The sequence below is a fragment of the Cellulosimicrobium sp. NPDC030954 genome (assembly GCF_055571305.1).
Genome location: NZ_JBVIFN010000010.1, coordinates 11,002 through 125,089 on the forward strand (window position 1 = coordinate 11,002; position 114,088 = coordinate 125,089).

The following is a 114,088-nucleotide window of genomic DNA, read 5'->3' on the forward strand; positions in this document are numbered from 1 at the left end:
GGGGGGGGGGGGGGGGGGGGGGGGGGGGGGGGGGGGGGGGGGGGGGGCCCCCCCCCCCCCGCCGGGGGGGGGGGCCCCCCCCCCCCCCCCCCCCACCCCGACCACCCAACGCAACCACACGCCGTCGGGCACAACCGCGGCTCTACCTCGACCGACCAGCGTTCTACCTCGCGGGACCAGAGTTCTACCTCGGCGGACCAGGGTTCTACCTCGACCGACCAGGGTTCTACCTCGACCGACCAGGGTTCTACCTCGGCGGACCAGGGCTCTACCTCGCGGGTCAGAGGACGAGCTCCGGTTGGAGCTTCTTGATGGTCCAGACGCGCTGCTGGCGGGCCGCGAGGGTCGTGACGGCGAGGGCACCGGCCAGGACGAGGAGGAGGACCGTGACGTCGCGGGTCACCGTCGCCATGTTGCCGCCATACAGGAGCTGTCGCAGGCCCTCGACGGCGTACGTCATGGGCAGGAACTGGTGCATCGAGCGCAGCGGCTGCGGGATGGTCTGCCACGGGAACGTCCCGCCCGCGGTGACGAGCTGGACGAGCATGAGGACGAGCCCGAGGAACTGCCCGGCCGCACCGAGCCAGACGTTGAGCGCCTGGAGGATCGCGACGAACGTCGCGGACACGAGCACGAGGAACAGCGCGGTCCCGACGCCGTGCACCGGGTCGATGTCGAGCGCGAACTTGGTCACCGTGAACATCGCGGCGACCTGCACGACGCCGATCGCGGCCGGGGTGAGCCACCCGCCCAGGGCGGTGGCCAGGCCGGAACGGCCCGCGGCCAGCGCCCGCGAGGACAGCGGGCGCACGAGCAGGAAGAGCACGTAGGCGCCGATCCAGGTCGCGAGCGACAGGAAGAAGGGCGCGAGGCCGCCGCCGTAGGTGCCGGCGGACGACAGCGCCTCGTTCTTCACGGACACCGGGTTGCCGATCGTCTCTGCCGTGTCCTGGCGAGTCTGCTCGTCGAGGTCCGGCACCTGGCCGAGCCCTTCGGCGAGCCCGTCGCGGAGCTGGGTGACGCCGTCGACGAGCTCGCCGGACCCGTCGCGGAGCTGCGACGTGCCGTCCGCGAGCGAGGTCGCGCCGTCGGACACCTGACGCGTGCCGTCGGCGAGCTGCGCGACGCCGTCCACGAGCTGCGGGGTCGCGGCGGCGAGCTGCCCGGTGCCGTCGGCGAGGCGGTCCGCGCCGTCGGCCGCCGTCGCGATCCCGGCGGAGAGCTGGGGCGTCGCGGCCGCGAGCCGGGCGGCGCCGTCCGACACCTGGCGCGAGCCGTCGGCGAGCTGGTCGAGCTTCCCGGAGGCCGCGGTCACCTGGTCGACGGCGGCCTGGACCTGCTCGCGCTGCTGGTCGAGCACGGGCGCGACCTGCGCCCGGACCTGGTCGGCGGTCGCCTGGTCGAGGACGCCGTCGGCGACGAGCTGGTCGAGCCGGGCGTCGACGTCGCCGCGGACCGTGTCGAGCGCGGGCAGCACCTGGCCCGCCGCGTCGGCGGCCTGCTGCCCGTACTGCGCGACCTGCGCGTTCCCGTCCGCCACCTGCGCGGCGCCGTCGGCGAGCTGGCGTGTCTGGTCGGGCAGCGACGACGTCGCGCCCCGGAGCGTCCCGAGCCCGGAGGCCAGGGACTCGGCGCCGTCGTCGAGCTGCCCGACGGCGTCCGCGAGCGTCCCGGTGCTCGCGTCGAGCCGCTCGGCGCCGTCGGCGGCCCGGCCCGCGCCGTCGGCGAGGGTGTGCGCGCCGTCGTCCGCGGTGACGAGGCCGTCGCGGAGCTGCGTCGCGCCGTCGAGGAGCTGGTCCGCGCCGTCCACGGCGTCGGCGAGGTTGGTGTGGATGGACGCGAAGCCGCGCAGGAACGTGTCCGCCGCCTCGGTGCCCACCTGCTCGGCGATGGAGTCGCGCACCTTGCCGACGATCTGGTCCGCGATGGTGCGCGCGAGGTAGTTGTTGGCGTCGTTCGTGATGAGCGTGAGGCTCGCCTGCTGCGGCGCGAACTCGCCCGCCGACGCGAGGTCGGCGGAGAACGTCGGGCCGATGACGAGCGCGGCGTCGTAGCGCCCGGACCGCACGCCGTACTCGGCGTCCACCTGGCTCGTCTCGACCCAGCCGAACCCGCCGTCGTCGAGCAGCTGGTCGGCGACGTCGCGCCCGAAGTCGCGCCGCGTCGTCGCCCCCGTCTGGGCGTCCGTCGTCGTCGTGCCCTCGTCGAGCACGACGAGCGCGGCGGGGATCTCGTCGAGCTTGTCGTACGGGTCGTGGTTCGCGAACAGGTAGAGGCCCGCATAGAGCGTGGGGATGAGCGCCATCGCGAGGATCGCGAGGCGCGGCAGCGTGCCGGCGGCGAGGCGCCGGAGCTCGGACAGCCCGAGGCGGATCGCAGTCATCGGCCCTCCTGGTCGTTCTCGACGTCGGCGCGCGCGTCGAACCCGGGATCGTTCCTCAGTTCGTCGCCAGCCTGGGGAGCGACCCCGGGTTCGGCAGCGTCCGTGACCTGGTCGGGATCAGGCACCGGGTCCGGGGCGGGCGGCGAGGTCGGGCGCGTGCGCAGGACGACGACGGGAGGCTCGTGGATCGAGGCGCCGCGGGCCGGTGGCAGGTCGACGCCGAGGTCGCGGGCCGAGGCGCGCGTGCACTGCACGAGCACGCCGTAGCCCGCGGCGGCGAGGGACTGCGCGACCTCCCACCAGCCCGACGGCTCGCCGCCGTGGCGGTCCGGGAGGGTGAGCACGAGGAAGCGGACGTCGGGGTCCTCGGCCGCGAGCGCCGCGAGGAGCGCGGTGCGCACGACCCCGGGGACCTGGTCGAGGCGCCGCCCGCGGTCGGCGGCGAGGGAGTGGTCGGCGAGCCAGCGGGTGACGTCGGAGGGCAGCGACCGTCGTCCGGCGAGCGCGAGGCCCTCGGCGACGACGTCGGACACGGTGAGCGCGTCGTCGGGCTCGCTGATGCCGGGGACGTCGACGACGGCGGTCACGTCGCGCAGGGTGGCGGCGGCGCCGCGCGCGGCCCGTCCGGACCGCCGTGACGGCGCGCTCGCGGGCAGGAGCCGGACCTCGCCCGCGGACGGATCGAACCGTCCCGTGGCGACGAGGGCGAGGGCGGTGTGCCCGTGCCCGGGCTCGCCCGCGACGAGCACGCTCTCGCCCGTGGACCAGGCGAGGTCCATCGGCTCGAGCATCGGCTCGCGCCGCCCGTCGACGCGGACGTCCGTCAGCGTGATCTGCATCCCGGCTCTTCCCTCTCGTGGGTCCCCGGTCCTCCCCGAGGACGCCGTTGACTCACGGTCAACAACGCTACGCCTCTTGTTGACTCGCGGTCAACAACGGCGTACAACGGATGTCATGCCCCGCACGCCCGCTCCCTCGTCCGGCGCCCCGGCCCCGGCCGGCGCGCCGAGCCCGCCGCCCGGCGCACGCCGCCGTCGCGAGCCCGCCGACCGCCGTCGGGAGCTGCTCGACGCCGCCGCGCGGCAGGCCGACGAGCACGGCCTGGACTCCCTCACCCCCGCGGTCGTCGCCGCGCGGTCGGGAGCGTCCAAGGCCCTCGTCTTCCACTACTTCGGGTCCACCGCGGGACTGCGCCGGGCCGTCGCGCTCGAGGCCGTGGCGGGGCTCGAGGCGGCGACCGTCGCACCGGACGATCGTCCTCTCGCCGAGCGTCCGGCGCTCGCCGTCGCGTCGTTCCTCGACGCGGTCGAGACCCGCCGCCTCGTCTGGCAGGACCTGTGGCGCGGCGCGCTCGCCGAGGACGACGCGACGCAGGAGGCGCTCGCGCGCGTCCGGGAGGGCCTCGTCGCCCGGCTGACCTCCACGGTCTCCGCGACGTCCGGCGCGCCGCTCACGTCGCCGCGCCTCCGGCTGATCGCCGCGGGCTGGGTCGCGCTCGTCGAGAACGTCACCGCCGCATGGCTCGGCGGGAGCGACCCGTCCCGCGCGGAGATCGAGCGGCTCGTCCTCGCGAGCGCGGTCGTCCTCGTCCCCGAGCTCCCCGAGCCCGCGCGCGGCGCCGTCCTCGCCATCGCCCGGGCGAACTCGGGCGCGGCGGGCTAGCGTCGGGAGAGCGCCCGCCACACACGGACACAGGGCGGGGCGGACGAGGTCGGGAGGCAGCGCATGCGCGTGGTGGTCGTCGGGGCGAGCGGGAACGTCGGCACGGCGGTGCTGCGCCGGCTCGCGGCCGAACCCGTCGTGACGTCCCTCGTCGCGGTCGCGCGGCGCGTGCCGCGCGCGGACGGGTCGAGCACGGTGCGCGCCCCGCACGACGCGGCGACGTGGCGGTACGCGGACGTCGCCGCCGCCGACGCGGACGAGCGGCTCGACGCCGCGCTCGCCGGAGCGGACGTCGTCGTGCACCTCGCGTGGGCGATCCAGCCGAGCCACGACCGCAAGCGCCTGCGCCGCGTCAACGTCGAGGGCACGCGCCGCGTCGTCGAGGCGGCGCAGCGCGCCGGCGTCGCGCACGTCGTCGTGGCGTCGTCCGTCGGCGCATACTCCCCCGCCCCGTACGCGGGCGACGCACGCGACACCCCGGTCAACGAGGGCTGGCCCGTCGAGGGGATCCCCGGCTCGTCGTACTCCGAGGACAAGGCGGCCGTCGAGACGCTGCTCGACGACCTCGACCGTCGGAGCGGGATCGTCGTCTCGCGCGTGCGCTCGGCCCTGGTGTTCCAGCGCGACGCCGCGTCCGAGATCGCGCGGTACTTCCTCGGCCCGCTCGGCACGCGCGTGCTCCGCCGCTCCCCCCTGCCCGCCGTCCCCCTCCCCGAGGGGCTGCGCCTCCAGGTGGTGCACGCGGAGGACGTGGCCGAGGCGTACGCGCGCATCGTGGTCGGCCGGCACCCCGGGCCGTTCAACGTCGCCCATCCCACGGTGCTCACGCCGCAGGACGTGGCGGACGTCGTCGCTGACGGCTCGCTGCGCACCGTCCCCTACGGGACGGCGCGGACCGCCGTCGCGGCCGCGTGGCGGGCACGCCTGGCGCCGGTGGGCGAGGGCTGGCTCGACATGGCGATGCGCGTGCCCGTGCTGGACACGAGCCTCGCCGGGGAGCTCCTGCGGTGGCACCCGGCCCACGGCGCGAAGGACACGCTCACCGAGCTCGTCGGCGGGATCCGCGACGGCGCCGGGACCTCGACCCCGCCGCTCCTCCCCCGCTGACCAGCCCGTTCCGCATCTCGACCACCGCCGAGCACGACGGAGGGTCGCCGTCCGGACGGACGACGACCCTCTGTCGCGATCGGCACGGTGGCGCGCGTCAGCTCTCGAGCGCGGCGTCCAGCGTGACCGTCGGGACGCCCGCGAGCGCCTTCGACACGGGGCACGTCGCCTTGGCCGTCTCGGCGGCCTGCTGGAACCCGGCCGCGTCGATGCCCTCGACCTCGCCGCGCACCGTGAGCGCGATCGTCGGGATCTGGAAGCCGCCCGCGGGGTCCGGCGCGAGCGTGACCTCGGCGGTCACCTCGAGCGAGACGGGCGTCGCGCCGGCCTCGGCGAGCACGGCCGAGAACTGCATGGCGTAGCAGGACGAGTGCGCGGCGGCGATGAGCTCCTCGGGGCTCGTGACGCCGCCCGCGTCGTCCGCGGCGCGGCGCGGGAACGAGACGTCGTACGTGCCGACCTTCGAGCTCGACAGCTCGACCTGGCCCTGACCGTCCTGCAGTCCACCGTTCCAGGCGGTACGAGCGATACGCGTGGGCATGCGAGATCTCCTTCGACGTCGGGGTACCCGGGAGGGACCCGGGCTCGTCCCGACCGTAACGCCCCGACGGCCCGCCTGCCCCCGAGCGCGGCGCACGTCACAGTCCCCCGAGATCGGCAGTCCGGGTCGAGATCGGCGGTCGCAGTCGAGATCGGCGGTCGCAGTCGCCGATCTCGACCGCAGGTGCCGAAGTCGCGGTGCGCTCGCACGAGCACCGCCCGGGCTCTCGGCGGCGCGCCCGTAGAGTGTGCGCCCGTGAGCGTCGAGGAGATCCTGGGGTTCGTCACGGGCGCCGCGTGCGTGTGGCTCGCGGTGCGGCAGAACGTGTGGACGTTCCCCGTCGGGCTGGCCAACAACGTGGTGTTCCTCGTGCTGTTCACGGGCACGGGCCTGTACGCGAACGCGGGACTGCAGGTCGTGTACCTCGTCCTCGGCGCGCTCGGCTGGTACTGGTGGCTGCGCGGCGGCGCCGACCGCGGGCGCCTCGTCGTGCACCGGACGCCGCGCGCCGCCTGGGTGGTCGGGCTCGTCGCCGCCGCGGCGACCACGGCCGCGCTCGTCGCGGTCCTCACCACCTGGACCGACTCGGCGGTGCCGTTCTGGGACGCGCTGACGACGTCGTCGAGCCTGCTCGCGCAGACGATGCTGGGGCGCAAGTGGGTCGGCAACTGGTGGGTGTGGATCGCGACGGACGTCGTGCTCGTCGGGCTCTACGCGAGCCAGGGGCTGTGGCTCACCGCCGCGCTCTACGTCGGGTTCGTCGCGCTGTGCGTCCAGGGCCTGCGCGAGTGGTCCGCCGCCCTGCGCACGCCGGGCGCCGGGGCGCCCAGGGACGACGGCGCGGGCCTCGCCGAGCCGGGCGCCGCCGGCCCGGCCCCCGTGCCCGACGACGCGGAGCCGGCCCGGTGACGCGGCTCGCCCACGGCCTCGTCATCGGCAAGTTCTACCCACCGCACGCCGGCCACGTGCACCTCGTCCGCACCGCGCTCGCGCGCTGCGAGCGCGTCACCGTCCAGGTGCTCGCCTCGACGAGCGAGTCGATCCCCGCCGCGCTGCGCGCCGAGTGGCTGCGGGCCGAGCTGCCCGGTGCGCGCGTCGTGCACGGGCTCGACGACGCCCCCGTCGACTACGCGGACCCGCACGCGTGGGACGAGCACGTGAAGGTCATGCAGTCGCTGCTCGACCCCGACGACCCGCCCGTCGACGCGGTGCTCACCTCCGACCGGTACGGCGTCGAGCTCGCGCGGCGCTTCGACGCCACGTGGGTCCAGGTGGACCCCGACCGCCGCCACCTGCCCGTGTCCGGCTCGGCCGTCCGCGCCGACCCCGCCGCGCACTGGTGGGCGCTGCCCGCGCCGGTCCGCTCCTGGTACGTGCGGCGCGTCGTCGTGCTCGGTGCCGAGTCCACGGGCTCGACGACCCTCGCGACCGACCTCGCCGCCCACCTCGGGCTCGACCCCGTGCTGGAGTTCGGGCGCGAGTGGTCCGAGGTCCGGCCCGGCGGCCTCGCCGCGCCGTGGCACACCGCCGAGTTCGACCTCGTCGCGCGCGAGCAGGCACGGCGCGAGGACGACGCCGCCGCGGTGTCGCCCGTCCCGCTCCTCGTGTGCGACACCGACGTGCTCGCCACCACGCTGTGGCACGAGCGCTACGTGGGCCACCGCTCCCCGAGCGTCGAGGCGCTCGCCGCCGCCCGCCGCCCCGACCTCTACGTCCTCACCGGCGACGAGATCCCGTTCGTCCAGGACGGCCTGCGCGACGGCGAGCACGTGCGGCACGCGATGCAGGACCGGTTCCGCGACGTCCTCGCCACGACCGGCCCGTGCCTGGCGGACCCGGCCGACGTCGTGCACCACCTCGGCCCCGCCGAGCTGCCGACGCCGGACGGCCGCCGCCCGGGCGTGCCGTGGTTCGAGGTGCGCGGTGGCCGGGCGAGCCGCCTCGCCCAGGCGCTGGCCGCCGTCGGGCCGCTGCTCGCGACCCCGCGCCACGTGGCCGACCCGCTCCCCCAGGCCGGCACCGACGCCTTCTGATCCGCGGACCCGCCCCGGCGAGCCCCGCGGACCTGGCACGGACGTCCCCGCGCCCCGCGCGGGACGGTGGCAGGATCGGCCCGTGACCGATCTCGAGCACGTGTCCTCCGCGCCGACCCGGCCGCAGCCCGCGGGGCCGGCTGACGGGCGCGACCCGTTCGCCCTGGGCGTCGACGACCTGTTCGGCACGCCCGTCACCGGGGCGGGCCCCGACGACGGCGTGGCCCGGGGCGGGCTGCCGCTCGACGAGAAGCTACGGCAGGCGTACTTCTGGGTCGTCAACCACGCGATCATCAGCCCCCACTACGACGTCGAGTTCGCGGCGCCCGGCGCGCGGGAGACGAGCTTCCGGCTCGGCGACTCGAAGGCGCTCCTCACCCTGCCGAGCGACCAGTCGTACTCGAGCTTCGTGCTGCTGCCGCTCCTGACGTTCGCCGTGCGGGGGCGGTGCCTCATGATCGGCGGGCCGGGGCGCGGGAAGACCGCGAGCGCCGTGCTCATGGGCGTCCTCGCGGGCTACCCGGTGCGCGACGTGCGCCGCGCGATGCAGCACGGGCACCCGCAGCTCACCGTGTCGGACCTGTTCGGCACGCCCCTGCCCAAGGACCTGGTGCAGGCGGACAGCCTCGCGGACGTGGACGTCGCGTGGCGGTCGTGGCTGGGCATGCGCGTGAAGATCGTCGACGAGTACAACCGCATCCCGACGCGCACGCAGTCGGCGCTGCTCACCGTGCTCGCGGACGGGTACGTCGAGGTGTACGACCAGGTCTACGAGACGGGCGACGCCGCCTGGTACCTCACGGCGAACGACGACGCGGGCGGCGGCACGTACCAGGTGGTCGACGCGCTGCGGGACCGCATCGACGTCGTCGTGCACGCGCTGCCGTTCAACAACCGCTTCCTCGGCGACCTCGTGGCCCGGGCCGAGCGGCGCGTGCGCCCGGAGGACAACGTGCCGCCGGAGATCGTGTTCGACGCCGCCGAGCACGACGCACTGCACGCCGCGATCCTCGCCGTCCCGTTCCCGGAGCCGGTGCGCCGCCGCCTCGAGTTCTTCGCGAGCCAGCTCGAGGTGCTGGAGCGCGCGGGGTGGCAGTTCGAGTACCGGACGAAGGACACGGCGCGCGTCGCGGGCGTGGACCCGCACCTCGTGGCGACGGCGGACACGGGCCGCGACCGGCTGGGCGACGTGGGTGCGCAGACCCTCAACGGCCTGTCGGTGCGCGCGCTCCAGTCGCTCGTCGCGTACGCGAAGGCGATGGCGTACTTCCGCGGGGACGCCGAGGTGGAGCTCGCCGACCTGCGCGCCGTGCTCCCGTTCGTGCTGCACGACAAGCTGCTCCCCGACCTGCAGTCGGCCCCGTTCGACGACCGCGAGCGCGAGCCGCTGCGCTCGGACCGCGTGTCGTGGATCCGCGACCTCTTCGACACGGCGTGCCGCCAGTACGACGCCGCCGGCCTCGACGACCAGGACGACGTCGGGGCGGTCCTCGCGGACGTCGCGGCCGGGTTCGAGGGGCTGCCCGAGGCGGAGGTGCTGCGCCGGCTCGCCCGGATCGAGCACGTGCTCGCGTCGTGGGAGAAGCACGCCAAGCTGCACGGCCACGTGTACGAGGACGCGCTCGCGCTCAAGTACGCCCACCAGCGGTACACGAACTACCTCACCTGGCTGCGCTGGAGCGGCGCGTGACGCTGCCCGACGGCGCACGGTCGCCGTCGGCCGGGGACGCGGCCCCCGCGGGTCGTCCGCCCTTCGCCGACCGCGCGCTCGCCGAACGGGAGCGGTACGACGCCGTCCTCGCGCGGGCCCTCGCGCTCGGCGCGGACCGCGACATCCTCGCCGACGCGGTGCGGGAGGTGGCCGCGGCCGCGGACCCGCTCGCCCGCCAGCTCGGTGCGGACGCGTTCGCAGCGACGTGCGACGCGCTCGTCGACGCGCTCGCGCGGCTCGCCGCCGCGCGTCGCTGGCGTCCTGGCGCACCGGAGCGACGCGCGCTCCTCGACGTCGTCCCGCGGCTCGCGCCGTGGCTCGCCCTCGCCCCCGCGGCCACGGTCGCGGCGGTCGTCGACGCCGCACGGGCCGTCGGGGGCGGTCCGGGGGCGCGCGGGGACGTGACGGCGTGGGCGGCGCGCGTGGTCGACGCGGCCGCCGTCGGGGTCGGCAGCCCGGCGGACGTCGGTCCGGGACCCTCCGCGGCGGACCTGGTCCGACGCGCGGTCCTCGTCGCGGCGTGGCGCAGCGGGCTCGTGCGCTACCGGGACGCGGCGCTCGACGCCGCGCGGTCGCTCCCGGAGCCGGTCGCGCGGGCCGCGCTGTCGTTCCCCGCGTCCGGGGCGTCCGGGGCGTCCGGGGCGTCCGGGGCGTCCGAGGCGTCCGAGGCGGACGGGACGGCCGACGCCGCGGGGCTGCGGGCCGTGCTCGACCGCCACGCCGCGGACCCGTGGTGGTGGCCCGCCTCCGGGCAGGGCGACGAGCCCGCCGGGACGCGGTGGGTCCGGCTCCCGGGCGCTCCCGGGCCCGCGCAGGTCCTGGGTCGCTTCGGCGGCTTCCGCGGGTTCGGCGGCCCGTGGCTGTCGCCCGCGCTCGTCGTCGGCGCCGACGCGCGCCACCCCGGCCTGCGCTGGGTGCTGCTCTCGACCGGCGACGGCCCGCCGACCGCCGTGGGCACCGCACCGGACACCGCGACCGTCGGCGCCGAGACGGTCGAGTGGACGCTCGTCGCCGACGTCCACGGCGCGTTCGTCGCGCGCGCCCCGGGCGCGGGCGACCACGCCACCGGCGCGGTCACGCCGCCGCGCGCCGACGTCGACGACCAGGGCCTGCACGGGTCGGACCACAGTCCCGCCGGACGGCCCACGCCCGAACCGGCCCCCGACCCGGCCCCCGCCCCGGCCCCCGACGCAGCCCTGACCGACGTCAGCGGCGCCGCGGTGGTCGAGACGCCGTCGGGCCGGCTCGCGCTGCTGAGCCGGACCGGCTCGTACGACGTCCTCCTCGTGCGGTGGCCCCGGTGAGCGCGCCGACGCCGGAACCCGTCGGGGCGCTGCCCGACGAGCGACCTCGCGCCGACCTCGGGGCGCTGCGCCGGCGGTGGCAGGCCGCGTGGCCCGAGGCGCTCGCGGCCTGGGGCCGGTTCACGCGCCTCGGCGCCCCGACGCTGCACGGCCCCGCCACGGTCCCGGAGGGGGTCGGGTCGTTCGCGTGGTTCTCGACGACGCGCGTGAGCGTGCACGTGGACCTCGCCGAGGTCGTGGAGCTGGGGATCGAGGACCACGCGGTCGCGGTCCTCGCGCACGAGGTGGGGCACCACGTGCTGTCCCCCGGCGACCTCACGACGAGCGCGCTCCTCGTCGCGCGCACGCGCGCCGGGCTCGTGGACCAGGACCAGCTCGCGCCGCTCACGGCGAACCTGTGGAGCGACCTGCTCATCAACGACCGGCTGCAGCGCCGCGCCGGGATCGACCTCGCCAGGCTGTGGCGCGCGCTGGGGCCGGGGACGAGCACGGTGATGCAGACCGTGCTGCGCGCGGACGAGATCCTGTGGGGCCTGCCGCGCGGCGACCTCACGGCGTCCGACGTCCCGGTGGCCGAGCGCGAGGCGACGCTCGTCGCGCGGCTCGTGCGCGCCTACGCCGACGACCCCGTCGGGGGCGCCGCGGGGTTCGCCGCGCTCCTGCGCACGCTGCTCGCGTCGGAGGCGGGGTCGCTCGCCACGGCGAAGGACCCCCGCCGCCAGGCCCGGCCCGAGCACGGGGACCGCGAGGCCCGCCGACGGCACCTGCAACGACGGCGGTCCACGCTGCCCGAGGTGGTCTGCGGGCAGGACGAGGTGGCCGGGGCGGTCCCCGGCGGGCTCGCGACCGACCCGCGCGCCGCCGAGCCGGTGCGGCACCCCGTGCTCGACCCGCGCGTCGTCGGGGACCTCGGGCTGGGGACGGCCGACGACCCCGCGACGGACGCCGCGCACCACGCGCCCGGGACGGACGGCGAGGGCGCGCACGACGCGACCGGCCAGGCCCTCGCGCCGGCGGACTACGACGCGACGCTCCGGCTGCTCGGGCTCACGACGGACGCCGCGGCGTCGGCCCGGCGCTGGTACCGCGAGCACGCCGCGCCCCTGCTCGTCCCGTTCCCCGTGCGCGAGCACGTGCGCGCCACGGAGCCGCTGCTCGGCGCGCACGAGCAGTGGGACGTGGGCGACGAGCTGGGCGACGTGGACTGGACCGGGACGCTGCTGCGCTCGCCCGTCGTCGTGCCCGGGTTCACGACCGTGCGCCGGTCGGTCGACGAGGACACGGGTGACGAGCCCGACCGCGTCCCCGTCGACCTCGACCTCTACCTCGACTCGTCCGGCTCGATGCCCGACCCGACGCGCCGCGTCGCGCCGATCGCGCTCGCCGGGGCCGTCCTCGCGCTCTCGGCCCTGCGCGCCGGGGCGCGCGTGCAGGCGACGACGTGGAGCGGGCCGCGGCAGGTCGCCGGCACGGACGGGTTCGTGCGCGACGAGGACCGCGTGCTCGACGCGGTCGTCGCGCACTTCGGCGGCTCGACGTCGTTCCCGGTCCCGCTCCTGGAGCGCACGCACCTCGGCGACCCGGCCACCGGTGCCCCGCCGACCCGCACGCGCCCGTGCCACGTCGCCGTCATCTCCGACGACGGCGTCGTGTCGATGTTCGACGACGTCGTCCGGATCCGCTGGGGCGCGCGACCCGACACCGAGCTCGTGGCGCCCCACGAGGGCGTCGCGGCGCGCGCCGTCGCGGCCGCCGGGGGCGGGGGCACGCTCGTGCTGGACGTCTCGGCGAAGGGCGCCGAGACCGTGCGGGAGCACGCCGTGGGCTACCGGGTCCACGCCGTGCAGACCCAGGACGACCTCGTCGCGTTCGCCCGCGCCTTCGCACGCGAGCTGTGGGGTGCCTCGGCCGGTGCCCCGGCGAGCACACCGTCGAGGAGCACGACAACGAGCAGCCGACCGGAAGGAGCCCACCGTGGCCGATGACCACACCCGCCCGACGGTCGAGGGCCCCGCGCTCGCCGACGTCGTGCACCGCCTCGCCGACACGCCTCCGGACGTGCTGGACCACCCCGTGGTCGTGGCCGCCGCGCTCGTCGGCGACACCGCGGACCTCCTCGCCGGCGGCGGCGCGGTCGGCGTGCTGCACGGCCCGCAGCGCGCCGCCGTCGCGGCGCTGTGCACGCACGCCCCGTACGCGGCGCTCGCCGGGACGGTCTGCTGGCTCCTGCGCGACGAGCACCTGCTCGCCGCGCCCGCGTCCCGGGCCGCCGTGACGCCGGGCGCGCTCGTGCGGGTCGTCGAGCAGACCGTGCCCGCCCTCGCCCTGCTCCGGACACCGGACGAGTGGCTGCACGCGCCGACGGCGCGTGAGGAGCTGGCCCGCGCCGTGCTGCGCGAGCTCGGGCTGCGGCCCGCGGGCGAGAGCCCCGAGGTCGCCCAGGACCGGTGGGCGGCCGTGAGCACCGCGGAGCAGCGCCGGATCGCGCGCGAGATGGCGCAGGAGGCGCGCCGCGCCGAGCAGCTCGCACGCGAGCTCGCGGAGAAGCGCGCCAAGGAGGCCGCCGCGCAGTACGCCAACTATTAGCGAAGCTCCTGACGAGGACTCCATGACGACACCCGACGACGCCCCCGACCTCACGCTCGACGAGTACGCGCCCGGCGCGGCGGTCGCGCTCACCGACGCCGAGCGCTGGCCCACGCTCGACGACGCCGGCCGCGCCGCGCTCGACGCGGTGCGGGACCACCCCGCCGCGCCCGCCTGGGTCCACGTCACCGGCGACCGGCTGCGCCCCGACGACCTGCCCGTGCTCGACGAGGTCGCGGCCCGCCTCGCCGCGGGGCGCGCCGACTCCCGCGCCGGCACCCACGTCGAAGCCGCGGTCGACGCCCGTCCCGGCAGCCGCTCCGAGGGCCCGGCCGCGCCCCCCGGCGTCGCGGCCGCGCCCTCCGCCCCGCCCGCCTGGGTGGGCGCCCTCGTCGACCGGGCGCACGCCGTCGTGCCGCGGTACCGCCGGGCGCGCGACCGCGGGGAGAGCCGGGCCGGGTCGCCGCTCACCGCGGTCCGTCCCGTCACGCGCGACGACCTGCGGCACGACGTGGCGTCGTTCGTCCCCGTGGACGTGCCGCTCGGGCGCGTGCTCGAGGGCACGAGCTCCGGCAGCACGGGCGCGGCGGTCCGCGTCCCGCTGCACCCCGTGGCCGTCGCGGCGGACCTCGTGCTGCTGCAGCACCTCATCACCGATCCGGCAGCGGGCGCCGGCGCGGCCTGGGAGCCCGCGCCCGGCCGCCTGGGCCTGATGAACCTCGTGGACCAGCGCGAGGCGTTCACGTACGCGTCAGCGATGACCGGGTTCCGGCGCGGCCCCGGCGTCGCCGCACCGAGCATGGCGCGCGTCAACCTCGACCCCGGCGCGTGGGCGCACCCCGGCGACCGCGCGGCGTTCCTCGCGGCGCAGGACCCGCAGGTGGTGTCGAGCTCGCCGCTGCCGCTCCTCGCGCTCGCCCGGCTCGCGGAGGAGGGTCTCGCCCTGCACCCGGTCGCGCTCGTCAGCGGGGCCGCGCACCTGTCCGACGTCGCCCGCGCGCGCCTGCGCGCCACGTGGGACGTCCCCGTCGTCGACCTCTACGGGCTGCGCGAGACGGGCGCGGTCGCGGCCCGCACGGACGCGGGACCGTTCGTCGTCGTCGCGGGCCGGCGCGTCTGGGTCGAGATCCTCGACGGCGGCGGCGCGCCCGTCCCCGACGGCGACCTCGGCGAGGTCGTCGTCACGGTCGACGAGAACCCGTACCTGCCGCTGCTGCGCTACCGCACCGGCGACCGCGCGCGGATCGTGCGGCGCGGTGAGCGGGTCGAGCTGCACGACCTGGAGGGCCGGTCGCCCGTGCGCTACCTGCGGCCCGACGGCGCGTGGGTGCCGTCGGTCGACGCCGCCCAGCACCTCCAGGCCCACGGCATGGCCGCGTGGCAGCTCCACCAGGCGGCCGACGGGGACGTCGTGCTCGACGTCGTGCCCGACGCGGCCGGCGACGTCGGGGCGAGGGCCGCGCGCGCCGCGGGTGACGCCGTCGGGCACCTCCTGGGACGCCGCGTCACCGTGCGCGAGGTGAGCCCCGCCCGGCTCGGGGCGGGCCGGGCCCGTCGCTGGTCGAGCGACGTGCCCGGCGGGGCCGCGTGACGCCTCAGCCGAGCTGGCCGACCGGGCGGTAGACGACCGAGGACGCCCTGTTGTCGAACGAGCCGAGCGTCGCGCAGTGCGGCGTGCAGTTCTTCTTCGTCCCCGCGTAGCTGTACGAGTCGTACAGGGTCACCCAGCAGCCCGCGTAGGTCGTGGCGGAGCTGACGACGTTGTTCATGAGCAGGTTCGCGAGGTTCGGGAACCCGTACGTGGACCCGCCGTAGCAGCCGTTGGTGCCGGAGCCGTAGAGCACCTTCGACGCGCCCTTGTAGCTGGCGTCCCGCCACAGCACGCCCAGGACGAGCGAGCTCGCCGCCGCGGTGGTCGCGCGCGCCGTCCCGGCGGACGCCGCCGCCGACGCGTTGAGCTCGGTGACCAGCCCCTCGACGTCGGCGGGCGTCGCGTCGGCGAGGCGTGCCGCGGCGACGTCGCCGCGCGAGGCGAACTCCAGCGCCTCCTCGAGCGAGTCGAAGCACACCTCGGGCGCCGGCGGGAGCGTGGCGGGGTCCTGGCCGGGCAGGAGGGGCTGGGCCTGCACCGCGCAGCTCTCCCCGCTGGACACCTGCGCGTCGGTGGCGTCGGCGGTCGGGTCGGTCGGGGCCGTGCGGTCCCACGTCACGACGCGCAGGTCGGGCTCGGACGCCAGGGCGGGGGAGGTGACCGTGGCGGTCACGACGACGCCGGCCACGAGCGCGGCGGACAGGACCCGGAGCGAGGATCTGGTCATGGTTCTCCTTCTGCGTGGGCCACGCCCCCGGGTTCGCACCCCCCGTGGACCTGACGCGGGAAGGGGACTCCCACAGGACGGCCACGTCCTGTGACCCCGCCCGCATCGTAGAGCGTGCCGGCCCCGTTGTCTCCGGCTCGGGACCCGGTGACGACGCCTGCCGCTGGGCAGGTCGGGCACTCGTTGGTTACCGTGCTCGGGTGGTCTGTGTCCCACCCGGGCGAGACCGCAGGGAAGGACCCATCCACGAACCCTTCGCCGAACCGGCCCTGCCGGGGAGATGAGTGTCGATGAAGCACCGTTCTCTACCCGTGTCACTGACCGCTGCCGCCGCGAGCCTCGCCGTCGTCGCCGCGGCCGCCGCGCCCGCTGTCGCGGACCCACCGCCCGACCCCGGGGACTCCCTCGGCGTGCAGTCGGGCGCGTCCCTCGCCCCGACCGACAAGGTCGCCCCGTCCCTCGCGAAGGCGAGCGGCACCGTCACGGCGTTCGTCGAGCTCGACGCGCCGTCGGCCGTCGACCTCGCCGCGCAGGGCGCGAGCCCCGACCAGGTCGAGGCCAACGCGCAGGAGGTCGCAGAGCTCGCGGACGACGTCGTCCCGCAGCAGGCGACCGCCCGCAGCGCCGGCGCGCGCGACCCCCAGCAGGTGTCGGTGACGAGCACGCTCGTCGCGGGCGTCGTCGTCACGGGCGACGCGGCCCGCGTGCGCGACCTCGCGCGCGACGCCTCCGTCGTCACGGTCTACCGGATCATCCCCAAGAAGCCGGCGAACAAGGGCACGGACGTGTTCACGCGGGCGCTCGAGACGTGGCAGAGCACGGGCCTCACCGGCGAGGGCGTGCGCATCGGCATCATCGACACAGGGCTCGACTACACGCACAAGGCGTTCGGCGGCCCCGGCACGCAGGAGGCGTTCGACGAGGCGTACGGCGACCGCGGCACCGGCCCGGTCCCCGACGGCACGTTCGACGAGCTCAAGTTCCTCGGCGGGCACGACTTCGCCGGGTACGACTACGACGCGAGCGGCACGGTCCCCGGCACGACGCTCGTGCCGACGCCCGACGAGAACCCCATCGACTCGCTCGACTCGGTCGGCTCCGGGCACGGCTCGCACGTGGCCGGCACGACGGCGGCGTACGGCGTCACCGCGGACGGCGAGACGTTCGACGGCGACTACTCCACCCTCACCGACATCTCCGACTGGCAGGTCGGCCCGGGCTCCGCGCCCGAGGCGGGCCTGTACGCGCTCAAGGTGTTCGGCGACCTCGGCGGCTCGACGGGCGTCGTCGTCGACGCGCTCGAGTGGGCGGCCGACCCGAACGGCGACGGCGACCTGTCCGACCGCCTCGACATCGTCAACCTCTCCCTGGGCTCCGACGGCTCCCCCGCGGACGACCCCGAGAACCTCTTCATCGACCAGCTCTCGCGCCTGGGGACGTTGTCCGTCATCGCGTCGGGCAACGCGGGCGACGTGACCGACGTCGGCGGCTCCCCCGGCAACGCGCGCACCGCCCTCACGGTCGCCAACTCGGTCGGCGACACCCAGACCTTCGACGCCGTGCGGGTCGACGCCCCCGAGGCGCTCGCGGGCGAGTACCCCGCCCAGAACTCGGTGGACTACGCGGGCGGGTCGGACGTGACCGCGCCGGTCGCGTTCCTCGGCGGCGACGTCGACGGCTGCCAGGCGTTCACGCCCGAGCAGGCCGCGGCCGTCGCGGGCAAGATCGCGTTCCTCTCCTGGGACGACAACGACGCGACGCGCGCGTGCGGCAGCGCCGCACGGTTCAACAACGCGCAGGCCGCCGGCGCGGTCGGCGTGCTGCTGTCCTCCGAGCTCTCGTCGTTCGTCGCGGGCATCGCGGGCAACGCCGGCATCCCCGGCGCGCAGCTCACCGGCCCGAGCCACGAGGCGCTGCGCCCGGCGATCGAGGCCGGCGAGGTCACGATGACCATCGGCCCGTCGCTCGCGCTGTCGTCGTTCGTCTCGATCCCGGAGATCGGCGACACGCTCAACAGCGGGTCGTCGCGCGGCGTGCACGGCTCGCTCGGCATCGCGAAGCCCGACGTCGCGGCCCCCGGCACGGGGATCGCCTCCGTCGCGTCCGGTCACCTGGACGGCGCGAGCATCAAGTCCGGCACGTCCATGGCCACCCCGCACGTCGCCGGCATCGCGGCGCTCGTCAAGGAGGCCCACCCGGGCTGGGCGCCCGCCGAGGTCAAGGCGTCGGTCATGAACACCGCGACGCACGACGTCTTCACCGGGCCGTCGGGCACGGGCACCGCCTACGGTCCCGAGCGCGTGGGCTCCGGCCGCGTCGACGCCGTCGACGCGGTCGCGAACACGACCCTCGCCTACGCGTCGCAGGACTCCGACCAGGTGTCCGTGGCGTTCGGCGTCGTGCCGGTCGGCAAGGACACCGTGACCGTGCGCAAGACCGTGACCGTGCAGAACACGGGCGACGCCCCGAAGACGTACGCGACGAGCTTCGCCCAGTCCAGCACCGCGGGCGGCGCGACCGTGTCGGTCGCCCCGGCGTCGGTCACCGTCCCGGCGGGGCAGCGCACGGTCGTCACCGTGACGCTCACCGCGGACCCGGCGACGCTCGCCAAGGAGCTCGACCCGACGTCGTCGGCCGACTCCGGCGTCGGCGTGCCGCGCGACTTCGTGTCCTCCGTCAGCGGTCGCGTCGTCCTGACCCCGACGAACGGCACCGCCGCGCTGCGGGTCCCCGTCCAGGCGTCGCCCAAGCTCGTGAGCGACCTCTCCGGCGACACCGTCGCCTTCCCGGGCTCGACGACCACGGCCGACCTCGACCTCGACGGTCGCGGCGTGGCGTCGGGCGGCTGGTTCTCGCTCGTCGCGCCGTTCGAGCTCAAGACGACGAGCCCCCGCCTCGAGGCGGACGCGGCGGTCGGCGCCTCGGCGTCGGCCATCGCGGCGGCCGACGTGCGCGCGGTCGGCTTCACGTCGACCGCACCCCAGGTCGCCGCGGACGGCGGTGACCCCGCGGACGGCGTCATCGGCATCGGCGTCGCGGTCGACGGGGAGTGGGCGAGCCTCGGCTCGGTCTCGATCCCGGCGGTCGAGGTCGACGTCGACTCCGACGGCACGGCCGACTTCGAGGTCGCGGCGATCAAGTACAACAGCGAGACGGACCTGACCCTCGCGGCCACGTTCACGCTCAAGGACTGGACCGCGCCGGACGGCACCGAGTACGAGGCCGGGGACAACGTCGACCTCCAGCCGATCAACTCGGTCTGGGGGAACGTCGACACCTCGGTGTTCGACAACAACGTCGTCGTGATCCCGGTCGGGATCGGCTCGCTCGGCATCGAGGAGGGCGACGTGCCGACCTTCCAGGTCCTCACGTACTCGCCCTACTCGCAGGCCGCCGACCAGCTCGTCGACGCGACCGAGACGTTCACGGGCGACCCGTACGACCCGGCCTACTGGTTCGACGGCGGCGACCAGCTCCTGTACGTCGGGGCCGACGACACGTCGATCCCGGTGCACCGCTCCGAGGCCGCGGTCGAGGCGGGCAGCGGCAAGCTCCTGCTGCTGCACCTGCACAACGGGACGGCGACCAAGCGCTGGCAGACCGTGGACGTCACGACGTCCGCCGTCGTCGACGCGACGGTCACCGCCGAGGCGCGCTGCCTCGGCGGCAAGGCGCACGTCGCGGTCCGCGTGCTCAACGAGTCGGGCGCGACGGCCGACGTCGTGGTGACCACGCCGTACGGCGAGAAGACGTTCCCGAACGTCAAGGACGGCAAGAACGCCTACCAGTCCTTCTCGTCGCGCGCCGCCTCGTTCGACGCCGGCTCCGTGACGGCGACCCTCACCGCCGAGGTCGGCGGCGAGGAGGTCACGACGACCTACGACGCCGACTACGAGGCGCTGAGCTGCTCCTGAGCCGCTCACCGCACCGCGCGAGGGCCGTCACCCGTCCGGGTGGCGGCCCTCGCCGCGTCAGGGGCCGAGCGGGCCCGAGCCGACGGCGGCGGCTACGCTCGCAGCGTGAGCGACTTCCCCACCCCTGACACGTTCTTCGCCCTGCGCCCCGGCCCCGCCGCGGGGACGGGGCCCGCCGGAGGGCCCGGCCTGCGACTCACGGTGCACGACCTGGGCGAGATCGTCCTGCCCAGCGGCCGGCTCGAGGCCTCCGACCCGTTCACGCTGCTCGGCGAGGGTCTCGTCGTGCAGGTGGAGCCGGGCCGCTACCCCGTGCGCGTCACGGTGGCCGACGTCTCCGACGAGCAGGACGGATCCCACCTGCGCGAGGCGTACCTGAGCGTCGTCCTCGCCGACGGCGAGGTGGTGGCCGTCGAGCCGGTCGTCCCGGAGGGCGCCGACGGGCCGCCCGAGGCCGGCGCCGCGTACGGCGTGCCGGTCGACGCCGGGACGGTCGCGTTCGCGGACGCGGACGCCGTCGCCCGGCTCATGCCCGACGGCGACTGGTACGACGAGGTGTTCGACGACGGCACGGACACGAGCTGGTTCGCGCTCACGGACTCCCCCGACCACCTGCGCGAGGGGTCGGCGAACATCCTGCTCCCCGGCGCGCAGGACGGCGAGAACGTCGTGCTCTCCCACTCGGGCTGGGGCGACGGCTTCTACCCGCTCGTGCGCACCGTCGCGGCCGACGGCACGGTGCTCGGCCTCCACCTCGACCTCCTCGTCGCCCTCCCGGACGAGGACGAGGACTGACGGTCGCGCCGAACCCGGGACCGCTCCTCAGCGGCGACCGTCGCTGAGGAGGGATCCCGGGTTCGGCGTCGTGGCGCGGGAGACGGCCGGCCCGGGGGCTGCGGGTCAGACCCGGGCGCCGAGGCCCTGCAGCTCGAGCACCAGGCCCTTGATCGCCGCCGCCGGGATCTGCCCCGCGTCGGACTCGACGAGCGAGGCGACGGAGGCGGGGATCTCGGCGTCGGAGCACAGCACGAGCGGGGTGTCGGCCGACGAGTCGGGCAGCCGGCCGTGCGAGCCCTTCACGTAGGACGCGTCGAGCGGGACGGTGCTCATGGCGTAGCGCAGGCCGACCTTCTTCTTCACGAGGTTGAGGCCGGCCTTCGCCTTCGCGAGCTTGTCCGCGGGGTCGAAGAACAGCTCGGCGGGGTCGTAGCCGGGCTTGCGGTGGATGTCGACGCCGCGCGCGTACTCGGGTGCGCGCGCGTCGTCGAGCCAGAAGTAGTACGTGAACCAGGCCCCGGGCTCCGCGACGACGACGAGGTCGCCGGAGCGCTCGTGGTCGAGCCCGTACCGGGCCTGCGCCTCGCGGTCGAGGACCTCGTCGACGCCCGGGACGCCGCGCAGCAGGTCGGTGACGCGCCGCTGCAGCGCCGGGTCGTGCTGGTCCCCGAGGTAGACGTGCGCGACCTGGTGGTCCGCGACGGCGAACGCGCGCGACGTCCACGGGTCGAGCTGCTCCTTGCCGTCCTGCACGTAGACCTCGAGCAGGCCCTCGCGGCGCAGGATGCGGTTGAGGTGCACGGGCCGGTCGGCGTCCGCGATGCCGTACTCCGAGACCACGAGGACGGTCACGCCCTGGTTCGCGGCGTCGTCGAGCAGGGGCGCGAGCGTCGCGTCGAGCTCCGCCGCGGCGGCGTCGGCCTGCGGGGACGTCGGCCCGAACCGCTGCAGGTCGTAGTCGAGGTGCGGGACGTACGCCATCGTCAGGTCCGGGGCGTGCGTCCGGAGCACGTGCCGGGTGGCGTCGACGATCCACCGGGACGAGGAGATGTCCGCCGTCGGGCCCCAGTACGTGAACAGGGGGAACTCGCCGAACCGGCCGACGAGGTCGTCGTGCAGCGCCGGCGGGCGCACGTACGCGTCCGGGGACTTGCGGCCGTCGGCGTGGTAGATCGGCCGCGGCGTGACCGTGACGTCCGTCGTCATGCCCATCGCGTACCACCAGCAGACGTTCGCCGACGAGTACTCACGGCTGGCGCGGCGCGCGGCCTCCCACAGCTTCTCGCCCTCGACGAGCCGGGCGTGCTGGCGCCACAGGTACACGTCGCCGAGCTCGCGGAAGTACCAGCCGTTCCCCACGATCCCGTGCTGCGACGGGCTGAGCCCCGTCGTCATCGTGGCCTGGACGCTGCACGTCACGGCGGGCAGCACGGTCGCGAGCTCGGACTGCCAGCCGCTCGCGGCGAGCTGGCGCAGGCGCGGCATGTGCGCGAGCGCGGTCGAGGTGAGCCCGACGACGTCGAGCAGCAGCACGGGCTTCATGCGGTCCTCCTGGTGGTGGTGTCCTGCGCGCCGAACACGACCTGACCCGCTGTCGAACCCGACGTCGAGGTCGTCGACGGCTCGTTCGCGTCCTTCATGTCGTGTTCGGCGGGGGTGGGGGTCAGGTGGGTCGTGGCCCAGCGGAGCTCGGCCGCGATGCCGGCGACGAGCGAGGCCGTGGCCGCTCCCTCCGGGAGCACCGACCACGTGTACGTCTCGACGTCGAGGTGGGCCTCGTCGCCGTGCGGGGCCGCCCGCACCGCGTCGACGGCGTCGCGCAGGACGTCGGTCGTCGCGGCGAGCGGGGCGGCGGGCTCGTGGTGCAGCGGCACGTGGAAGTGCACGCGCCACGGCCCCTCCCCCGGCAGCGCGTGCCCGACGCCGTCCCCCGGCCCGGGCGCGGGCCCGTCGCCGAGGGCGTCGGGCAGGTCGTCGGCGGCGAGCACGTCGCCCGCCGCCGTGAGCTCGCGCACCTGGTGGATGTAGCGCTTCTCGGCGAACGCGCCGACGGCGGCGCGCGCGGCCGGGTCGGACGGATCGTCGACGTGGAGCGCGGCCGACGCCTGCACCTTGACGACGCGCAGCCCGGCGTCCGTGATGCGCCGCACCGTGGCCGCCGTCCCCGCGCGACGGTCGGCGAACGACACCGCGAGGTGGCACGTGTCGAGGCACACCCCCACGTGCTCGGGGTCGATGTGGCTCTCCTCGGGGACCCCGGACGCGGTGCGTGCCGCGAGCCAGGCCACGACGTCGTCCACCGTGTCGAGGACGCACCCCGGCTCGGGCTCGACCGCGACGCGCACGGTCTTCCCCGTCCGCTCGCGCAGGTCGCGCAGGCCCGCGCCCAGCGCGACGAACGCGCGCGTCGCGGCGGCGTCGTCGGCCTCCGACCAGGGCTCGCGCCACGCGAGCGGGAGCGTCGAGATCGAGCCCGCGGCACCGTCGGGCAGCAGGTCGGCCAGGACCTCGGCGCACTCGAGCGTGTACGCGAGGCGCTCGGGCTGCGCCCACGTCGGCCGGTAGACGTCGAGCTTGACGACGTCCGCGTGGAAGCCGCCGTACGGGAACGCGTTGAGCGTGTGCACCTGCAGGCCCTGCTCGTCGAGGACGGCGCGCAGCCACGCGCGGTCGGCCGGCGAGGCGGCGAGCCGGTGCGCGAGCGTCGCGGGCATCCAGAGCCCGACCCCGAGGACGTCGAGGCCCGCGGCCGCGCGGACGGGGCCCGCGTAGGTCACGAGCTGCTCGACGACCCCGTCGAGGTCCTCGGCCGGGTGGACGTTGGTGCAGTACGACAACAGCATGGTGGTGGTGCCCTTCCGAGACGGCCCGTTACGCCCGCGCGCCGCGCAGCACGGACGAGCCCTCGAACTCGACGCCCGGCGTCGGCAGGTCGCCCTCGACGAAGCCCGGCACCGGGTCGAGCACGAGGTTGCCGGACTGCCCGTAGAACTCGACCGGGTTGCGCCACAGCACCTTGTCGACGTCGTCCTCGGTGAACCCGGCGGCGAGCATCGCCCGCCCGGTCTTGAGCGTCTTGAGCGGGTCGGACCGGCCCCAGTCCGCGGCGGAGTTCACGATCATCCGCTCGGTGCCGTGCTCCTGCAGGATCGCGACCATGCGGTCCTCGTCCATCTTGGTGTCCGGGTAGATGGAGAACCCGGCCCACGCCCCGGCGTCGAGCACGAGCGCGACGTTGGTCTCGTTGAGGTGGTCGACGAGCACGTGCTCCGACGGCACGCCGGACTCGCGCACGACGTCGAGCGTGCGGCGCGTGCCCGAGAGCTTGTCGCGGTGCGGGGTGTGCACGAGGACGGGCAGGTCGACGTCGCGCGCCATCTGGAGCTGGCGGGAGAACACCTCGTCCTCCTCGGGCGTCATCGAGTCGTACCCGACCTCGCCGACCGCCACGACGCCGTCCTTGAGCAGGTAGCGCGGGATCTCGTCGAGCACCTCGCGGCAGCGCGGGTCGTTCGCCTCCTTGGGGTTGAGGGCGATCGTCGCGTGGTGGCGGATGCCGAACTGCGCGGCCCGGAACCGCTCCCAGCCCAGGAGCGCGTCGAAGTAGTCGAGGAACGACCCCACGTTCGTGCGCGGCTGCCCGAGCCAGAACGCCGGCTCCACGAGCGCGCGCACGCCCGCGGCGTACAGGGCCTCGTAGTCGTCCGTCGTCCGGCTGGTCATGTGGATGTGGGGGTCGAAGATGCGCATCAGGCGGTCCTCCCGGTGGTGACGTCAGGGGCGAGGCGAGCGACGTCGTCGGGCACGACGCGTCCCGCGGCGCGGCGCTCGGCGGCGAAGTCGCGCGCCATGCGGGCGAGCTCGTCGTCCGCGCGGTCGTCGAGACCGGCGACGGCGTCGAGGCTCACGCCCATGAACACGAGCTTGAGGACGGCGTGGCGCCACGCGTGCTGGTCGAGGTGCGCGGCCGCGAACGGCCCGACCGCCGCGGCGACGAGGCTCTGGTCGTTGGTGCGCAGCGCGTCGGCGGCGAGGTCGCGACCGACGGCGACGACCGACGGCGCCGCGCCGTCCGCGAGCGACCCCCGAGCGGTGAGCGCGTCGAGCCCGCGCAGCACCCCGCGCCGCTCGGCGGTGTCGCCGTGCTGGTAGAGGTCGGCGAGGCGGGCCGCGAGGGACGCGTCGCCGTCGGCTCCGGGCCCGAGCGCCTCGGCGAGCGCGACGACGATCGCGGCGCGCGCCTCGTCGTCGACCGTCCCGTGGACGACGCCGGCGGCGTCGGCGTCCGGGCGCACCGGGGCCCGGCCGACCTTGCGGCCGGCGAGCGCGAACGCGCGCGACACGGCCGCGGGGTCCTGCGCGACGGCGGCGCGCGCCTCGGCGAGCCAGCGCTCGCCCTCGGTGGTCGCGCCGTCCGGGGCCGCGGGGGCGGCGGGGGCTGGCTCGGTCATGGCACCTCCTGGGGGTGGTCGGAGACGGGTGGGTCCTGGTCGGGCGCGGGCACCGCGGGGCGTCGGTCCCACGCCGCTGGCAGTGCGTCACGCAGTGCCGCCATGCTGCGGCGCGCGAGGCCCGGGGCGTCGTACGAGTGGCGGGGCAGCTCGACCGCGGCGACGCCGGTGTAGCCGACGTCGGCGAGGGTCGCGAGCACGAGCGGCAGGTCGATCTCGCCCTCGCCGAACGGGCGGTGCTCGTGGTGCGTGCGCGGCATGTCGTCGAGCTGCACGTTCGCGAGGTACGGGGCGGCGGCGCGCAGCGCGCCCACCACGCCGTCCGGCTCGACGACGAGGCAGTGCCCGACGTCGACCGTCACGCCGAGGTCGGCCAGGTCCCCGGCGTCGCCGCCGAGCTCGTCGCGCAGCCGCAGCGCGTCGCCGACGGTCTCGACGAGCATCCCGGGCTCGGGCTCGAGCGAGAGCCGCACGCCGTGCTCGCGGGCGTGCTCGACGAGCCCGGGCAGGCGGTCGCGCAGGAGCGACCAGCCCTCGGCCGGGGACGCGCCGTCGGGCAGGACGCCGGAGAAGAAGGACACGCACTCGGCGTCGAGCGCGGCCGCGATCTCGACCGCGCGGCGCAGGAAGCGCAGCCGGGCGTCGGCCTCGGCGTCCACGAGCGTGGGCCGGTGCTTGCGGTACGGGTCGAGCAGGAACCGCGTGCCCGTCTCGACGACGACCCGCATCCCGGCACCGCCGTGCCGCGCGGCGAGGCGGTCGTGCAGCGCGTCGACGTCCGCGCGCCATCCGTCCGCGAACGGGTCCAGGTGCGGGAACCCGAGCGTGAGCGCGACCGCGCCGTAGCCCTCGTGCTCCAGCACGTCGAGCGTGACGTCGAGCGGGTGGTCCGTGAACCCGTTGGTGCCGTACCCGAGCGTGAACGGCACGCCCTGCCCGTGCTCCTCGCGCCCGCTCACGTCTCGCTCATCTCGGCGCGCCCGCGCCCGGCCCGGCGCAGCAGGCGACCGGCGACCTCGACGCCCGCGAGCACCCCCACCGACGCGAGGCTGCCGCCGCGCGCCGCCCAGGCGGCCTGGAGCGGGAGCATCGCCCGGATCCCGGCCTTCGTCGCCGCGAACGCGTTGCTCGCCGACGGCGTGATCGCGGCGTCCACCTGGCGCGGCAGCGCTGTCGCGAGGTACGCGCCGGCCGCCACGGCCCCGGCGACGGCCGTCGCCACGCGCGTCGCACGGCCCGGGCCGGCCCCGCGACCGCGGCGCAGCGCCCCCGCGCCGACGAGCGCGCCACCCACCGCGGTGGCCGCCGCCACGCCGGTGGCGAGGGACGACGTCGTGCCGTGCACCTCGCCGCGGGACACGAACGTCACGCCCGCGGTGTGCACCGCCATCCCCGCCGCGGCGGGCAGCGCGGCACGCAGGTGCCCGACGCCCGCACCCAGCAGGACGTCGAGGCCGCGGCACGCGGCCATGACGACGGGACCCACCACGTGCTCCTTGGCGACGGTGTCGTACGTCCAGACGCTCGCGGCGAGCGGGACGGCGACCGCGAGCGCCCGCGGCCCCCCGCCCGCGGCCGCGAGCCCCACGCCCGCGGCCGTGAGGCCCACCGCGACCTGCAGTGCGCGAGCCTCGGAGACTCGCCCGGACGGGATCGGCCGCTCCGGCCGCTCGACCGCGTCGAGGTGACGGTCCGCGTAGTCGTTGAGCGCCATGCCCCCGGCGTAGAGGCACGCGGAGGCGAGCGGGAGCAGCGCGCGGCGCGGGGTGAGCGCGTGCCCGGCGGCGGCGGCGCCCGCGAGGGTGTCACCGACCACCGAGAGGACCGCGGGGGCGCGGACGAGGTCCAGGTGGTCGTGGAGGGAGCCGGTCACGGCCGGTCGGCCGGTGCGGCGCCGACGCGGGCCGCCGCCTCGCGGACCCAGTCCGCGAGGGCGACGGTCTGCGCTGCGAAGTCGTGCACGTCGCTCGCCCACGGGTCCTTGAAGAAGAACCCGAGCTCGGGGACCGGCCCCGCGTACCCGGCGGCGTCGGCGAGCGCGAGCAGGCGCGCGAGGTCGAGCACGAGCGGCGCGGCGAGCATCGAGTCGTAGGCCGACCACGTGGTCTGCAGCGTGAGGCGCGAGCCGAGGAAGCCCTCGACGTGCACGTGGTCCCACGCGACCTTGATGTCGCCGAGGTCCGGCACGTTGTCGATGTGCAGCGGCGTGACCTGGCTGCCCGTGAGGTCCTGCAGGCCGCGCGACTTGGACACGAGCTTGCTCTGCACGGCCTCGGGGTCGGCCAGGGTCGCGCCGTCGCCGCCGCCGAGCAGGTTGGCGCCGGCCCAGGACAGGACGCGCAGGCCGCGGGCCGCGAAGGCGGGCGCAAGGATCGTGCGCAGCCACGTCTGGCCGGTCTTGCCGTCCTGGCCCGCGACCGGGACGCCGCGCTCGGCGGCGAGCTCGAGGAGCACCGGCAGGTGCATGCTCGCCGACGGCGTGAACTCCGCGAAGGGGGCGCCCGCGAGCAGGGCCGCGTACGCGGTCACGGAGCTCGGCGGGAGCACGGCGCGCTCCGGGTCCGCGAGCGCGGCGCGCAGGAGCTCGCGGTCGGAGAGCTCCGGACCGGGCTCGGGCAGCGGCTCCGTCGACACGAGGTCGACCACGACGACGCGCGCGAGCCCGTGCCGCTCGCGGAAGTCGACGATGTCCGCGGCCAGGCGCTCCGCCGCGGCCTGCTGGGACTCGCGCGGCGCGCCCTCGGCGGGGTGGGCGGAGTAGCCGGGCCGGACCTCGGCGTCGGCCCGCTCCAGCGCGGCGTGCGCGGCGGTGAGCAGGCGCGGGGCGATCATCCCGGCCTCGACGAGCTGCTCGGCGTGCTTGACCATCGAGACGTCGGAGATGTCGTGGCCACCCACGACGATGTCGCCGAACGACGGGAGCGGGGCCGACGCGAAGGGCTCGGAGACCGTGACGCAGCCCGTCGGCGCGGCACGCCCGTCCGCGATGGCCGCGAGGCCGAGGATCGCGGTGGTCGCGACGGAGCCGCGGGCGCCGACGAGCCAGAGCCCCGTGCGCGCGTCCGGAGCCGGGCGGTCTGACGAGCCGTCAGAAGCGAAGTGGTGCATCGTTGCTCCCGTTCCCGTCGGCGGACGCCGGAGCGCCGCCGAGCACGACGACGATGGCCTCCCTGCCATCGTCGGACCGCACGCCCGGACGAGGGCGTGTGAACGCTCTACGACCCGGTGGGCGCCCGGTCTGGTGCGACCCTAGCCACACTTTTGTCGAGGGTCAATCAAAAGCGTGCCTACTTTCGCGGAGCATGACGCTTGCACGATGCAAAAGCGCACGCCGGGGACGACCAGGCGGTCGGCATCGCGCGGAAACCGGCCGCCAGGTCGTCCCCGGCGAGGTGGGCTCAGCCCGCGGGAGAGAAGTCGAGCTGGTCGTCCACGACGGCCACGACCGACCACACGTTGCCGTCGGCGTCGGAGAGCTCGTACGCGGGCAGGAGCACCGCCGCACCGTCGGGCTGGTACTGCACCGCGAGCCCCAGGCGCGCGTCCGTGATCGTCACGTCCGTGACGGGCCACGCGAACCGGGCACCCTCGCCGACCGTGGGCGGCACGGTCGGCGCCTCCGGCTCGGCGGGTGCGATCTCCGGCACGGCCTGCACGCCGTCGCGAGCCGCCCACGCGATCATGCCGCCCCCGCCGAACCGCGGGTCGCCGAGCCGCTCGACCGCGTCGGCCGGGCTCACCACGTCGTACGCGCCGATCCCGACACGCGGCGCGAGGCTCCCGTACAGCGACGCGAGGCCGCTCCCGGAGTACGTCGCGCTCCACTGCGTCCCCGTGCGCCGCCCCTCGACGACCTCGTAGGCGGACACCTCGGTCGCCCGCGGCGCACCCTGGTCGGCGGGCTGCTCCGCCGCGACGACCTCGTACCCCGCGGGGTCCAGGCCGAGCGCCCCGAGCAGGTCGCGCAACCGCTCGACCGCGTCCGCACCGCTCGGCGGCGCCCCGTGGTCCGGCTCCGCGCACGCGCCCGGCTCGGCGGACGGGCTGACCGCCCCCTCCTCGCCGTCGGCCGGCAGCGGCGTCACGACCACGCAGCCCCACGGGTCGTTCGTCGGGTCGTTGTAGCTCACGCTCGCGAGGCCGTCGGGCTGCAGCGAGACGCTCGGTCCCGTCCAGTCCGCCGACCCCACGACGTAGGAGCCGTAGTCCTCGCGCACCTCGCCCGAGACCCCGAGGACGTCCGCGACGCGCTGCGCGGTCTCCTGCGAGAACACCCCGGCCGCGTCGTACGCCCACGCGTCCGCGGTGGCTCCCTGCGTCGAGAGGCCGTCCTGGTGGAACACCGTGCGCCCGCCCCAGGGACCGGGGTAGGCCATGTCGGCCGAGGCCCGGGCGTCGGACGAGAACGCCTGCCCGGTCGTGGCGTCGGCGGCGGCTCCCGACTCCTCCTGGGCCGCGCCCGCGCCACCCAGCCGGAGCGGCGCGAGCGCCGTGGACTCCACGGCCGAGTCCCCCGCGGGCGACGCTCCCACCGCTCCGGCACCGAGCGCGTAGCCGCCCGCGCCGACGACGAGCACGCCCGCCACCGCCGCGGCGACCTGGAGCGGGGCCCGTCGGCGCAGGCGTCGCGCACGACGCTCGGCGAGCTCGTCGACGAGCGTCGCCGTCGGGCCGTCCGACCCGGAGAGCGGGGCGCCGGCAACCGCCGACCGGTCACCGAAGGCCTCGGGGACGCGGTCGCGGACCGCGGCCTCCAGCGCGCTCGCGTCGGGGTCGGCGTCCGCCGCCGGGTCGGCGGCGCGCAGGCGCTCCAGGTCGGCGTCGTCGGGCTGGTCGGGGGTGTGGGTGGTCATGTCGCCCTCCAGGTACTGCGGGGCCGCGCCGCGGGGGCGCGGCCGGTCGGGTCTACCCGTGATGTGTGCTCAGGCGCCCGACTCTTGCGCGAGGGCCGCCTGCTCCGCCCACGCGGTGCGCAGCCGTGCCCGCGCCCGCGAGAGCGCCGCGTCGGCTCCCCCGCGCGACGTGCCGAGGACCGCCGCCAGGCCGTCACCACCCAGGCCCTCCCAGGCGTGCAGGAGGAGGATGCGCCGGTCGCGGACCGACAGCGCGCCCAGCGCGCGCCGCACCTCGTCGTCCTGCACGACGACGTGCTCGACGTCCGCGCCCTCGTCACCCCGGTCGGGCACCTCGGCCACCGGCACCGCCCGCGCCTTGCGCCGGTGGTTGGCGAGCACGAAGCCCGCGGTGCGGTACAGCCACGGGAGCTCGGCGCCGTCGGGCACGTCCTCGCGGCGCCGCCAGGCCGTCGCGAGGACCTCGGCCGTGAGGTCGTCGGCGTCGGGGCCCACGGAGCCGGCGGCGCTCGGCAGCCGGCGGCGGAAGTAGCGGTAGAGCGGCGTCGCGTGCGCGGCGAAGAGCGCGGCGAACCAGGCCTCGTCGTGGACGGCGGCGTCGGCTTCCTCGTCGGTCGTCACGGCGGCTCCTCGTCGGCGGGTCGGGGCTGTCAACCGCTCTGTGTCCCGGGGATCGCGTTCCTTGCACGGCGCACCCATCACCCGAACCTCACCCGCGACGGCACCGATCCTGCCAGCACCCAGCACCTACGCTAAGGGTCATGACGACGACGGAGCGGGCCGACCTGCCGCCGCGCCACACGGGCCGTCGACGCCGTCGGCACTGGGCGTCGTGGCTGGGCTGGGGCTTGATCCTGCTGGCCGTGCTCCTCGTGGTCTGCGTCGCGCTCCTCGCCCGCGACGCCCTCGCCGCGCGCGACGCGCTGACCCGCGCGCTCGACGAGGTCCCCGCGGCCGAGGAGGCCCTGCGCGCGGGCGACGTCGAGACCGCGGAAGCAGCCCTGGCGCAGGTCCAGCCCCACACCGCGACCGCGCGCGCCAGCACGGACGGCCCGCTGTGGTCCCTGGCCGCGCACGTCCCCGTGTACGGGCAGGACGTCCGGGCGTTCTCCGCCGCGGCCGCGACCGTGGACGACCTCGCCGCGGTCGTCCTGCCGTCGCTCACCCAGGTGCTCGGCGCGGTCGAGGGCGACAGCGTGACGATCGCGGGCGGCGGCGTCGACCTCGCCCCGCTCGTCGCCGCGGCGCCGGCGGTCGCTCGCGCCGCGGACGCGTTCGACGACATCGACGCCCGGCTCGCGCGCGTCGACCCCGCCGCCCTGCACCAGGAGATCGCGGAGCCGTACGCGACGCTCGTCGCGCGGACCGACGACCTGCGCCCGGTCGTGCGCACCGCCGACCGCCTCACCGCGCTCGGCCCCGCCATGCTCGGCGCCGACGGGCCGCGCCGGTACCTCCTCGTCTCGCTGAACAACGCGGAGCTGCGCGCGGGCGGCGGCATCCCCGGAGCGCTCGCGGTCCTCACCGCCGACGGCGGCACCCTCTCGCTGGAGCGCCAGGCCTCGACGGCCGACGTCCCGCCGTTCGCCGAGCCCGTCCTCCCTCTGGCGCCCGGGGTCGAGCAGCTCTTCACGGACCGCGTCGCCCGGTACGTGCAGGACACCCCCCTCACGCCCGACTTCCCCACGACCGCGGCGCTCACGGCGGCCATGTGGGAGCAGGCCCAGGGCGAGACGGTGGACGGCGTGGCCGCGATCGACCCCGTCGCGCTGTCCTACCTGCTGGAGTCCACGGGAGCGGTCCAGGTGCCGTTCGGCGAGGGGACCGCCGCGCTCGACGCGAGCAACGTCGTGCGGGTCCTCCTCTCGGACGCCTACGCCGCGCTCGAGCCCGGGGAGCAGACGGACGCGTTCTTCGCCACCGTCGCGTCGACCGTCCTCGCGACGTTCCTCGCCGGCACCGCGGACCCCGGCCTCGCGCGCGACGCCCTCGCCCGCGGGGCGGACGAGCACCGCGTGCTCCTCTGGTCCGCGCACGCCGACGAGCAGGACCGGCTCGCGGGCACGGTCGTCGCGGGCGACATCGACACCGCGGAGCGCGCGGCGAGCTCCGTCGGCGTGTTCCTCAACGACGCCACCGGCGGCAAGATGGGCTACTACCTCGACACCGACGTCCGGCTCACCGGCAGCGTGTGCACCGACGGCGGGCGGGTCGACACGTTCAGCGCCGCGCTCACGTCGACCGCGCCGGCCGACGCCGGGACGAGCCTGTCGTGGTACGTCACGGGCGGCGGCATCTCGGGCGTCACGCCGGGGAACATGCGCACGGTGGTCGTCCTGTACCCGCCGCGCGGCGGCGAGGTCGGCACCGTCCGGGTGGGCGGGGCGCCCGCCGGGGCGCTCGTCGCGGAGGTGGGGGGACGACGCGCGGCCTCGCTCCCCATCGAGCTCGCGCCGGGTCAGAGCACGGCGGTCTCGTTCACCGTGACCTCGCCTGCCGGTCCGCAGGACCGTCCCGGCGCCGACGGCACGATCGACGTGTGGACGACCCCGACGGTGTCCGCTCCCGGCCTCGAGGTGGTCCCGGTCGCCGCGTGCGGGTGACTCCTCACGGCGTCCGGTCGGGCCCGACGCCCCCCGCCCTCGCGGGTACGGCGCCGTGGAGGGACGACGGCCAGGATCACGGCTGGATAACGATGCTCCCGGCGGCCACAATTCACCCGGACGACCGTCCAGTTCGGGGCCCGATCCTCGCTATTCTGGGCGCCTGTCGCTCGACCCGTGCCACCGGCCCGTGGCCCCGCTGCATCACGGACCGCACTCCGGCGCTCTCTGTGTACCGGAACACCAGAATCCTTGAACCGAGACGGGTGAAGAAGCCATGCGTACCTCGAAGGGTCTGCGCAGCACGGGACGGGCGGTGCTCGTCGGAGCACTCTCCGCGGTCGCCGCGCTCCTGACCGTCCCCGTCGTCGCGACGTCCGCGAGCGCTGCCACCGACGACCCCGAGACGTACGTCCCGGAGATCACCGTGGCCTCGCCGGTGTGCGACGGCGACGTCCCCTACCTCGACTACGTCTTCGAGCTCCCCGCGGACTACGAGAACGACGAGACGAACCCGCTCACGATCACGTGGGTCAACCCTGACGGCGAGGACGTCGTCCAGTCCGGTCTGCCGCTCTCGGGTCGCGTCCTGTGGCCCGGTGCCGAGGTCGACGGCGCGGGCAGCCCCGTCGACTGGCCCGGCTGGAGCCTCGTGGACGGCGAGTGGGTCGTCGGCGACGAGTTCGACTGGGTCCGCGCGGGCGTGACGGTCGTGTTCGAGGTCAACCCGACGGCCGAGACCGTCGTGGCCTACCCGCCGTCGACGCCGGAGTGCGCGACGAACCCGCCCGGCACCCCGGAGCCGACGATCAAGGTCGACGTGCTCACGCCCGTCTGTGTCGAGGGCGTCTCCTACCTCGACTACGGGGTCTCCGTGACCGGGACGCCGAACTCGACCGTCACCCTCACGTGGCACAACCCCGAGGGCGAGGACGACGTCATGGCCGACCTGCCGCTCACGGGGCGGGTCCTGTGGCCCGGTGCCTATCCCGAACGCTTCGTGGACCTGCCGGCCGACGAGGGCTGGGAGCTCGTGAACAACATGTGGATCAACACCGCGACGCACGGCTGGGCCACGGGCACCGTGGACGTGACGTTCGCCGTGAACCCCGAGGTGACCGTCCCGGTGACCTACCCGCAGGACACGAGCAACTGCTTCCCCGGCGTGACGCCGGTCGACAACCCCGTCGCCGGGAGCCAGAACCCGACGCTCGCGGAGACCGGTGCGACGGTCGGCCTGTACGCCGCCATCGCGGCCGGGCTCGCCGTGGTCGGCGCGGCGATCGTCCTGCTGACGCGCCGGACCCGCAAGGGCTGACGCGCACCGCACGCACGACGAAGGCCTCGCACCCGGACGGGTGCGAGGCCTTCGTCGTCGCGGTCGCCGCGGAACGACCGGCGGGGGCGGACCGGTCAGGCGGCCGCCCAGGCGCCGGCAGCCAGGCGCGACTCCAGACCCTCGAAGGCCCAGCGGTCGACGACCAGCACCGCGCCGCCGGGGGCGTCCGGGACGTACCACTGGAGCTGCTCGACGGTGCGCACCTCGGCGCCGGAGCCGTCGACGCACGAGAGCGTCCAGCGCGCGAGCGTGGCGGGCGTGCCGGCGACCTCGGCGTCCGACTCGGACGCCTCCCCGACCGCGCGGGCCGGGAGCTGGTCGTTGCCCGGGCAGGTGGCGCCGTCGGGCACGTGGGCGGCGGCAGGGTCGACGCCGTCGAGGCCCGCCCCGGTGAGGATCTCGAAGCTGGGGCACACCGCGTCCTCGGGGCACCCGCCCGAGCGGACCTGCGTGACGCCGTCGGCGGGCTGGAGCACGGACCAGTACTCGGCCGCCGGGAGCTGTAGGGGACCGACCGGGACCTTGCCCTCGTCGGCGTGGGCGCCGTGCGCGCCGTGGTCCTCCGCCGTGGCCGGGCCCGAGCCTCCGTCGGCGGTCGTCTCGGGTGCGGACGCACCCGAGCAGCCGACGAGGAGCACCCCGCCGAGCGCGACGGCCGCCAGGGAGAGGGAGAAACGGGTCGTTCGATGGTGCACGTGCACGATGGTCGCCTTTCGCGGTCGGAGGTCCCCGCAGCCCACTGGGGGAGCCGCGGGGACCTCGTCGGTCTTGTCACGCTAACGAGAGCGGACGCCGGTCGAGATGCGTGAGTCCCACACGGTGGCGGCTCGCGGGTACGGGATTCCCCGTACCCGCGAGCCGCCCGGGCGGGACGTCGTCAGGGACGCCGGCGGTGCGTCAGCACGCGCCGCCGTCGGCCCAGGGACCCCACGCCGAGGCGCCGGGGGTGTCGTTCTGGGTCCAGTAGCGCGCCGTCCACTCGTGGCCGCCGTGGCTCACGACCGCGCCGCCGCTGTACGCCGTGCCCGCGACCCAGACCGCCGCGGTGCACTCGCCCGTGCCCGTGCCCGTGCCGGGGCCGCCCGGGCCCTCGCCGCCCCCGGAGCCCGGGAGGTCGACGACGGTCACGCCGCGCGGGTGGTCGTACGTCGTGGCGTAGTCCACGCCGTCGACCGTGACGATCACGTTGGAGAACTGGGCGGCCGGCATCGACCACTTGAGCTGGTTCGTGATCGAGCCGCCCGCCGGGATGCCCCCGGTCGGGACCGTGAACTGCACGGTGTGGAAGTCGCCGTCGAGGCCGCCGACGTTGTCGCCGGTGTGCCCCTTCGCGGTGACCGTGGTCTTGAAGCCGCTCCAGTCGCTCATCTCGCCCGGGTCCGTCGTGCCGTACTGGAACGAGATCGTCGCGCCGGCCGGGATGTCCTTCGCACCGTTGTTGGTGAAGACGACCTTGGGCGAGATCGGGTAGTTGTTGTCGCCGAGCGCGAACTCCGTGTACCGGATGTCGACGTCGAGCGCCTGCGTCGGCATCGGCCGGTCGGCGTTCGCCTTCGACGCGCCGTACGGCGTCGTGGCCGAGAGCTTGCTGTGCATGAGGTCGACGAGCGTGGTGCCGATCTCGTACTGGCCCTTCGCCTGGTCGTAGCCGAAGTCGCCCGCGAGCTCCCAGATCATCAGCCCGCCGAGGCCGGTGTCCGCGACGTAGTCGGCCTTGGCCGCGATCGCCTCGGTCGAGTCTCCCGAGAGGAACGTCTTGGTCTGCGCGTTCCACCACCACTCGTTCTTGGTGACCGGGTCGAAGTGACGCTCGTACGTGCCCTGGATCGTGTCCGTGACGCCGTACGCGGAGACGTAGTCGCCCGTCACGCCCTTCTCGAGGTTCAGCACGTGCCACATCGGGTTGACGCCGGCCGGGACCGCGTTGCCCTGCGGGTCGCTGTCGTACCAGAGGTTGTCGATGCCCTCCGCGCCGTAGCCGCACTTGTTGTTGGTGCCCGCCGGGCAGAGGAACCCGGCCGGCGCCTTCGCGGTGCCGCCCATGCCGTACGTGCCGCCCTGGACGCCCTGGAAGCCGCGCGTGTAGAACGGCACGCCCAGGTTGATGCGCCCGGCCTGCATCGCGCCGCGGAAGTAGTGCGAGGCCCAGTCGCCGTTGAGGTAGCCGATGCCCTTGTACGCGCTGTACACGCCGCCGGCCGCGAGCTCGGGGTCCTTGCCGTCGTCGAACAGGGCGCCGTTGCCGCCCACGTACTCGTTCCAGGCGCCGTGCAGGTCGTACGTCATCATGTTCACGTAGTCGGTGTACTGCGTGACCTGGTAGACCTCCATGCCGCGCAGCAGCCACCCCGACGACGGCGTCGCGGTCGTGAGCATGTAGTACTCGCCGTCCTGCGCGCCCGCCGCGTCGAGCTTCTCGCGCAGGGTCTTCATGAGGTTCACGTAGCCCTGGAAGAGCTGCCCGCGGCGCTTGTCGGAGATCTGGAAGTCGTCCGGGTTGCCGGCCTGGTTGTTGGACGTCGGGTACTCGTAGTCGATGTCGATGCCGTCGAACCCGTACTGGCGGACGAAGTCGACGACCGAGTCCGCGAACGTGTCGATGCGCGCCTGCGACTCCGTCATCGTGTAGAAGCCGCCGGACGCGACGCGGTTGCCGCTCGCGTCGAAGTAGCCGCCCGTCTCTGCCCAGCCGCCCACGGCCGGGATGACCTTGACGCCCGGGTGGGCCTTCTTGTACTTCGCCAGCAGGTTGAAGTGGCCCGTGTAGTCGAGCGTCGGGTCCATCTCCGCGCCCGCGACGCCCGGCCACGTCATGTCCGTCGCCGCGTTGCCCGCCGCGCCGGCGTTCACCGAGACCTTGTCGTTCCCGTCGATGTGCGCGAACGCGTAGTTGATGTGGGAGAGCTTGTCCCACGGGATGTCGCTCGCGAGGTAGCGCGGCTGGCCGTTCGTGCCGGTCCGCCAGCTCGAGAAGTAGCCGATGACGCGGCGGTCGAGGCCGTTCGGCAGCTTCTCGCGGCCGCTCTCGTCGTACACGTCGCAGTAGGGCGTCCTGACGCCCGGCGTCTGCGCCATGCCGTCAGGACGGCACTTCTCGTCCGGGTTCGCGGCGGGGCCCGTCGTCGGGTCCGTCGTGGGGTCGGTCGTCGGGTCCGTCGTGGGGTCGGTCGTCGGGTCCGTCGTGGGGTCGGTCGTGGGGTCGGTCGTCGGATCCGTGGTGGGGTCCGTCGTCGGGTCCGTCGTCGGCTCCTCGGTCGGGGTGTCGCCGCACGCACCGAGCGACTCCCACGGGCCGTACTGCTCCGCGCCCGGGACGTCGTTCTGCGTCCACCACTTCGCCCGGTAGTTCTGGCCGTCGTGCGAGACGGTCGCGCCGCCCACGTAGGCCGGGGTCGCGGACCACGGGTCCGCGCACACCGTGGTCGTGGCGGCGGCGACGGGGGTCGTGGCCTGCGCGGCCGCGGCACCGGCGAGGCCGGTGGCCAGCACGGCGAGCGTCGTGACGGCCGCGACGACCGTGTGGACCTGCGCCGGGTGACCGGGAGCGCGTGGGGCGCGCGCCCGAGGGGTCAGGGACAACTGCATGGGGGTACCTCGATCTGCTGGGTTGCTGCGCACGACGCCGGACGGCGTCGCGTCGGGCACGGCCGCCTGGGGAGGGCGACCGCCGGGTGGTGTTGAGGGGGCCGGTCGGGGCCCGTCACGACGACGGTCGACGACGGGTGGTCGGTGACGCGACGAGGGGAGGGTGCACGGGGCGGGTGCACAGGACTCGTCACCGCGACCCGCCGTCGACCACGTCGTGGACGGGCCCCGGCCGGTGGCGCCGGTCGCTCGTGGCTACCGGCGCCGTCAGGGGCCGGCGAGGGCCGGCGAGGGCCGAGCGTCAGCAGGCGCCCAGCGACTCCCACGGGCCGTACTGCTCCGCGCCTGGGACGTTGTTCTGCGTCCACCACTTCGCGCGGTAGCTCTGGCCCTGGTAGGAGACCGTCGCGCCACCGGTGTAGACCGCGCTCGACGACCAGGCGGGCGCCGTGCACGTGCCCGGGTCGGTCGGGTCAGTGGGGTCCGTCGGGTCCGTGGGGTCCGTCGGGTCGGTCGGATCCGTCGCGCCGCACGTGCCGGTCGCCTCCCACGGGCCGCCCGCGCTCGGGCGGTCACCCTGGGTCCACCACTTCGCGCGGTAGTTCTTCCCCTCGAACGACACCGTCGCACCGCCCGTGTACACCGCGCTCGCCGACCAGGCGGCCAGGCAGTCCGTGGGGTCGGTCGGGTCGGTCGGGTCCGTGGGATCCGTGGGGTCGGTCGGGTCCGTGGGATCCGTCGGGTCGGTCGGACCGTCCGTGCCGTCGACGGGACCGGCCGGGAGCGAACGGACCTTGTCCGTGAAGCCGCCGAGCAGCGTGCCGTCGTGGTTGCCGGAGAGGTCCCACCACATGCCGCCACCGAGGTTCAGGCGGTCGATGTACTCCGCCTTGGCGGCGACGGACTGCGCGTTGTCGTAGCCCCACCACTGGTCGCCGTCGTAGCGCCAGGCCGAGACCGTCGCCGGGTCGTAGTAGTCCTGGCCCCGCGTGCGGAGCTTGTCGTAGTCCTCGTTGCCCGCCTCCCAGGTGCCGGGGGCCGCTCCCGTCGCCGCCGACCACGGGGCCGAGGACGTGACGCCCTTCCAGCCGCGGCCGTACATGGCCATGCCGAGGCCGAGCTGGCTCGGGTCGACGCCGCCGCGCAGGTACTCCTGCACCGCCTTGTCGGCGCTGAACTGACGGTTGGCCGCCCGCGGGTCGGCAGGGTCGTCGTACAGGTTGGCCTGAGGACCGGCGAGCGCGGGGTCCCACGCGCCGTGCAGGTCGTAGCCCTGGACGTTCCCGTAGTCGAGGTACTCGAAGATCGCCGGGTCGTTCCAGCCGCCCGCCGCGATGTCGTCCGGGTTGGCCGGGAGGAACGCCGAGAGCAGGTAGTGCTTGCCCGTCTGCGCGCCGTACGCGTCGAGCTGCTTGCGGAACTCGGCGAGCAGCAGCTTGAAGTTCGCGCGGTCGTTGACGGTGTCGACGTAGTTGCCCACCTCGCCGTTGTTCGAGCCGGGCCACTCCCAGTCGATGTCGATGCCGTCGAACACGCCGGCGGCTGCGCCGGCCCCGCCGCGCCCGTCGATCACGGGGAGGTTGCCCTTGATGTAGATGTCGATGCACGACGACACGAACTTCTCGCGCGACGCCTGCGTCGCAGCCGCCTTCGAGAAGTTCTTGGACCAGGTCCAGCCACCGATGGAGATGAGGGCGCGGAGCTGGGGGTTCTTCGCCTTGAGCTGCTTGAGCTGGTTGAACGAGCCGGCGAGCGGCTGGTCCCACGTGTCGGCGACGCCGGCCACGGAGTTCGCCGCGGTGTAGCCCATGCCGAAGTCGGCCCACGCGTCACCGGCGCCGTCGGAGCCGTTAGGACCCGTGCCCTGCGCCTTGTTCGCGATGAAGCACGTGAGGTTCTGGTAGTGGATGTTGCCGAACGAGTAGTTGATGTGCGTGAGGTCCTGGGCGGCGCCGGAGTCCTGGACCTTCTTGAGCTGGAAGTTGCGGCCGTACACGCCCCACTGCGTGAAGTAGCCGACGTTCCGGTAGCCGTTCACGTCGCTGTCGCCCGGGTGGGAGACGGCGGCGGGTGCGACCTCGGCGGCCTGGGCCGGCGCGACTCCCGCGAGGAGTCCGCCGACGAGCGCCGCAGCGGTCGCGAGCGCCGCGACGCGTGCGCCGCGACGGCGCCCCGGTCGGGGTGGTCTGGTGAAGAGGGACACGTCCATGGGTCCTGCCTCGCTGCTGGTGCGGTGGGCCACGTCGCCGTACTCCGGAGTCGTCGTCGCCCTCGGGTCCTCTCGACCGTAATGACGCGGGCACCGTGGCGTTATCCGCGCTTCCCACATTGTTCATGGTGCGAACTTACCCGTCACGTAAGAGTTACCCCGTAGGACAGAGGCACCCAGAACCGGACGGAACGGGGCGAAACGACGCTGCTCTGACGCCCGCGCTACGTAGCGTCCTGCCAGGGGTCGTGGATTCCCCTCAGCGCCCCACGCGGTGCGCGAGCACGGTGAGCTCGACGCGCGAGCGCACCCCGAGCTTGCGGAACACGCGACCGAGGTGCACCTCCACGGTGCGCACCGAGAGGTAGAGCTGGTCCGCGGCCTCCCGGTTGGACGCGCCCTGGACGACGAGCAGCGCGACGTCGAGCTCACGCTCGGTGAGCTCGTCCGACCACCGGCCCCGGAGCTCGGCGAGCGCCTCGTCCGAGACGTCGCTCTCGCGCACCGCGAGCCGGCACGCGTCCGGCGGCACGGGGCGGGGCGCGGGCGTCGGCTCGGCCCCCGGCCGCTGCCCGCCGAGCACCCCGGGCAGCGGCGCGTGCAGTCCGGCGGCGCGTGCCGCCGCCGCCCAGGTCCCGGCGGGCGCTCCGCCCACCACGGTCCCGCTCGCCGCGCCGACCGCCCCCGCGGGTACCGGCGCCCCGGGCCCGTCGTCCGTCACCGGTCCGCCGAGGAGCCGGACGACGTCGGCGTGCTCGTCGCGCGCGATCGTCGTCCAGGCGTCCGCCCCCGCGTCGTCGAACAGCTCGATGGCGGACAGGAAGAGGCCGTGCGCACGCTGCAGCTCCCCGGCCCGCACGAGGGCGCGCGCGGCGCAGAGGTCGGTCCGCGCGTGCTCGTAGGGCGAGGCCGTGGTCCGGTTCACCCGCGTCGCCCGCTCGAGCGGCACGGTGAGGTCCTCGGGCGCGGCGAGGGACACGTCGGCCCGCACGAGCGTCGCCGACCGCAGCGACGGCGGCAGCTCCTTCGCGTCCACCTTCCGCCGGGCCAGCGCACGCTGCGCCGCGTCGTGGCGTCCGGCGACGACCCAGGCCTCGACGTCGTCCAGCCCGGGCAGCGGGAGCATGCGTGCGCTGTCGGGGCGCTCCCGCTCCGCCGCGAGCTCCAGGAGCGTGGCGGCCTGGGTCACGTGGTGCGCGAACGCCGCGCCCATCGCCCGGTCCACGAGGAGCCCGAGCCGGACCGGGCGGGACGTCGGGCTCGCGCACGTCTCCTCGAGCGCCGTCGCCACCGGGCCCACGACGCCCCGCGTCATCATGTCGAGACGGCGCGCCGCCGCCACGCCGAGACCGGCGAACGGCAGCCCGAGCGGGAGCCGGAACGCCGCCTCGGCGAGCTCGTCCGCGGCCCGGGTCAGCGTGCCGCGCCACAGGTGCACGAGCGACTGCGCCAGCCGGACGTGCGCCTCCGCGAGCGGCGTGAGGGCGGCGTCCGGCCCGTCGAACCACCGGCCGCCGTCGCGGACCGGGGCGAGGGACGCGACGACGCTCGCGAGCGTCTGCGCCGCGTCGTCCAGCCGGTCGTCCGCCGCGAGCGCGAGCGCACGGCTGACCTGCAGCGACGCCTCGTGGTCGGGTCCGAGGTCGACGTCGGGGACCACCCCCCGCTCGCCCACGCCGAACACGGCCGCCCACGACCGTGCGAGCGCGAGCCCGGCGGCCGTCGCGTCGTCGTCGCACCACGATGCGAGATAGGTCGCCGTGTCGAGGAGCTGGGACGTGCTCACGCCGTCGCCCCGCTCGGCGTGCAGCCGCGCCGCGTTGAGCACGCCCGACACGACCCCCGCCACGTCGTCCGGCGCGAGGTCGTCGGGCTGACCGCCCCGCAGGTAGGGCGAGAGGACGTCGTCGGGCACCTGGCCCTCGGCGAGCGTCAGCGCGGCGACGAGCGGTCCGAGCGTCCGCGCCCGCAGCGCGTCGTCGCCGCTGCGGGACGCCTTGCGCAACCAGTCCGCCGCGTCCTGCACGTGGCCGGACCGCAGCGCGGCGACGCCTGCGATCGCGAACGCCTCGGCGCGGTGCTCGGTCGCGGCCTGGCTCGCGGCCTCGCGAGCCACCTCGTGCGCCCAGACGACGTCCCCGCGGTCCAGGTGCCGACGCGCGATCCGCAGCAGCCCCGGGACGAGCTCCGGGTCGCCGACGAGCGTCGCGAGCGCCGAGTGCCACACCGCGACGTCCTCCTCGCCCGCGCGGCGGTGCGCCTCGGCGAGCGCGACGTGCGCCGTCGTGCGCTCGGCGAGCCGCGCGTCCGCGTGGACCAGGGACCGCATGCGCGGGTCGACGAACGCGAAGCGCCCACCCACGAGCGCGAGGTGCTCGGCGAGCGGACCGTCGAGGACCTCGTCCATCGCGAGGCCGGTCGCCGACAGCAGCAGCTCGGTCCGGTCCACGACGGCCACGGCCGCGACGAGGAGCGCGTGCCGCTCCCCCTCGCTGAGGGCGGCGAGCCGGTCCGCGAAGAGCGAGCGCACGGCGGGGACGGCCGGGAGCGGGTCCGGGAGGATCGACCCCCCGGAGAGCTGTTCCGGCGTGAGCAGCGCCGCCGTCTGGGTGAGCGCCGCGGCGTTGCCGCCGAGGAGCGCCGCGAGGCGCGCCGCGACGTGCGGCGCGACGGCGAGCCGCCGCTCGACGAGCAGCAGGTGCAGGGCGTCGGCGGGCGCGAGCGGCGGGACGGCGCGGAGCTCGAACGGCCCGGAGGACGGGTCGAGCTCCCCGGCGGTCGCCGTCCCGAGGAGCACGACCGGCGCGTGGCGCTGCGCGACGAGGCTCGCGAGGACCGACCTGCTGAGGTCGTCCTGGAGGTGCAGGTCGTCGGCCACGAGCACGACGGTGGCGCCGTCGAACGACTCCACGAGGAGCTCGGCGAGCGCGACCGCCGCGACCTCGGGGAGGTACCCGAAGCCCGGGTCGACGGGCTCGAGGACGCGCGTGAGGCGCTCCGGCACGACGCCGCCCGCGAGCTGCGAGACCTGCGACACCAGCGACACGACCGCGGAGCCCGGCGCGGGGGCACCCGCGGGCGGGCGACACCGCAGGGTGAGCGTCGGGCGCGCGAAGGTGGACGTCGCGACGGCCTCGCACACGAGCTCGAGCGTCGCGCTCGCCCCCATGCCGCGCTCGGCCGTCCACACGAGGCCGCCCTTGCCCTCGCTCACCGCCGCGAGCGCGCGGTCGACCTCCTGCGCGCGGGAGGAGAGCCGCTCGAGCCGTCGTGCGGACCGCGTGTCCGCGCGACGGTGCGGCTCGGGAACCAGGTAGTCGTGCTGTTCTGACATGTCGGGACCCTCCGTCCGGGGGCTTCTTCGCCCGTCGACCGGATGAAATGTTAACAACCCTCCGTAAACAAGGGATCACCACATCGTTTCCCGGCCGTCACACGACCGCCACCTGGGCCGACGGCGCTTGCCGTGCGTGGGCGGGAGGGCTAGCCTGGCCTCGATCCCCGTCGTGGCCACGGTTCTCGTGCGCCCCGACCCGGGTGCGGCGCCCACGGCGCCGCCGCCACGAGAGCGAGGTGAGCCCCATGCCGGACGGCAGCAGTCATAGAACCGTGCACTGCGCGCTCACCCTCCGTGGCCCGCAGCCCGTCGCCTGAGTCGGCGTACCTCGAGGACTCCCGCGGCCGGCCGTCGTCCCGTGCGGGAGGTCGCCAGTGCGCACCGCGCGCGCCGTCGTGCGCGCCGCCGGACCACCCGCCGACCCACCAGCGCCCGCCACCCACCCCGTGGCGCTCGCCCGTGGTCGTCGGCCCGCCGAGAGGACGACCACCATGACCCAGCGCTCGCCTGCCACCGAGTCCCGGACCCGCCCCGCACGTCAGACCCTGCGGGACGCGCGCGCCGTTCTGCCCCGTCGACACCGCGCCCGCCGACCGAACCTGGAACGCCAGTCGATCTCCTTCACCGTCGGCCTGTACGTGTTCATCTGCGTCGCCCTGCTGCTCGCGCACGTCACCGCCGGAGGTGTCTGATGACGACGACGCTGCCCGAGCCCACGGGCCTCGCCCTCACGGCCGGCGCCGACCGCGCCCTTCCCGCGCCCGCACGCGGCGGGCTGGACCTGCACGCCCGTGCGCACGGCACCGGTGCCCCCCGGTTCGACCCCCGCGTCCTGCGCTCCCGCTGGGTCCAGGTCGGCGTGGGCGACCCCGACGCGACGGCCCGCGCCGCCGAGCACGGCGTCGACTTCGCCGCCGCGGGCGGTCGGGTCTGGGAGACGGACGCCCACGTCTACCTCCCGGTGACCGCCACGCGGCGCGACGGCGACCGCGTCGTCTACGAGCGGATCGTGCTCGCGCTCTCCCCCGACGTCGTCGTGACCGCCCAGCCGCAGCGCCACTACGGCGTGTTCGACAAGGCGATCGCGCGCATGCGGCGCACCCCGTGGCTCACCGGATCCTCCTACGGGGTCGCGTACGCGCTGCTCTACGCGCTCAACGAGGCGGCGGACCGCGTCGTGTCGTACGCGAGCGACCTGCTCGAGGACATGTCCGACGAGATCGACGAGGCGACGCGCGGCGTCGACTCCCGCGGTCGGGAGATCGGGGTGAGCGACATGCAGGACACCATCACCCGCATGAACCGTGCCGAGGAGATCGTCTCGCGCGCCCAGGAGTCCCAGCTCTCGCTCGCGCGCGCCGCGCGGCACCTGCGCAGCGAGATCGCCGACTCCGACCCCGTGCTCGCCGGGCTCGTGGAGACCCTGGTCGCCGACGTCGACGGGGTGAAGCAGCACGCGAGCTTCGAGCACGACAAGGTGCGCTACCTCCAGCAGGCGATCATGACCTCGCTCGACGTCAAGCAGGCCCAGATCGTCAAGGTCTTCACGATCATCACGGCCGTGTTCCTGCCGCCGACGCTCATCGCGTCGTTCTACGGCATGAACTTCACGCACATGCCCGAGCTCGACCGCCCCTACGGCTTCACGCTCACCGTCCTGCTCACCCTGGTGGCAGCCGTCATCCCGCTCGCCTACATCAAGCGCCGCGGCTGGCTCCGCTGACCCCACCAGCGCGCGCCCGCGTCTGGCCGGCGAGCCCGGCCCGCGGCGCGGGCTCGGGCCTCAAGCCTGCGGGGTCGGGCCCGCGGTGGGGGCGGCCTCGGTGCTCGGGGCTGCGGCGACAGGGGCGGGTCGCCGGGGCTCGCCCGGGGGTCATCAGGCCTCGAGGATCAGGGTGACCGGGCCGTCGTTGACGAGCTCCACGGCCATGTGCGCGCCGAACCGCCCGGTCGCGACGTCGATCCCGCGCTCGCGCAACCGCGACACGACCGCGTCGACCAGAGGCTCGGCGACCGGCCCGGGCGCAGCGCCGTTCCACGACGGTCGGCGGCCCTTCTTCGTGTCGGCGTAGAGCGTGAACTGGCTGACGACGAGCACGGGTGCGCCCTCGTCCTGCACCGACCGCTCGCCCGCGAGGATCCGGAGCTCCGCGATCTTGCGCGCGATGGTCTCGACCTGCGCGTCGCCGTCGTCGTGCGTCACGCCGACGAGCGCGAGCAGCCCCGGACGGTCGATCGCCCCGACGACCTCCGACGACCCGTCCTCGGCCACCACGCTCACGCTCGCGCGCGAGACGCGCTGCACGACGGCCCTCACGAGCGTCGCTCCGCGTCGAGCACGGGCCGCACCGTCCCCACCGGCCGGCCCGCGCCGAGCACGGGCACGTCGCCGAGCGCGGTCAGCGCCGCGTCGTCGGCCCCTGCCACCCCGGGCGCGCCGAGGCGGCGGAGCGCGGCGGCGAGGACCGCGGGCCGTGGGCGGGAGCCGCCGTCGAGCACCTTGAAGGCGAGGGCGCTGCCGTCGGGCAGGCCGGCGCCGTAGACGCCGTCCGCACCGTCCTTGGCGACCAGGCCGGGCACGGCGCGCATCGCGAGCGTCGCGTCCCGGCCCGTCCCGCCGACCATCTCCGGGAACGCCGCCATCGCGCGCGCGACCTGCGCCTCCGGGGAGCGCGGGTCGCGCTCCGGGGCGGCCGCGAGCCGCCCGAACGCGCGCGCGAGGCCGCGCACGGTCGTCGAGAAGAGCGGCGCGCCGCACCCGTCGACGGTCACGTGCTCGACCGGCACGCCGGTCGCCTGGGCGACGGTCTCGCGGACGGCGACCTGCAGCGGGTGGTCGACGTCCAGGTAGGTGGCGGTGTCCCAGCCGGCGGCGACGCACGTCGCGAGCATCGCCGCGTGCTTGCCGGAGCAGTTCTGCGTGATCGACGACGGCCCGTGGCCCTCGATCTGCCACGCGAACGCGGCGGGCGGGTGGAGCGGCATGTCGGGCGTGTTCTGCAGCGCCGACTCGTCGAGCCCGACGCCGTCGAGGATCTCCCGGACCCCGGCGAGGTGCTCCGGCTCCCCGTTGTGGCTTGCGGCGGCGAGCGCCAGGAGGCGCGGCGGGAGGACGAGCCCGTGCCGCAGCATCGCCACGGCCTGGAAGGGCTTGACGCTCGACCGCGGCCAGATCACGGCGTCGGCGTCGCCACGTTCCAGGACCGGCTCGCCGTCGGCGCCCAGCAGGACGAGGTGCCCGGCGTGGACCGACTCCGCGAGGTCCCCCCGGACGACCTCGGCGAGCGGGACGGCGGCGCGCTCGATCCCGCCCCGGGCCTGCGTGGTCACCGGCGCGTCACCAGCCGCCGGGGCGGCCGGACGACCCGTTGCCGCGGCCGTTGCCGTACGGCAGGAGCCGGGGACGCACGTCCACGAGGTAGACGATCGCCGCGACCACGCCGATGACCCCGAAGAAGCCCCCGACGCTCATCGGCGGCAGCGAGATGAATCCGAGGGCCGCCGCGACCCCGAGGATCGCGAGCCAGATCGGCTTGGTCAGCTTGCCCTCGGCCGTGAACGCGCTCGCGGGACGTCGGATCGCGTCGACGAGCGCGACGAGCTCGGTCACGAACACGACGAGCATGAGCACGAAGAAGACGATCCACTGCAGCGACCCGATGATTCCCACGGGCACGAGCCTACGGTCTGGCGAGCGGCCACGGCACCACCCGCAGCCCGACCGACCGCGCGGCGGTCACCACGTGCGGGTCCCAGGCCGCCACGATCGTGTCGTCGTGCGCGACGGCGAGGGCGCTCGCCACGTGCACCGCGTCGTTGCTGCGCAGCGCGCCGGCCGCGACGAGCGCCGACGCGCGGTCGGCGACCTCGCCGGAGACCTCGACCACGTGCAGCGCGGGGTACAGCGCGTCCCACGCGCCGAGGGCGCGCGCGTGGCCCGGGCCGTCGAGCACGCCGCCGCGGGCGCCCGCGGCGAGGGCCGCCCGCACCTCGACGTCGGCGAGGCGGCTCGTCACGACGACGTCCGCCCGGTTCCACAGGCGGCTCGCCAGCGCGGAGCCGGCCTCGGGGACGCAGAGCTTCACGAGGGCGCTCGCGTCGAAGTAGACCAGTGCCATCGGGGCCTCAGCGCCGGATCCGGCGCACGAGCGCGGCGACGCCGCCCCCGCGACCTCCGCGGGCGCCGTCGGCCGGTCGCGCCCCGTCCGCGCCCGCCGTCCGCGCGCCGGCGTCAGCGCCTGCGGGGACCGCGTGGACCGGGCGCTCCCCCGCCGGGGGGACCAGCACGCCGTCGCGCACGAGCTCCGTGACCAGGTCCGCCGTCGCGACGCCCGTCAGCCGGGCGACGGGGACGCCGCGCTCGGTGATGACGACCTCCTCGCCCTCCCTGGCCCGCTCGATCCACGACTTGAGCTCGGCACGCAGGGCGCTGACGGGGACCTCCATGCCCCGACCGTACCGGCCCGGGGCGCCGCTGTGCAGGGTGAAGATCGTCCCGTTCGCCCGGCAGGGCCGGATCGCCCGCTCAGAGCTCGGGGAGGGCGTCGCGCGCCTGCTGCGGCGTCGCCCCGGCCGCCTCCAGGAGGTCGACGATGGGCGATCGCACGAGCATCACGAGCGACTGCACCTGCCAGTCGCCGTCGCCGAGCGCGTGCGGGTCGGCGCTGTGCGCGACCTCGAGGAGGACCTCGCGCGCCACGGCCGGGTCGCGACCGGCGCCGACCGCCTCGGCGAGCACGTGCACCCCGGCGCCGAACCGGGCGACGAGGTCCGCGACCGCGTCGAGCTCCCGCTCGTCCGGCCCGCCCGCGACGGGCACGGCGCGCCGCGCCAGGACGCGCACGCTGCGCATCGCCCGGTCCACGAGGACGGCCTGGCGCTCGAGCCCGCCCAGCTCGTCCCGGTGCCGCAGCCCCGCCGCGGTGACGCGCGCGAGCTCGCGCGCCGACGACGCCGACGACTGCCAGTCCTCGAGCGCACCCTCGGAGGCGCGGCCCTTGACGAGCGCCGCCTCGAGGTCGGCGCGGTCGCGCCCGCGCAGCCCCCGCGCGAGGACGTCGAGGACGGCGGCGAGCTCCGTCGTCGCCTCGGCACCCAGCAGCCGGGGACGCCGGCGCGGGTCGCCCGGGGTGAGCGCCGCGACCGCGAGCGCGACGGCGCCGCCCACCAGCGCGTCCGTCCACCGTCCGAGCGGGCCGCCCGCCTGCGCGGCCGGGAGCCCGACGATGACGATCGCCTGCACCCCGGCCTGCGTCGTGAGCATCGCGCCGCGGTCGATGAAGCGCGCCGCGAGGGCCGAGACGGCGAGCACGACGGCGACCTGCCACCACCCCGACCCGATCGCGTGGACCACGAGGTCGCCGAGCCCGACGCCGATCGCGACCCCGACCGCGAGCTCGAGGACGCGGCGGAGCTGCCGGTCCTGGCTGAACCCGAGGCACACCCACGCGGAGACGGGGGCGAAGAAGGGGGCGACGTGGCCGAGCCCGTAGCGCGCGATGCCGAACGCGAGGCCCGCGGCGGCCGACGCCTGGAGGATGGGCCACAGCGCCACGCGGACGCGCGAGGCGCCCTGCCGGATCCGGGCACGCAGGAGGAGCCGGCGCCACGCGGTGCGGGCGACGTCGACCGCGCCGGGGCCGGCGGACGGGCCCGGCCCGCTCCCGGACGCCGGCCCCGCGGTCACAGCATGCTCGTCGGCGCGCCCTCGCCGCGGGGCGTGACTCCGCGGCCGACAGGGCCGCGCGGGGCGGGGCGGTCGACCGAGACCCCCTCGCCCGGCACCACGACCTCCTGCGCCGCGGAGACCGCGCCGCCGTCGCAGTCGACGAGGAGCTCCGCGTCCTCGGGGACGCTGCGCTTGAGGACGGCGAGCGCGATCGGGCCGAGCTCGTGGTGACGCGCGACCGACGTCACGGCGCCGACGGGCCGCCCGTCGAGCGTGACCTCGGCGCCGGGCGCCGGCAGCAGGTGCCCCGAGCCGTCGAGGTGCAGCATCACGACCCGGCGCGGCGGTCGCCCGAGGTTGTGCACGCGCGCGATCGTCTCCTGGCCCCGGTAGCAGCCCTTGTGCATGTGGACGGACGTGCGGAGCCAGTCGGTCTCGTGCGGGATCGACCGGTGGTCGACCTCGGTCGCGAGCCGCGGCCGCCACGCCTCGACCCGGGCCGCCTCGGTCGCCCACGTGCCGACGAGCCGCCACCCGGCCGCCTCGCGCGCGGCGACGGCGTCGGCCAGCTCGGCCCGCGGCACCAGCACGAGCCGCCACGGCCGCTCGCGGCCCGGGTGCTCGTCCTCGGGCGGGCCGTAGCGCGTGCCGCCGCCGGTGACGCGCGGCCACGGGTCGCGCCACGTGACCGGCTCGCCCTCCGCGCCCTCGGCGTCCACGGGCTCGCCGAGCGCCGCCCAGTCGTCGGTCGCGTCGGCGATCTCGACGCGGAGCATGAACTTCATGCGGTCGAGCCAGGCAGCGAGGTCCGTCGCGTGCGAGCGCTCGGTGACGAGCCAGGTCGTCTCGCCGTCGTCGACGACGGACGCCGCGTGCTCGACGTGCCCCTGCGGCGAGAGCACGAGCAGCTCCGTCGACGTGCGCGGGGCGAGGTCCGTCAGGTCCTGCGACGTGATCGAGTGCAGCCAGCTCAGCCGGTCGGGGCCCGTCACCGTCACGACGCCGAGGTGCGACTGGTCGACGACGGCGCCGCCCGTGCGCAGGGCGCGCTGCTCCCCGGTCGGGTCGCCGTAGTGCCACGCGACACCCTCGTCGGGGCCCGTCGCGGGCACCGCGCCGTGGCGGGACAGGAGCGGGCTGGTGTAGCCGGTGGTCACGGGTGGTCCTCCTTCGTCGGCGCGTCCGGGCCTGCGGGTGTGCTCGTCCGAGGCCCCGCCGGTCAGGTCGTCGGGCGCCGGGACAGCTTCGCGGACGCGTACGACTGCAACGGCTCACCGAAGGCAGCCAATTCCCACACCCACAGGAGCTGGCCCTCGACGAACCCGTACAGCCGCTTCGAGGCGGTGACCTCCGACGCCGTGGACGTGCGGGCGATCAGGTCGCTCGCCAGGTCCACGCGGCCGTTGCCGACCGCGCCGAGGTACACGGACACGCGGCCCGCCGGGTCGGCGAGCAGCACCTCGAGCGGGTGCCGGTCGTCCTCGAGCCCGTCGGGCCGGTCGGTGGACACGCGCCAGTAGCCCGTCTCGGTGGACCACACGGGCGCGTCCGACGCCGCCGCGTCCAGCGTCGCGGCGTCACGCTCGGGCCACGCGCTCTCGTCGGGGACGGTCTCCGGGACCTCGGTCTCGAGGAGGCGCAGCGTCGACTCGTAGCGCAGGTACGGGCCGCCGTCGTGGTCGAACACGACGTCGTGGACGAACGGCGTCTCCTCGATGCCCGGGTACTTGACGACCCCCTCGCCGCGCCAGCTCCCGACGAGCCAGGCGAGCGGGTAGACCTCGGGCGCGAGCCCCTCGGGGAACTCGAACGGCATCAGCGACCACCTCTCGGAGTCGGGCGGGGCGACGTGCGTGCGGCGGGGCGCGCCCCGCGCGGCAGCGTCAGCGCTGGCCCTTGTAGAGCTTGTAGACGACGTACCCCGCGAACCACGTGATGGTGACCGTCGCCGCGAGGAGGAGGCCGAGGAAGATCAGCTCGAGAGTGTGCGGGCTCATGCGGCCGATCCTACCGGCCGGGCGGGACGACCACGCCGCGGGCGGGGACCGGCTGCCCGGGAGGGCTACGCTCGGCCGCGTGACCGACACCGTGCCGCCCCCTGCGGCTCCCCGTCAGCGCTCGCTCGTCGTCAAGGCCACGTCGGGGCTCGACCGCCCCGAGGCCGCCAACCAGGCGTTCACCGTCGCCGCCGCGGCGGTCGCTGCGGGCGTCGAGGTGAGCGTGTGGCTCACGGGCGAGGCCGCGTGGCTCGGGCTGCCCGGGCGCGCCGCCGAGCTCGAGCTGGAGCACGCGGCCCCGTTGCCCGACCTGCTCGACGCCGTGCTCGCCGCCGGCACGCTCACCGTGTGCACGCAGTGCGCCGCGCGCCGCGGCATCACGGCCGACGACGTGCTCCCCGGCGTGCGGATCGCCGGCGCGGCGGTGTTCGTCGAGGAGGCGCTGCACGAGGGCGCACAGGCCCTCGTCTACTGACCCGCGGCCGACCGCACCGGTTCACCGGCGCGTCAGCCCGCGAGCGCGTCAGCGCGGGAGCGTCAGCGCGGGAGCGTCAGCGCGCGGGAGCCACCCGGCGCAGCAGCAGGTACAGCTCGCAGCCCAGGCACAGACCGAACGCGGCGTTGAGGACGGCCGCCACGAGCGCGAGCGCCGCCGCGGCCGGCACCGCGCCGTCGACGCCCAGCAGCCCCAGCACGACCCCCGCGCCGGTGATGACCAGGCCGACCGCCTGCGCGAACCGCGGCGGCCTCGGGTCCTCGCGCTCCGCCGTCGGGCCGATGCGCGGGAGCACGACCATCCGGTAGACCCAGGCCTGCCACGTGCCCTGCGCGCCCCGGACCGCGCCGAGCAGGAAGCTCGCCGCGACGACCGCGAGCAGCACGAGCGCGGCGGGCGACGTCCACAGGAGGATGACGACGGCGAGCAGCAGCGCCGTGATGCCGGCCCCCGCGCGCGGCCCGCGCGGGTCGATCCCGGCGGGCGCGGACCCGCGCTCGGTCGCGGCGTCGCCTCGGCCAGCCTGGTCGCTCATGCGGTCTCCTCCGGTGCGGCCGTCGGGGACGGCGTGGGTCAGGCGTCGTGCGCGGTCGCGGAGGCCGCTGCCGCGTCCGCGACGGCGAGCGCTGCGAGCGCCTGGGCGCGGTTCATCCCCCCGCTCGCGCGGGCGACCTCCCGACCCTCCGCGTCGAGCACGAGGACGGTCGGCGTGCGCAGTATGCCGAATGCTCGCACCAGGTCGAGGTGGTCGTCGACGTCCATCTCACGATGCGTCACGTCGTCGTGCGCCGCGCTGACCTCGCCGAGGACGCGCGCCGTCGCCCGGCACGGCGCGCACAGCTCCGCCGAGAACTGGACGAACGTGCCGCGGGCGCCCAGCACGACGCCGTGGGCGGGCCAGTCGACGGACGCGGCGCCGTCGTCGGCCGTGGACCCGGACGACGTCGCGCGCGGCGCCCGCACGACCCCCTGCCGCCGCTGCCACCACACGCCGAGCGCGAGCGTCGCGAGCAGGGTCGCGCCGAGGAGGACGACGGGGAGCGCCCCCGGCGTCATCCCACGATCACCCGGCCCACCACGAAGATCAGCGTCCCGCCGACCGCGACCGGGAGCGCCGTCGCGGAGAACGCGCCGAGGCGCCCCCGCAGCTCCGGGAGCTGGTCGAAGAGCGCGTGGAGCGACGCGACGAGCAGGCCCGCGACGACGCCGGACCAGACGCCGCTCAGCAGGTCGAGGTCGGGCATGACGTACCCGACGGCACCGCCCGCGGCGACCGCGAGGCCCAGGGTGAGCGCGGCGTTGGTCCAGCCGCCGAGCGGCAGCGCCGAGACCGCGGACGCGACGGCCAGCGCCACCGCGCACGTCACGACCAGGGACTCGCCCGCGTCGGTGCGGCCCGTCGCGATCCAGCCCGCGCACGACGTCGCGACGACGATCCCGCTCACGGTCCCGATGAGCGACTCGACCAGGCGCGGGCGCCCGTCGCGGCGCAGGAGCTCGGCGACGAACGCGAGCACCACGGCGAGCGCGAGCACCACGGGCAGGTGCCGCAGCGCGGGCTCGCCGTGCGTCGCGGCCGTCGCGCCCACGGCGCCGAGCCCGGCGATCGCGATGACGACGCGCGTCCCGCCGTGGACGGGGATGTCGAGCAGGCGCGGCCACCCGATCGCGACGATCAGGGCCAGGGCCCCCGACGCCGCGGCGAGCGGGAGCGGGCCGAAGAACGCGGCGACGGCGATGCCCGCGGCGAGGCACGCCGTGACGACGGCCCGGGTCGAGAGGTCCACGCGGTCAGCGCCCCGTTCGGGGGTCGCGGGAGGGCGTCGGGTCGTGCAGCACGCCTCAGAGTGTCGCAGAGTCTCCCGCCGGACCGCCTACCGGCCCGGCGCGCGCACGGCCGTGGGACGTTCGCCGTGTCCGCGCCCGGCACGCGATACGGTAACCATCCACGGACCGAGGACGTGGCCGATGACGTGGCGAGCCCCGCAGAGGTACGTCCCGGCCCGGTCGCCACGCGTCGACGCCCGGGGGCGCCGCCCGCGCCCCGCGACCCGGAAGGAGGTGCCGGATGGCGGACCTGCTCATCCTCACCCCCGCGACAGGCGGTTCCGTCGAGGTCCTGCCCGCGCTCGGCCTGCTCTCGCACCGCATCCGGGTCCTTCCCATGGAGCCGTCGGCGCTCGTCGACGCCCCGGACTCCGACGTCGTGCTGCTCGACGCGCGGCGCGACCTCGTCGCGGCCCGCACCACGTGCCGCCTCATGCACGCCACCGGGCTCACGGTCCCGCTCGTGCTCGTCCTCACCGAGGGCGGGCTGACCGTCGTCACGGCGGAGTGGGGCGCGGACGACCTCCTCCTGGAGGGCGCCGGCCCGGCGGAGGTCGAGGCCCGGCTGCGCCTCGTCATCGAGCGGTCCGCGCGCGGACCGGCCGAGGACGGCCCCCAGGAGATCGCCGCCGGCGAGCTCGCGATCGACGCGAGCGGCTACACCGCGCGGCTGCGCGGCCGCCCCATCGACCTCACGTACAAGGAGTTCGAGCTCCTCAAGTACCTCGTGCAGCACCCGGGCCGCGTGTTCACCCGCGCCCAGCTGCTCCAGGAGGTCTGGGGCTACGACTACTACGGCGGCACGCGGACCGTCGACGTCCACGTCCGGCGCCTGCGCGCCAAGCTCGGCCCCGAGCACGAGCAGCTCATCGGGACGGTGCGCAACGTCGGGTACCGGTTCGACCCGCCGAAGGACCGCCGCCCCGCCGAGGGCGTGGACGACGCGGGGGCAGGCACCGCCGGGTCGTCGGCCGACAGCGGGCCCGGGACCCCGGTAGGTTCGTCCGGGTGACGCCCGACCCCTCCGACTTCACGTCCGCGCTGCCCGACGGCCCCTGGCGCCATGAGCTCGTCCCGGCCAACGGCGCGCGCTTCCACGTCGCGCTCGCCGGTCCCGAGGACCGCGGGGTCCGGGACCCCGGGCCGCCGCTGGTCGTCCTGCTCCACTCCTTCCCGCAGTTCTGGTGGGCGTGGCGCCACCAGATCGAGCCGCTCGCCGCGGCGGGCTACCGCGTCGCCGCGATGGACGTGCGGGGCGTCGGCGCCTCCGACAAGCCGCCGATCGGCTACGACGCGCCGACCCGCACCCGCGACATCGCGGGGGTCGTCCGCTCGCTCGGTTCCGGGCGCGCCGTCGTCGTGGGTCACGGCACGGGCGGCAGCCTCGCCTGGGCGATGGCCGCGCTCCAGCCTGCCGTCACGGCCGGCGTCGCGGCCTTCTCCGCGCCGCACCCCGCGCGGCTGCACACGTCGGCCCGCCGCCTGCTCACGCCCGCCGCGCTGCGTCAGCTCGCGTTCTACCAGGTGCCCACGCTGCCCGAGCGGGCGCTCGTCCGTGGCGACCTCGTGGCCGAGGTGCTCGCGACCGGCGCGGCCACGCCCTTCGCGCCCGACGTCGTCGACACGTACCGCACCGTCATGCGCATCCCGTTCGCGGCGCACACGGCCATGGAGTCGCTGCGCTGGGCGGTGCGCTCGACGCCCCGCCCCGACGGCCGCCGCTTTCTGGCCGCGCTCCGCCGCCCGATCGACGTCCCCGCGCTGCAGGTCCACGCCGGGGAGGACGGCCTCGTGCGGCGCGACCTCGCCGACGCCGACGGCGCCGCGCTCGCCCGCGACTTCCGCTTCGAGGTCGTGGACGGCGCCGGCCACTACCTCCCCGAGGAGGCGCCCGACGCCGTGACGGACCTGCTGCTCGACTGGCTGCCGCGCGCGGTGTAGCCGCACAGGCCCGGGACCTCAGCTCGTCTTGACCAGCTTCGCCGCCTTGACCGGGTCGACCTCGCCGACGCCGAAGGACGGGCACCAGCGCGCGATCGTGCACGCGCCGCACGCGGGCTTGCGCGCGAAGCACACCCGACGGCCGTGGAAGATCAGCCGGTGCGAGAGCATCGTCCACTCCGACTTCTCGACCAGCCCGCCGACGACCTGCTCGACCTTGACCGGGTCCTCCTCGGTGGTCCAGCCGAGGCGGCGCACGAGCCGGCCGAAGTGGGTGTCGACCGTCAGCCCCGGCACGCCGAACGCGTTGCCCAGCACGACGTTCGCCGTCTTGCGGCCCACGCCCGGCAGGGTCACGAGGTCCTCCAGGCGTCCCGGCACCTCGCCGTCGTACCGCTCGACGAGCGCCTGGCCGATGCCGATGACCGACTGCGCCTTCGCCCGGAAGAACCCGGTGGGGCGCAGCAGCTCCTCGAGCTCCTCCCGGTCCGCACCCGCGTACGCGGCGGCGTCCGGGTAGCGCGCGAACAGTGCCGGGGTCGTGAGGTTCACGCGCTTGTCCGTCGTCTGCGCGGACAGGACGGTCGCGACGAGCAGCTCGAGCGGCGTCGTGAAGTCCAGCTCGCAGTGCGCGTCCGGATAGGTGACCGCGAGCTCGCGGTTGGTGCGGCGCGCGCGCCGGACGAGGGCGAGGTGCGACTCGGGCTTCGGCGCCCCCGTGCGGGCCGGCTCGGTGGTGGTCACGGACCCACCGTAGCCGCCGCCCCCGACACCCGAGTTGCAGCCGTAGGGCAGACTTGTCCTGGAACATTTCCGAGGACGAGACGATAGGACACCCCGCGTGGACGACGACGTTGTGCTCTCCGCCCCCCTGTTCGCGACGATGGACGCGGACGAGACGCGCACCCTCTTCGAGTCGATGCAGCAGATCGAGCTCTCCCGCGGCGACGTGCTGTTCCGCGAGGGCGAGCCGGGCGACCGCCTCTACGTGATCGCGAGCGGCAAGATCAAGCTGGGGCGCCGCTCCAACGACGGCCGCGAGAACCTCCTGTCGATCCTCGGCCCCGGCGAGATGTTCGGGGAGCTCTCCCTGTTCGACCCGGGCCCCCGCACCGCCACCGCGAGCTCCGTCGCCGACTCCGTCATCTACGAGCTCGGGCACGACCAGCTCGTCGAGTGGATCGAGAAGCACCCGAGCGTCGCCAAGCACCTGCTCAACGCCCTCGCGCGTCGCCTGCGCCGCACCAACGAGACGCTGGCCGACCTCGTGTTCTCCGACGTCCCGGGCCGCGTCGCCAAGGCGCTGCTCGACCTCTCGACCCGCTTCGGCGAGGAGACGGACGAGGGCGTCCGCGTCGCGCACGACCTCACGCAGGAGGAGCTCGCGCAGCTCGTCGGTGCGTCGCGCGAGACGGTGAACAAGGCGCTCGCCGACTTCGCGACGCGCGGCTGGGTGCGCCGCGAGGGCCGGGCCGTCGTCCTGCTCGACATGGACCGCCTGGAGCGCCGCGCGCGCTGACCGACCGCCACCGACGAGGACGGGGTCGGCGACCGGGTCCGTGAGGACCTGGCCGCCGGCCCCGTTCGCGTGCCGGCGGGGGCGCTACTCCGCGAGCTCCACGACGATCTCGACCTCGACCGGGGCGTCGAGCGGCAGGACCGCGACGCCGACGGCACTGCGGGCGTGGACGCCTGCCTCGCCGAAGACCTCCCCGAGCAGGGCGCTCGCCCCGTTGACGACGCCGGGCTGGCCCGTGAACGACGGGTCGCTCGCCACGAACCCGACGACCTTGACGACGCGGGCGACCTGGTCGAGGTTCCCGACGAGGTCGTGCACGGCGGCGAGCGCGTTGAGCGCGCACTGCCGGGCGAGGGCCGCGGCGTCGGCGGGCGGGACGAGCCCCTCGCCGTCGCCGACCTTGCCCGTCGCGGGCAGCGCGCCGTCCACGAACGGGAGCTGGCCCGACGTGTGGACGTACCGCCCCGAGCGCACCGCGGGCACGTAGGCGGCGACGGGCGCTGCCACCGGGGGCAGGGCGAGGCCGAGCTCCGTCAGGCGCGCGGCGATCGTCCCGGCGGGGAAGCCCGCCACTACTTCTCCCCGGTCGGGCGCTTCAGGTAGGCGACGAGGCCGTTGCCGTCGGGGCCGGTCACGACCTGGACGAGCTCCCAGCCGTCGGAGCCCCACTGGTCGAGGACGGCCTTGGTGTTGTGGATGATGAGGGGGATGGTCGCGTACTCCCACGTGGTTGCCATGGGGCGAGCGTAGTCGGCCCGCGCAGGCACCGCCGAGGAGGTCGCCGCGGGATGCTTACACAACCCGCACACCCGCGGGCCCCGGGATCCCGGGGCCCTCCCAGGGTCGCTCCCGTAGGGTTGTCACCATGGCTTCCCGTGTGCGTCCTCGCGGCCGGCAGATCAACGCGTACCAGCTCGTCGCCCTCTTCCTGGCGTTCGTGCTGGTCTCCGGCGTCGGCGGCGTCCTCGCCGCCGGGCTGCTCGTCCCGCTCGCCGCCGGGGCGAACACGGCGACCGACACCGCGGTCGAGGTCTTCGACGAGCTGCCGGCGGACCTCGAGCCCGGCCCGCTGTCCGAGCAGTCGCGCATCTACGCCAAGGACGGCACGACGCGCCTCGCGACGTTCTACACCGAGAACCGCATCGTGGTCCCGCTGGACCAGGTCTCGGACGCGATGAAGAACGCGGTCATCGCGATCGAGGACAAGCGCTTCTGGGACCACGGCGGCGTCGACGTCGAGGGTCTCCCCCGCGCGGTCGTCAACAACATCACGGGCGGCGACACCCAGGGGGCCTCGACGCTCACGCAGCAGTACGTGAAGAACGTGCTCATCGAGCAGGCGGTCCGCGACGACGACACCATGGCGCTCTACGAGGCCAACGAGAAGTCGCTCGGGCGCAAGGCGCGCGAGGCCAAGCTGGCCATCGCGCTCGAGAAGAAGATGACCAAGGAGGAGATCCTCCAGGGCTACCTCAATATCGCGCAGTTCGGCCGCTCGGTCTACGGCGTGGAGACGGCGGCGCGGCACTACTTCAACAAGAGCGCGATCGACCTCGACTACGTCGAGGCCGCGACGATCGCGGGGATCACCAAGGCGCCGTCGACGTACGACCCGACCACGGAGCCGGAGAACGCCCAGAAGCGACGCGACATCGTGCTCAACCAGATGTACCAGCAGGGGTTCATCACCCGCGAGGAGTACGACACGGGCCGCACCCGGCCGATCGCCGAGACGCTCTCGGTCCAGCCGCTCGAGGCGGGCTGCCAGGCATCCGGTGGTTCGGCGTTCTTCTGCGACTACGTCACGAAGATCATCATGTCCGACCCGGTGTTCGGCGAGACCAAGGAGGAGCGCCAGACGCTGCTCTACCGCGGCGGTCTCGACATCTACACGACGCTCGACCCCGCGATGCAAGCGGCGGCCGAGCAGCACGCGGCCGCGGCGGTCCCGGCGGACGACCCGAGCCAGATCGAGGACGCTATCGTCACCGTCGAGCCGGGGACCGGCAACATCCTCGCGATGGCGCAGAACCGCGCGTTCGACAACACCCAGGAGCCCGCGCCGAACACGACGGCCGTCAACTACAGCGTCGACCAGGCGCACGGCTCGTCGAACGGGTTCTCCCCCGGCTCGACGTGGAAGCCGTTCGTGCTCGCGGAGTGGCTCAACGAGGGCCACTCGCTCTACGAGAACGTCAGCGCCACCAAGCGGACGTGGACCCTCAGCCGGGACTTCCACGCGAGCTGTGTCCGGTTCGGCAACGAGCAATGGACGCCCGCGAACTCCGACGGCGACGGCCAGGGCTCGATGTCGGTCCTCAAGGCGACGTACAACTCGGTGAACACCGCCTACACGACGATGGCGAGCAAGCTCGATCTCTGCGGCGTCGCGAGCACGGCGACGGCGGCGGGCTTCCAGCCGTCCATGCTCGAGGACGGCGGAGAGGTGAAGGTTCGCCCGTCCATGATCCTCGGCACGCAGAACTCCTCCCCGCTCCAGATGGCGGCTGCGTACGCGACGTTCGCCAGCGGCGGCACCTACTGCTCGCCGGTCGCGATCACCAAGGTCCTCGACTCGAACGGTCAGGAGCTCCCCGTGCCCTCTGCGGACTGCCGGGAGAACGCGATCGACCCGGGCGTCGCGAACACCGTCACGTACGCGCTCCAGCAGGTGCTGACGCAGGGTTCCGGGCGCGGCAACGCGCTGGCCGACGGTCGTCCCGCGGCAGGCAAGACCGGCACGGCGAACAACAACACGCACACGTGGTTCATCGGGTACACGCCGCAGGCCGCGACCGCCGTCTGGATCGGCAACGCGGAGGGCGACGTCCCGATGAACCGGAACACCTACGGGAGAGCATTCACGATCAACGGGAAGTCGCTCCAGTTCTGGTACGGCTCGAGCCTGGCCGCACCGACCTGGCGCGACTACATGAACCAGATCCTCGCCGGCCAGCCCGCCCCGGGCTTCGCCGACCCGGACTGGAAGCGGGTCAACGCCCCCGCCCCGCCGCCCACGGCGCCGACGACGCCCGAGGGCGGCGACGGCGGCCAGGGTGGTGGTGACCAGGGCGGCGGCGACCAGGGCGGTGGCGACGAGCAGCCCGACGCCGACGCGGGCGGAGGCCGTGGCGACCGCGGTGACCGCGGGAACGGGGCCGGCCGCGACGACGTCGACCTCGGCGAGTGGTTCGGCAACCTCGGCGGCAGGGGGAACGGCTGAGCGCCGCCGGCCGACGCCGGGCCCTGCGCGGGCTCGGCGCGCTCGCCGTCGTCGGCCTGACCGGCGTGGCGTACGCGCACGTCGAGACCACGCTGTTCACGCTCCGCCGCGTGACCGTGCCCGTGCTGCCCGCCGGCACGCCCGCCCTGCGCGTGCTCCACGTCTCGGACCTCCACCTGGTCCCCAGCCAGCGGCGCAAGATCGAGTGGGTGCGCTCGCTCGCCGAGCTCGAGCCGGACCTCGTCGTCGACACGGGCGACAACCTGGCGCACGTCGACGCGCTCGACCCGCTGCTGCACGCGCTCGAGCCGCTGCTCTCGACGCCCGGCGCCTTCGTCATGGGGTCGAACGACTACTACGCGCCCGTCCCCAAGAACCCGGCGCGGTACCTCCTGCCGGACGCGCGCGTCCCGTTCGCCGGCGAGGCCCGGCTGCTCCCGGCGGGCGAGCTCGCCGCGGCGATGCGCGACGCGGGCTGGGCCGACCTCACGAACCGTCGCGACGTCCTGGAGGTCGGCGGCGTCCGCCTCGACCTCGTCGGCGTGGACGACCCCCACCTCGACCGGGACGTCTTCCCGGCACCCTCCGCTCCGGGCGGTCTCGGTGCCGGCTCCGAGGGGGCGTCGGACGACGGCCCGGTGCTCCGCGTCGGGGTCACGCACGCGCCGTACCGGCGTGTGCTGGACGCCATGCACGACGACGCGGCGGAGCTGGTCCTCGCGGGCCACACCCATGGCGGGCAGCTCTGCGTGCCCGGGTTCGGCGCGCTCGTGACGAACTGCGACATCGACCGCCGGCGGGCCAAGGGTCTGCACGGCTGGCCCGGCGCGCGGCCCGACGCACCCGGTGGCGAGGACTCGACGTGGCTCCACGTCTCCGCCGGAGCGGGCACCTCGCCCTACGCGCAGGTGCGCTTCGCGTGCCGCCCCGAGGCGACGCTGCTCACCCTGACGGCACGCTGAGCGGGTCGTGCGCACCCTCCCCGCGAGGGCGCGCACGGGGTGTCGGCGGGGTCACGGGAATCGAGTTTCGTCGCACGGCACTTCGTCGGCTATTCTGAGCAGGCTTCCCGCGCGGAAGACGAGGTCTCCTCGTCGATCATCGTGCGGACGAGCAACCGGGGTGTGGCGCAGCTTGGTAGCGCGCTTCGTTCGGGACGAAGAGGTCGCAGGTTCAAATCCTGTCACCCCGACCAGGCTGAAGGCCCGGAATCGCCACGATTCCGGGCCTTCGTCATGTCCGCCGACGGGGCGTCCGCTCGGACGTCCCCGCTCCCCGACCCGTCCTCAGGGCCGGTCCGCACCCGGGCCGGTCGCCGTCCCGGCGGCGTCGCACGGCGGGTCGATCGCCACCCCCGCCGCGTCCGCCTCCCCCACCAGGAGGACGAGGGCGCGCTCCATCGCCGTCGGCTGCAGCTTGCCGACCTGGTGCCCGTGCGGGTGGTCGAAGAACGCGAGCAGGCACAGCAGGAGCGTGATGACGAGCGTGACGCTGCCCATGAGCAGGCCCTGCGTCGCGGCACGCTCCGCGGAGTCGGCGAAGAAGAGCAGGAAGACGAAGACGGTCGCGGAGACGACGAAGAGGACGAGCCACAGGGGCAGCGGGATCAGGCCCTCCGCGCCGTGCACGCGGGACTGGCGGGCGTCCTCGCGGGCCGCGGTCTGGTCCATCCACCGGTCGTAGGCGGACTGCTGGGTGTCCGACGCGGGGACGACGTCGCGCACCGTCCGGTAGAGCGCGACCCCCCACGGGTTGACCGCCTCGCCGAGCGCGCCGTCCGCCATCTGCTCCCACTCGCTCGCGACCACGTACCGGGCGTAGCAGACGAGCTCCCCGGACAGCCGCGTCGCGTCGTCGGGGGCGAAGAACTGCGCGGTCTCCAGCTGCTGCACGACGATCCGCGCCTCGGCCTCGGCGCCGCTCCGCGCCTCGTCGTACGACTCGAAGGCGAGGAAGACGATGAACCCCAGGAGCACGGAGAAGCCCGTGGCGACCACCCCGAAGACCCCCGACGCCCGGTCGCCGTCGCTGAACCGGCTGCCGGCCGGTGCGCGCCGCCGGACGAGCAGCATCGTCGCGACCGCCACGGCGACGACGACGACGGTCACGATCGCGCCGACGACGATGCTCACGGCACCTCCTCCGCGCGGGTGCCGCCGCGCGGTGCACGGCGGGTGCTGTCGTGGACAAGCCTGCCCGGGGACGCCGTCCGGGGTCGTCACGCGAAACGTGTGAACGCCGCCGCGGCGGGGCGTCGGTGCGTGCCGTCGCCGCACCTCGCACGGTGTGCGAGAACGCGCCAGACTGGGGCCGTCCGCCCGAGTCCCGGGCACCCGAGTCACTGCGGAGGTCGTCATGAGCGCTGGACGTCACGTCGTCGTCGGAGGAGGGCTCGCCGCCGCGAAGGCCGTCGAGACGCTGCGCGACGAGGGCTACGACGGTGGCCTGACCGTCGTCGCGCGCGAGCCGCACCGACCGTACGAGCGGCCGCCGCTGTCCAAGGACTACCTGCGCGGCGAGGCGGAGCGCGAGTCGGTGTTCCCCCTCTCCGCGGACTGGTACGCCGAGCACGACGTGGAGCTCCTCACCGAGACCGAGGCGACCGCCGTCGACCTCGCCGGTCGGAGCGTCGCACTCTCGGGCGGCCGGACGCTGCCGTACGAGAAGCTGCTGCTCGCGACCGGCTCGGACCCGCGCCGGATCCCGCTGCCCGGCCTCGACCTGGACGGCGTCCACGAGCTGCGCACGCTCGACGACAGCGACGCGCTCGCCGCCGCGCTGCGCGCCGCCCACGACGGCGGCGCGGGGCGGCTCGCGATCGTCGGCGACGGCTGGATCGGGCTCGAGGTCGCGGCGTCTGCCCGCACGCTCGGTCTGGACGTCACGGTGATCGGGCTCGGCACGCACCCCCTCGAGCGGGTTCTCGGTCCGGAGATGGGTGAGCTGTACGGGCAGGTCCACACCGACCACGGCGTCCACCTGCACCGCCGTGCCCAGGTCACGGGCATCTCGGGCGCGGGCGGCCGCGCGACGGGCGTCGACATCGCCGACGGGACGCACGTCGACGCCGACCTCGTGCTCGTCGCCGTGGGCGCGGTCCCGCACGTCGCGCTCGCCCGCGAGGCAGGCCTGGCGCTCGACTCCGCGACGGGCGGCGTCGTCGCCTCCGCGACCCTCCAGACCACGGACCCCGACGTCTTCGTCGCCGGTGACGTCGCGAGCGTGCCGTCGGCGCGCTACGGGCGGTCGGTGCGCGTCGAGCACTGGGCGACCGCGCTCAACCAGGGCCCGCACGCGGCGCGCGCGATGCTCGGCGCGACCGACCCCTACCCCGAGCTGCCGTACTTCTTCTCCGACCAGTACGACGTCGGCATGGAGTACCTCGGCTTCGTCGCGGGCCCCGACGCCTACGACGAGGTCGTGGTCTCCGGCTCCGTCCTCGACCGCGAGCTCGTCGCGTTCTGGGTCAAGGACGGCCGCGTCGAGGCGGGCATGGCCGTCAACGTCTGGGACCGCATGGAGGACGTCAAGGCGCTCATCCATCGCGACGGTCCGGTGGACCGCACCGAGCTGGAGTCCTTCGTCGGCTGACCCCCCCCGCGTGCGGCGAACAGGCGGCTGCCGCCCGTCAGGTGCCCGGACCGGGCGGCAACCGCATGTTCGGCGGAGGGGGCTCCGGCGTCAGGGGAGGTCGCGCTGGGGCGGGCCGACGTACTCGCTGAGCGGGCGGATGAGGGCGTTGGCGGCGCGCTGCTCCATGACGTGCGCCGTCCAGCCCACCACGCGCGACGCGACGAACAGCGGGGTGAACATCGGGGTGTCGAAGCCCATGAGGTGGTACGCGGGGCCCGCCGGGTAGTCGAGGTTGGGGAGGATGTTCTTGCGCTCGGTCATCGCGGCCTCGAGCGCGACGTAGAGGTCGAGGAGGTCCTGGCGGCCGTAGTGCGCGACGAGGTCGTCGAGGGTCGCGCGCATGGTGGGGACGCGCGAGTCGCCGTGCTTGTAGACGCGGTGCCCGAAGCCCATGATCTTGCGCTTGTGCGCGAGCGCGTCGTCGAGCCAGGCCTCGGCGCGGTCGGCGGTCCCGATCTCGGCGAACGTCGCCATGACGGCCTCGTTCGCGCCGCCGTGGAGCGGTCCCTTGAGCGCCCCGACGGCGCCGGTCACCGCCGAGTGCAGGTCGGACAGCGTCGACGTGATGACGCGCGCGGTGAACGTCGAGGCGTTGAACGAGTGCTCGGCGTAGAGCACCATCGAGACCTCGAAGGCCCGCACGACGGCGGGCTCGGGCTCCTCGCCGAACGTCATCCACAGGAAGTTCTCGGCGTAGGTGAGGTCGTCGCGGGGCTCGACGATCTGCTGCCCGCGACGGCGGCGCTGGTCGAGCGCGACGGCGGCGGGCAGCACGGCCCACAGGCGGACGGCCTTGGCCTGCTCGGCCTCGGGCGAGGAGTCCTCGGCGTCGGGGTCGTGCGCGCCGAGCTGGGAGATCGCGGTGCGGACGACGTCCATGGGGTGGCACGTCGTCGGGAGCTCGAGGATCGCGTTGCGCACGTTGCCGGGCAGGGCGCGGTGCGTGCGCTCGACGGCGGTCTGCTCGGCGAGCTGCTCGGGCGTCGGGAGCTCGCCGTGCCACAGGAGGTAGGACACCTCCTCGAAGCTGCGCCGGGCGGCGAGGTCCTGCACCGGGTAGCCGCGGTAGAGCAGCGAGTTCGTGTCGGGGTTGACCTTCGAGATCGCCGTGACGTCGACGACGACGCCCGCGAGCCCCTTGCGGATCTCGGGCCCCTCGGTGGTGGTCGGGGAGGTGGTCATGCGGTCACTCCTTCGTGCTGCACGGGTCGCGGGGAGATGCCGGTGCCGCGGCCCCACGGGCGCGCGGCACCGGCGGGTCGTCAGGGCCGGTAGGTGAAGATGCCCTCGTCGAAGGTGTTGTAGGCGGCGTAGTCGAGCAGCTCGTAGAGGCGCGCGCGCGTCTGCATGACCTCGACCTGGCCCGCCTGGGTGCCGGTCGCGGCGATCTCGTCGAGCGCGCGCTCGGCGGCGCCCATCGCGACCCGCAGGAGCGTGACGGGGTAGATGATCAGCCGGACCCCGGCGTCGCCGAGCTGGCGGCGCGTGAAGAGCTCGGACTTGCCGAACTCGGTCATGTTGGCGAGCACGGGCACGTCCACGGCCGACGCGACGGCCTCGAACTCGGACAGGTCCTTCATCGCCTCGGGGAAGATCGCGTCGGCGCCCGCGTCGACGAGCGCCTTCGCGCGGTCGATCGCGGCGCGCAGCCCGGCGTCGCCGGGGATCGTGCCGCGGACGTCGGTGCGCGCCATGACCAGGAAGCCGGGATCGCGGCGCGCGTCGGCGGCCGCGCGGACGCGCTTGGCCGCCTCGTCGAGCCCGACGACCTCCTTGCCGTCGAGGTGGCCGCACCGCTTGGGGTTGACCTGGTCCTCGACGTGCGCGCCCGCGACGCCCGCGTCCTCGAGCGCCTGGACGGTCCGCGCGACGTTCATCGGCTCGCCGAAGCCGGTGTCGGCGTCGACGAGCGCGGGCAGGTCGGTGACGCGCGCGATCTGCTGCGAGCGCCCCGCGACCTCGGTGAGGGTCGTGAGGCCGATGTCGGGCAGGCCGAGGTCCGCCGACAGCACGGCCCCCGACACGTACACGCCCTCGAAGCCCTTGTCCTGGACCAGGCGTGCGGACAGCGGGTTGAACGCGCCCGGGAGCCGCAGGGGCTCCCCCGTGGTCGCCGCGGCGTCGAGCGCCGCGCGGAACGCGCGCCGCTTGTCCGACGGCGTCACCTGGCTGTACAGCATCAGCGGGCCTCTCCCTCGGTGGTCGTGGGGCCCGACGGCGCAGGGTCACCGTGTCCGCCGGGCTGCGCCGCGGTGTCGGGCGCCTCGTGCATGGTGAAGCCCTCGCCCTCGAACTCGGCGCGCGCCCCGCCGACCTCGTCGCGCCCGAGCTCGAAGAGACCGGTCGGGGTGGGGACCGCGTCGAGGAGGCCCGGGCGCCCGACGATCGTCAGCTCGCGCACCTCGGCGGGCGTGAGCGACGGGAGCCGCTGCGCGAGGTCGAGGAAGCGCTCGATCTCGGCGTCCTCGAGCACGCCCGCCGCGAGCGTGCGGAACTTCTTGACGTACTGCTCGCGCCCGAACGGCCGCGCACCGAGCGGGTGCGCGTCGGCGACGGCGATCTCGCGGACGAGGCGTCCGCCGTCGGCCAGCTCGATCTCGACGCGCCCGCCGAACGCCTTCTCGGCCGGGTCGGTCGAGTGGTAGCGGCGCGTCCACTCGGGGTCCTCGGCGGTGGTGACCTTGGCCCACAGGGCGACGGTGTCGGCGCGGCCCGCGCGCTCGGGGGTGTACGAGTCGACGTGGTGCCAGCCGCCGTCCTGCAGCGCGACCGCGAAGATGTACGGGATCGAGTGGTCGAGCGTCTCGCGCGACGCCGTCGGGTCGTACTTCTGCGGGTCGTTCGCGCCCGAGCCGATGACGTAGTGGGTGTGGTGGCTCGTGTGGATGACGACGCTCGTCACGTTGTCCGGGTCGGCGAGCCACGGGTGCTCGTCGTGCAGCGCCCGGGCGAGGTCGATGAGCGCCTGCGACTGGTACTCCGCGGAGTGCTCCTTGGTGTACGTGTCGAGGATCGCCGTCTTCGGCTCGCCGGGGGCCGGGAGCACGACGTCGTACGCCGCGTCCGGGCCGTCGAGCAGCCAGGCGACGACGCCGTCCTCGCCCTCGTAGATCGGCTCGGGCGACGTCTGGCCGCGCATCGCCCGGTCGACGGCCTCGACCGCGACCTTGCCCGCGAACGCGGGGGCGTGCGCCTTCCACGTGGAGATCTGGCCCTTGCGGGACTGGCGCGTGGCCGTCGTCGTGTGCAGGGCCTGGCCGATCGCCTGGAACACCGTCTCGGTGTCGAGGCCGAGCAGCGTCCCGATGCCCGCGGCGGCCGACGGCCCGAGGTGCGCGACGTGGTCGATCTTGTGCTGGTGGAGGCTGATCGCGCGGACGAGGTCGACCTGGATCTCGTAGCCGGTCGCGATCGCCCGCACGACCGCGGCGCCGTCGGACCCGGCGTGCTGCGCGACGGCGAGGATCGGCGGGATGTTGTCGCCCGGGTGCGAGTACTCCGCGGCGAGGAACGTGTCGTGGAAGTCGAGCTCGCGCACCGCGACGCCGTTCGCCCAGGCCGCCCACTCGGGGCTCGTGCGGGTGTCGAGGCCGCAGCCGAACACCGTCGCGCCCGGCGTGTACGGGTGCGCGAGCGCCTGCCCGCGCGCCGCGACCGCGGGGCCGCGCGTGAGGCTGGCCGCGGCGACGGCCGCGTTGTCGATGACGCGGTTGATCACCATGTCGACGACCTCGGGCGTGACCTCGACGGGGTCGGTCGCGAGCTCGGCGAGCTTCCACGCGAGCTGGTCGGTGCGGTCGAGCGGCTCCGCGCTGGGGTAGACGCGCAGGTGGTGGGTGTACGGCATCGGTGTCTCCGTCGTGCGGTGGGCGGTGGTCAGGGGAGGTCGTCGGTCGCCGACCCCGCGCCGCGCAGGGACTGCTCGGCGAGGGCGGCGCTGCGCTCGATGTGGGCTCGCATCGCGGCCTCGGCCGCGGCGGGGTCCCGGCTCGCGATCGCGTCGGCGACGGCGCGGTGCTCGTCGACGTGGTCGGTGGTACCGACGCGGCGACGCGCGGCGAGCGCGCGGTACCGGTCGACGTGGCCGCGGATCTGGCGCAGGAGCGCCGACCCCCAGCGGTTGTCGGCGAGGGTCTCGATCTCGCCGTGGAACTGCGCGCCGACGCGCAGCACCTCGTCCTCGTGGTCGCGCACGGCGTCCATGAGCGTCACGAGCCGGACGAGGCGGGCGACGTCGTCGGGCGTGGCGCGCTCGCACGCGTCCCGGGCGAGCAGGCCCTCGAGGCGGGCGCGCACGTCGTAGACGCGACGTGCGTCCGCGACGTCGAGCGGCGCGACGCGCACTCCCCCGGTGGGCAGCTCGACGACGAGCGCCTCCGCCTGGAGCAGGCGCAGCGCCTCGCGCACGGGGGTCCGGGAGACGCCGAGCTCGGCGGACAGCACGGGCTCGGTGAGGCGCGCGTCGGGCGCGAGCGTGCCGTCGATGATGCGGCCGCGCAGGAGGTCGTAGACCGCGCGGGCGCCGGACTGGCGGCGCGTAAGGCCCGCGTCGCCGGGCGTCGCGGACTGCCCGACGGCGGCGCGCAGGTCGGGCGTCGTCGTCACCCGGCCATCGTGCCACACGTCCTGCGCACTTGTATACAACTAGCGGATCGGCGCTCCCGTCCGGCGAGATGTCACAACCGGGGGCGCTGCGGCGTCGTACGGGTATGAGGATCGCAGTGACAGGTGGGATAGGGACGATCGGCCGGCACGTCGTCGCGGCGCTGACCGCGCGCGGGCACGAGGTGCGTGCGCTGAGCAGGCACGCGGAGCGGTACGCCGTCGACCTCCGGACGGGCGCCGGGCTCCCGGCCGCGCTCGCCGGGGTGGACGTCGTCGTGGACGCGAGCAACGCGTCGTCGTCCACGGCCGACGCGCGCGCCACGCTCGTCGACGGGACGCGGCGGCTCCTCGCGGCCGAGCGCGACGCCGGGGTGCGGCACCACGTGCTCGTCTCGATCGTGGGGTGCCACGATGTGCCGATGGCCTACTACGGCGTGAAGGTCGAGCAGGAGCGGGCGGTCGCCGCGGGCGTCGTCCCGTGGACCGTTGTCGCCGTGACGCAGTTCCACGAGTTCGTCGCCGGGACGCTCGCCGGTGCCGCGCGCCGAGGCGTCGTGCCGCTCCTGCGCGCCCCGGTCCAGCCCGTCGCCGCGAGCGACGCGGGCTCCGCGGTCGCCGACGCCGCCGAGCGCGAGCCGCTGCGCGGCACGACGACCGTCGCCGGGCCTGAGGTGCTCGACCTGCGGGACGCGGCGCGCGCCTGGCGCGCGGCGACCGGCTCGCGGGCGCTCCCGGTCCGCGTCCCGCTGCCCGGGAAGCTCGGGCGGGCGCTGCGCGCGGGCGGCCTCACCGACCCGCACCCCGACGCGCGCGGCACGACGACCTTCCGCGGCTGGCTCGCCGCCCAGCCCACCGCGGCGGTCGCGCGGTGAGCACCGACGACCTCGCGCACGCCTTCGAGGCGGAGCGTCCGCGCCTCCTGCGCCTCGCCTACGCGACCACCGGGTCCTGGTCGGACGCCGAGGACTGCGTCCAGGACGCGTGGCTGCGCCTGCGCACCCAGGACCCGGCGTCGATCCGCAACCTCGCGGCGTGGCTCACGACGACGGTCGGGCGCCTCGCGCTCGACGTGCTCGGCAGCGCGCGCGTGCGGCGCGAGCGCTACGTCGGGACGTGGCTGCCCGAGCCCGTCGTCACGGCGCCCGGCGCGAGGTCACCGGTCGCCGCGGCGGCCGCGACGTCGGCGGGGGCCGTCGACCCCGCCGAGCGGGTCACGCTGGACGAGGAGGTGAGCATGGCGCTGCTCGTCGTGCTCGAACGGCTCTCGCCCGCGCAGCGCGTCGCGTTCGTCCTGCACGACGTCTTCGGGCTGCCGTTCGAGGAGGTGGGCGACGTCGTCGGGCGCTCGCCCGCAGCGGTGCGCCAGCTCGCGTCGCGCGCCCGCAAGGACGTCGAGGCGGGACGGCCGCGCGGTCGGACGTCGCGCGCCGAGCAGGAGCGCGTCGTCGAGGCGTTCGTCGCGGCGTGCGCGGGCGACGACCTGCCGGCCCTGCTCGGTCTGCTCGACCCCGACGTGACGCTCCGGGGCGACGGCGGCGGCAAGGTCCGCGCGCTCCGCCACCCGGTCCAGGGCGCCGCGACCGTCGGGGAGGTCCTGCTCTCCTACCTCCGCAACCCGCCGCTCGGCGCGGGGGCCGTGGACGTCAACGGAAGTCCCGGGCTCGCGCTCGTCGACGGCTCGGGCGTGCTCACCGTCCTGGCGTTCACGCTCGTCGCCGGGCGCATCGCGGCCCTCGACATCGTGCGGAACCCGGACAAGCTCGCCACCGTCCCGCCGGGGCTGCTCGACGACGCGGCACCGTGGTGGCCCTGACCGGCTACGGCCGGTAGTCCCCGGCGGGCCAGGAGCCGTAGCCGTCGAGGTGCTCGTCGGCGTCGCGCACGTAGTCGTCGACGGGCGTCATGCGCTCGGCCATCTCGAAGTGCCAGTCCACGAGCTCGCCGAGCGGGACGGGCGTGCGCGACGACCGCGTGACGTCGCGCCCCTCCTCCGACCACAGCGGCGGGTAGAGGCTCAGCCCCTCGTCGAGCCGGACGGCCCCGATCTCGTCGTACCAGCCGGGCCAGCGGACCGACGCGTAGAACTCCGTGGTCCCGCCGCTCACCGCCCACTCGAGGAAGGCCGCCTGGCCGAACCCGAGGTCGACCCACGTGAGCGAGTCGGGCGCGAAGTAGTTGACGTTGCCGAGCTGGCCCGGGAGCCCGCCGCCGTTGATCGCGAACGTGCCCCCCAGCACGTCGTACGCGACGACCAGGACCGACGGCGCCACGCTGTGCTCCCCCGGCTCGCCGAGCCCGTTGACGGTCGCGAGGTCGGGCAGCCCCGCGCCGCCCCCGCCGATGATGCGCAGCCACCCGCCGTCGACGAGCACCCCGCCGGTGTGGAGCGCGAGCGCGCCCAGCGTCGAGCGGACGGTGACCTGCAGCCGGAAGAGGACCTCGAGCGACCACGCGGGAGGCGGCACGACCTCCACGCCGCCGCGCCCGAGCATGCGGGAGAGCGTCGGCCACGCGGGGTCCTCGACCGCCGCGAGCTCGGCGGCCGTCCTCACTGTCATGGCCGGATCATGCCAGATGTTGCCGGTATCCAGGAGTCCTGCTATGGAGCTGCGCCCGGCAGGTCCCCCGATGGGCTGAAAGACCGATTCGGCAGGGACCCTGCGCCCGTCCCGCCGCGGTTCGCCCCGCGGGCGCCGGGACGGGTGTGAAGACTCGGGGGCGAGCCCGGGCAGACCGCGTCGGCGCGGCCACGTCGGGGCACGCGCGTGGGTAGCGTCTCGGCCGTGGACGACGAGCGCATCGCACCGACGACGGACGGCACCGACGAGGCTGCGCCCGAGAGCGCGACCCGGGTCCCGCGGAGCACGGTCGCCGTCGTCGCGTCGGTCGCGGGCGTGGGCCTCGCGGTCGTCGCCGCGCTCCTCGCCCCCGCGGTCCTCGACGCCCCCGCCGTGGCGGACGGTCCGGCCGCGCTCCCGTCGTCACCACCGGACGGGTCGACGGCGACGTCGCCCGGGCCGGTCGACCCCGACCAGGGGACGGAGGACATGATCGCGCTCCTGCTCGCCCTGCCGGGCGTCGAGGACGTGCAGACGAACGGGCGGGTGGGCACGTCGGCCGAGATCACGCTGGTGACTCCGCTCCCCTCTCCCGAGGTCGCGCAGCGCACTACCCTGGACGCGAGCGCGATCGTCGCCGCGGTGCCCGGCGGCGGCGCGTGGTCGCTCCGGGTCGAGGGCACGGACGCGAGCGGCGGGACGCTCGCCGTCGAGCAGGGCCCGGGAGCGGCCTCCGTCCCCGGCGTCGACCCGACCACCGGGGAGCCGCGCCCCGACCTCCTCGGCGCCGACGCCGTCGCCGACGCGGTCCGCCTCGTCGCCCACGACTCCGTGCGGCGCGTGTACCTCGCCCCGGGCGCCGCCTCGGTCGACGTCCGCTCGGCCGACGACCTCGTCCCCGTCGCCGCGCTCGTGCGGGCCGAAGGTCGAGGGCTGACGAGTCTCGGCGTCCAGGGCTCCGGGGTCGGCACCTACGACGGCGACGGGCTGACCGTCCCCGACGACGCCCTGCTCACGCTCCTGGCCGACGTCGCCGCGGAGCCCGGCGTGACGCAGGTCGTGCACGACGCCGTTCGCGACACGTTCCCCCAGGACCCCCTGCTCACGGTGATCACCTCGGGCGACGCAGCCGTGGTCGCCCGCGTGCTCGACGGCGCAGCCTACGCCGGCCCGGTGCTCGCGTACCAGGTCCACGGCGCGACGGACGGCGGCGCCTCCGCGACCCGCTCCGGGTTCGTCGCGGGTGTAGCCCCGACGGCCGGGGACCGCCCCGGGGGCGCGTGCGCGACCGGCGACCTCACCCTCGGGGCCCTGGGGTTCGACGCCGCCGCGGGACGCCGGTTCCTCACCGTCACGGCCCGCAACGACGGCACCGCGGAGTGCGTGCTCGCCGGCGCGCCCGCGGTCCGCTTCGTCGCCGACGACGGCTCGGAGACGGACGTCCTCCTCGAGCCGGACGACGACGGTCTCGCCCCGCTCACGCTCGCGCCGGGCGCCACGGCCTGGGCCGCGCTCTCGTGGCGCGGCGGGTCGACGGCCGACGACCCGCCGCTCGTCACGACGCTGCTCGTGGCCCCGCACCCGGGCGACCCCGAGTCCGTCGTCGGGCTCGCGGGGATCCCCGGCGTCGGGGACGGCCTCGACCTGCTCGGCGGCGGGACCGCGATGATCGGGTCGTGGACGCCCGCGAGGGAGCTCGCGAGCTGACGCGTCACCCGAACGTCGCGGACGGGCGAGCCCCCGGACCGCCTCAGAGCGCGCGGCGGGTGCGCACCGCGGCGGCGAGCTCGCGCAGCAGGTCGGCCGTCGTGTCCCAGTCGATGCACGCGTCGGTGACCGACTGCCCGTACACGAGTCCGCTCGGCGCGGGCTTCTGCGCGCCCGCCACGAGGAAGCTCTCCATCATGAGCCCCGTGATCCCCTGCTCGCCCTCGGCCAGCCGCGCGGAGACCTCGCGCACGACCTCCGCCTGGCGCACGTGGCTCTTGCCCGAGTTGCCGTGCGACGCGTCCACGACGAGCCCGTGCTCCGTGACCCCGCCCTGCCCCGAGGTGCGCGCGACCGCGAGCGCCGCCGCGACGTCGTCGGCCCCGTAGTTGGGGCCCGAGCGCCCGCCGCGCAGGATGACGTGGCAGTCGGGGTTGCCCGCCGTCTCGACGGCCGCCGCGCGACCGAGCGAGTCCATGCCGAAGAACGTGTGCTCGCTCGCCGCGGTGATGCAGCCGTCGACCGCGATCTGCACGTCGCCGTCGGTCGCGTTCTTGAACCCGACGGGCATCGACAGGCCGGAGGCGAGCTGGCGGTGCACCTGCGACTCCGCGTTGCGCGCGCCGATCGCGCCCCAGGACACGGCGTCGGCGATGTACTGCGGGCTCGTCGGCTCGAGGAACTCGCACGCGGCGGGGACGCCGGCGTCGAGGACGCCGAGCAGCACCTCGCGCGCGAGGCGCAGGCCGTGGCGGACGTCGTGCGACCCGTCGAGGTGCGGGTCGTTGATGAGGCCCTTCCAGCCCACCGTGGTGCGCGGCTTCTCGAAGTACACGCGCATGACGACCATGAGGTCGTCGGCGAGCTCGTGCGCGACGGCGGCCAGGCGGCCCGCGTACTCGAGCGCGGCCTCGGGGTCGTGCACCGAGCACGGGCCGACGATGACGAGGAGGCGGTCGTCGTCGCCCGCGAGGACGTCGCGGACCTCGCGGCGCGACGTCGTCACGAGGTCGCTGCGCGTGGCGCCGAGCGGCAGGTCGGCGAGCATCGCGCGCGGGGCGGGGAGCGCGTCGAGCGCGCGGACCCGCAGGTCGCTCGTGCGGGCCTGGAGCTCGGGGCTGTCCACGGGGTCGACGGTACTCGTCACCTGGTCGGACGACGCGGTGGACGTCGGGCTGGACGACGCGGTCTCGGGCTGGGCGGTCGTGCTGGTCACGGGAGGCTCCTGGTCTGTGCGGCGGTGGTCGGGGGCCGCCGTGAGATCGGAGTGCTCAGCGGTGCCCAGCGGCGCTTCACCGGCCTGCTGCCGCCCGTGGTCCCGGAGCGGCCCGTCTCACGACGAAGGGCCCGGACGCGGTCCGCGTCCAAGGCCCTGTGCTGGCTCCGGGTGGTGATCTGTGGTCAGGCGAACGCCCGCACGGCCCCACCGGGAGCCTGCGTAAAGCGCCAATACCACTGAGAAGTCACGGAGCGACCGTAGCACAGGGCCTCCGCGGGTCGGACGGCCCGTCTCACGTGCCGGTCGTCCGGGTCGCCGGGCCCGCCTAGGCTCGGGACATGCCCATCCCCGAGTTCGTCGCCGCCCTGCGGTCCCACGTCGGGACCGACCTCCTGTGGATGCCGGGGGTGTCGGCCGTCGTGGTCGACGACGACGGCCGCCTGCTGCTCGGGCAGCGCGCCGACACCGGGCAGTGGGCCATGATCAGCGGGATCCTCGAGCCCGGCGAGGACCCCGCCGTCGGGCTCGCACGGGAGGTACGCGAGGAGACGGGGGTCGACGTCGTCGTGGACACGCTGGTCGCGGTGACCGTCACCGAACCGGTCGAGTACCCCAACGGCGACCGGTCGCAGTACCTCGACCTCGCGTTCCTGTGCCGACCCGTGTCCCCCGCCGCCGCGGCGGCGGCGCACGTCGCGGACGACGAGTCGCTCGCGGTCGCGTGGTTCGCCCCGGACGACCTGCCCGACGACCTCGCACGCTCCACGGTCGAGCGGCTCGGCCACGCGCTCGGCCGGCTCGCGGACCCCTCAGTCGGCCCCTTCTTCGTCCGCTGACGCGACGCGCGACGCCTCCGTCGCGGACTCGCCCGGCGCCCCCGGGCCGAGCCAGCGCACCGCGAGCAGGCACGCGTCGTCGTCCTCCGGCGCGCGCGCGACGACCGCCTCCAGCAGCTCCGTGCCGCTCAGCCCGGCGCCGAGCGCGTTCGTGACGATCTCCGCAAGCTCGTCGAGCGCGAGCGCGAGCGGCCGGTCACGGCGCTCCACGACACCGTCGGTGAAGAGGAGCAGCAGGTCGCCCGGGGCGAGCGTCACCGTGTCGGCGACGCGCGGCGTCGTGCCCCGGACGCCCAACGGTGTGGACCGCGCCTCCCACAGGTAGCCCGCCGACCCGTCCGCGCGCACGAGCAGCGGCGGCAGGTGTCCCGCGCACGTGTACCGCAGCGTCCCCTCCCGCAGCTCGAGCTCCCCGTACACGAGGCTCGTCATGAACCCCGTCCCGGTCCGGTCGACGAAGCGGTCGAGCCGCTCCACCACCTCCTCCGGCGGCAGGCCGGTGTCCGACGCCGCGCGGACCGCCGTCCGGAGCTGCCCCATCGCGGTCGCGGCCTTGAGCCCGCGCCCCACCACGTCCCCGACCGAGAGCGCGACGACGTCCGGGGCCACGCGGAAGGTGTCGTACCAGTCGCCGCCGACCTGCAGGTCGTGCACACCAGGGCGGTAGCAGGCCGCGACCTCCACGTGCGGGTCGGCGACGATCCCGTCCGACAGCATCGCGCCCTGCAGCTCGCTCGCGACCGACACGCTCTGCTCGTGGGTCGTCGCCCGGGCCAGCGCGAGCGCCGCGAGCTGCCCCGCCGCGGCCGCCGTGCCGAGGTCGACCGGTTCCGAGCCCGCCGCCCGGCGCGGCTCCAGCGCGAGGACGCCGAGCAGCGCCCCGGCCGTGCGCAGCGGGACGACGACGGTCCCGTCCGCGCGCACGCCCGCCTCCGTCAGCTCGTCGATCGTCGGGGCGGTCACCCCCGCGGCGCCGCCCCAGCGGCGGAGCGGGCCGCCCTCCTGCGGCGTCCACAGGGCCGCGTCGCCCGCCCCGAGCATCGTCACCGCCGCCCGGAGCAGGACCCACGCGACGCCGTCGAGACCGGCGACGCTCGCCAGGTCGGCGGCGATCCCGTGCAGCAGCCGCACGCGCCGCTCCGCCTCCTCCGCCGCGCGCCGGGCCCCCACCAGCTCGTGCTCGAAGCGCGACCGCTCGCGCGCCACCAGCATCGCGACCTCGACGAGGCGCTCTCCCCGGACCTCCCGCCCGATCGCCGTGAGCAGCACCGGCTCGCGACCCCGCGGCGTCCGCAGCTCCACCGCGACCTCGTCGACCCGCCCCTCGGTGTGCAGGCGCGGACCGAGGTGCGTCTCCCAGTAGATGCGGCCGCCCACCGTGAGCAGGTCCGCGAGCCGGCGCCCCGCGACCGCCTCCACGTCCGGCACGTCCAGCAGGCGCAGGAGCTCGTCGTTCGCGTCGAGCACCCGCCCCTCCGCGTCGAGGAGCAGGAGCGCGACGGGCGCGAGCACCCAGCGCTCGCCGCGCGACATCACCATCAGGAACCCCCGAGCCAGTCACGCATCGCCCCGACGAGGAGCGCCGGGTGCGACAGGTTCGGGCAGTGCCCGACCGAGTCGATGACGACCAGCTCGCTCCCCGGCAGGTGCTCGTGCACGTACCGTCCCACCGTCTGCGGGGCGATGACGTCCTCCCGGCTCTGCACGACGAGGGCCGGGGTCCGCACGCGCGCCAGGTCCGCCCTGTTGTCGCCGAGGAACGTCACGCGCGCGAACTGCCGCGCGATCGCCGGGTCGTTGCGCCGGAAGACCTCCGCGAGCTCGTCCCCCAGCGCCGGACGGTCCGGGTTCCCGACGATCACCGGCGCCATCGCCTGCGTCCAGCCCAGATAGTTCGCGTCCATCGTCTCGAGCAGCTCGTCGATCTCCTCGGCCGAGAACCCGCCGCGGTACCCCTCCTCGTCGATGTACCGGGGGCTCGGTCCGACGAGCACCAGGCGGTCGACGAGGTCCGGACGGTCCGCCGCCGCGAGGAGCGCGATCACCGCGCTCACCGAATGCCCCACGAGGATCACCGGCTCGTCCGCGACGTCCTCCACGACCTCGACCATGTCGGCGACGTAGCCCCCCAGCTCCGCGTGCCGCGCGGGGTCGTACGCGGCCGGGTGGGACGCGCCGCAGCCCGAGTGGTCGAAGAGCACGACCCGGTGGTCCGCCGCGAACGCGGGCGCGACGAAGCGCCACATCGACTGGTCGCCGCCGAAGCCGTGCGCGAAGACCATCGTCGGCCCCCCCGCGGGCCCCATGACCCGCACGTTGTTGCGTTCCCGCACGTCCACGGGTCACAGCGTAGGGGGAACCCGAACCGGATGAGCAGGGCCCACGCGGGTGAGATCGCTCCCGGAGACGCTGTGCACGACCGTCCGCGACCCTGCGCACGGCACAATGTCCCCATGCGTGTCTCGGCGAAGGCTGACTATGCGGTACGGGCGTGCGCCGAGCTCGCGGCGTCCCCCCACGGCGACCCCGTGCGGGCGGAGGACCTCGCGGCCGGCCAGGGACTGCCCGTCTCCTTCCTCGAACGGATCCTCGGCGACCTGCGCCGCGCCGGCATCGTCGCCAGCGTCCGCGGCCGCTCCGGCGGCCACCGCCTCGCGCGCCCCGCGTCCGAGGTCACCCTCGCCGACGTCTTCCGCGCCGTCGACGGACCGCTCGTCACCGTGCGCGACGAGCGCCCGCCCAGCCTCGAGTACGAGGGCTCCGCCGCCGCGCTCCTCGAGGTCTGGGTCGCCCTCCGCGCGAGCGTCCGCGACGTGCTCGACCGCGTGACGATCGACGACGTCGTCCGCCGCGACCTCCCCGACGACGTCCACGCCCTCGCGGCCCGCGCCGACGCCTGGGAGAACCCCTGACCCGCTGAGCGGCGGTCGGTCCGCTCGGCTCGGGTCTCCTGCCCGCGGGGTCGGGTCCGCGGTGGGGTCGGACCGTGTGCTGGGACTGGCGCACCGTCACCCTGGTCTTTCGGGCGGGGGTTCTCGGAGTGCGCCTCTGACGTCCTGCGCACACGGTCCGACCCCACCGCTCGTCCTGTCCGTCGCCGCACGACCCGCGGCCCCGGTTCGGCGGTCAGGCTCGGCCTGGGCGGGCGGTCGTGCCGCACGGTGGCGGGAGGGTCTGGTCGAGATCCGAGAAGTGGCCCCTCCGGGCCGCGTTCTCAGGGCCATTTCTCGCATCTCGCCACCACGCGCGCGGCTCGCGGTGGCACGTGGTGACGTCCGCCGTGGGCCGCCGAGGGCGCGCCACCCTCCACGGCCATCCCGGCCACCCCGGCATCCCAGATCACCCCGGCCAGCCAGGACAGCCAGGACAGCCGCGCGGGCAGCATCGAGACGCATCTGACCTTTCCGACCTGCCGCGCGGGCAGAAGGCCGACGGGCTCCGGTCGCCGCGGCCGGTACACGCTGGTCGCGTGTCGGACGGCCCCGAGACGAGCCTGTTAACACTGGCCCACGATGTGGTCGACGCTTCACATACTGGACTCGTTCGATCAACCTTGTCGGGACACGTCGGGGCTGCCCCGGCCCATCCCGAGCACGGAGGACGCGGTGCGGACCCTCATCCTGCTGGCCCTCGTGGGTCTCGGCGCGCAGCTCGTCGACGGCAGCCTCGGCATGGCGTACGGCGTGACGTCGACGACGCTCCTGCTCGCGATCGGGACGAACCCCGCGGCGGCGTCGGCGACGATCCACCTCGCGGAGATCGGGACGACGCTCGCGTCGGGTGCGGCGCACTGGCGGTTCGGGAACGTGGACTGGAAGGTCGTCGTGCGGATCGGCGTCCCGGGCGCGATCGGCGCGTTCGCGGGCGCGACGTTCCTGTCGAACCTGTCGACGGAGCTCGCCGCGCCGGTCATGTCGCTGCTCCTCCTGGCGCTGGGCGTGTACGTGCTGTCGCGGTTCACGTTCGTCGGGCTGCCGAAGGGTCGGCAGGGCCTCCCTCTCCGCAAGCGGTTCCTCGCCCCGCTCGGTCTGGTCGCCGGCTTCGTCGACGCGACGGGCGGCGGCGGCTGGGGGCCGGTCGGGACGCCGGCGCTGCTCGCGTCGGGGCGCATCGAGCCGCGCAAGGTCATCGGGTCGATCGACACGAGCGAGTTCCTCGTCGCGGTCGCCGCGTCGCTCGGCTTCCTGTTCTCGCTCGGCTCGCAGGGCATCGACCTGCTGTGGGTCGCCGCGCTGCTGCTCGGCGGCCTGGTCGCGGCGCCGATCGCAGCCTGGCTGGTGCGGCTGCTGCCGCCCCGCATCCTGGGCTCCGCGGTGGGCGGCGTCATCGTCCTCACCAACGTCCGCACGCTGCTGCGCTCCGACTGGGTCGACGCGAACGGCGCGGTCCAGGGCGTCGTGCTGGGGCTCGTCGCCATCGTGTGGGCCGCAGCCGTCGCGTGGTCGGTCCGGGCCCACCGCCGCGCCGTCGCCCTCGAGGCCGCCGAGCCGCTCGAGGCCGCCGAGCCGCTCGAGGCCGCCGAGAGCCACGAACCCGCCGACCCGACCGCCCCCGTGGTGGCCGACGCCCCCGGCCCGCAGCCGGCACCCGCCCCCCGCTGACCCCACCCGACCCCGAGCCCGAGCCCGAGCCCGAGCATGCGGACGGTCCGTCCTGGTGTCAGGACGGGCAGCAACCGCATGCTCGACCTGCGACGACCTTCTCAGGCGCGAGCGTAGCGGCGCACGAACGCCGCGAGGATGCGGTGCGGCACCCAGACGTCGCCGCGACGGACGGTCGCTTCGACGTCGCCCGCCGTCTCGGGCGCGAAGTACCCGTAGTCCCGGTAGACGCCGATGCGCGTGAGGATCCCGTCCAGGTCGAGCTCGGGGTGGAACTGGGTCGCGTAGAGGTTCTGCTTGACCCGGAACATCTGGACCGGGCAGGCGTCCGACGTCGCGAGGAGCACCGCGTGCGACGGCAGCCGGGTCACGGCCTCCTTGTGCCCGACGTACGCCTCGAACGCGTCGGGCAGGTCGGCGAGGAGCGGGTCGGCCCGGCTTTCGGGCGTGAGCCGGATCGTCACGGGCGAGATCGGCTCGGCGAACGTGTCGTCGAGGACGGCGCCCTCGTGCAGCCCGAGCGTCCCGACGCCGTAGCAAGCGCCGAGGAACGGGACGTCGCGCTCGACGATCTCGTCCAGGAGCGGCGCGAGCTCCCGCTCGACGCGGCGCTGCGTCGGCGACTTGTCCCCCTCGGGCAAGGACGAGTCGAACGGGCTGCCGCCGACGATCACCCCCGAGTAGTCGTCGAGGTCGATCGCCGGCAGCGGCCCGGCCTCCATGCGGACGCGGTGCAGCGCTCCCGCGTCCAGCCCGGAGTAGCGGAGCACGGCCGCGTGCTCGCCGTCGGCGGCGGGGTCCTCCGCGCGCGACGCGAGCAGCAGGAACGGCCTCATGCCGACCACGCTAGGTGCGTCCTCGCGGCCTCGCCCGGGGTCGCCGCGCGGGACCGCGGTCGAGACCCGGAGCCCCGGTCGGGAACGGAACCCCCGGTCGGGACAGGGGTCGCCGCCGGGAACGGAACCTGCTCGGGACCGAAGTCGCAGCCGGACCGGACCCGCGGTCCGGATCGTCGAGCGTGCCGTCGAGGACCGCGCCGACGTCCCCGGCCCGGCGGCGCGCCCGACGGCGGCAGCGCGGCCGCAGGAGCCGGACGGTCACGACCGCGCGGGCCGTGAGGAGCGACGCGCGACGCCGGAGCACGCGTGCGGGGACGCGCTCAGGCACGGTCGTATGTGAGGACGGCGTTGCCGCCGTCGAACGTGGCGACGTCGGTCAGGTCGTAGGTCGTGGGCCGGAACGCGGTTCCACCGAACGCGCTCCGACCGGCGCCGGCGACGACGGGGTAGAGCTTGACGACGAGCCGGTCGATCTCGCCGCGGAGCGCGCCCGCGAGGACGCCGCCGCCCGCGAGGTAGATGTCGAGCGGGGAGTCCTCGGCCTTGAGCGCTCGCACGAGCCCGACCGGGTCGTCCCGCACGATCGTCACCGCCGGGTCGAGCTCGGGCTGCGACGTCGAGACGACGTACTGGCGCAGGTGCGCGTACGGGCTCGTGATCCCGAGCTCGAGCGCGGGCTCGTACGTCCGCCGGCCCATGACGATCGTGTCGAACGTGCGGTTGGGGGCGTCGTCGACGCCGAGCTGGCGGCGCCCGTGCGTGGGCAGGACGTCGGGGAACGTGTCGATCATGCGCGCGCTGTACGCGTCGGAGGAGGGGTAGAAGTCGACCTCGTCGTCCGGGCCCGAGAGGAAGCCGTCGATGGACAGGGCTACGAAGTAGGTGAGTCGTCTCATGGACCCAGCCTCGGATTCCACCGATTCGTCATCAATGACGCATGCTGGGTGGATCGTTCACCCGGTGTGAACGGTGCACGGAGACGGAGGCAGAGGTGGCCGCGTGGAGCTGAGGGACATCGAGATCTTCCTGACGCTCGCCGACGAGCTCCACTTCGGACGCACCGCCGAGCGGCTCCACGTCTCCCCCGCGCGCGTGAGCCAGGCGATCAGCCGGCAGGAGCGCCGCATGGGCACGACCTTGTTCGAGCGTACGAGCCGGCGCGTCGAGCTCACTCCGGTCGGTGCCCGCCTGCGCGACGACCTGCGCCAGGGCTACGAGCTCATCCAGTCCGGGATCGCGGCGGCCAGTCGCACGGGAGAGCGTCCGGCCGGCGTGCTGCGCGTCGCCGCGATGGGCATCGTCGGCCACGAGCTGCAGCCGGTGGTCGACGCGTTCGGGGAGCGGCACCCGGGATGCTCGGTGGAGCGCCGCGAGTTCCACTTCTCGGACCCCTTCGGGGCGCTGCGCGAAGGCGAGGCGGACCTGCAGGTGACGTGGTCCCCGGTCCGCGAGCCCGACGTCGTCGTGGGGCCGCGCGTGCTCACGGAGGGACGCGTCCTCGCCGTCGCGGCGGGGCACCCGCTCGCGGGCGAGGACGCGGTGTCGGTCGAGGTCCTCGGAGACCACGTCGTGCTCGAGCTCGGCGCGGGCGTCCCCACGTACTGGGAGGAGGCGATGGTGCCCCGCCGCACGCCGTCAGGCAGGCCGGTGCTGCGCGGCCCGGTCGCGCGCACGTTCCACGAGGTGCTGACCGTGGTCGCCGCGGGCGGGGCGGTCACCCCGCTCAACGCGCACGTGCGGCGGTACTACACGCACCCCGGCGTCGTGTACGTACCGATCGTCGACGTCCCCGACACCGAGTGGGTGCTCGTCTGGCTGCGGGACCGCGAGACCCCCGAGGTCCGCGGGTTCGCCGAGATCGCCCGCGAGCTGGGCTCGCGGGCGATCTGAGCCTCAGCTCCAGCGGAAGAGCCGGATGCCGAGAGGCAGCAGGACGGCCGTCCACACGGCCATGACGACCACCTGCACCGTCGGGAACCCGGACTCGAACCAGCCCGCGGTCATCGCCTGCGACGCGGCCCCGAGCGGCGTGAACTTCCCGATCTGGGCCACGGCCTCCGGCATGATCGGGCCGGGCGTCCACAGCCCCGAGAGGAACAGCAGCGGGAAGTAGACGAGCGTCCCGATCGCCGACGCCGTGCTCGCCTTGGGCACGCGCGCCGCGATGAGCGTGCCGAGCGAGTACATCGACGCGACGCCGAGCACGAACGCGAGCACGACCGTCCCCGCGTTCTGCGGGGCGACGAGCCCGAACACGAGCTGCCCGACGAGGAGCGCGACCGCCGACGCCACGACGACCGCGACGAGGTTGATGACGAGGTGCGCGACGACGATCCCCTGCGGCCGCATGGGCGTCGTGGACAGCCGCCGCAGCAGGCCCTTCTCGCGGAACGTCGCGAAGTAGACCGGCATCGTGGTCAGGGCGGGCGTCGCGATCGCGGCGGCGAGGACCACCGGGACGTACAGCGCGACGGGCGTGAGCCCGAGCCACGGCGGGGGCGCGTCCTCGATGGGGGTGCGCATCCCCGGGATCGCGAAGCCGACGCCGATCAGCAGGACGGTCGGGAACACGAGCGCGAAGAACACGGTGCCCGTGTCGCGCAGCCAGAGCCGCGACTCCGTCGCGAGCAGCACACCGAACCCGCGCCAGCCGCTGCTGCGGCGGGCGGGGGCGACGTCGGCGGTCAGGGTCGTGGCGGTCATCGGGACTCCCCTCGGGTCGGCCGGGCGACGGGCGCGTCCGGGTCGTAGGTGCGGCCGGTCACGGCGACGAACACGTCCTCGAGGGACCGGGAGACGGTCCGGACGTCGTCGGGCACGACCTCCTGCTCGGCGAGCGCGAGCACGACGGCGAGCAGCACCCGCCGCGTGCCGGTCACCTCGATCTCGCGTCCGGACGTCGGCACGACCTCGACACGCTCGACGTCCGCGAGGCCCGCGAGCGTGTGGAGGGTGAGGTCGTGGTCGGCCGGGGGGACGCGCAGGCGCACCGTGCGCGACGTGTCGACCGCGTCGATCAGCTCCGCGGGCGTGCCCTGCGCGACGATCCGGCCGTGGTCGATGATGACGAGCCGGTCGCACAGGCGCTCGGCCTCGTCCATGAAGTGCGTGACGAGCAGGATCGTCACCCCGCGGTCGCGCACGCGCTCCACGAGCTCCCAGGTGGCGCGGCGCGCGGCCGGGTCGAGGCCCGTCGTCAGCTCGTCGAGGATCGCGACGCGCGGGTTGCCCACCAGGGCGAGCGCGATCGACAGGCGCTGCTTCTGCCCGCCGGAGAGCTTGGCGAACGCGACGCGCCGGTGCTCGGCGAGGTCGAGGAGGTCGAGCAGCTCCTCCACGTCCGACGGCGACGCGTAGAACGACGCGAACAGACGCATCGCCTCCTCGACGGTGATCTTCTCGTTGAGCGCCGCCTCCTGGAGCTGCACCCCGACGGCGTCGCGCACGGCCGCCGGGTCCGTCTGCGGGTCGACGCCGAGCACGCGGACCGTGCCGCCGTCGGCCTTGCGCAGCCCGGCGAGGCACTCGACGGTGGTCGTCTTCCCGGCCCCGTTGGGTCCGAGGATGCCGAAGATCTCACCCGCCTCGACGCTGAAGCTCACGTCCTCGACGGCGACCTTGCGGGCGGCTGCGTCCCCCCGGCCCGTCGGCCCCGGGTAGGTCTTGCGCAGGTTGCGGACCTCGACGACGGGCGACGCGCCCGCCGACGGGCGGGTGGTCGGGGCGGGCGACGCGACGGTCGCGCCGCCGACGGGTGGTGGTGCGGGACTCATACTGACCTCCACGAGGGTGTGCGAGACCTCCGCACGGCGCGGGGCGCCGCCCGGTGGGCTCTCGGTGAACGGTGGGTGCGGTGCGCCCGGTCAGCCGCTCGCGCTCGCTGCGAACTCGACCGGTCGGATCGCGACGCCCCGCAGGACGACGCGCAGGAGCAGTGCGGCGAGCGCCACCCCGACGGCGCCGCCGAGGACGGCGAGCCAGACGGGGGTGCCGTCGAGACCGGCGACGCGCGCGAGCGCGTGGCCGAAGAAGCCGGAGCGGAGGAAGACCTCGGCGACCAGCACGGGCACGAGCGACGCGAGGACGAGGAGCACCCCGCGCAGGAACCCGAACCCGTAGAAGCCGGCGGCGACGACCATCCCGGCCAGGTAGTACACGACGCAGAAGATGCCCTCGACGAGGAGCACGAGGCCCACCTGGGAACCGTCGCCGTAGAGCTGCCCGAGCTCGGGCTCGGTCGCCCACCCCGCGTTCCGGAACAGCGACCACGCCCCCCACTTCACGAGCGCGCTCGCCATGCCGAACGTCAGGCCCGACACGACGGCGCCGATCCACAGCCCGTGCGTGTACGAGCGGCGTGTGCCGCCCGACGCGACGTGCACGGCGATCGTCATGAGCGGCAGGATGATGCCCATCACGAAGAGGAAGAACTTCGCCGAGCCGGCGACTCCCCCGACCGCCTCGATGCTCACGTCGTCGTTGCGGTGCATGATCCACAGGATGAGCGCCCCGACGGCGAGCGCGATCGCCCAGAACCAGACCCCGACGTACCAGGTGCCGACGACGTAGTACCAGGCGACGGCGTTGACGCCGCGCCGGTGGGCGGCGGACTCGAGGGCCCGGCGCTCGGCGCTGCGGTGGGTCGTGGCGGTCATCGCGCCTCCTCCGTCGCGTCGGTCCGCGACCCCGCCTCGCCGCGCCCGGCGCGGGTGAGGTGGACGAACAGGTCCTGGACGGGGACGGCGCCGACCTCGAGCCCGGCCTCCACCGCGGCGGCGCGCTCGTCGTCGGCGAACGTGCCGAAGAGCGTCACCTGGGCCGTGCCGCCGAGCCGCTGGCGCGCGAGCACCTCGCGGCCAGCGGCGTGCCGCTCGACCAGGTCGGCGGGGCCGGTGAGGCTGACGCCCCGGGCACGGACGTCGTCGGCGTTCTCGGCGAGCAGGACGCGCCCGCGGTCGATGATGACGACGTCCTCGAAGAGCCGCTCCACCTCGGTGATGAGGTGGCTCGACAGCAGGATCGTGCGCGGGTGCTCGGCGTAGTCGGCGACGAGAGCGTCGTAGAACGCGTACCGGCTCGGGGCGTCCATGCCGAGGTAGACCTCGTCGAAGATCGTCAGCGGCGCGCGCGCCGCCAGGCCGATCACCGCGCCGAGCGCGGAGCGCTTGCCGCGCGACATCTCGGCGGGCTTCTTGCGGACGTCCACCTCGAGCTCGTCGAGCAGGCGCGCGGCGAGGTCGGCGTCCCAGTGCGGGCGCAGGTCGGCGTAGTACTCGAGCGTGTCGCGGGCCTTGTCGGTCTCCCACACGTCGCCGCTCTCGCGGACGAGCTGGGTGTGCATGGTCGCCCACACGTTCTCGAACGGGTCCTCGAGCTCGCCCTCCGGTCCGACGCGCACCGTCCCGGCCGTGGGTCGGCGGAACGCCGCGAGCAGGGCGGCGAGCGTCGTCTTGCCCGCGCCGTTGCGGCCCAGCAGGCCGGTGATGACGCCGGGCCGGATCGTGAGCGTCGCGCCGTCGAGCGCGGGGACCTCGTCGCCGCGGGAGTAGCGCACGACGACGTCGCGCACCTCGGCGGCGAACGGCGCCGGGGGCGGTGTCGAGGTCCGGGCGACCGGGTCCTGGTCGGTGGGGTGGCTGGCGGGCCGGGCGGTCACGGGTCTCACCTCGGGGTGGGGTCGGTGGTCGGGCCAGTGCTCTGGTCGCCGGGCGTGCCGGCGGGGCGCGGCCGGCCGAGGACGTAGTCCACGATCTCGGCCGTCGGGATGTCGAGGAGGTCGGCCTGGGCGAGCGCCGGCGCGAGGATCTCGTCGAAGAACCGGGCGCGGTGGTCGGCGAGCAGCCGCTCCCGCGCTCCGGGGGCGACGAACATACCGAGGCCGCGCCGCTTGTAGAGGACGCCCTCGTCGACGAGGCCGGCGAACGCCTTCGCGGCCGTCGCCGGGTTGATGCGGAACGTGGTCGCGAACTGCGTGGTCGACATGACCTGCTCCTCCTCCGCGAGCTCGCCCGCGAGCACCTGCGCCCGGATCATCTGCGCGATCTGGAGGTAGATGGGTTCCGGTCCGTCGAACATGGGCCCCATCCTCTCCCGCCTCGCGTCTTCTGCGGTTCATTACTCAACTAATGAACCATAGATGTTGTGGTCGCGCAACCCTCTCCGTGCGACCTTCCGTGCCGCCGGCGTTGCCCGAAGGGGCGGTCAGTGGTGCGCGAACGCCGGCCCGCACCGCGAGGCCCGCGTGAGCCTCACGGCCCACGATGGGTGCATGGACACGCCGAGGAGGGTGTCGGCCGAAGACCCGAGGACGGGACACCGTCGCCACGAGCCCGAGAGGCGCGCGACGGCAGCGCCCGCGACCGGGCCCCCGCACGACCTCGGATCCCTTCAGCACGTCGTCGGCAACCAGGCCGTCCTCGGTCTCCTCGGCCAACCATCACCCGCCGTGCAGCGATCGCCGCGCAGCTGGGCCGGAGACGCGACCGTGGCCACGATCGGAACCTACGACGGATCGCGTGCGTACTGGATGCCGGTGCGCGACCTCGTCGCGCACTACGCAGGGCTTCGCGGCGACGACCTGCAGCAGCGGGACGCGACCCTCGTCGCACTGGCCCAGGCCGTCGCCGCATGGCGTGCCAACCAGGCGAGGAACTGGTGGCTCTCCGACCTCGACACGTTGAAGGCGACCGCCCTTGGCACTCTCGATCGCCTGATCAAGGACGAGCACGACGACATCCGTGCCGCACAGCAGCCTCCGCAGCTGCCGCGCACCAGTGCCCCCACCGGTATCCGCGGTCGCGCCGGATCGGCCACGACCAGCTTCGAGGCCGCGCTCGAGAACACACCCCCGTGGACGGAGCTCGGGTTGATCCAGGCCGTCATGCCGACCGACGTGGACGAGCTCCGTGACCAGACAAAGTGCCGGGTCCGCGCGGCCGGCGGCGTCCTCTCGACGCACGACGGCCGGTTCAGGATCGACACCGGTGGGACGACGGAGCGCTACGTCCTGTGCATGGAGGGCGTCACGCCCGTCCTGTACGCCAGCCAGGCGTTGACCGACGCCGACTCCCTGCGTGCGGGCCACCAGGCGATGTCCGAGTACCCGCTCCTCTCCTCGCACGCCCAGATCAGCGGGACGGTCGTGGGAGCGGGGGACTTCTCCGCGACGGGCGGTCGCATCACCGCGATCACGAACCAGAGCGGGACCTGGAGGCCGGACGGCAAGCACCTCGCCGCGGTGCTGAAGCTCCTCGTCCGGTCCGGGATCGTCGACGAGGACGCCTTCGTCACCCAGAGCGTGCCGGTCAAGCTCTTCGTCAGCAAGCCGGACGGTTACGACGTGGACGGTGGCGAGCTCGTCTCGATCCTCGGCAGAGCGCTCAGCGGGAAGCTGACCTGAGCGACCCCGTCACCGCACCGACGCTCAGCTCCCGCGCAGCGTCGCGAGCTCGCCCAGATCCGTCGCCCAGGAGCATGTCCACCAGGGCCTCGCGGTGGGATCCTGGAACGATCCGGCGTCCGCGGCGGGTCACGCCCTCCGGCCGCCGGCGGTCACGAAGGAGTGAGACGACGATGGTCACCATTCGGCGCGGGTTCTCCAGCTTCTCGGCGGACGACCTCGACGCAGCGCGCGATTTCTACGGAGGAACCCTCGGGCTCCCCGTCACGGCACTCGACGACGGGGGTGGTCTGGTGCTGCACCTCGGCGGCGGCTCGGACGTGTTCGTGTACCCGAAGGAGGACCATCGGCCGGCCGCCTTCACCGTCATGCACCTCACCGTCGACGACGTGGACCAGGTCGTCGACGAGCTCACCGCGAAGGGCGTGACGTTCGAGCGCTACGAAGGGTTCGACCAGGACGACAAGGGCATCGTGCGCGGCTTCATGGAGGGCGGCGACGGGGCCTGGTTCACCGACCCGGCCGGCAACATCGTCGGCCTCGCCGACGGCGAGAACATGGCACGCATGGTCGAGGGCTGAGCCCCGGACCTTCTACCGCGAGGTGGAGCCCTGGTCGATGACCAGGGCTCCACCTCGCGGTACCAGGGCTCTACCTCGGGTGACCGGGGCCCTACTTCGCGAGGGCCGGGGTGAACGCCGCGCGGACGGCGTCGAGGTCCTGGGCGACGAGCTCGGCGAGCTGCACCGCGTTGAGCGCGGCGCCCTTGCGGAGGTTGTCGTTCGACACGAAGAGCACGAGGCCGCGGCCGTCGGGGACGGACTGGTCGGTGCGGATGCGGCCGACGAACGACGGGTCCTGGCCCGCGGCCTCGAGCGGGTTCGGGACGTCGGCGAGCGCGACGCCCGGCGCCGCGGCGAGGATCTCGCGCGCCCGCTCAGGCGACAGGGCCGCACCGAACTCCGCGTGGATCGCGAGCGAGTGGCCGGTGAACACCGGCACGCGCACGCACGTCCCCGCAACCGCGAGCGACGGCAGGCCGAGGATCTTGCGCGACTCGTTGCGGAGCTTCTTCTCCTCGTCCGTCTCCGCCTGCCCGTCGTCGACGATCGACCCGGCGATCGGGACGACGTTGAACGCGACGTTGCGCGGGAAGACCGCGGGCTCCGGGAAGGCGACCGCGCCGCCGTCGTGCACGAGCCCGACGAGCCCGGCGCCCGTGCCGTCGGCCGCGGCGCCCGCGACGGCCTGGGCGCGCAGCTCCTCCGCGCCGGCGAGCCCGGCGCCGGACACGGCCTGGTACGTCGCGACGATCAGGCGCTCCAGCCCGGCCTCGTCCGCGAGCGGCTTGAGGACGGGCATGGCGGCCATGGTCGTGCAGTTCGGGTTGGCGATGATCCCCTTGCGGGCCTCGCGGAGCGCACCCGGGTTCACCTCGGAGACGACGAGCGGGACGTCCGGGTCCATGCGCCACGCGGACGAGTTGTCGATGACGACGGCGCCCGCCGCGGCGAAGCGCTCGGCCTGCGCCTTCGAGGTCGCGCCGCCCGCGGAGAAGAGGGCGACGTCGATCCCGCGCAGGTCGTCGGTCGACGTCGCGGCGACGTCCTCCACGACGACGTCGGTCCCGCGCCACGGGAGCGACGACCCGGCGGAGCGCGCCGACGCGAAGTAGCGGATGCTCGCGACGGGGAGGTCGCGCTCCTCGAGGAGGCGGCGCATGACGGCGCCCACCTGGCCGGTCGCGCCGACGACGGCGACGTTCAGGCCCTGACGGTTCTCGGTGGTCATGTCCAGTCCTCTCAGCGGCCGGTGCCGGCGTAGACGACGGCCTCGCCGTCGGCGGCGTCGAGCTCGAACGCGGTGTGCACGGCGCGCACCGCGTCGTCGAGCGAGTCCTCGCGGGTCACGACGGAGATGCGGATCTCCGAGGTGGAGATCATCTCGATGTTGATGCCCGCGTCGCGCAGCGCCCCGAAGAGCTTCGCGGAGACGCCCGGGTGCGACTTCATGCCCGCGCCGACGAGCGAGAGCTTGCCGATCTGGTCGTCGAACTGCAGCGAGTCGAACCCGATCTCGCCCTGCAGCGCGGACAGCGCCGACATCGCGGCCGGCCCGTCGCCCTCGGGCAGCGAGAACGAGATGTCGGTCAGGCCCGTGCGGGCGGCCGACACGTTCTGCACGATCATGTCGATGTTCACGCCCGAGCCGGCGACGACCTCGAAGATGCGCGCGGCCGTCCCGGGGACGTCGGGCACCCCGACGACGGTGATCTTGGCCTCGCTGCGGTCGTGCGCGACGCCGGAGATGATCGGGTCTTCCATGACGGTCTCCTCGGGAAGGTCTGCAGAGCTGGGGGCGGCGCCGACGGCCGGCTGCGGCGCGGAGTAGGCGTCCGCGCTGACGAACGTGCCGTCCTTGCCGCTGAACGACGAGCGCACGTGGATCGGCACGCCGTACCGGCGGCCGTACTCGACGCAGCGCAGCGCGAGGACCTTGGCCCCGCTCGCCGCCATCTCGAGCATCTCCTCGTACGTGATGCGGTCGATCTTGCGCGCGCTCGGGACGATGCGCGGGTCGGCCGTGAAGATGCCGTCCACGTCCGTGTAGATCTCGCACACGTCGGCGTCGAGGCCGGCGGCGAGCGCGACTGCGGTCGTGTCCGACCCGCCGCGGCCGAGCGTCGTCACGTCGTTCGTCGACTGCGTGACGCCCTGGAAGCCCGCGACGATCGCGACCTGGCCGCGCTCGATCGTCTCCCGGATGCGGTGCGGGACGACGTCGACGATGCGCGCCTTGCCGTGCACGGCGTCGGTGATGACGCCCGCCTGCTGGCCCGTGAACGACTTCGCCTTGACGCCCAGGCTGTTGATCGCCATCGCGAGCAGCGACATCGAGATGCGCTCGCCCGCGGTGAGGAGGATGTCCATCTCGCGCTGCGGCGGGAGGGGGGTGACCTGCTGCGCGAGGTCGATGAGCTCGTCCGTCGTGTCGCCCATCGCCGAGACCACGACGACGACGTCGTGCCCGGCCCTCTTGGTCTGCGCGATGCGCTTGGCCACGCGCTTGATGCTCTCGGCGTCGGATACCGACGAACCGCCGTACTTCTGCACGACAAGTGCCACGTGCTGCTCCGTCTGTCGCCGGCCTCCGTCTCTCTCAACGGCCCGCCGGGTGCTTGTGGGTCGATCGATGATACGCACGCGTCCCGCGGTCCGGCCAAGCCCGTCCCGCCATGCGGGCCCGGGCGGCGCGGCATCAGCCCGCGCGGTGGCTCCGGTCGAGGGGCGCGGTCACCCGCCGGAGCGCGGGCATGGGGAGCGCGACCGGCGGCGCGGACGCGTCCTCCGAGGGCGCACCCCGCCCGACGCCCCGCCCGACGCCCCGCTCGCCCGGGCCGGCGACGACGACGTAGGCGAGGCCGACGACGAGGGCGCCGCCGACGAGGTTGCCGAGGCCGACCCAGGTGAGGTTGCGGGCGAAGTCGGTCCACGTCGTCGGGCCCAGGTCGCCGAGGAGGCCGAGCGAGAAGGTCGTCATGTTGGCGACGACGTGCTCGAAGCCGGAGGCGATGAACGCGAGGATCGCCCAGAACAGGACGATCGCCCGGCCCGCCTCGGAGCGCAGGCGACCGCAGGCCCAGATCGCGGCGCACACGAGGAGGTTGCACAGCACGCCGCGGAAGAAGAGCTCGCCGCCGGTCTCGTGGGCCTTCGCGCGCAGCATCGACGCGACCATCTCGCCCGCGGCCGCGTTGGAGTGCAGCACCCCGGCCTTCGTGACGGCGAACGCGAAGAGCATCGAGCCGGCGAGGTTGCCGAAGAGGCACAGGCCGAGCGTGAGGACGGCGTCGCGCACCCGGACGGCGCGCGTCGCGACGCCCTGGGCGAGGATCATCATGGCGGACGTCGCGAGCTCGGCCCCGGCGAACACGACGAGGGTCAGCGCCGCGGCGAACACGCCCCCGGCGACCAGCCGCTCCCCCGGCGACCCGGCCGCGAGGAAGGGCCCGGCCGTCGCGACCATGAGGACCACCCCGACGCCGATGTACGCGCCCGCGAGCATCGCGGCGACGAGGTAGCGCGCCGGGCGTCTCGCCGAGCCGACCTTCTTCCGGGCCGCCTCCGACTGGGTGGACAACGCCTGGGCGAGGGTCTGCACGACCTCGATCCTCGCCGTCGGCCGCCGCGCCCGACCAGGGCCCGTGGTCGCGACCCTCCGGGACCGAAGGACCGGAACCACGGGACCGGCCCGCGGGCCCGACCCGAGCGCCGCCGTCAGGCAGTTGCCGCCTCCACGTGCCGGTCGACGCCCCGGGCCTCGGCGTCGGTGGCGCCCGCCGCGCGGGCCTCCTCCGCGGGCCCCGGGAGGCTCCCGAGCGGCGACGGGCGCGGGTCGAGCACCGCGGTGACGATCGCCTCGATGGCGAACTCGCTCGCCTCGCCGAGGTCGACCTGCGTGGGGTCGAGGAGCCACTGGACCTGGAGGCCGTCCATGACGGCGAGGATCGATGCCGACGCGTGCCGGACGCTCGCGGGGACCGCGACGCCCCGCTCCGCGCACAGCGCCTCGAACGCCTCGACGGCCTCGCCGCGCAGCGTGCGGTACCGGCCCTCGAAGAAGGCGCGCGCGGGGTGGTCGTCGGTCACGGACTCGGCGGACAGCACGGCGTACGTCTGCACGATCCCGGCGCGCTGCGCGTTGAGGAACGCGGTGCGGACCAGGTGGCGGAACATGTCGAGGCCGCCCGGGATGTGCTGCCCGTCGAGGCCGGCGACGTCGCTCTCGTCGCGGTAGCGCAGCACCTCGAGGAGGAGGTGGTCCTTGGACCCGAAGTGGTGCAGGATCCCGGCGTGGGTCATGTCGACCTGCTCCGCGATCTCCGCGAGGGGGCCGTTGTGGTAGCCCTTGCTCCCGAAGGTCGCCATGGCGGCCTTGAGGATCTCCTCGCGGCGCCGGAGGGTCTCCTCCCGCACGCGGGGGCGCCGCCTGCTCGTGGTCATCGCCTCGTCACTTCCTCGTCGTGGTGCCCGGTGCGCCACGGTCGGCGCCGACGTCGGCGCCCCGGCACCGAGCACGTCCTCGATCCGTCGCCGTCCGGGGTGATCCTACGCACGCGGCGGCGCCGCCGAGCCACGCTCAGGGCAAAGATCACGGTGAGATATCGATCTGACCTGCGGAAACGCGGCTTCTTGCCAACTTACTGACTGCACGGTAAGTTCTCCGCTCGACAGACGACTCGACGACGAGGAGCACGTACGTGACATCGCAGTCCCTCGCGGGAGAGCGCGACCCCGCGGAGCTCGACGCCCTGCGCACCCGTGCACAGGGGCTGCCCCTCCGCGAGAAGGTCCGCCTCCTCACCGGCCGGTCCATGTGGCGCCTGCACGCCCAGGACGAGCTCGGGCTGCGCCCCGTCGTCATGTCCGACGGCCCCGTCGGGGTCCGCGGCACGAGCGAGGTCGAGGGCGAGACCTCGCTCCTCTTCCCGTCCCCCAGCGCGATCGGCGCGACGTGGGACCGGGCCGTCGCGCACGAGACCGGGCAGGCGTTCGCCCGCGAGGCGCGCACGCACGGCGTCGACGTCGTCCTCGCGCCCCAGGTCAACATCCAGCGCACGCCCGTCGGCGGCCGGCACTTCGAGTGCTACTCCGAGGACCCCTACCTCACCGCGCAGATCGGCACCGGCGTCGTGCGCGGCCTCCAGGACCAGGGCGTCGCGGCGTGCGTCAAGCACTACGTCGCCAACGACTCCGAGACCCAGCGCACGTCGTACGTGTCGCACGTCGACCCCCGCGTCCTGCGCGAGGTCTACCTCGCGCCGTTCGAGGACGCGGTCGCGGCGGGCGCGTGGTCCGTCATGGCGGCCTACAACCAGGTGGACGACGGCGTGGAGTCGGGTCCCATGACCGGGCACCGGCACCTGCTCACGGACGTCCTCAAGGACGAGGTCGGGTTCGACGGCGCCGTGGTCTCCGACTGGGTCGCGACGCGCACGACCGAGCTCTCCGCGAACGGCGGCCTCGACGTCGTCATGCCCGGCCCCGGCGGCCCGTGGGAGGACGCCCTCGTCCGCGCGGTCGAGGAGGGCCGCGTCCCCGAGAGCGAGATCGACGACAAGGTCGCGCGCGTCCTCCTGCTCGCCCGCCGCGTCGGCGCGCTCGACGAGCCCGCCCGCCCCGTCACGCACGACGGCGACCTGCGCGCCCTGGTGCGCCGGACCGCCGCCGCGGGCACGGTCGTCCTGCGCTCGGACGCCGAGAACCCCGTCTGGGACCGCCCCGCGCCGCGCTCGATCGCGCTCGTCGGCCCCAACGCCGTGCGCCCGCACGTGCTGGGCGGCGGCAGCTCGACCGTGAACCCTGCGCACGTCGTCACGCCCGCCGAGGGCCTGGCCGCGCGCTGGCCCGACGCCACGCTCACCGTGGCCCGCGGCGGCGACGCCCGCCGGTACGCCCCCCGGCTCGACGTGGAGGGGCGCAGCGCCGACGGCGCCGCGGTGACCGTGACCTGGCTCGACGCCGAGGGCACGACGCTCCGCACGTCCGTCCTGCCCCGCTGGGACGGGTTCCTGCGGGACCTGCCCGCCGAGGTCGACACCGTCGTGCTGGACGTCGACGTCCTCCTCGACGAGCCCGGCGACCACGTGCTCGAGGTCGGCACGGTCCCGGGCCACACGATCGAGATCGACGGCGTCGTCGTCGCGAAGGACGACCGACGCTCGGGGGTCGAGGTCATCCTCGACTCCTCGATCAACAACCCGGCGGGCGTCCCCGCGACCGTGCACGTCGACGCGCCGCGCCGCGTGCGGGTCCGCGCGTCGCTCCTCGTCACCCGCGCCCAGGGCTACGGGAACCTCGTCCGCGCGGAGCTGCGCCACCGCGTCCCCGCGCCGAGCGCCGAGCAGGAGATCGCCGACGCCGCCCGGGCCGCCCGCGCGGCCGACCTGACCGTCGTCGTCGTGGGCACGAACGAGGAGGTCGAGTCCGAGGGCTGGGACCGCACGTCGCTCGCGCTGCCCGGCCGTCAGGACGAGCTCGTCGAGCGCGTCCTCGACGCCGACCCGGACGCGGTCGTCGTCGTGAACGCGGGCGCCCCCGTGCTGCTCCCCTGGCTCGACCGCGCGCGCACCGTGCTGTGGGTCTGGTTCCCCGGCCAGGAGGCCGGGCACTCGATCGCCGACGTGCTCGCGGGCGACGTCGAGCCGGCGGGCCGCCTCCCCTGGACGCTCCCGGCCACCGAGGCCGACGTCCCCGTCCCGCACGCGGTCCCCGACCAGGGGGTCGTCGAGTACGCCGACGGCGTCCACGTCGGGTACCGCGCGTGGGAGCGCTCGGGCGCCGTCCCCGCCGCACCCTTCGGGCACGGGCTCGGCTGGACGACGTGGTCGTACGACGCGTGCGGCGAGCCCGGTCACGTGCCCGCCCGCACTCCCGACGGCGACGTGACCCTCACGGTCCGCGTCACCAACACCGGGTCCCGCGACGGCCGCGAGGTCGTCCAGGTCTACGTCGAACCCCCGGTCGCGCCCGCGTCGGCCCCGGTCGCCGAGCGCGACCGTCCGGTCCGCTGGCTCGGCGGGTTCGCCGTCGTCGACGTCGCCGCGGGGGCCTCCGCCGACGTCACCGTGACCGTCCCCCGCCGTCAGCTCGAGGTGTGGGACACCGACAGCGGACGCTGGCACCTCCCGGCCGGGACCTACCGGCTCCGGGTGGGGCGTTCCGTCCACGACCTCCGCCTGGACACCGCGGTCCGGGTGCAGGAGAGCACCACCGAACAGGAGTAGCCGGACCGCGGTCCACCCCGGGCGACCCAGCGCCCACGCAGTTCTCACGCGGTACCCACGCGGTACTCGCGACACGCGCTCCACCGCCCCGGCACCGCGCCGGGGACGAAGTTCCCTCGAAGGAGAGAGATTCATGAGGTTGAAGGCCTCCGCGATCGCCCTCGGCATCGCGACAGCACTCGTGCTGACCGGCTGCTCGTCGTCCGGCGGCAACGACGACGACAGCACGACCAGCTCCGGCGAGGGTGCCGCCCTCACCATCGCCAAGCCGGACGGCGCGATCGCGACCGAGTCGAACAACCCCTGGATCGGCGACTCGTCCGCGCTCAAGCTCGGCTACGTCAACGCGATCTACGAGCCCGTCGGCATCGTCAACGTGGTCAACCCGTCGGACGAGGTCCGCCCGTGGCTGGCGTCCGAGATCACGTGGTCCGAGGACTACACGTCGGTGACGCTCACGACCCGCGAGGGCGTGAAGTGGAGCGACGGCGAGGACCTCACGGCCGACGACATCGCGTACTCGTACCAGATCCTCGTCGACACGCCCGAGCTCAACACCGCGGCGCTCGACATCCAGGACGTCACCGTGGACGGCGACACGGTCACCGTCACGTTCGGCACGCCGATGTTCGCCAAGCAGGACAAGGTGCTGCACCGGTTCGTCGTGCCGAAGCACGTGTGGGAGGGCGTCGCCGACCCGACGACCGAGACGAACCCCGACCCCGTCGGCACCGGCCCGTACACCCTGACGAGCTTCAGCACGGAGAGCGTCCAGCTCGACGCGCGCGACGACTACTGGGGCGGCGAGCTCGCGGTCCCGACGCTGTACTACGTGTCCTACAACGACAACAGCGCCCTGACGACGGCGCTCGCCAACGGCGACGCGGACTGGGCGCAGGCGTTCCTCCCGAACGTGCAGTCGGCCTTCGTCGACAAGGACCCGGAGCACAACGTGTACTGGGCCCCCGCGGGCCTCGGCATCGACGCGATGTTCGTCAACACGACCAAGAAGCCGTTCGACGACGTGGCGTTCCGCCAGGCCGTCAACATGGTCATCGACCGCGAGCAGCACCAGCAGATCGCCCGCGAGAGCGGCGTCCCGCTGCTCACCTCCGTCACGGGCCTGCCGACCCCGGCCGGCGACCCGTTCATCTCGGACGAGTTCGTGGGCGAGGAGTACGAGGTCGACGTCGACGGCGCCAAGAAGGTCCTCACCGACGCCGGGTACACGTTCGACGGCGACACCCTGGTCGACCCCGACGGCGAGCCCGTCACCTTCCAGCTCAGCGTCCCCCAGGGCTGGAACGACTACGTCACCGGCATCAGCCTCATCGCCGAGTCGGTCAAGGCGATCGGCGTCGAGGCGTCGGTCGACACGCCCGACTCCGACTCGTGGTGGGCCGCCAAGGGCACGGGCGACTTCGACGCGATCCTGCACTGGACCGAGACGGGCGCGACGCCGTACGACATCTACAGCGACACGATGGACGCCCGCTGGCTCAAGCCGGTCGGTGAGGCCGCGGACTACAACTTCGGCCGCTTCGACAGCCCGGAGGCCACGGCCGCCCTCGACGCGTACCTCGCGGCGACGACGGACGAGGACCGCGCGACGGCCATCGCCGAGGCGCAGAAGATCTTCGTGGACCAGGTCCCGGTCATGCCGATCGGCACGCGCCCGTTCATCACGGAGTTCAACACGCGCAACTACGTCGGCTGGCCGAGCGACGACGACCCGTACATCAACGCGGACCCGACGCAGCCGACCGCGGTGCTCATCCTCACCCAGCTCGAGCCGGCCGAGTGAGGTCACCGGGGCCCGCGCGGCGCACGCCGCGCGGGCCTCGGTGCGGTCCAGCCCCCCGCACAGAAACAGGTAGGACGAGTGAACACCGAACCTCTGCTGACCGTCTCGCACTTCAGCGTGGTCTACGACGTCGACCCGCCCGTCGAGGCCGTCAGCGACGTCTCCCTCACGCTGCGCCGCGGGGAGATCCTGGGCCTGGCCGGCGAGTCCGGCTGCGGCAAGACGTCGCTCGCGTACGGCATCCAGCGGCTGCTCAAGCCGCCGGCCGTCATCCCCTCGGGATCGGCGATCTTCCACGACGAGTCGGGCGAGGACGTCGACCTCAACGCGCTCGACGACGACGCGATGCGCCGGTTCCGCTGGGACAAGGCGTCGATGGTGTTCCAGGGGGCGATGAACGCGCTCAACCCGGTCGCCACCGTCGGCAAGCAGCTCGGCGACGTGTTCGAGACGCACCGCCCCCGTATGAGCAAGGCCGAGCGGACCGAGGAGAGCGCCCAGCTCCTCGACCTCGTCGGCGTGGGGCGCGACCGGCTGCGCTCCTACCCGCACGAGCTCTCCGGCGGCATGCGCCAGCGCGTCATGATCGCCATGGCCCTCGCGCTCAAGCCGCAGCTCATGATCATGGACGAGCCGACGACGGCGCTCGACGTCCTCGTGCAGCGCGAGATCCTCCAGCAGATCTCGGACCTGCGGAAGCAGTTCGGCTTCTCGGTCATCTTCATCACGCACGACCTCCCGCTGCTGCTCGAGATCTCCGACCGGATCGCGGTCATGCGCCAGGGCCGGATCGTCGAGCTCGACACCGCGGCGAACATCTACCACCACGCCCGGCACGAGTACACCCGCACGCTCCTCGGCTCGTTCCCGAGCCTCACCGGCGAGCGGGGCGGGTTCGTGCGCGGCCGGTCGGAGCCCGCGGCCACGGCCGCGAGCACGGCCACGACCTTCGCAGGAGGCCAGGCCCGATGACCACCCTCGAGTTCTCGCACGTCAGCAAGAAGTACAAGGTCCGGGGTTCGGGCGACCTGCTGGCGCTCGACGACGTCAGCTTCACGCTCACCTCGGGGCGCACGGTCGCGCTCGTCGGGCAGAGCGGCAGCGGCAAGTCGACGATCGCGAAGATCCTCACGCAGCTCGAGCGCGCCACGTCCGGCGAGATCCTGCTCGACGGCGCCCCCATCCCCCGCCGGGGACGGGCCCTGCGCCGCTACCGGCAGCAGATCCGCATGGTCTTCCAGGACCCGTTCGCGTCGCTCAACCCGTACCACACGATCCGCCACCACCTCGAGCGGCCGCTGCGCCTCGACCACGTGGTCCCGAAGGACGCGGTCGACGCGGAGGTGCACCGGCTCCTCGACCGCGTCCACCTGGACGGCGGGGTCGTGGACCGTCGCCCGCACGAGCTGTCCGGCGGGCAGCGCCAGCGCGTCGCGATCGCGCGCGCCCTCGCGTCGCGCCCGTCGCTGCTCATCGCCGACGAGCCGGTCTCGATGCTCGACGTGTCGATCCGCCTCGGCGTCCTCAACCTCCTCGCCGAGCTCCAGCGCGAGGCGAACCTCGGGGTCCTCTACATCACGCACGACCTGGCGACCGCGCGCCACTTCAGCGACGAGATCATGGTCCTGCACCACGGCAAGGTCGTGGAGCACGGGCCGGCCGACGACGTGATCCTCGAGCCCCAGCACCCCTACACCCGCGCGCTACGCGATGCCTCGCCCAACCCGGAGGTCCACTTCTCCGGCACCGGCCCCGCATCGTCGAGGAGCTGATCCCGTTGCGATTCTTCGCCCGCCGCACCGCCTTCTACCTGTTCACCGCCTGGGCGGCGATCACGATCAACTTCTTCCTGCCCCGCATGATGAAGGGCGACCCGGTCTCCGCGTACCTCGCGAAGAACCAGGGGAAGATCAGCCCCGAGGCGGCCGAGTCGCTGCGCACCCTCTTCGGGCTCGACGACGGCCGGTCGCTCTTCCAGCAGTACGTCGACTACTGGGGCCTCATGCTCAGCGGCGACCTCGGTCGCTCGTTCTCCAAGGGGCTCGCCCCCGTGGGCGACGTGATCGCCGCCGCCCTGCCGTGGACGCTCGGGCTCGTCGGTATCGCGACGATCCTCAGCTTCTTCCTCGGCAGCGGCCTCGGCGCGATCATCGGCTGGCGCCGCGGGAGCAAGGCCGACGCGATCGTGCCCATCTCGACGTTCTTCTCGACCGTCCCGTACTTCTGGATGGGCCTCATCGCCATCGCGGTCTTCTCGAGCATGCTCGGCTGGTTCCCGGCGTCGCACGCGTACAGCAAGGGCGCGTCGCCCGAGTGGTCGTGGGAGTTCGCCCGGGACGTGATCCAGCACGGCACGCTGCCCGCCCTGACCATCGTCGTCGCGTCGCTGGGCGGCTGGGTGCTCGGGATGCGGAACATGATGATCACCGTCCTCGACGAGGACTACGTGACGGTGGCCCAGGCCAAGGGCCTCCCGCCCCGCAAGGTGCTCACGCGCTACGCGTCGCGCAACGCGGTGCTGCCGCAGCTCTCGAGCTTCGCGCTGTCCCTCGGCTTCATCGTGGGCGGCACGCTCGTCATGGAGCTCGTCTTCTCCTACCCCGGGGTGGGCAAGCTGCTGCTCGACGCCACCAACGCGAAGGACTACCCGCTGATGCAGGGACTCTTCCTCGTCATCACGCTCTCGGTCCTCGTCGCGAACATCCTGGCGGACGTCGCCTACGCCGCCCTCGACCCGCGCACGCGTCAGACGGAGGCCTGAGCCATGACGTCCACCACCACGACCGCGACGAGCGAGGCCACCGCGCCCGCGACCCCGACAGCCGCCTCGGGCGGCTCCTCCGGACGCGGCCTCGCGAGCCGCGCCGGGGCCTCGTTCGCGATGTTCCGCAACGGCAAGTCGCTCACCGGCCTGATCATCCTCGGCGTGTTCACGCTCGTCGCGATCTTCGGCGACCTCCTCGCGCCCTACGGGCCGCTCGAGAAGGACTTCACCGCGCTCAAGCAGCCGCCGTCCGCGCAGCACCTGCTCGGCACGACGCACATGGGCGAGGACGTCCTCAGCCAGATCATCTACGGCACGCGGGGCGTGCTGGTCGTCGGGTTCGTCTCCGGCATCATCGCGACGCTCGTCGCGGTGATCGTCGGGGTGACCGCCGGGTACATCGCGGGCTGGCGCAGCGAGTCGCTCTCGGCGCTCACGAACGTGTTCCTCGTGCTCCCGGGCCTTCCGCTCATGATCATCGTGGCGTCGCAGCAGGAGAACCCGAGCCTCCTGCTCGTCTCCACGGTGCTCGCGATCACGGGCTGGGCCTGGGGCGCGCGCGTCCTGCGGGCGCAGACCCTGTCGCTGCGGAACCGGGACTTCATCCAGGCGGCGCGGGCGAACGGCGAGCCGATCCACCGCATCATCGCCGTCGAGATGCTGCCGAACCTCACCGCGATCATCGCGTCGAGCTTCGTCGGCACGGTGACCGCGGCGGTCCTCGGCCTGACTACGCTCGCCTTCATCGGGGTCATCCCCATCACGAACCTCAACTGGGGCACGATCCTCTTCTGGGCTCAGCAGAACGGCGCGTTCCCCGACTACTGGTGGTGGTACGTCCCCGCCGGCCTGTGCATCGCGCTGCTCGGCATGGCCCTGTCGCTCATCAACTTCGGGATCGACGAGTACGTGAACCCGCGCCTGCGGTCGGCCGGCGAGCGGGCGCGCGCCCTGCGCAAGAAGGGCTACAAGGCCTCGAGCGGGATCACGACGGTCGCCGACCGCCCCGACCTGCTCGAGGGCAGCGTCACCCCGCCCCCGCCCGACTCCCCGCACGTCGACGTCCCGGGAGCACCGGTGCACGGCGACGACATCGGCGCGGTGACGGAGGCCGACCAGGCGACGGCCGGCCCGGACGTGATCCCGGTCGGCCGGCCGGAGCGCTCCGCCTAGCAGGCGCCGCACAGACGGGTGAGGGGCCGCACCACGGCCCCTCACCGGCAGACGGTCCCGGCACGGGGCGCCGTCCGCGCCACGCCCCTGGTGCGGACGGCACGCCTCCACCCGTGCCGGGACCGTTCTTGTGTGCAGGTCAGCGCATCTTGCGCCGGTAGATCGCGACGGCCCACGCGTACGCGACGGCGAGGATCCCGACGAGCCACGCGAGCGCGACCCAGATGTCGGCGCCGACGGGCTGGCCACCGAACAGCGCGCGCAGGGTGTTCACGATCGCGGTGACGGGCTGGTTCTCCGCGAACCAGGCGACGGGGGCCGGCATGGTGTCCGTGGGGACGAACGCGGAGCTGATGAACGGCAGGAAGATCAGGGGGTAGCTGAACGCCGAGGCGCCGTCGACCGTCTTCGCCGACAGCCCCGCGACGACCGCGAGCCACGTCAGGGCGAGCGTGAACAGGACGAGGATGCCGAGCACGGCGAGCCAGGCGCCCACCGACGCCCCCGTGCGGAACCCCATGAGGAGCGCGACGCCGACGACGATCGTCACCGAGACGAGGTTCGCGACGAGCGACGTGAGCACGTGCGCCCACAGGACGCTGGACCGCGCGACGGGCATCGACTGGAAGCGCTCGAAGATGCCGCCCTGCAGGTCGAGGAACAGCCGGTACGACGTGTACGCGACGCCCGACGCGACGGTGATGAGCAGGATGCCGGGCAGCATGTAGTCGATGTACGACCCGGCGGCGCCGGTGTCGATCGCGCCGCCGAGGACGTAGACGAACAGCAGCATGAGCGCGATCGGGGTGACGGCGGTCGTGATGATCGTGTCCGGGCTGCGCAGGATGTGCCGCAGCGAGCGGCCGGTCAGGACACGGGTGTCGGCCAGGACGTGCGTGGTCATCGGAGCTCCTCTCCGGCGGGCTGGGTGCCCTCGGCGGTCGTCGGGGTCGCGGGGTGCTCGCCGGTCTCGCCGACGAGGGTGAGGAAGACGTCCTCCAGGGACGGCTGCTTCTCGACGTACTCGACCTGCGCGGGCGGCAGGAGCGCCTTGAGCTCGGCCAGGGTGCCGTTCTGGATGATGGTGCCGCGGTGCAGGATCGCGATCCGGTCCGCGAGCTGCTCGGCCTCGTCGAGGTACTGCGTGGTGAGCAGCACCGTCGTGCCGCCCTGGGCGAGCTCGCGCACCGTGGCCCAGACCTCGATGCGCGCCTGGGGGTCCAGGCCGGTCGTCGGCTCGTCGAGGAAGATGACCGGCGGGTCGCCGATCAGGCTCATCGCGATGTCGAGGCGACGGCGCATCCCGCCGGAGTAGGTCCCGGCCCGGCGCGAGCCCGCGTCGGTCAGGGAGAAGCGGGCGAGCAGGTCGTCCGCCACCTGTCCGGGGTCCTTCAGGTGGCGCAGCCGGGCGACGAGCACGAGGTTCTCCCTGCCCGTGAGGACCTCGTCGACCGCGGCGAACTGCCCGGTCAGGGAGATCGACTCCCGGACCGGCCCCGGCTCGTCGACGACGTCGTGCCCGTGGACGCTCGCGGCGCCCGCGTCGGGCGTGAGGAGCGTCGACAAGATGCGCACGAGCGTGGTCTTGCCCGCACCGTTGGACCCCAGCAGCGCGAAGATGCTCCCCGCCGCGACGTCCAGGTCGACCCCGCGCAGCACGTGCAGGTCGCCGAACGACTTCTCGATGCCTCGGACCCGCACCGCGGGTGCGAGCGACTGGTCGACAGACATGTCCAGGTCTCCGTCTCTCTCAGGCGTGGGTCAGGGTCGGCGGACGACGACGTCGCCGAAGCCGGTGCTGGCGTAGATCTCCGCGGTGGCCTCGTCCTCGACGGGCCCCTCGGTCGGGGTCAGGTGGTTGCGGACGCTGCCGTGCTCGGAGCTCGCGTCGAGGAACGCGGCGGTGCCCTCCGGCACGCCCACGTCGATCGAGCCGAACGACGTGCTGAGGGTGACGCTGCCGGACTCCAGGCGGTCGACCCGGATGCCGCCGTGCGCGGACTTGGCGGTGAGGGTGCCGACCACCCGGTTCACGGCGATCTCGCCGTGCGCGCCCTGCACGGCGAGCGTGCCCGTGACGGCGCCGACCGTCGTCGTGCCGTTGCTGGCCTTGATGGTCCCGTCGCCGGCGATCTCGCTGATGCGCACAGAGCCGGCGCTGACCTTGACGTCGGCGGTGCCGGCGACGCGACCGACGACGACGGACCCCGCCGAGGCCTTGAGGGCGAGCCGCTCGACGTCCTCGAGCCGGACGTCGGCGACGGAGAGCGTCATGTCGACGTCGCCGAGCGAGCCCTCGGTGTAGAGGGTGCCCGCCTTGCCGCGCAGGTCGGAGCCGGCGGGGAGCTCGACCGTGATGTCGGCGGTCCCGGCCGCGAACGGCAGGACGAACTGCTTCCACGACCCGGGGTACAGGATCGTGACGGCGTCCCCGTCGCGGTCGACCCGGACGTCCTGGGCCGCGCGGACGCTGCCCGACTTCGCGGGGTCCGTCGGCAGGACCGTCACGACGACGTCGTCACGGTCGCCGGCGACGACGTGCAGGTTGGCGAAGGGCACGTCCACGACGACCGGGACGGGCTGGGAGGCGGGGAAAGTGGGCATGACGGAGCTCCAACGGTGGTGTCGGTGTGGTGTCAGCGGGTGGGAGGAGAGGCGGGCGTGCGGACCGGAGGGTCAGCGCACCCAGCCGGTGACGCGGGCGGAGCCGCGCGGCTGCGGGCGGGCCTGCGCGGCCGGGCGCCCGGTGGACTGCTCGAGCGCCGCGGCGACCGCGCGCACGAGCCACGTGTTGACGGAGACGCCGTCGCGGGCGGCGGCGGTCTCGGCCTGCGTCTTGAGGTGGTCGGGCAGGCGCAGGGTCGTGCGGGTCGTGGCGCCGGACTCGACGTCGGCGACCGCCACGCCGGGGAGCGCGTCCGGGGCCGGGGCGACGCCGTACGCCGGCGCGCCGGGTGCCGTGGCCGGGGCCGCGGGGGCCGGGGCGGCGACCACGAACTCCGGGGCGCCGCCCCGCAGCCGCACGTCGACCGAGCCGGGCGCGAGCTCCGCGGAGATCTCGCCCGCCGCGTCCGAGAGCGCGTCGAGCAGGACGAGCCGCACGGCCGCGTCGAGCGGTGCGGTCAGCCGCTCGGCGAGCCGGCGGCCGTCGTCCCCCGCGGCGTCCGCGGCGGCGGCGAGGCGGTTCTGGAGGTCGTCGACATACGGGGTGAGGTCCATGACGCCATCATGGCACCATTCGTGGTGTCATAGCAACCCCTCGCGACAACATCGCGACACCACATGACACCAGGCGCGTGTCCGCGCTGGTCAGCGTGGCGTCAGGAGCCCAGGTCGGTGACGACGTCGTAGCCGAGCTTGAGGATGAGCGCCCCCACCACGACGACGAACACGACGCGGACGAACGCGCTGCCCTTGGCCACGGCCATGCGCGCCCCGACGTACGCGCCGAGCAGGTTCGCCGCACCCATGAGCAGGCCCAGGCCCCACAGCACCGCGCCGTAGGGGACGAAGAAGATCAGCGCGCCCGCGTTCGTCGCGAAGTTCGCGATCTTCGCGAGCGCCGACGCCGGCAGGAACGCGTACCCGAGGATGCTCACGAGCGCGATGACGAAGAACGTCCCCGTGCCCGGGCCCAGCAGGCCGTCGTACGTGCCGATGACGAGGCCGATCCCGGCCGCGGCCCAGCGGTGGCCGTTGCCCTCCCAGCGCAGGTTCGTCGTGTGCCCCAGCTTCGGCTTCGCGATCGTGTAGGCCGCGACCCCGACGAGCACCACGAGGATGATCGGCTTGAACAGCTCGGCGGGGATGCGCGACGCGAGGGCGGCGCCACCGATGGCACCGACCAGCGCCGCGAGCGCCATCGGTCCGGCCGTCCGGAGGTCGGGGCCCACCCGCCGGTAGTACGTCGCGGCGCTCACCGAGGTGCCCATGATGCTCGCGAGCTTGTTCGTCGCGAGCGCCTGGACCGGGCTGATGCCGGGCACGAGGAGCAGCGCGGGCAGCTGGACCAGACCCCCGCCGCCGACGACGGCGTCGATCCACCCCGCCGTCAGGGCGGCGAGCACGAGCAGGAGGACGGTCAGGCCGTCGATCTCGAGCCCGCCGGAGACCGGGAGGGAGAAGGCGGGCAGCACCCCCTAGTGGTACCACAGCGCCTCGGTCGGTGGTCCTGCGTCCCGGCCGTGCGCATCCGGTCCGCCGGACAGGCTTCGAACCGCGACGTGCGTCAGGACTGGAGGGCGTCGTACTCGGCCTCGGCCGCGACGTCGTCCTCGACGTCGAGGCGCAGGTGCGCGAGCGCGAGCTGCAGCACGCGCAGCGCGCTCGCGGCGCGCTCCCCCCAGAGCGAGACGTAGGAGAACTGCCACCACCACAGGCCCTCGAGCTCGCGGCCGCCGTCGTAGTGCTGGAGGCCCTTGGCGAGGCACTCCGCGACGCACGCGAGGTCTCCCGACAGGGACGCGGCGCCGACCTCGGCGCCCACGAGCGGGTCGGTGATCTCGGCGTAGTCGTCGAACCCGTCGAAGAGCTGGGAGAGCGCCGTCCGCAGCGGGTCCACGTCGGTGTCGCGGCCGGCGTCGGGCTCGAAGCGCTCGACCGGGACGACGTCGCCCATGGCCCCGAGGCGCGCGCCCGCGGCGAGCGCGTCGGACAGGGCGAGCAGCAGCAGGGGCAGCACGGCCCCGGGCGCGGCCCCGGACGCGACCTGGGTCGCGGTGGTGAGGAACGCGCGCGCCTGCGCGGCCATGCCCTCGGCGATCTCCCGCAGGTCGGGGTCGTTCTCGATCTCCCCCATGCTCGCCACCCTTCTCGTCAGCCGCCGACGAGGCGTCGGCCCTCGAACGCCCGGCCGAGCGTCACCTCGTCCGCGTACTCCAAGTCTCCCCCGACCGGCAGCCCGGACGCGAGGCGGGTCACGCGCAGGCCCATGGGCCCCAGCATGCGCGCGAGGTACGTGGCCGTGGCCTCGCCCTCGACGTTCGGGTCGGTCGCGAGGATCACCTCGGTCACCTGGCCGTCGGCGAGGCGCGCCATGAGTTCGGCGATCCGCAGGTCGCCCGGACCGACGTTCTCGATCGGGTTGATCGCGCCGCCGAGCACGTGGTACCGCCCACGGAACTCGCGCGTGCGCTCGATCGCGACCACGTCCTTGGGCTCCTCGACGACGCAGATCACCTCGGGCGAGCGGCGCGGGTCCGCGCAGGTGCGGCACTGCTCGGACTCCGCGACGTTGCCGCACGTCTCGCAGAAGCGCACGCGCGCCTTCACCTCGGTGAGCGCGTCGGCGAGCCGCCGCACGTCGACGGCGTCGGCGGCGAGCAGGTGGAACGCGATGCGCTGCGCGCTCTTGGGCCCGACGCCGGGGAGTCGGCCGAGCTCGTCGATCAGGTCCTGGACAGCGCCTTCGTACACGCCCCCAGCCTACGGGGCGCGGCCCACAGCGCGGGCCCGGCCCGCCGCCGTCATGACCGACGGCCGCCCTGTCCCGACGTGCTCACGGTCAGACGCCCTGGTCCTGGATCTCCTCGATGATCTTGCCGTCGAGCAGGCTCACGACGAGCGCCGTCCCGACCAGACCGGTCGAGACGATGTCGGGGTCGTCCGCGGACGGGAGGTCGTCCATCGGGTCGACCGTCGACGGCGCGTCCCGCCGGGCGGGCGCCTCAGCGGGTCGGGCGACGCGGGCCGTCGTGGCCGCTGCGATGGCCGCGCGTGCGGCGGAGACCCCGCGCAGCGGGGCTCCCGACGCGTCCACCGGAGCGACCGACGCCGTGCGGCCGGGTGCCTCCGGACGCGGCGGCAGCGCGGGAGTGGCCGGTGCAGGGCTCACGGGCGAGACCGGTGCCCGGGCGGCCGGAGTCTGCGCGCCGGGCGCCGCGCGCGTCTCCGGGGCGCGGTCGAGAACAGGCTCCGGCTCGGGGCCGTCGTCGAGATCGGCCGGTGGCTCGGCAGGCGCCCCCGCGAGCCACGCCTCGTCGGCGGCGTCGAGCCGAGGCTCGGGCGACGGCGACGGCGACGGCGACGAGGCTCCGGCGAGCCAGGCCTCGTCCGCGGCGTCGACCACCGGTCCGGGGTCCGCGTCGCCGCCGGCGACGTCCGTCTCGACCGGTCGCTCCTGCAACGCGACGGCGCCGCGCGGCGCGGACGCGCCCGTCGCGAGCGCGGTCGGGGAGGCAGCCGTGCCGGACGCCACGGTCCCGCCCGGCGCGCCGACCGTCGCGAGTGGCACGGACGCGCTGCCCCCTCCGGAGCCGGTCTCACGACCGGTCCCGCCGGGGCCGGGCGCTGCCGGCCCCTGACCGGGGCCCGTGGGTGCCGGGGCCGCAGGGTCCTGTGCCGAGGTGCGCCCGGCGCCGGCCGCCCCGCCCTCGTCCAGCCGCGCCTCGACCCGCACCTGGAGCCCGAGGGTCTGATACACGACGTCCTGCACCGCATGGACGTGCCGCGACGAGGAGAAGGTGCGCGCGAGGCCCGGCGACGGGAAGGCGAGGAAGAGCACGCCCTGGCCGAGCTCCGCGACCTGCGCGTTCGGGCCGACCAGCGACCACGTGACGGGATTCGCCCGCAGGTTCTCCAGCACCTCGGGCCAGCGCCGCCGGAGCTCCTCGGTCGTGAACGCCGGGCTCGCGGCGCCGGACGGGGCGCTCGCCGTCGGCTGCGCCGGACGGCCTGCTGCCAGCCCTGCGGGGGACGCCTCGGCACGCACGGGCGGCGCCGCCTCCTCGCGCGTCGGCGACGCGGCGTCTTCGTGCGTCACTGCATCGGCGTCCGCGTGGTCCTGCTCCGCCGGACCGGTCGGCTCGACCGGGCCGGTCCGACGCGCGGTACCGGTCTGCTCGACCGGCGGCACCGCCTGCGCCGGGGCGCCGCTGGGCTCCGCGGTCGACGGCGACGTGGGCAGGGCGGGCGGCGCGGCGACCGTGGGCGCGGGCTCGGTCATGCCCGACGGAACGCCGCCCTCGCGCGGTACGGGCGGGGTGTCCGGTGCCGACGGGGCGCCGAGTGCCGGTGCCGAGGCCCGCTCGTCCTCGACGGTCCTCGCCGGGACGGCCGCGGCGCGGGGCTCGGTTGACGGGCGCGCGTCGGTCGGCGCAGCGGCACCGGCCGACGGCTGCACGGCGGGGGCGGACGGGGTCGACCGGGTGGGGCGCAGGGCGGCGCGCACGGCGGCTGCGCCGGTGAGACCGGACGCCGGTGCGGCCGCGGCGGGAGCCGGCCCCGCGCCGTCGGGCACCGGGGCCGCGGCGCCGGCGGGCGTCCCCGCCCCGGGCGAGACGGCTGCCGGCGCGACGGCGACCGTGCCCAGCCCGCCGCGCTCGAGCCGGTCGAGGCGTGCCGCGAACCCGGCCGCGCCGTCGTCGGCCCCGGGCAGGAGCAGCCGCGCCATGAGGAGCTCGAGGTGCAGTCGCGGCGAGGTGGCGCCCGTCATCTCGGTGAGCGCCGCGTTGACGAGGTCGGCCGCGCGCGAGAGCTCGGCGACGCCGAGGTTCTGCGCCTGGGCCCGCATGCGGGCGAGCTGGTCGGCGGGCTGGTCGCGCAGCACGGCCTGCGCCTCGTCGCCGGAGACGGCGATGACGATGAGGTCGCGCAGGCGTTCCAGGACGTCCTCGACGAAGCGCCGGGGCTCGTGCCCGGTGGCGATGACGTGGTCCACGACGCGGAAGATGCTCGCGCCGTCGCGCGCGGCGAGCGCGTCCACGACGTCGTCGAGCAGCGTCGCGTGCGTGAAGCCCAGGAGCGCGACGGCGCGCTCGTACTCCACGGCGCCGTCCTGGGCGCCCGCGATGAGCTGGTCCATGACGGACAGCGAGTCGCGCACGGAACCGCCCCCGGCGCGCGTGACGAGCGGGACGACGCCGCCGCCGATCGTCACGCCCTCCGCGGCGCACAGCTCCTCGAGGTAGGGCCCGAGCACGTCCGGCGGGACGAGGCGGAAGGGGTAGTGGTGCGTGCGCGAGCGGATGGTGCCGATGACCTTGTCCGGCTCCGTCGTCGCGAAGACGAACTTCACGTGCTCGGGCGGCTCCTCGACGAGCTTGAGCAGCGCGTTGAACCCCTGCGGCGTCACCATGTGCGCCTCGTCGAGGATGAAGATCTTGTACCGGTCGCGCGCCGGGGCGAACGCGGCGCGCTCGCGGAGCTCGCGGGCGTCGTCGACGCCGTTGTGCGACGCCGCGTCGATCTCGACGACGTCGAGGCTGCCCGGGCCGCCGCGCGCGAGCTCGACGCACGAGGGGCAGACGCCGCACGGGGTGTCGAGCGGGTTGTCCGGGGTGTTCTGCGCGCAGTTGAGCGTGCGCGCGAGGATGCGCGCGCTCGTCGTCTTGCCGCAGCCGCGCGGGCCGGAGAAGAGGTAGGCGTGGTTCACCCGACCGCTGCGCAGCGCCTGCATGAGCGGCGCGGTCACGTGGTCCTGGCCGATCACCTCGGCGAAGGTCTCGGGCCGGTAGCGGCGGTACAGGGCGGTGCTCACCCCCGTCACTCTAGACGCCGCGTCCCACAGGCACGAGGCCGCTCCGCCGTCGTCGACGCGGAGCGCCGCGAGATCGACCTGAACGTCCGAGATCGACCCTCAGGAGGTCGATCTGGGGACGTACGGGTCGATCTCGGCGGGGGGGGTCAGCGGTGCAGCGCCTTGCGGGCCAGCCAGTTGCCCAGGAGCTGGGCGAGCTGGACGATCGCGATCATGATGAGGACCGTGACGATGACGACGCCCCAGTTGTAGCGCTGGTAGCCGAACCGGAGGGCGAAGTCGCCCAGGCCTCCGCCCCCGATGAGCCCGGCGATCGCCGACATGTCGAGCACCGCGATGAACAGGAACGTGTACCCGAGGATGAGGGGTGCGAGCGCCTCGGGGACGAGGACCGTCGCGATGATGCGCCACGACGACGCGCCCATCGCCCGCGCCGCCTCGACGACGCCCGGGTCGATCCCCACGAGGTTCTGCTCGACGATGCGGCTCGTGCCGAACGCCGTCATGACGGACAGCGGGAAGATGAACGCCTCGGTGCCGAGCGTCGTCCCGACCACCTGCAGCGTCACGGGGCCGAGCAGCGTGACGAAGATGATGAACGGGATGGGCCGGACGATGTTCACGAGCACGTTGAGCACGCCGAAGACCCAGCGGTTCTCCAGCAGGTTGCCGCGCCGGGTCACGTAGAGCGCGATGCCGAGCGCGAGGCCCGCGAGCCCGCCCGTGAGCAGGGCGACCGACACCATCTGGAGGGTCTGCCCGAACGACTCGACCAGCTTCGGCCACAGGAGCTCCCAGTCCCCGTTCATCAGCGTCCTCCGAGGTTGCCGTGGCGGAAGAGGGTCTCGCGGTCGGACCCGTACGGGTCGCCCAGGTCGCCGCCCGCGTCGTCGGGCGCGTCCCCGCCGCCCGGGTCGGCGTCGAGCCGCGCGACGCGCGGGTCGTCGAGGGGCTGGGCCGCGGTCCCCAGGTCCACGACGTCGGCGCGCTCGGCGAGCGCGAGGAGGAACGGGGCGATGCGGTCCTCCGGGGCGTCGAGCTCGACGGTCAGCGACCCGAACGGGCGCTCCCCCACCTCGGAGATGCCGCCGTAGACGACGGACCCGTCGACGTCGTGCTCGCGCAGCAGGCGGAACAGGTCCGACCCGGTGTGCGCGCCCTCCCGTACTCCGACCGTGACGAGCCGGCCCGGGTGCCGCTCGCGCAGGCGGGCGAGCGTCTCGCGCGACGGGCGGTCGTGCAGCGCGGTGCCGACGAACCGCTGCGCGGCGTCGGCGCTCGGCGCGGAGAAGACGTCGTACACGTCGCCCGTCTCGACGACCTTGCCGTGCTCCATCACCGCGACGCGGTGGCACGTCGAGCGCACGACCTCCATCTCGTGCGTGATGACGACGATCGTGATGCCGAGCTCGGCGTTGACGCGCCGCAGGAGCGCGAGGACCTCGCGCGTCGTCTCGGGGTCGAGCGCGGACGTCGCCTCGTCGGCGAGGAGGATCGTGGGCTGCGCCGCGAGCGCGCGGGCGATGCCGACGCGCTGCTTCTGCCCGCCCGAGAGCTGGCGCGGGTACGCCTTCGCCTTGTCGGCGAGGCCGACGAACGCGAGGAGCTCCGCGACGCGCGCGGCCCGCTTCTCGCGCGGCCAGCCGGCCACCTTGAGCGGGTAGGCCACGTTCCCGGCGACCGTCCGGGACGACAGCAGGTTGAACTGCTGGAACACCATGCCGATGCGCGAGCGCACCTCGCGCACGCGGCGCTCGGACAGGCCGGTGATCACCTGGCCGTCGACGACGACCTCGCCGCTCGTCACCGTCTCGAGCGCGTTGACGAGCCGCACGAGCGTCGACTTCCCGGCGCCCGAGTAGCCGATGACGCCGAAGATCTCGCCGCGGCGGATGCTCAGCGAGACGTCGTCGACGGCGTGCACGACGGCGTCGCCCTCGCCGAACGTCTTGCTCACGTGGCGCAGCTCGATCGCGGGCTGCACGTCACCGCCCTCGTCGTGGGGGACGTCGGTCACGTCGGTTCCTCTCGTCGGAGGCCGGGCCTCCGGGCCGGGGCCGCCTGTGCGCCTGGGGTCACCAGGTGGGTCGTCGGGGCCGCCTGTCGGGGTGTGCCGCTCGCCTGCCATCGTCCTCCCCCGGGCACGACGGCGCGCGAGGGCGGACGCGACGTGCGCGCCCGCCCTCGCAGCGACGGCATCAGGAGTTGCGGATGTCGTCCTCGATGCCGGCGAGGATCTCCTGGAGCTCGGCGGGCGAGTTCTCCTTGATGACGGCGGTGCCGCCCGAGGCCTTCTTCTCCGCCTCGACGACCTCCGGCGAGTGGGAGATCGCGACGAGCTTGAGCAGCGTCTCGTCGTCCTTGTCCTCCGCCCGCGCGACCCAGACGTTGATGTAGGGCTTGGCGGCGTCGGAGTCGGGGTCGTCCTGGAAGAGCGCGTCCTCGGGCGTGAGGCCCGCATCCTCGACGAAGTCGTTGTTGATGATCGACGCGTCGACGGACTGGAGCTGGATGGGCGTCTGCTCCGCCGCGACCGGCGTCACCGTCACCTTGGAGGTCGGGAGCACGTCGATCTCGGTCGAGAGCGAGCTCCCGCCGTCCTTGAGCTCGACCAGCCCGGCCTCCTGCAGCACGAGGAGCGAGCGGGCGAGGTTCGTCGGGTCGTTCGGCACGGCGACCTGGCCGCCGTCGGGGATCTCCTCGAGCGACGTGTGCTTGGAGGAGTACAGGCCGAGGGGGTAGACCGCGGTCGCGCCGATCGGCGTCAGGTCCTCGCCCGCGTCGACGTTGTAGCCCGCGAGGAACTGCAGGTGCTGGAACTGGTTGACGTCGAGCTCCCCCTGCGTCACCGCCGGGTTCGCCTGCGTGTAGTCCTGGAGGTCGACGAGCTCGATCTCGATGCCCTCGGCCTCGGCCTGCTCCTGGAACACGGCCCACTTGTCGTCGGACGCACCGACGACGCCGACGCGGATCGGGTCCGCGGCGTCGCCGCTCGCGACGCCGCCCGAGGTGTCGTCACCACCGCCGCAGGCGGTGAGGGTGAGGGCGGCCGTCGCGGCGATCGCGGTCCAGGTCAGACGCTTGCGGGTGGTCGAGAACGACATGGGGGTTCCTTCCGGTGGCGGCGGCGTCGGTCACGGGTGGCGACCGGCACGGCCGGGGTGCAGGGACGGCCCTGCGAGGGGTGGGGTTCTGGGTGCTTCCGGCGGGCCATCAGCCACGCGGCGAGCGGGGGCGGCGTCGTCAGGACGACGCGGCAGGTGCGGCGCAGGTCTCCCTGCGGGTCACGACGGCGTCAGCAGCCGCACATTCGCCCGGTGCGCACGCCACGACAGCACGACGTGCCGGCGCAGGACGCTGCGCTCGGGGTCGTGGTGGCGACGTGGTTCCGGATCATGCCGACATCATGAGCACGCCGACGCCCCGCGCGCCAATCTCCGGGCCGGATCGTCCATCATATGGACGCGAAATTGGTCGCATGGCGAGAATTCGTCGGGAGGAACCGGGAGATACCGGGCGCCAGGCGCCGCCGTGGCACCCGTCTCGCTCTCGGTCAGAGAGATCTGCGCCACACCCGCGACGGCGTGACGGCGAGCCGGGTCCCGGCCGGAGACAGCAAAGGACCCCCCGCACACCCACCAGAGCTCACCTACCCTTGCTGCCTTCCGGCCCTGGGGGAGTTCGGCGAGATGATGCCGCACGAGGGGTCTGCGCCCACCCTAGCCCAGGTCGGCGCCCCACCCGAAACCCGGTCGGGCGCGGGGCGATTCGGCCCGGGCGCCGCCGTCCGGTATCCTCGTTGCGCTGCTGTCGGTGCGCCCCGTGCGCGTCGGCCGTCGCACCAGGAGGATTCGCCTAGTGGCCTATGGCGCACGCTTGGAAAGCGTGTTGGGTTAACAGCCCTCGGGGGTTCGAATCCCCCATCCTCCGCAGACCGAAGGGCCCGCCGCACTCGCGGCGGGCCCTTCGTCGTCGTCCGTCGCACCACGCCCGGACGCCAGGACCGAAAAGGCCCGTCGCACGAGTGCGACGGGCCTCTCGACGTCCCGACGGTCCGACGCGCCGGGACGTGGCGCCGGCGGTGCCGCCGACGGCTACCCCCAGCCTACGGGTGTCTGGCCCGGAACGGCAGGGGTCTCTCGTCCCCAGTGCCCGTGATCTCCGCGACGCGCGTCGCGCGGGGCCCCGCGGCGAGGGGTCAGACGACGTGGCACGGGCGCCCCCCGAGGGTCACGAGCTGCGGGTCGGCACCCGGCGCGCCCGACGCGACGAAGCCGAAGGTCGCGGTCGCGCCGGGCCGCACGGTCGCGTTCCACGACAGGCTGTGCGCGGTGACGGCGGCGCCGTCCCGGCTGGCCTGCGCGCCCCACACGTCGGTGAGCCGCTGGTCCCCGTCGGGGGTCCAGCGCAGCTCCCACCCGTCGAGCGGCGCCGTGCCGGTGTTGCGGAGCTCGACCTGGGCGATGAAGCCGCTGCCCTTCTTGCCCTGCCACGTCCCGTGGACGGTGTACGCGACCTCGCAGGTCGGGCGCTCGACGGGCGGCACGGCGAGCGCGAGGAGCTCCGCGGCCTGCTCGACGAACCACTGCCCCGCGGCGGGGTCCTCGATGCCGCGGGCCGGGTCGAGCGGGCCGCCGGTGCCCCGGTAGCACTTGCCGTCGGACTCTCCCGGCACCTTGATCCACAGGTACGCGTCGACGAACGGGTCGCCGGTGTCCGTCGTGGGTCGCTCGCCGAGCCCGCGGTCGGGCGGGTTGCACCACACCTCGGGGTCGGCGTAGACGCCGGCCGGCGCCGTCCACGGCCCCTGGCCGTTGCGGCTCGTGTCGACGACGACGTGCGGCTGCGCCGCGGGGTCGCGCACGACGCCCGTGTCGACGTACGCCTGGGCGTACGCGGCGTCGGTGAGCCCCCACGTCGAGACGTCGTCCGGGTTCGCCGGGTAGTACTGGCTCGCGCACCACGCGGGCTCCCACCAGCTGTTCACCGACAGGTGCACGCAGTCGCTGATCCACGTCCCGTACTTCACGAGGCGCTCGGTCTCGACGTAGTTCGACGCGTTGACGAACACGCCGTCGGCGCGCTCGACGCCCGCCTTGATCAGGCGGTCGGTGATGTCGCCGACCCCGAGCCACCCGGAGTGCGTCCCGTCGAGGTAGACGGACGTGCCGGGCAGCGCGGTGAGCGCGTCGACGGCGTGGTTGAGCTGGACGAACCGGTCCGCCGCGGCGGTCTCCGGGTCGAGCTCGGCAGGCCGGCACCACTCGGGGTTGCCGTTGATGTCGGTGTACCAGGGGATGATCC

100 protein-coding genes, 2 tRNA genes and 1 other RNA gene (1 of these 103 cut by a window edge) are annotated in these 114,088 nt (G+C 74.7%); 39 read left to right on the forward strand and 64 right to left on the reverse strand.

Going from position 1 to position 114,088, the window contains the following annotated elements; genetic code table 11:
- Positions 1-280: 280 nt before the first annotated feature.
- Positions 281-2,383, reverse strand: a complete 2,103-nt coding sequence (locus tag ACZ402_RS16860) for a YhgE/Pip family protein (protein ID WP_375825534.1) — start codon at positions 2,381-2,383, stop codon at positions 281-283.
- Positions 2,380-3,222: a hypothetical protein gene (locus ACZ402_RS16865; RefSeq protein WP_375825535.1), complete on the reverse strand. Its 843-nt coding sequence runs from the start codon at positions 3,220-3,222 to the stop codon at positions 2,380-2,382. The genes ACZ402_RS16860 and ACZ402_RS16865 overlap by 4 nt, the downstream gene beginning before the upstream one ends.
- Positions 3,223-3,337: 115 nt before the next feature.
- Here ACZ402_RS16865 and ACZ402_RS16870 point away from each other — a divergent pair, with 115 nt between their 5' ends.
- Positions 3,338-4,045: a TetR/AcrR family transcriptional regulator gene (locus ACZ402_RS16870; protein WP_375825536.1), complete on the forward strand. Its 708-nt coding sequence runs from the start codon at positions 3,338-3,340 to the stop codon at positions 4,043-4,045.
- 63 nt (positions 4,046-4,108) lie between these two features.
- Positions 4,109-5,152, forward strand: a complete 1,044-nt coding sequence (locus ACZ402_RS16875; RefSeq protein WP_375825537.1) for an NAD-dependent epimerase/dehydratase family protein — start codon at positions 4,109-4,111, stop codon at positions 5,150-5,152.
- Between the two features lie 97 nt (positions 5,153-5,249).
- Here ACZ402_RS16875 and ACZ402_RS16880 read toward each other — a convergent pair whose 3' ends face one another.
- Positions 5,250-5,693 carry an OsmC family peroxiredoxin gene (locus ACZ402_RS16880; RefSeq protein ID WP_375825538.1) on the reverse strand — a complete coding sequence of 148 codons (444 nt, stop codon included), beginning with the start codon at positions 5,691-5,693 and terminating at the stop codon, positions 5,250-5,252.
- A gap of 255 nt (positions 5,694-5,948) precedes the next feature.
- Here ACZ402_RS16880 and pnuC point away from each other — a divergent pair, with 255 nt between their 5' ends.
- From pnuC to ACZ402_RS16915, 7 genes are all read left to right on the forward strand, one after another.
- The gene (gene pnuC, locus ACZ402_RS16885; protein ID WP_375825539.1) at positions 5,949-6,602 is read left to right on the forward strand and encodes a nicotinamide riboside transporter PnuC; all 654 of its coding nucleotides are present in this window, start codon (positions 5,949-5,951) and stop codon (positions 6,600-6,602) included.
- Positions 6,599-7,726, forward strand: coding sequence for an AAA family ATPase (locus tag ACZ402_RS16890; RefSeq protein ID WP_375825540.1), 1,128 nt, complete (start codon positions 6,599-6,601; stop codon positions 7,724-7,726). The genes pnuC and ACZ402_RS16890 overlap by 4 nt, the downstream gene beginning before the upstream one ends.
- An 82-nt stretch (positions 7,727-7,808) precedes the next feature.
- Positions 7,809-9,416 carry a MoxR family ATPase gene (locus tag ACZ402_RS16895; RefSeq protein ID WP_375825542.1) on the forward strand — a complete coding sequence of 536 codons (1,608 nt, stop codon included), beginning with the start codon at positions 7,809-7,811 and terminating at the stop codon, positions 9,414-9,416.
- Entirely contained in the window at positions 9,413-10,741 is a 1,329-nt protein-coding gene (locus tag ACZ402_RS16900; RefSeq protein WP_375825543.1) for a hypothetical protein, read from the forward strand. Before ACZ402_RS16895 ends, ACZ402_RS16900 begins: the two co-directional genes overlap by 4 nt.
- Positions 10,738-12,726 (forward strand): hypothetical protein, encoded by a 1,989-nt coding sequence (locus ACZ402_RS16905; protein WP_375825545.1) that lies wholly within the window; start codon positions 10,738-10,740, stop codon positions 12,724-12,726. The genes ACZ402_RS16900 and ACZ402_RS16905 overlap by 4 nt, the downstream gene beginning before the upstream one ends.
- Entirely contained in the window at positions 12,716-13,327 is a 612-nt protein-coding gene (locus ACZ402_RS16910; protein ID WP_375825546.1) for a hypothetical protein, read from the forward strand. Before ACZ402_RS16905 ends, ACZ402_RS16910 begins: the two co-directional genes overlap by 11 nt.
- A gap of 22 nt (positions 13,328-13,349) precedes the next feature.
- Positions 13,350-14,918: a phenylacetate--CoA ligase family protein gene (locus ACZ402_RS16915; RefSeq protein WP_375825547.1), complete on the forward strand. Its 1,569-nt coding sequence runs from the start codon at positions 13,350-13,352 to the stop codon at positions 14,916-14,918.
- A gap of 4 nt (positions 14,919-14,922) precedes the next feature.
- Here the strand turns inward: ACZ402_RS16915 and ACZ402_RS16920 are convergent, their stop codons facing one another.
- Entirely contained in the window at positions 14,923-15,645 is a 723-nt protein-coding gene (locus tag ACZ402_RS16920; protein WP_375825548.1) for a hypothetical protein, read from the reverse strand.
- 311 nt (positions 15,646-15,956) lie between these two features.
- Here ACZ402_RS16920 and ACZ402_RS16925 point away from each other — a divergent pair, with 311 nt between their 5' ends.
- Positions 15,957-19,559, forward strand: coding sequence for a S8 family peptidase (locus ACZ402_RS16925; protein WP_375825549.1), 3,603 nt, complete (start codon positions 15,957-15,959; stop codon positions 19,557-19,559).
- A gap of 105 nt (positions 19,560-19,664) precedes the next feature.
- Positions 19,665-20,354 (forward strand): DUF4241 domain-containing protein, encoded by a 690-nt coding sequence (locus ACZ402_RS16930; RefSeq protein ID WP_375825550.1) that lies wholly within the window; start codon positions 19,665-19,667, stop codon positions 20,352-20,354.
- 105 nt (positions 20,355-20,459) lie between these two features.
- On the opposite strand, the gene ACZ402_RS16935 is transcribed toward ACZ402_RS16930, so the two are convergent.
- From ACZ402_RS16935 to ACZ402_RS16975, 9 genes are all read right to left on the reverse strand, one after another.
- Positions 20,460-21,878, reverse strand: a complete 1,419-nt coding sequence (locus ACZ402_RS16935; protein ID WP_375825551.1) for an alkaline phosphatase family protein — start codon at positions 21,876-21,878, stop codon at positions 20,460-20,462.
- Complete coding sequence (eboE, locus tag ACZ402_RS16940) at positions 21,875-23,179, reverse strand: metabolite traffic protein EboE (RefSeq protein WP_375825552.1); 1,305 nt, start codon at positions 23,177-23,179, stop codon at positions 21,875-21,877. The genes ACZ402_RS16935 and eboE overlap by 4 nt, the downstream gene beginning before the upstream one ends.
- Positions 23,180-23,207: 28 nt before the next feature.
- Entirely contained in the window at positions 23,208-24,086 is an 879-nt protein-coding gene (locus ACZ402_RS16945) for a TatD family hydrolase (RefSeq protein ID WP_375825553.1), read from the reverse strand.
- Positions 24,086-24,787: an EboA domain-containing protein gene (locus tag ACZ402_RS16950; protein WP_375825554.1), complete on the reverse strand. Its 702-nt coding sequence runs from the start codon at positions 24,785-24,787 to the stop codon at positions 24,086-24,088. The genes ACZ402_RS16945 and ACZ402_RS16950 overlap by 1 nt, the downstream gene beginning before the upstream one ends.
- Positions 24,784-25,746, reverse strand: a complete 963-nt coding sequence (locus tag ACZ402_RS16955) for a sugar phosphate isomerase/epimerase family protein (RefSeq protein ID WP_375825555.1) — start codon at positions 25,744-25,746, stop codon at positions 24,784-24,786. Before ACZ402_RS16955 ends, ACZ402_RS16950 begins: the two co-directional genes overlap by 4 nt.
- Entirely contained in the window at positions 25,743-26,660 is a 918-nt protein-coding gene (locus ACZ402_RS16960; protein WP_375825556.1) for an SCO3242 family prenyltransferase, read from the reverse strand. Before ACZ402_RS16960 ends, ACZ402_RS16955 begins: the two co-directional genes overlap by 4 nt.
- Positions 26,657-27,895 (reverse strand): inositol-3-phosphate synthase, encoded by a 1,239-nt coding sequence (locus ACZ402_RS16965; RefSeq protein WP_375825557.1) that lies wholly within the window; start codon positions 27,893-27,895, stop codon positions 26,657-26,659. Before ACZ402_RS16965 ends, ACZ402_RS16960 begins: the two co-directional genes overlap by 4 nt.
- Before the next feature lie 290 nt (positions 27,896-28,185).
- Entirely contained in the window at positions 28,186-29,640 is a 1,455-nt protein-coding gene (locus tag ACZ402_RS16970; protein ID WP_375825558.1) for a hypothetical protein, read from the reverse strand.
- A gap of 69 nt (positions 29,641-29,709) precedes the next feature.
- A complete protein-coding gene (locus tag ACZ402_RS16975; RefSeq protein WP_375825559.1) occupies positions 29,710-30,261 on the reverse strand; it encodes an RNA polymerase sigma factor in 552 nt (183 codons plus the stop codon).
- A gap of 140 nt (positions 30,262-30,401) precedes the next feature.
- Between ACZ402_RS16975 and ACZ402_RS16980 the strand changes: the two genes are divergently transcribed.
- Together ACZ402_RS16980 and ACZ402_RS16985 are read left to right on the forward strand one after the other, a co-directional pair.
- On the forward strand, positions 30,402-32,243 hold the full coding sequence (locus ACZ402_RS16980) for a DUF4012 domain-containing protein (protein WP_375825560.1): 1,842 nt from the start codon (positions 30,402-30,404) through the stop codon (positions 32,241-32,243).
- A 277-nt stretch (positions 32,244-32,520) separates the two neighbouring features.
- Positions 32,521-33,561, forward strand: coding sequence for a hypothetical protein (locus tag ACZ402_RS16985; protein ID WP_375825561.1), 1,041 nt, complete (start codon positions 32,521-32,523; stop codon positions 33,559-33,561).
- A 95-nt stretch (positions 33,562-33,656) separates the two neighbouring features.
- Here the strand turns inward: ACZ402_RS16985 and ACZ402_RS16990 are convergent, their stop codons facing one another.
- From ACZ402_RS16990 to ACZ402_RS17005, 4 genes are all read right to left on the reverse strand, one after another.
- Positions 33,657-34,277, reverse strand: a complete 621-nt coding sequence (locus tag ACZ402_RS16990; protein ID WP_375825563.1) for a hypothetical protein — start codon at positions 34,275-34,277, stop codon at positions 33,657-33,659.
- A 202-nt stretch (positions 34,278-34,479) separates the two neighbouring features.
- Complete coding sequence (locus tag ACZ402_RS16995; RefSeq protein WP_465272302.1) at positions 34,480-37,167, reverse strand: glycosyl hydrolase family 18 protein; 2,688 nt, start codon at positions 37,165-37,167, stop codon at positions 34,480-34,482.
- A gap of 301 nt (positions 37,168-37,468) precedes the next feature.
- A complete protein-coding gene (locus tag ACZ402_RS17000; protein ID WP_375825565.1) occupies positions 37,469-39,376 on the reverse strand; it encodes a glycosyl hydrolase family 18 protein in 1,908 nt (635 codons plus the stop codon).
- 259 nt (positions 39,377-39,635) lie between these two features.
- Positions 39,636-42,710, reverse strand: coding sequence for a LuxR C-terminal-related transcriptional regulator (locus tag ACZ402_RS17005; RefSeq protein WP_375825566.1), 3,075 nt, complete (start codon positions 42,708-42,710; stop codon positions 39,636-39,638).
- A 494-nt stretch (positions 42,711-43,204) separates the two neighbouring features.
- On the opposite strand from ACZ402_RS17005, the gene ACZ402_RS17010 reads away from it, so the two are divergent.
- Both ACZ402_RS17010 and ACZ402_RS17015 read left to right on the forward strand, forming a co-directional pair.
- Positions 43,205-43,405: a hypothetical protein gene (locus tag ACZ402_RS17010; protein ID WP_375825567.1), complete on the forward strand. Its 201-nt coding sequence runs from the start codon at positions 43,205-43,207 to the stop codon at positions 43,403-43,405.
- Positions 43,405-44,436 carry a CorA family divalent cation transporter gene (locus ACZ402_RS17015; RefSeq protein WP_375825568.1) on the forward strand — a complete coding sequence of 344 codons (1,032 nt, stop codon included), beginning with the start codon at positions 43,405-43,407 and terminating at the stop codon, positions 44,434-44,436. The genes ACZ402_RS17010 and ACZ402_RS17015 overlap by 1 nt, the downstream gene beginning before the upstream one ends.
- Positions 44,437-44,589: 153 nt before the next feature.
- Here the strand turns inward: ACZ402_RS17015 and dtd are convergent, their stop codons facing one another.
- The 8 genes from dtd to ACZ402_RS17055 all read right to left on the reverse strand — a co-directional run bounded on the left by dtd (position 44,590) and on the right by ACZ402_RS17055 (position 50,197).
- Complete coding sequence (gene dtd, locus ACZ402_RS17020; RefSeq protein ID WP_375825569.1) at positions 44,590-45,030, reverse strand: D-aminoacyl-tRNA deacylase; 441 nt, start codon at positions 45,028-45,030, stop codon at positions 44,590-44,592.
- On the reverse strand, positions 45,027-46,043 hold the full coding sequence (locus tag ACZ402_RS17025) for an asparaginase (RefSeq protein WP_375825570.1): 1,017 nt from the start codon (positions 46,041-46,043) through the stop codon (positions 45,027-45,029). The genes dtd and ACZ402_RS17025 overlap by 4 nt, the downstream gene beginning before the upstream one ends.
- Before the next feature lie 7 nt (positions 46,044-46,050).
- Positions 46,051-46,383, reverse strand: coding sequence for a DUF2516 family protein (locus ACZ402_RS17030; RefSeq protein WP_318783088.1), 333 nt, complete (start codon positions 46,381-46,383; stop codon positions 46,051-46,053).
- Positions 46,384-46,393: 10 nt separating this feature from the next.
- Positions 46,394-46,831: a type II toxin-antitoxin system VapC family toxin gene (locus tag ACZ402_RS17035; protein ID WP_375825571.1), complete on the reverse strand. Its 438-nt coding sequence runs from the start codon at positions 46,829-46,831 to the stop codon at positions 46,394-46,396.
- A gap of 7 nt (positions 46,832-46,838) precedes the next feature.
- Complete coding sequence (locus ACZ402_RS17040) at positions 46,839-47,159, reverse strand: type II toxin-antitoxin system Phd/YefM family antitoxin (protein ID WP_375825572.1); 321 nt, start codon at positions 47,157-47,159, stop codon at positions 46,839-46,841.
- Positions 47,160-47,238: 79 nt separating this feature from the next.
- Complete coding sequence (locus tag ACZ402_RS17045) at positions 47,239-48,399, reverse strand: FUSC family protein (RefSeq protein ID WP_375825573.1); 1,161 nt, start codon at positions 48,397-48,399, stop codon at positions 47,239-47,241.
- Positions 48,396-49,538, reverse strand: coding sequence for a CAF17-like 4Fe-4S cluster assembly/insertion protein YgfZ (ygfZ, locus tag ACZ402_RS17050; RefSeq protein WP_375825574.1), 1,143 nt, complete (start codon positions 49,536-49,538; stop codon positions 48,396-48,398). The genes ACZ402_RS17045 and ygfZ overlap by 4 nt, the downstream gene beginning before the upstream one ends.
- 62 nt (positions 49,539-49,600) lie before the next feature.
- Positions 49,601-50,197: a heme-binding beta-barrel domain-containing protein gene (locus ACZ402_RS17055; protein ID WP_375825575.1), complete on the reverse strand. Its 597-nt coding sequence runs from the start codon at positions 50,195-50,197 to the stop codon at positions 49,601-49,603.
- A gap of 260 nt (positions 50,198-50,457) precedes the next feature.
- Here ACZ402_RS17055 and ACZ402_RS17060 point away from each other — a divergent pair, with 260 nt between their 5' ends.
- Positions 50,458-50,853, forward strand: a complete 396-nt coding sequence (locus tag ACZ402_RS17060) for a DsrE family protein (protein WP_375825577.1) — start codon at positions 50,458-50,460, stop codon at positions 50,851-50,853.
- A gap of 76 nt (positions 50,854-50,929) precedes the next feature.
- Here the strand turns inward: ACZ402_RS17060 and ACZ402_RS17065 are convergent, their stop codons facing one another.
- From ACZ402_RS17065 to ACZ402_RS17075, 3 genes are read right to left on the reverse strand one after another with little or no spacing between them, the layout of a single operon-like run.
- Complete coding sequence (locus ACZ402_RS17065; protein ID WP_375825578.1) at positions 50,930-51,409, reverse strand: DUF4395 domain-containing protein; 480 nt, start codon at positions 51,407-51,409, stop codon at positions 50,930-50,932.
- Positions 51,410-51,447: 38 nt separating this feature from the next.
- Positions 51,448-51,930 (reverse strand): thioredoxin family protein, encoded by a 483-nt coding sequence (locus ACZ402_RS17070; RefSeq protein ID WP_375825580.1) that lies wholly within the window; start codon positions 51,928-51,930, stop codon positions 51,448-51,450.
- The gene (locus ACZ402_RS17075; protein WP_047232246.1) at positions 51,927-52,661 is read right to left on the reverse strand and encodes a hypothetical protein; all 735 of its coding nucleotides are present in this window, start codon (positions 52,659-52,661) and stop codon (positions 51,927-51,929) included. Before ACZ402_RS17075 ends, ACZ402_RS17070 begins: the two co-directional genes overlap by 4 nt.
- Positions 52,662-52,942: 281 nt before the next feature.
- Here ACZ402_RS17075 and ACZ402_RS17080 point away from each other — a divergent pair, with 281 nt between their 5' ends.
- Both ACZ402_RS17080 and ACZ402_RS17085 read left to right on the forward strand, forming a co-directional pair.
- A complete protein-coding gene (locus tag ACZ402_RS17080) occupies positions 52,943-53,713 on the forward strand; it encodes a winged helix-turn-helix transcriptional regulator (protein WP_375825581.1) in 771 nt (256 codons plus the stop codon).
- Positions 53,710-54,642 carry an alpha/beta fold hydrolase gene (locus ACZ402_RS17085; protein ID WP_375825582.1) on the forward strand — a complete coding sequence of 311 codons (933 nt, stop codon included), beginning with the start codon at positions 53,710-53,712 and terminating at the stop codon, positions 54,640-54,642. The genes ACZ402_RS17080 and ACZ402_RS17085 overlap by 4 nt, the downstream gene beginning before the upstream one ends.
- A gap of 18 nt (positions 54,643-54,660) precedes the next feature.
- Here ACZ402_RS17085 and nth read toward each other — a convergent pair whose 3' ends face one another.
- The gene (gene nth / locus ACZ402_RS17090) at positions 54,661-55,386 is read right to left on the reverse strand and encodes an endonuclease III (protein ID WP_375825583.1); all 726 of its coding nucleotides are present in this window, start codon (positions 55,384-55,386) and stop codon (positions 54,661-54,663) included.
- A 97-nt stretch (positions 55,387-55,483) separates the two neighbouring features.
- On the opposite strand from nth, the gene ACZ402_RS17095 reads away from it, so the two are divergent.
- A complete protein-coding gene (locus ACZ402_RS17095; protein WP_047232250.1) occupies positions 55,484-56,161 on the forward strand; it encodes a Crp/Fnr family transcriptional regulator in 678 nt (225 codons plus the stop codon).
- 84 nt (positions 56,162-56,245) lie between these two features.
- Here the strand turns inward: ACZ402_RS17095 and ACZ402_RS17100 are convergent, their stop codons facing one another.
- The gene (locus tag ACZ402_RS17100; protein WP_375825584.1) at positions 56,246-56,734 is read right to left on the reverse strand and encodes a RidA family protein; all 489 of its coding nucleotides are present in this window, start codon (positions 56,732-56,734) and stop codon (positions 56,246-56,248) included.
- The gene (locus ACZ402_RS17105) at positions 56,734-56,898 is read right to left on the reverse strand and encodes a hypothetical protein (protein WP_021481786.1); all 165 of its coding nucleotides are present in this window, start codon (positions 56,896-56,898) and stop codon (positions 56,734-56,736) included. Before ACZ402_RS17105 ends, ACZ402_RS17100 begins: the two co-directional genes overlap by 1 nt.
- A 128-nt stretch (positions 56,899-57,026) precedes the next feature.
- Between ACZ402_RS17105 and ACZ402_RS17110 the strand changes: the two genes are divergently transcribed.
- From ACZ402_RS17110 to ACZ402_RS17120, 3 genes are all read left to right on the forward strand, one after another.
- Positions 57,027-59,384, forward strand: a complete 2,358-nt coding sequence (locus tag ACZ402_RS17110) for a transglycosylase domain-containing protein (RefSeq protein WP_375825585.1) — start codon at positions 57,027-57,029, stop codon at positions 59,382-59,384.
- The gene (locus tag ACZ402_RS17115) at positions 59,348-60,346 is read left to right on the forward strand and encodes a metallophosphoesterase (protein ID WP_375825586.1); all 999 of its coding nucleotides are present in this window, start codon (positions 59,348-59,350) and stop codon (positions 60,344-60,346) included. The genes ACZ402_RS17110 and ACZ402_RS17115 overlap by 37 nt, the downstream gene beginning before the upstream one ends.
- A gap of 156 nt (positions 60,347-60,502) precedes the next feature.
- Positions 60,503-60,579 (forward strand) — tRNA-Pro (locus ACZ402_RS17120).
- Positions 60,580-60,670: 91 nt separating this feature from the next.
- On the opposite strand, the gene ACZ402_RS17125 is transcribed toward ACZ402_RS17120, so the two are convergent.
- A complete protein-coding gene (locus ACZ402_RS17125; protein ID WP_375825587.1) occupies positions 60,671-61,516 on the reverse strand; it encodes a bestrophin-like domain in 846 nt (281 codons plus the stop codon).
- A 223-nt stretch (positions 61,517-61,739) separates the two neighbouring features.
- Here ACZ402_RS17125 and ACZ402_RS17130 point away from each other — a divergent pair, with 223 nt between their 5' ends.
- On the forward strand, positions 61,740-62,975 hold the full coding sequence (locus ACZ402_RS17130) for an NAD(P)/FAD-dependent oxidoreductase (protein ID WP_375825588.1): 1,236 nt from the start codon (positions 61,740-61,742) through the stop codon (positions 62,973-62,975).
- A 90-nt stretch (positions 62,976-63,065) separates the two neighbouring features.
- Here the strand turns inward: ACZ402_RS17130 and ACZ402_RS17135 are convergent, their stop codons facing one another.
- The 4 genes from ACZ402_RS17135 to ACZ402_RS17150 form a co-directional block, all read right to left on the reverse strand.
- Complete coding sequence (locus ACZ402_RS17135; RefSeq protein ID WP_375825589.1) at positions 63,066-64,199, reverse strand: bifunctional 2-methylcitrate synthase/citrate synthase; 1,134 nt, start codon at positions 64,197-64,199, stop codon at positions 63,066-63,068.
- A gap of 80 nt (positions 64,200-64,279) precedes the next feature.
- Positions 64,280-65,197: a methylisocitrate lyase gene (gene prpB, locus ACZ402_RS17140; RefSeq protein ID WP_375825591.1), complete on the reverse strand. Its 918-nt coding sequence runs from the start codon at positions 65,195-65,197 to the stop codon at positions 64,280-64,282.
- A complete protein-coding gene (locus tag ACZ402_RS17145) occupies positions 65,197-66,864 on the reverse strand; it encodes an MmgE/PrpD family protein (RefSeq protein ID WP_375825592.1) in 1,668 nt (555 codons plus the stop codon). Before ACZ402_RS17145 ends, prpB begins: the two co-directional genes overlap by 1 nt.
- 29 nt (positions 66,865-66,893) lie before the next feature.
- Positions 66,894-67,622 (reverse strand): GntR family transcriptional regulator, encoded by a 729-nt coding sequence (locus tag ACZ402_RS17150; RefSeq protein WP_375825593.1) that lies wholly within the window; start codon positions 67,620-67,622, stop codon positions 66,894-66,896.
- A 116-nt stretch (positions 67,623-67,738) separates the two neighbouring features.
- On the opposite strand from ACZ402_RS17150, the gene ACZ402_RS17155 reads away from it, so the two are divergent.
- On the forward strand, positions 67,739-68,494 hold the full coding sequence (locus ACZ402_RS17155) for an SDR family oxidoreductase (RefSeq protein WP_375825594.1): 756 nt from the start codon (positions 67,739-67,741) through the stop codon (positions 68,492-68,494).
- Positions 68,491-69,435 carry an RNA polymerase sigma factor SigJ gene (sigJ, locus tag ACZ402_RS17160; RefSeq protein ID WP_375825595.1) on the forward strand — a complete coding sequence of 315 codons (945 nt, stop codon included), beginning with the start codon at positions 68,491-68,493 and terminating at the stop codon, positions 69,433-69,435. The genes ACZ402_RS17155 and sigJ overlap by 4 nt, the downstream gene beginning before the upstream one ends.
- Positions 69,436-69,439: 4 nt before the next feature.
- On the opposite strand, the gene ACZ402_RS17165 is transcribed toward sigJ, so the two are convergent.
- Positions 69,440-70,180, reverse strand: a complete 741-nt coding sequence (locus ACZ402_RS17165) for a DUF2625 family protein (protein ID WP_375825596.1) — start codon at positions 70,178-70,180, stop codon at positions 69,440-69,442.
- Between the two features lie 225 nt (positions 70,181-70,405).
- On the opposite strand from ACZ402_RS17165, the gene ACZ402_RS17170 reads away from it, so the two are divergent.
- Positions 70,406-71,887, forward strand: coding sequence for a DUF4232 domain-containing protein (locus ACZ402_RS17170; protein WP_375825597.1), 1,482 nt, complete (start codon positions 70,406-70,408; stop codon positions 71,885-71,887).
- A 43-nt stretch (positions 71,888-71,930) separates the two neighbouring features.
- Here ACZ402_RS17170 and ACZ402_RS17175 read toward each other — a convergent pair whose 3' ends face one another.
- Complete coding sequence (locus ACZ402_RS17175) at positions 71,931-73,034, reverse strand: 3-deoxy-7-phosphoheptulonate synthase (RefSeq protein WP_375825605.1); 1,104 nt, start codon at positions 73,032-73,034, stop codon at positions 71,931-71,933.
- Between the two features lie 410 nt (positions 73,035-73,444).
- Here ACZ402_RS17175 and ACZ402_RS17180 point away from each other — a divergent pair, with 410 nt between their 5' ends.
- Positions 73,445-73,942 (forward strand): NUDIX hydrolase, encoded by a 498-nt coding sequence (locus ACZ402_RS17180; RefSeq protein WP_375825598.1) that lies wholly within the window; start codon positions 73,445-73,447, stop codon positions 73,940-73,942.
- Here the strand turns inward: ACZ402_RS17180 and ACZ402_RS17185 are convergent.
- Positions 73,916-75,481, reverse strand: a complete 1,566-nt coding sequence (locus ACZ402_RS17185) for a SpoIIE family protein phosphatase (protein ID WP_375825599.1) — start codon at positions 75,479-75,481, stop codon at positions 73,916-73,918. The genes ACZ402_RS17180 and ACZ402_RS17185 overlap by 27 nt on opposite strands.
- On the reverse strand, positions 75,481-76,281 hold the full coding sequence (locus tag ACZ402_RS17190; protein WP_375825600.1) for an alpha/beta fold hydrolase: 801 nt from the start codon (positions 76,279-76,281) through the stop codon (positions 75,481-75,483). The genes ACZ402_RS17185 and ACZ402_RS17190 overlap by 1 nt, the downstream gene beginning before the upstream one ends.
- Positions 76,282-76,395: 114 nt before the next feature.
- Between ACZ402_RS17190 and ACZ402_RS17195 the strand changes: the two genes are divergently transcribed.
- Positions 76,396-76,854 carry an RrF2 family transcriptional regulator gene (locus ACZ402_RS17195; RefSeq protein WP_047232267.1) on the forward strand — a complete coding sequence of 153 codons (459 nt, stop codon included), beginning with the start codon at positions 76,396-76,398 and terminating at the stop codon, positions 76,852-76,854.
- A 693-nt stretch (positions 76,855-77,547) separates the two neighbouring features.
- Positions 77,548-78,543 carry a sulfite exporter TauE/SafE family protein gene (locus ACZ402_RS17200; RefSeq protein WP_375825853.1) on the forward strand — a complete coding sequence of 332 codons (996 nt, stop codon included), beginning with the start codon at positions 77,548-77,550 and terminating at the stop codon, positions 78,541-78,543.
- Between the two features lie 101 nt (positions 78,544-78,644).
- Here ACZ402_RS17200 and ACZ402_RS17205 read toward each other — a convergent pair whose 3' ends face one another.
- On the reverse strand, positions 78,645-79,379 hold the full coding sequence (locus tag ACZ402_RS17205; RefSeq protein ID WP_375825854.1) for a glutamine amidotransferase: 735 nt from the start codon (positions 79,377-79,379) through the stop codon (positions 78,645-78,647).
- Positions 79,380-79,702: 323 nt separating this feature from the next.
- The gene (locus ACZ402_RS17210; protein ID WP_375825855.1) at positions 79,703-80,278 is read right to left on the reverse strand and encodes a dihydrofolate reductase family protein; all 576 of its coding nucleotides are present in this window, start codon (positions 80,276-80,278) and stop codon (positions 79,703-79,705) included.
- Positions 80,279-80,381: 103 nt separating this feature from the next.
- Here ACZ402_RS17210 and ACZ402_RS17215 point away from each other — a divergent pair, with 103 nt between their 5' ends.
- Positions 80,382-81,272, forward strand: coding sequence for a LysR family transcriptional regulator (locus tag ACZ402_RS17215; RefSeq protein WP_375825856.1), 891 nt, complete (start codon positions 80,382-80,384; stop codon positions 81,270-81,272).
- A 3-nt stretch (positions 81,273-81,275) separates the two neighbouring features.
- Here ACZ402_RS17215 and ACZ402_RS17220 read toward each other — a convergent pair whose 3' ends face one another.
- From ACZ402_RS17220 to ACZ402_RS17240, 5 genes are all read right to left on the reverse strand, one after another.
- Positions 81,276-82,085 (reverse strand): ABC transporter permease, encoded by an 810-nt coding sequence (locus ACZ402_RS17220; RefSeq protein WP_375825857.1) that lies wholly within the window; start codon positions 82,083-82,085, stop codon positions 81,276-81,278.
- Complete coding sequence (locus ACZ402_RS17225) at positions 82,082-83,155, reverse strand: ATP-binding cassette domain-containing protein (RefSeq protein WP_375825858.1); 1,074 nt, start codon at positions 83,153-83,155, stop codon at positions 82,082-82,084. The genes ACZ402_RS17220 and ACZ402_RS17225 overlap by 4 nt, the downstream gene beginning before the upstream one ends.
- Positions 83,156-83,245: 90 nt before the next feature.
- Positions 83,246-84,037, reverse strand: coding sequence for a hypothetical protein (locus tag ACZ402_RS17230; RefSeq protein ID WP_375825859.1), 792 nt, complete (start codon positions 84,035-84,037; stop codon positions 83,246-83,248).
- Positions 84,034-85,038, reverse strand: a complete 1,005-nt coding sequence (locus ACZ402_RS17235) for an ATP-binding cassette domain-containing protein (RefSeq protein WP_375825860.1) — start codon at positions 85,036-85,038, stop codon at positions 84,034-84,036. The genes ACZ402_RS17230 and ACZ402_RS17235 overlap by 4 nt, the downstream gene beginning before the upstream one ends.
- Before the next feature lie 5 nt (positions 85,039-85,043).
- A complete protein-coding gene (locus ACZ402_RS17240; protein ID WP_375825862.1) occupies positions 85,044-85,457 on the reverse strand; it encodes a GntR family transcriptional regulator in 414 nt (137 codons plus the stop codon).
- Between the two features lie 409 nt (positions 85,458-85,866).
- On the opposite strand from ACZ402_RS17240, the gene ACZ402_RS17245 reads away from it, so the two are divergent.
- Both ACZ402_RS17245 and ACZ402_RS17250 read left to right on the forward strand, forming a co-directional pair.
- Positions 85,867-86,781, forward strand: coding sequence for a hypothetical protein (locus ACZ402_RS17245; RefSeq protein ID WP_375825863.1), 915 nt, complete (start codon positions 85,867-85,869; stop codon positions 86,779-86,781).
- Between the two features lie 173 nt (positions 86,782-86,954).
- Positions 86,955-87,362: a VOC family protein gene (locus ACZ402_RS17250; RefSeq protein WP_375825865.1), complete on the forward strand. Its 408-nt coding sequence runs from the start codon at positions 86,955-86,957 to the stop codon at positions 87,360-87,362.
- Between the two features lie 91 nt (positions 87,363-87,453).
- On the opposite strand, the gene ACZ402_RS17255 is transcribed toward ACZ402_RS17250, so the two are convergent.
- The 4 genes from ACZ402_RS17255 to ACZ402_RS17270 all read right to left on the reverse strand — a co-directional run bounded on the left by ACZ402_RS17255 (position 87,454) and on the right by ACZ402_RS17270 (position 91,784).
- Entirely contained in the window at positions 87,454-88,572 is a 1,119-nt protein-coding gene (locus ACZ402_RS17255; protein ID WP_375825866.1) for an aspartate-semialdehyde dehydrogenase, read from the reverse strand.
- Positions 88,573-88,583: 11 nt separating this feature from the next.
- Positions 88,584-89,906, reverse strand: coding sequence for an aspartate kinase (locus tag ACZ402_RS17260; protein WP_253053958.1), 1,323 nt, complete (start codon positions 89,904-89,906; stop codon positions 88,584-88,586).
- A 133-nt stretch (positions 89,907-90,039) separates the two neighbouring features.
- On the reverse strand, positions 90,040-90,942 hold the full coding sequence (locus ACZ402_RS17265; protein WP_375825867.1) for a formate/nitrite transporter family protein: 903 nt from the start codon (positions 90,940-90,942) through the stop codon (positions 90,040-90,042).
- 116 nt (positions 90,943-91,058) lie between these two features.
- Positions 91,059-91,784 (reverse strand): TetR/AcrR family transcriptional regulator, encoded by a 726-nt coding sequence (locus tag ACZ402_RS17270; protein WP_375825868.1) that lies wholly within the window; start codon positions 91,782-91,784, stop codon positions 91,059-91,061.
- 257 nt (positions 91,785-92,041) lie between these two features.
- On the opposite strand from ACZ402_RS17270, the gene ACZ402_RS17275 reads away from it, so the two are divergent.
- The 6 genes from ACZ402_RS17275 to ACZ402_RS17300 all read left to right on the forward strand — a co-directional run bounded on the left by ACZ402_RS17275 (position 92,042) and on the right by ACZ402_RS17300 (position 100,308).
- Complete coding sequence (locus tag ACZ402_RS17275; RefSeq protein ID WP_375825869.1) at positions 92,042-94,567, forward strand: beta-glucosidase family protein; 2,526 nt, start codon at positions 92,042-92,044, stop codon at positions 94,565-94,567.
- Positions 94,568-94,700: 133 nt separating this feature from the next.
- Positions 94,701-96,371 carry an ABC transporter substrate-binding protein gene (locus ACZ402_RS17280; protein WP_375825870.1) on the forward strand — a complete coding sequence of 557 codons (1,671 nt, stop codon included), beginning with the start codon at positions 94,701-94,703 and terminating at the stop codon, positions 96,369-96,371.
- Positions 96,372-96,449: 78 nt separating this feature from the next.
- Positions 96,450-97,343, forward strand: coding sequence for an ABC transporter ATP-binding protein (locus ACZ402_RS17285; RefSeq protein ID WP_375825871.1), 894 nt, complete (start codon positions 96,450-96,452; stop codon positions 97,341-97,343).
- Positions 97,340-98,143 carry an ABC transporter ATP-binding protein gene (locus ACZ402_RS17290; protein ID WP_375825873.1) on the forward strand — a complete coding sequence of 268 codons (804 nt, stop codon included), beginning with the start codon at positions 97,340-97,342 and terminating at the stop codon, positions 98,141-98,143. The genes ACZ402_RS17285 and ACZ402_RS17290 overlap by 4 nt, the downstream gene beginning before the upstream one ends.
- A gap of 5 nt (positions 98,144-98,148) precedes the next feature.
- Positions 98,149-99,132 (forward strand): ABC transporter permease, encoded by a 984-nt coding sequence (locus ACZ402_RS17295; protein WP_375825875.1) that lies wholly within the window; start codon positions 98,149-98,151, stop codon positions 99,130-99,132.
- A 3-nt stretch (positions 99,133-99,135) separates the two neighbouring features.
- Positions 99,136-100,308 carry an ABC transporter permease gene (locus ACZ402_RS17300; protein WP_375825876.1) on the forward strand — a complete coding sequence of 391 codons (1,173 nt, stop codon included), beginning with the start codon at positions 99,136-99,138 and terminating at the stop codon, positions 100,306-100,308.
- A 139-nt stretch (positions 100,309-100,447) separates the two neighbouring features.
- Here ACZ402_RS17300 and ACZ402_RS17305 read toward each other — a convergent pair whose 3' ends face one another.
- From ACZ402_RS17305 to ffs, 12 genes are all read right to left on the reverse strand, one after another.
- Complete coding sequence (locus ACZ402_RS17305; RefSeq protein ID WP_375825878.1) at positions 100,448-101,212, reverse strand: ABC transporter permease; 765 nt, start codon at positions 101,210-101,212, stop codon at positions 100,448-100,450.
- Complete coding sequence (locus ACZ402_RS17310; protein WP_375825879.1) at positions 101,209-102,039, reverse strand: ABC transporter ATP-binding protein; 831 nt, start codon at positions 102,037-102,039, stop codon at positions 101,209-101,211. The genes ACZ402_RS17305 and ACZ402_RS17310 overlap by 4 nt, the downstream gene beginning before the upstream one ends.
- A gap of 30 nt (positions 102,040-102,069) precedes the next feature.
- Positions 102,070-102,912 (reverse strand): DUF4097 family beta strand repeat-containing protein, encoded by an 843-nt coding sequence (locus ACZ402_RS17315; RefSeq protein WP_375825881.1) that lies wholly within the window; start codon positions 102,910-102,912, stop codon positions 102,070-102,072.
- 72 nt (positions 102,913-102,984) lie between these two features.
- The gene (locus ACZ402_RS17320) at positions 102,985-103,527 is read right to left on the reverse strand and encodes a histidine kinase (protein ID WP_375825882.1); all 543 of its coding nucleotides are present in this window, start codon (positions 103,525-103,527) and stop codon (positions 102,985-102,987) included.
- 101 nt (positions 103,528-103,628) lie between these two features.
- Positions 103,629-104,444 carry a TSUP family transporter gene (locus ACZ402_RS17325; protein ID WP_375825883.1) on the reverse strand — a complete coding sequence of 272 codons (816 nt, stop codon included), beginning with the start codon at positions 104,442-104,444 and terminating at the stop codon, positions 103,629-103,631.
- Positions 104,445-104,536: 92 nt separating this feature from the next.
- Positions 104,537-105,106: a DUF5063 domain-containing protein gene (locus ACZ402_RS17330; RefSeq protein ID WP_053371787.1), complete on the reverse strand. Its 570-nt coding sequence runs from the start codon at positions 105,104-105,106 to the stop codon at positions 104,537-104,539.
- Between the two features lie 17 nt (positions 105,107-105,123).
- On the reverse strand, positions 105,124-105,723 hold the full coding sequence (gene recR / locus ACZ402_RS17335; RefSeq protein ID WP_375825884.1) for a recombination mediator RecR: 600 nt from the start codon (positions 105,721-105,723) through the stop codon (positions 105,124-105,126).
- An 88-nt stretch (positions 105,724-105,811) separates the two neighbouring features.
- Positions 105,812-108,784 (reverse strand): DNA polymerase III subunit gamma and tau, encoded by a 2,973-nt coding sequence (locus ACZ402_RS17340; RefSeq protein WP_375825885.1) that lies wholly within the window; start codon positions 108,782-108,784, stop codon positions 105,812-105,814.
- A gap of 146 nt (positions 108,785-108,930) precedes the next feature.
- Complete coding sequence (locus ACZ402_RS17345; RefSeq protein WP_375825886.1) at positions 108,931-109,593, reverse strand: methionine ABC transporter permease; 663 nt, start codon at positions 109,591-109,593, stop codon at positions 108,931-108,933.
- Positions 109,593-110,801: a methionine ABC transporter ATP-binding protein gene (locus ACZ402_RS17350; RefSeq protein ID WP_375825887.1), complete on the reverse strand. Its 1,209-nt coding sequence runs from the start codon at positions 110,799-110,801 to the stop codon at positions 109,593-109,595. Before ACZ402_RS17350 ends, ACZ402_RS17345 begins: the two co-directional genes overlap by 1 nt.
- Before the next feature lie 181 nt (positions 110,802-110,982).
- On the reverse strand, positions 110,983-111,888 hold the full coding sequence (locus ACZ402_RS17355; RefSeq protein WP_375825888.1) for a MetQ/NlpA family ABC transporter substrate-binding protein: 906 nt from the start codon (positions 111,886-111,888) through the stop codon (positions 110,983-110,985).
- Between the two features lie 511 nt (positions 111,889-112,399).
- An RNA gene (gene ffs, locus ACZ402_RS17360) (signal recognition particle sRNA small type) lies at positions 112,400-112,496 on the reverse strand.
- Positions 112,497-112,628: 132 nt separating this feature from the next.
- On the opposite strand from ffs, the gene ACZ402_RS17365 reads away from it, so the two are divergent.
- Positions 112,629-112,714 (forward strand) — tRNA-Ser (locus tag ACZ402_RS17365).
- Positions 112,715-112,982: 268 nt separating this feature from the next.
- Here the strand turns inward: ACZ402_RS17365 and ACZ402_RS17370 are convergent.
- On the reverse strand, positions 112,983-114,088 hold the 3' portion of the coding sequence (locus ACZ402_RS17370; protein WP_375825889.1) for a glycoside hydrolase family 6 protein. It continues 502 nt past the right edge of the window; only the last 1,106 of its 1,608 coding nucleotides appear in the window; its start codon lies off the right edge, out of view; the stop codon is at positions 112,983-112,985.

Bases quoted from the DNA above. Each gene is read 5' to 3' on its own strand.
- ACZ402_RS16860 (WP_375825534.1), bottom strand. From the start codon at position 2,383: ATGACTGCGATCCGCCTCGGGCTGTCCGAGCTCCGGCGCCTCGCCGCC.
- ACZ402_RS16865 (WP_375825535.1), bottom strand. From the start codon at position 3,222: ATGCAGATCACGCTGACGGACGTCCGCGTCGACGGGCGGCGCGAGCCG.
- ACZ402_RS16870 (WP_375825536.1), top strand. From the start codon at position 3,338: ATGCCCCGCACGCCCGCTCCCTCGTCCGGCGCCCCGGCCCCGGCCGGC.
- ACZ402_RS16875 (WP_375825537.1), top strand. From the start codon at position 4,109: ATGCGCGTGGTGGTCGTCGGGGCGAGCGGGAACGTCGGCACGGCGGTG.
- ACZ402_RS16880 (WP_375825538.1), bottom strand. From the start codon at position 5,693: ATGCCCACGCGTATCGCTCGTACCGCCTGGAACGGTGGACTGCAGGAC.
- ACZ402_RS16915 (WP_375825547.1), top strand. From the start codon at position 13,350: ATGACGACACCCGACGACGCCCCCGACCTCACGCTCGACGAGTACGCG.
- ACZ402_RS16920 (WP_375825548.1), bottom strand. From the start codon at position 15,645: ATGACCAGATCCTCGCTCCGGGTCCTGTCCGCCGCGCTCGTGGCCGGC.
- ACZ402_RS16935 (WP_375825551.1), bottom strand. From the start codon at position 21,878: ATGAAGCCCGTGCTGCTGCTCGACGTCGTCGGGCTCACCTCGACCGCG.
- eboE (WP_375825552.1), bottom strand. From the start codon at position 23,179: ATGCTGTTGTCGTACTGCACCAACGTCCACCCGGCCGAGGACCTCGAC.
- ACZ402_RS16945 (WP_375825553.1), bottom strand. From the start codon at position 24,086: ATGCGCATCTTCGACCCCCACATCCACATGACCAGCCGGACGACGGAC.
- ACZ402_RS16950 (WP_375825554.1), bottom strand. From the start codon at position 24,787: ATGACCGAGCCAGCCCCCGCCGCCCCCGCGGCCCCGGACGGCGCGACC.
- ACZ402_RS16965 (WP_375825557.1), bottom strand. From the start codon at position 27,895: ATGCACCACTTCGCTTCTGACGGCTCGTCAGACCGCCCGGCTCCGGAC.
- ACZ402_RS16970 (WP_375825558.1), bottom strand. From the start codon at position 29,640: ATGACCACCCACACCCCCGACCAGCCCGACGACGCCGACCTGGAGCGC.
- ACZ402_RS16980 (WP_375825560.1), top strand. From the start codon at position 30,402: ATGACGACGACGGAGCGGGCCGACCTGCCGCCGCGCCACACGGGCCGT.
- ACZ402_RS16985 (WP_375825561.1), top strand. From the start codon at position 32,521: ATGCGTACCTCGAAGGGTCTGCGCAGCACGGGACGGGCGGTGCTCGTC.
- ACZ402_RS16995 (WP_465272302.1), bottom strand. From the start codon at position 37,167: ATGCAGTTGTCCCTGACCCCTCGGGCGCGCGCCCCACGCGCTCCCGGT.
- ACZ402_RS17000 (WP_375825565.1), bottom strand. From the start codon at position 39,376: ATGGACGTGTCCCTCTTCACCAGACCACCCCGACCGGGGCGCCGTCGC.
- ACZ402_RS17005 (WP_375825566.1), bottom strand. From the start codon at position 42,710: ATGTCAGAACAGCACGACTACCTGGTTCCCGAGCCGCACCGTCGCGCG.
- ACZ402_RS17010 (WP_375825567.1), top strand. From the start codon at position 43,205: ATGACCCAGCGCTCGCCTGCCACCGAGTCCCGGACCCGCCCCGCACGT.
- ACZ402_RS17015 (WP_375825568.1), top strand. From the start codon at position 43,405: ATGACGACGACGCTGCCCGAGCCCACGGGCCTCGCCCTCACGGCCGGC.
- ACZ402_RS17035 (WP_375825571.1), bottom strand. From the start codon at position 46,831: ATGGCACTGGTCTACTTCGACGCGAGCGCCCTCGTGAAGCTCTGCGTC.
- ACZ402_RS17040 (WP_375825572.1), bottom strand. From the start codon at position 47,159: ATGGAGGTCCCCGTCAGCGCCCTGCGTGCCGAGCTCAAGTCGTGGATC.
- ACZ402_RS17055 (WP_375825575.1), bottom strand. From the start codon at position 50,197: ATGCCGTTCGAGTTCCCCGAGGGGCTCGCGCCCGAGGTCTACCCGCTC.
- ACZ402_RS17065 (WP_375825578.1), bottom strand. From the start codon at position 51,409: ATGAGCGACCAGGCTGGCCGAGGCGACGCCGCGACCGAGCGCGGGTCC.
- ACZ402_RS17070 (WP_375825580.1), bottom strand. From the start codon at position 51,930: ATGACGCCGGGGGCGCTCCCCGTCGTCCTCCTCGGCGCGACCCTGCTC.
- ACZ402_RS17080 (WP_375825581.1), top strand. From the start codon at position 52,943: ATGGCGGACCTGCTCATCCTCACCCCCGCGACAGGCGGTTCCGTCGAG.
- ACZ402_RS17105 (WP_021481786.1), bottom strand. From the start codon at position 56,898: ATGGCAACCACGTGGGAGTACGCGACCATCCCCCTCATCATCCACAAC.
- ACZ402_RS17110 (WP_375825585.1), top strand. From the start codon at position 57,027: ATGGCTTCCCGTGTGCGTCCTCGCGGCCGGCAGATCAACGCGTACCAG.
- ACZ402_RS17130 (WP_375825588.1), top strand. From the start codon at position 61,740: ATGAGCGCTGGACGTCACGTCGTCGTCGGAGGAGGGCTCGCCGCCGCG.
- ACZ402_RS17135 (WP_375825589.1), bottom strand. From the start codon at position 64,199: ATGACCACCTCCCCGACCACCACCGAGGGGCCCGAGATCCGCAAGGGG.
- prpB (WP_375825591.1), bottom strand. From the start codon at position 65,197: ATGCTGTACAGCCAGGTGACGCCGTCGGACAAGCGGCGCGCGTTCCGC.
- ACZ402_RS17145 (WP_375825592.1), bottom strand. From the start codon at position 66,864: ATGCCGTACACCCACCACCTGCGCGTCTACCCCAGCGCGGAGCCGCTC.
- ACZ402_RS17165 (WP_375825596.1), bottom strand. From the start codon at position 70,180: ATGACAGTGAGGACGGCCGCCGAGCTCGCGGCGGTCGAGGACCCCGCG.
- ACZ402_RS17180 (WP_375825598.1), top strand. From the start codon at position 73,445: ATGCCCATCCCCGAGTTCGTCGCCGCCCTGCGGTCCCACGTCGGGACC.
- ACZ402_RS17185 (WP_375825599.1), bottom strand. From the start codon at position 75,481: ATGGTGATGTCGCGCGGCGAGCGCTGGGTGCTCGCGCCCGTCGCGCTC.
- ACZ402_RS17195 (WP_047232267.1), top strand. From the start codon at position 76,396: ATGCGTGTCTCGGCGAAGGCTGACTATGCGGTACGGGCGTGCGCCGAG.
- ACZ402_RS17205 (WP_375825854.1), bottom strand. From the start codon at position 79,379: ATGAGGCCGTTCCTGCTGCTCGCGTCGCGCGCGGAGGACCCCGCCGCC.
- ACZ402_RS17210 (WP_375825855.1), bottom strand. From the start codon at position 80,278: ATGAGACGACTCACCTACTTCGTAGCCCTGTCCATCGACGGCTTCCTC.
- ACZ402_RS17220 (WP_375825857.1), bottom strand. From the start codon at position 82,085: ATGACCGCCACGACCCTGACCGCCGACGTCGCCCCCGCCCGCCGCAGC.
- ACZ402_RS17225 (WP_375825858.1), bottom strand. From the start codon at position 83,155: ATGAGTCCCGCACCACCACCCGTCGGCGGCGCGACCGTCGCGTCGCCC.
- ACZ402_RS17230 (WP_375825859.1), bottom strand. From the start codon at position 84,037: ATGACCGCCACGACCCACCGCAGCGCCGAGCGCCGGGCCCTCGAGTCC.
- ACZ402_RS17240 (WP_375825862.1), bottom strand. From the start codon at position 85,457: ATGTTCGACGGACCGGAACCCATCTACCTCCAGATCGCGCAGATGATC.
- ACZ402_RS17250 (WP_375825865.1), top strand. From the start codon at position 86,955: ATGGTCACCATTCGGCGCGGGTTCTCCAGCTTCTCGGCGGACGACCTC.
- ACZ402_RS17255 (WP_375825866.1), bottom strand. From the start codon at position 88,572: ATGACCACCGAGAACCGTCAGGGCCTGAACGTCGCCGTCGTCGGCGCG.
- ACZ402_RS17270 (WP_375825868.1), bottom strand. From the start codon at position 91,784: ATGACCACGAGCAGGCGGCGCCCCCGCGTGCGGGAGGAGACCCTCCGG.
- ACZ402_RS17280 (WP_375825870.1), top strand. From the start codon at position 94,701: ATGAGGTTGAAGGCCTCCGCGATCGCCCTCGGCATCGCGACAGCACTC.
- ACZ402_RS17290 (WP_375825873.1), top strand. From the start codon at position 97,340: ATGACCACCCTCGAGTTCTCGCACGTCAGCAAGAAGTACAAGGTCCGG.
- ACZ402_RS17300 (WP_375825876.1), top strand. From the start codon at position 99,136: ATGACGTCCACCACCACGACCGCGACGAGCGAGGCCACCGCGCCCGCG.
- ACZ402_RS17305 (WP_375825878.1), bottom strand. From the start codon at position 101,212: ATGACCACGCACGTCCTGGCCGACACCCGTGTCCTGACCGGCCGCTCG.
- ACZ402_RS17310 (WP_375825879.1), bottom strand. From the start codon at position 102,039: ATGTCTGTCGACCAGTCGCTCGCACCCGCGGTGCGGGTCCGAGGCATC.
- ACZ402_RS17315 (WP_375825881.1), bottom strand. From the start codon at position 102,912: ATGCCCACTTTCCCCGCCTCCCAGCCCGTCCCGGTCGTCGTGGACGTG.
- ACZ402_RS17320 (WP_375825882.1), bottom strand. From the start codon at position 103,527: ATGGACCTCACCCCGTATGTCGACGACCTCCAGAACCGCCTCGCCGCC.
- ACZ402_RS17330 (WP_053371787.1), bottom strand. From the start codon at position 105,106: ATGGGGGAGATCGAGAACGACCCCGACCTGCGGGAGATCGCCGAGGGC.
- ACZ402_RS17345 (WP_375825886.1), bottom strand. From the start codon at position 109,593: ATGAACGGGGACTGGGAGCTCCTGTGGCCGAAGCTGGTCGAGTCGTTC.
- ACZ402_RS17355 (WP_375825888.1), bottom strand. From the start codon at position 111,888: ATGTCGTTCTCGACCACCCGCAAGCGTCTGACCTGGACCGCGATCGCC.